General features: G+C 73.7%; 113 protein-coding genes (2 of these 113 cut by a window edge). 46 read left to right on the plus strand and 67 right to left on the minus strand.

Going from position 1 to position 108,923, the window contains the following annotated elements; genetic code table 11:
- The 8 genes from ACZ4TG_RS10070 to ACZ4TG_RS10105 form a co-directional block, all read left to right on the plus strand.
- A protein-coding gene (locus ACZ4TG_RS10070; protein WP_468161159.1) for a VgrG-related protein crosses the window boundary here: on the plus strand, positions 1–372 show its final stretch. The gene continues 1,488 nt to the left of window position 1, outside the view; the window shows 372 of its 1,860 coding nt (coding positions 1,489–1,860); its start codon lies off the left edge, out of view; the stop codon is at positions 370–372.
- 95 nt (positions 373–467) lie between these two features.
- Positions 468–917: a GPW/gp25 family protein gene (locus tag ACZ4TG_RS10075; protein WP_468161160.1), complete on the plus strand. Its 450-nt coding sequence runs from the start codon at positions 468–470 to the stop codon at positions 915–917.
- Positions 917–2,875, plus strand: coding sequence for a putative baseplate assembly protein (locus ACZ4TG_RS10080; protein ID WP_468161161.1), 1,959 nt, complete (start codon positions 917–919; stop codon positions 2,873–2,875). Before ACZ4TG_RS10075 ends, ACZ4TG_RS10080 begins: the two co-directional genes overlap by 1 nt.
- Positions 2,872–3,474 carry a phage tail protein gene (locus ACZ4TG_RS10085; protein ID WP_468161162.1) on the plus strand — a complete coding sequence of 201 codons (603 nt, stop codon included), beginning with the start codon at positions 2,872–2,874 and terminating at the stop codon, positions 3,472–3,474. The genes ACZ4TG_RS10080 and ACZ4TG_RS10085 overlap by 4 nt, the downstream gene beginning before the upstream one ends.
- 5 nt (positions 3,475–3,479) lie before the next feature.
- The gene (locus ACZ4TG_RS10090; protein WP_468161163.1) at positions 3,480–4,643 is read left to right on the plus strand and encodes an NADase-type glycan-binding domain-containing protein; all 1,164 of its coding nucleotides are present in this window, start codon (positions 3,480–3,482) and stop codon (positions 4,641–4,643) included.
- A 220-nt stretch (positions 4,644–4,863) separates the two neighbouring features.
- Positions 4,864–5,745, plus strand: a complete 882-nt coding sequence (locus ACZ4TG_RS10095; protein WP_468161164.1) for a MetQ/NlpA family ABC transporter substrate-binding protein — start codon at positions 4,864–4,866, stop codon at positions 5,743–5,745.
- Positions 5,742–6,758 (plus strand): methionine ABC transporter ATP-binding protein, encoded by a 1,017-nt coding sequence (locus ACZ4TG_RS10100; RefSeq protein ID WP_468161165.1) that lies wholly within the window; start codon positions 5,742–5,744, stop codon positions 6,756–6,758. Before ACZ4TG_RS10095 ends, ACZ4TG_RS10100 begins: the two co-directional genes overlap by 4 nt.
- Positions 6,755–7,417, plus strand: a complete 663-nt coding sequence (locus ACZ4TG_RS10105; protein ID WP_468161166.1) for a methionine ABC transporter permease — start codon at positions 6,755–6,757, stop codon at positions 7,415–7,417. Before ACZ4TG_RS10100 ends, ACZ4TG_RS10105 begins: the two co-directional genes overlap by 4 nt.
- 26 nt (positions 7,418–7,443) lie before the next feature.
- On the opposite strand, the gene ACZ4TG_RS10110 is transcribed toward ACZ4TG_RS10105, so the two are convergent.
- Positions 7,444–8,370, minus strand: coding sequence for a GNAT family N-acetyltransferase (locus ACZ4TG_RS10110; RefSeq protein WP_468161468.1), 927 nt, complete (start codon positions 8,368–8,370; stop codon positions 7,444–7,446).
- Between the two features lie 375 nt (positions 8,371–8,745).
- On the opposite strand from ACZ4TG_RS10110, the gene ACZ4TG_RS10115 reads away from it, so the two are divergent.
- A complete protein-coding gene (locus ACZ4TG_RS10115; protein WP_468161167.1) occupies positions 8,746–9,504 on the plus strand; it encodes a GAF domain-containing protein in 759 nt (252 codons plus the stop codon).
- A 49-nt stretch (positions 9,505–9,553) separates the two neighbouring features.
- Here ACZ4TG_RS10115 and ACZ4TG_RS10120 read toward each other — a convergent pair whose 3' ends face one another.
- Positions 9,554–9,769 (minus strand): hypothetical protein, encoded by a 216-nt coding sequence (locus tag ACZ4TG_RS10120; RefSeq protein WP_468161168.1) that lies wholly within the window; start codon positions 9,767–9,769, stop codon positions 9,554–9,556.
- Positions 9,770–9,848: 79 nt separating this feature from the next.
- Positions 9,849–10,184, minus strand: coding sequence for a putative quinol monooxygenase (locus ACZ4TG_RS10125; RefSeq protein WP_468161170.1), 336 nt, complete (start codon positions 10,182–10,184; stop codon positions 9,849–9,851).
- Between the two features lie 118 nt (positions 10,185–10,302).
- Between ACZ4TG_RS10125 and ACZ4TG_RS10130 the strand changes: the two genes are divergently transcribed.
- Entirely contained in the window at positions 10,303–10,647 is a 345-nt protein-coding gene (locus ACZ4TG_RS10130) for an ArsR/SmtB family transcription factor (RefSeq protein WP_468161171.1), read from the plus strand.
- 109 nt (positions 10,648–10,756) lie between these two features.
- The gene (locus tag ACZ4TG_RS10135) at positions 10,757–11,146 is read left to right on the plus strand and encodes a YIP1 family protein (RefSeq protein ID WP_468161470.1); all 390 of its coding nucleotides are present in this window, start codon (positions 10,757–10,759) and stop codon (positions 11,144–11,146) included.
- Between the two features lie 67 nt (positions 11,147–11,213).
- Here ACZ4TG_RS10135 and ACZ4TG_RS10140 read toward each other — a convergent pair whose 3' ends face one another.
- Positions 11,214–12,455, minus strand: coding sequence for a serine hydrolase domain-containing protein (locus ACZ4TG_RS10140; protein WP_468161172.1), 1,242 nt, complete (start codon positions 12,453–12,455; stop codon positions 11,214–11,216).
- 665 nt (positions 12,456–13,120) lie between these two features.
- On the opposite strand from ACZ4TG_RS10140, the gene ACZ4TG_RS10145 reads away from it, so the two are divergent.
- From ACZ4TG_RS10145 to ACZ4TG_RS10155, 3 genes are all read left to right on the plus strand, one after another.
- Complete coding sequence (locus ACZ4TG_RS10145; protein ID WP_468161472.1) at positions 13,121–14,341, plus strand: L,D-transpeptidase; 1,221 nt, start codon at positions 13,121–13,123, stop codon at positions 14,339–14,341.
- A 355-nt stretch (positions 14,342–14,696) separates the two neighbouring features.
- On the plus strand, positions 14,697–15,350 hold the full coding sequence (locus ACZ4TG_RS10150; RefSeq protein ID WP_468161173.1) for a hypothetical protein: 654 nt from the start codon (positions 14,697–14,699) through the stop codon (positions 15,348–15,350).
- A 106-nt stretch (positions 15,351–15,456) separates the two neighbouring features.
- Positions 15,457–16,482 carry an RNA ligase family protein gene (locus ACZ4TG_RS10155; protein ID WP_468161175.1) on the plus strand — a complete coding sequence of 342 codons (1,026 nt, stop codon included), beginning with the start codon at positions 15,457–15,459 and terminating at the stop codon, positions 16,480–16,482.
- A 45-nt stretch (positions 16,483–16,527) separates the two neighbouring features.
- On the opposite strand, the gene ACZ4TG_RS10160 is transcribed toward ACZ4TG_RS10155, so the two are convergent.
- The 9 genes from ACZ4TG_RS10160 to ACZ4TG_RS10200 form a co-directional block, all read right to left on the minus strand.
- Entirely contained in the window at positions 16,528–16,779 is a 252-nt protein-coding gene (locus ACZ4TG_RS10160; protein WP_468161176.1) for a hypothetical protein, read from the minus strand.
- A 173-nt stretch (positions 16,780–16,952) separates the two neighbouring features.
- Positions 16,953–17,867 (minus strand): class A beta-lactamase, encoded by a 915-nt coding sequence (gene bla, locus ACZ4TG_RS10165; RefSeq protein ID WP_468161177.1) that lies wholly within the window; start codon positions 17,865–17,867, stop codon positions 16,953–16,955.
- Between the two features lie 182 nt (positions 17,868–18,049).
- Positions 18,050–18,382 carry a TcmI family type II polyketide cyclase gene (locus ACZ4TG_RS10170; RefSeq protein ID WP_468161178.1) on the minus strand — a complete coding sequence of 111 codons (333 nt, stop codon included), beginning with the start codon at positions 18,380–18,382 and terminating at the stop codon, positions 18,050–18,052.
- Positions 18,383–18,403: 21 nt separating this feature from the next.
- On the minus strand, positions 18,404–18,886 hold the full coding sequence (locus ACZ4TG_RS10175; protein ID WP_468161179.1) for an SRPBCC family protein: 483 nt from the start codon (positions 18,884–18,886) through the stop codon (positions 18,404–18,406).
- 1 nt (position 18,887) lies between these two features.
- Positions 18,888–19,142: an acyl carrier protein gene (locus ACZ4TG_RS10180; RefSeq protein ID WP_361771790.1), complete on the minus strand. Its 255-nt coding sequence runs from the start codon at positions 19,140–19,142 to the stop codon at positions 18,888–18,890.
- Between the two features lie 59 nt (positions 19,143–19,201).
- The gene (locus ACZ4TG_RS10185) at positions 19,202–20,452 is read right to left on the minus strand and encodes a ketosynthase chain-length factor (RefSeq protein ID WP_468161180.1); all 1,251 of its coding nucleotides are present in this window, start codon (positions 20,450–20,452) and stop codon (positions 19,202–19,204) included.
- On the minus strand, positions 20,449–21,720 hold the full coding sequence (locus ACZ4TG_RS10190; protein ID WP_468161181.1) for a beta-ketoacyl-[acyl-carrier-protein] synthase family protein: 1,272 nt from the start codon (positions 21,718–21,720) through the stop codon (positions 20,449–20,451). The genes ACZ4TG_RS10185 and ACZ4TG_RS10190 overlap by 4 nt, the downstream gene beginning before the upstream one ends.
- The gene (locus ACZ4TG_RS10195; RefSeq protein ID WP_468161182.1) at positions 21,717–22,163 is read right to left on the minus strand and encodes a cupin domain-containing protein; all 447 of its coding nucleotides are present in this window, start codon (positions 22,161–22,163) and stop codon (positions 21,717–21,719) included. Before ACZ4TG_RS10195 ends, ACZ4TG_RS10190 begins: the two co-directional genes overlap by 4 nt.
- A gap of 95 nt (positions 22,164–22,258) precedes the next feature.
- Positions 22,259–23,356: a SchA/CurD-like domain-containing protein gene (locus tag ACZ4TG_RS10200; RefSeq protein WP_468161183.1), complete on the minus strand. Its 1,098-nt coding sequence runs from the start codon at positions 23,354–23,356 to the stop codon at positions 22,259–22,261.
- Positions 23,357–23,634: 278 nt separating this feature from the next.
- Here ACZ4TG_RS10200 and ACZ4TG_RS10205 point away from each other — a divergent pair, with 278 nt between their 5' ends.
- Positions 23,635–25,266, plus strand: coding sequence for an FAD-dependent oxidoreductase (locus ACZ4TG_RS10205; RefSeq protein ID WP_468161184.1), 1,632 nt, complete (start codon positions 23,635–23,637; stop codon positions 25,264–25,266).
- A 21-nt stretch (positions 25,267–25,287) separates the two neighbouring features.
- Here the strand turns inward: ACZ4TG_RS10205 and ACZ4TG_RS10210 are convergent, their stop codons facing one another.
- Entirely contained in the window at positions 25,288–25,503 is a 216-nt protein-coding gene (locus ACZ4TG_RS10210; protein ID WP_468161185.1) for an acyl-CoA carboxylase subunit epsilon, read from the minus strand.
- A gap of 254 nt (positions 25,504–25,757) precedes the next feature.
- Entirely contained in the window at positions 25,758–27,341 is a 1,584-nt protein-coding gene (locus tag ACZ4TG_RS10215; protein ID WP_468161186.1) for an MFS transporter, read from the minus strand.
- 248 nt (positions 27,342–27,589) lie between these two features.
- Between ACZ4TG_RS10215 and ACZ4TG_RS10220 the strand changes: the two genes are divergently transcribed.
- Positions 27,590–28,654, plus strand: coding sequence for an AI-2E family transporter (locus ACZ4TG_RS10220; protein WP_468161187.1), 1,065 nt, complete (start codon positions 27,590–27,592; stop codon positions 28,652–28,654).
- 167 nt (positions 28,655–28,821) lie between these two features.
- Positions 28,822–29,394, plus strand: a complete 573-nt coding sequence (locus ACZ4TG_RS10225) for a DoxX family membrane protein (RefSeq protein ID WP_468161188.1) — start codon at positions 28,822–28,824, stop codon at positions 29,392–29,394.
- Here the strand turns inward: ACZ4TG_RS10225 and ACZ4TG_RS10230 are convergent.
- The 18 genes from ACZ4TG_RS10230 to ACZ4TG_RS10315 all read right to left on the minus strand — a co-directional run bounded on the left by ACZ4TG_RS10230 (position 29,372) and on the right by ACZ4TG_RS10315 (position 47,103).
- Positions 29,372–29,743: a low affinity iron permease family protein gene (locus tag ACZ4TG_RS10230; protein WP_468161189.1), complete on the minus strand. Its 372-nt coding sequence runs from the start codon at positions 29,741–29,743 to the stop codon at positions 29,372–29,374. The two genes, ACZ4TG_RS10225 and ACZ4TG_RS10230, sit on opposite strands and share 23 nt — an antisense overlap.
- 46 nt (positions 29,744–29,789) lie before the next feature.
- A complete protein-coding gene (hypE, locus tag ACZ4TG_RS10235; RefSeq protein WP_468161474.1) occupies positions 29,790–30,779 on the minus strand; it encodes a hydrogenase expression/formation protein HypE in 990 nt (329 codons plus the stop codon).
- A 67-nt stretch (positions 30,780–30,846) separates the two neighbouring features.
- On the minus strand, positions 30,847–31,998 hold the full coding sequence (hypD, locus tag ACZ4TG_RS10240) for a hydrogenase formation protein HypD (protein ID WP_468161190.1): 1,152 nt from the start codon (positions 31,996–31,998) through the stop codon (positions 30,847–30,849).
- The gene (locus tag ACZ4TG_RS10245) at positions 31,995–32,351 is read right to left on the minus strand and encodes a HypC/HybG/HupF family hydrogenase formation chaperone (RefSeq protein ID WP_468161191.1); all 357 of its coding nucleotides are present in this window, start codon (positions 32,349–32,351) and stop codon (positions 31,995–31,997) included. The genes hypD and ACZ4TG_RS10245 overlap by 4 nt, the downstream gene beginning before the upstream one ends.
- Positions 32,320–34,698 (minus strand): carbamoyltransferase HypF, encoded by a 2,379-nt coding sequence (hypF, locus tag ACZ4TG_RS10250; RefSeq protein WP_468161192.1) that lies wholly within the window; start codon positions 34,696–34,698, stop codon positions 32,320–32,322. Before hypF ends, ACZ4TG_RS10245 begins: the two co-directional genes overlap by 32 nt.
- Positions 34,698–35,534, minus strand: a complete 837-nt coding sequence (gene hypB, locus ACZ4TG_RS10255; protein WP_468161193.1) for a hydrogenase nickel incorporation protein HypB — start codon at positions 35,532–35,534, stop codon at positions 34,698–34,700. The genes hypF and hypB overlap by 1 nt, the downstream gene beginning before the upstream one ends.
- Positions 35,535–35,537: 3 nt before the next feature.
- The gene (gene hypA / locus ACZ4TG_RS10260) at positions 35,538–35,933 is read right to left on the minus strand and encodes a hydrogenase maturation nickel metallochaperone HypA (RefSeq protein WP_468161194.1); all 396 of its coding nucleotides are present in this window, start codon (positions 35,931–35,933) and stop codon (positions 35,538–35,540) included.
- 147 nt (positions 35,934–36,080) lie between these two features.
- A complete protein-coding gene (locus tag ACZ4TG_RS10265) occupies positions 36,081–36,185 on the minus strand; it encodes a DUF6893 family small protein (protein WP_468161195.1) in 105 nt (34 codons plus the stop codon).
- Positions 36,182–36,685 (minus strand): hydrogenase maturation protease, encoded by a 504-nt coding sequence (locus tag ACZ4TG_RS10270; RefSeq protein ID WP_468161196.1) that lies wholly within the window; start codon positions 36,683–36,685, stop codon positions 36,182–36,184. Before ACZ4TG_RS10270 ends, ACZ4TG_RS10265 begins: the two co-directional genes overlap by 4 nt.
- Positions 36,682–38,130, minus strand: coding sequence for a hypothetical protein (locus ACZ4TG_RS10275; protein WP_468161476.1), 1,449 nt, complete (start codon positions 38,128–38,130; stop codon positions 36,682–36,684). Before ACZ4TG_RS10275 ends, ACZ4TG_RS10270 begins: the two co-directional genes overlap by 4 nt.
- Positions 38,131–38,138: 8 nt before the next feature.
- Positions 38,139–38,873, minus strand: a complete 735-nt coding sequence (locus ACZ4TG_RS10280) for a DUF6084 family protein (protein ID WP_468161197.1) — start codon at positions 38,871–38,873, stop codon at positions 38,139–38,141.
- The gene (locus ACZ4TG_RS10285; RefSeq protein ID WP_468161198.1) at positions 38,870–39,538 is read right to left on the minus strand and encodes a DUF5947 family protein; all 669 of its coding nucleotides are present in this window, start codon (positions 39,536–39,538) and stop codon (positions 38,870–38,872) included. Before ACZ4TG_RS10285 ends, ACZ4TG_RS10280 begins: the two co-directional genes overlap by 4 nt.
- Positions 39,535–40,077 (minus strand): hypothetical protein, encoded by a 543-nt coding sequence (locus ACZ4TG_RS10290; protein WP_468161199.1) that lies wholly within the window; start codon positions 40,075–40,077, stop codon positions 39,535–39,537. Before ACZ4TG_RS10290 ends, ACZ4TG_RS10285 begins: the two co-directional genes overlap by 4 nt.
- Positions 40,074–41,858 carry a nickel-dependent hydrogenase large subunit gene (locus tag ACZ4TG_RS10295; protein WP_468161200.1) on the minus strand — a complete coding sequence of 595 codons (1,785 nt, stop codon included), beginning with the start codon at positions 41,856–41,858 and terminating at the stop codon, positions 40,074–40,076. The genes ACZ4TG_RS10290 and ACZ4TG_RS10295 overlap by 4 nt, the downstream gene beginning before the upstream one ends.
- Positions 41,859–41,967: 109 nt before the next feature.
- A complete protein-coding gene (locus ACZ4TG_RS10300; RefSeq protein WP_468161201.1) occupies positions 41,968–43,023 on the minus strand; it encodes an NADH-quinone oxidoreductase subunit B family protein in 1,056 nt (351 codons plus the stop codon).
- 73 nt (positions 43,024–43,096) lie between these two features.
- Positions 43,097–44,893, minus strand: a complete 1,797-nt coding sequence (locus tag ACZ4TG_RS10305; protein ID WP_468161202.1) for an enoyl-CoA hydratase-related protein — start codon at positions 44,891–44,893, stop codon at positions 43,097–43,099.
- Positions 44,894–45,171: 278 nt separating this feature from the next.
- Positions 45,172–45,528 (minus strand): hypothetical protein, encoded by a 357-nt coding sequence (locus tag ACZ4TG_RS10310; RefSeq protein ID WP_468161203.1) that lies wholly within the window; start codon positions 45,526–45,528, stop codon positions 45,172–45,174.
- Positions 45,529–45,612: 84 nt separating this feature from the next.
- Positions 45,613–47,103 carry a glutamate synthase subunit beta gene (locus tag ACZ4TG_RS10315; RefSeq protein ID WP_468161204.1) on the minus strand — a complete coding sequence of 497 codons (1,491 nt, stop codon included), beginning with the start codon at positions 47,101–47,103 and terminating at the stop codon, positions 45,613–45,615.
- Between the two features lie 274 nt (positions 47,104–47,377).
- On the opposite strand from ACZ4TG_RS10315, the gene ACZ4TG_RS10320 reads away from it, so the two are divergent.
- The 5 genes from ACZ4TG_RS10320 to ACZ4TG_RS10340 all read left to right on the plus strand — a co-directional run bounded on the left by ACZ4TG_RS10320 (position 47,378) and on the right by ACZ4TG_RS10340 (position 54,679).
- Positions 47,378–48,862 (plus strand): aldehyde dehydrogenase family protein, encoded by a 1,485-nt coding sequence (locus tag ACZ4TG_RS10320; protein ID WP_468161205.1) that lies wholly within the window; start codon positions 47,378–47,380, stop codon positions 48,860–48,862.
- 14 nt (positions 48,863–48,876) lie between these two features.
- The gene (locus ACZ4TG_RS10325; RefSeq protein WP_468161206.1) at positions 48,877–50,451 is read left to right on the plus strand and encodes a GMC family oxidoreductase; all 1,575 of its coding nucleotides are present in this window, start codon (positions 48,877–48,879) and stop codon (positions 50,449–50,451) included.
- The gene (locus ACZ4TG_RS10330; protein ID WP_468161207.1) at positions 50,448–51,587 is read left to right on the plus strand and encodes a quaternary amine ABC transporter ATP-binding protein; all 1,140 of its coding nucleotides are present in this window, start codon (positions 50,448–50,450) and stop codon (positions 51,585–51,587) included. Before ACZ4TG_RS10325 ends, ACZ4TG_RS10330 begins: the two co-directional genes overlap by 4 nt.
- Before the next feature lie 46 nt (positions 51,588–51,633).
- The gene (locus ACZ4TG_RS10335; protein WP_468161208.1) at positions 51,634–53,670 is read left to right on the plus strand and encodes an ABC transporter permease; all 2,037 of its coding nucleotides are present in this window, start codon (positions 51,634–51,636) and stop codon (positions 53,668–53,670) included.
- 127 nt (positions 53,671–53,797) lie between these two features.
- Entirely contained in the window at positions 53,798–54,679 is an 882-nt protein-coding gene (locus ACZ4TG_RS10340) for an ABC transporter substrate-binding protein (protein ID WP_468161478.1), read from the plus strand.
- 100 nt (positions 54,680–54,779) lie between these two features.
- On the opposite strand, the gene ACZ4TG_RS10345 is transcribed toward ACZ4TG_RS10340, so the two are convergent.
- From ACZ4TG_RS10345 to ACZ4TG_RS10355, 3 genes are all read right to left on the minus strand, one after another.
- On the minus strand, positions 54,780–55,031 hold the full coding sequence (locus tag ACZ4TG_RS10345) for an EF-hand domain-containing protein (protein WP_468161209.1): 252 nt from the start codon (positions 55,029–55,031) through the stop codon (positions 54,780–54,782).
- A gap of 104 nt (positions 55,032–55,135) precedes the next feature.
- Complete coding sequence (locus tag ACZ4TG_RS10350) at positions 55,136–56,383, minus strand: virginiamycin B lyase family protein (protein ID WP_468161210.1); 1,248 nt, start codon at positions 56,381–56,383, stop codon at positions 55,136–55,138.
- Positions 56,384–56,589: 206 nt separating this feature from the next.
- Positions 56,590–57,036, minus strand: coding sequence for a hypothetical protein (locus ACZ4TG_RS10355; protein ID WP_468161211.1), 447 nt, complete (start codon positions 57,034–57,036; stop codon positions 56,590–56,592).
- A 212-nt stretch (positions 57,037–57,248) separates the two neighbouring features.
- Here ACZ4TG_RS10355 and ACZ4TG_RS10360 point away from each other — a divergent pair, with 212 nt between their 5' ends.
- The 3 genes from ACZ4TG_RS10360 (at position 57,249) to ACZ4TG_RS10370 (ending at position 60,141) form a co-directional block, all read left to right on the plus strand.
- Positions 57,249–57,515 (plus strand): hypothetical protein, encoded by a 267-nt coding sequence (locus ACZ4TG_RS10360; protein ID WP_468161212.1) that lies wholly within the window; start codon positions 57,249–57,251, stop codon positions 57,513–57,515.
- Between the two features lie 92 nt (positions 57,516–57,607).
- Entirely contained in the window at positions 57,608–58,957 is a 1,350-nt protein-coding gene (locus ACZ4TG_RS10365) for an MFS transporter (protein WP_468161480.1), read from the plus strand.
- Complete coding sequence (locus ACZ4TG_RS10370; RefSeq protein WP_468161213.1) at positions 58,954–60,141, plus strand: anhydro-N-acetylmuramic acid kinase; 1,188 nt, start codon at positions 58,954–58,956, stop codon at positions 60,139–60,141. The genes ACZ4TG_RS10365 and ACZ4TG_RS10370 overlap by 4 nt, the downstream gene beginning before the upstream one ends.
- Positions 60,142–60,201: 60 nt before the next feature.
- Here the strand turns inward: ACZ4TG_RS10370 and ACZ4TG_RS10375 are convergent, their stop codons facing one another.
- Positions 60,202–62,094, minus strand: coding sequence for a serine/threonine-protein kinase (locus tag ACZ4TG_RS10375; protein WP_468161214.1), 1,893 nt, complete (start codon positions 62,092–62,094; stop codon positions 60,202–60,204).
- Between the two features lie 115 nt (positions 62,095–62,209).
- Between ACZ4TG_RS10375 and ACZ4TG_RS10380 the strand changes: the two genes are divergently transcribed.
- Positions 62,210–62,704, plus strand: coding sequence for an alpha/beta fold hydrolase (locus ACZ4TG_RS10380; protein WP_468161215.1), 495 nt, complete (start codon positions 62,210–62,212; stop codon positions 62,702–62,704).
- Here ACZ4TG_RS10380 and ACZ4TG_RS10385 read toward each other — a convergent pair.
- Entirely contained in the window at positions 62,694–64,145 is a 1,452-nt protein-coding gene (locus ACZ4TG_RS10385) for an MFS transporter (protein ID WP_468161216.1), read from the minus strand. The genes ACZ4TG_RS10380 and ACZ4TG_RS10385 overlap by 11 nt on opposite strands.
- 102 nt (positions 64,146–64,247) lie before the next feature.
- Here ACZ4TG_RS10385 and ACZ4TG_RS10390 point away from each other — a divergent pair, with 102 nt between their 5' ends.
- Complete coding sequence (locus ACZ4TG_RS10390; RefSeq protein WP_468161217.1) at positions 64,248–65,108, plus strand: helix-turn-helix transcriptional regulator; 861 nt, start codon at positions 64,248–64,250, stop codon at positions 65,106–65,108.
- Between the two features lie 69 nt (positions 65,109–65,177).
- Positions 65,178–65,741 (plus strand): YbaK/EbsC family protein, encoded by a 564-nt coding sequence (locus ACZ4TG_RS10395; protein WP_468161218.1) that lies wholly within the window; start codon positions 65,178–65,180, stop codon positions 65,739–65,741.
- 42 nt (positions 65,742–65,783) lie between these two features.
- Here the strand turns inward: ACZ4TG_RS10395 and ACZ4TG_RS10400 are convergent, their stop codons facing one another.
- Positions 65,784–66,155 carry a GntR family transcriptional regulator gene (locus ACZ4TG_RS10400; protein ID WP_468161219.1) on the minus strand — a complete coding sequence of 124 codons (372 nt, stop codon included), beginning with the start codon at positions 66,153–66,155 and terminating at the stop codon, positions 65,784–65,786.
- 114 nt (positions 66,156–66,269) lie between these two features.
- On the opposite strand from ACZ4TG_RS10400, the gene ACZ4TG_RS10405 reads away from it, so the two are divergent.
- From ACZ4TG_RS10405 to ACZ4TG_RS10420, 4 genes are all read left to right on the plus strand, one after another.
- Positions 66,270–67,433: a GDSL-type esterase/lipase family protein gene (locus tag ACZ4TG_RS10405; protein WP_468161220.1), complete on the plus strand. Its 1,164-nt coding sequence runs from the start codon at positions 66,270–66,272 to the stop codon at positions 67,431–67,433.
- Between the two features lie 64 nt (positions 67,434–67,497).
- Positions 67,498–67,941: a hypothetical protein gene (locus tag ACZ4TG_RS10410; protein ID WP_468161221.1), complete on the plus strand. Its 444-nt coding sequence runs from the start codon at positions 67,498–67,500 to the stop codon at positions 67,939–67,941.
- Positions 67,935–68,168: a helix-turn-helix transcriptional regulator gene (locus tag ACZ4TG_RS10415; RefSeq protein WP_468161222.1), complete on the plus strand. Its 234-nt coding sequence runs from the start codon at positions 67,935–67,937 to the stop codon at positions 68,166–68,168. Before ACZ4TG_RS10410 ends, ACZ4TG_RS10415 begins: the two co-directional genes overlap by 7 nt.
- Positions 68,165–69,136: an NAD(P)-dependent alcohol dehydrogenase gene (locus tag ACZ4TG_RS10420; RefSeq protein ID WP_468161223.1), complete on the plus strand. Its 972-nt coding sequence runs from the start codon at positions 68,165–68,167 to the stop codon at positions 69,134–69,136. The genes ACZ4TG_RS10415 and ACZ4TG_RS10420 overlap by 4 nt, the downstream gene beginning before the upstream one ends.
- 374 nt (positions 69,137–69,510) lie before the next feature.
- On the opposite strand, the gene ACZ4TG_RS10425 is transcribed toward ACZ4TG_RS10420, so the two are convergent.
- The 3 genes from ACZ4TG_RS10425 to ACZ4TG_RS10435 form a co-directional block, all read right to left on the minus strand.
- Positions 69,511–70,362 (minus strand): GNAT family N-acetyltransferase, encoded by an 852-nt coding sequence (locus tag ACZ4TG_RS10425; protein ID WP_468161224.1) that lies wholly within the window; start codon positions 70,360–70,362, stop codon positions 69,511–69,513.
- Positions 70,363–70,434: 72 nt separating this feature from the next.
- Positions 70,435–71,568: a DUF6183 family protein gene (locus ACZ4TG_RS10430; protein ID WP_468161225.1), complete on the minus strand. Its 1,134-nt coding sequence runs from the start codon at positions 71,566–71,568 to the stop codon at positions 70,435–70,437.
- Positions 71,569–71,611: 43 nt separating this feature from the next.
- Entirely contained in the window at positions 71,612–72,571 is a 960-nt protein-coding gene (locus ACZ4TG_RS10435) for an alpha/beta hydrolase (RefSeq protein WP_468161226.1), read from the minus strand.
- A 310-nt stretch (positions 72,572–72,881) separates the two neighbouring features.
- Here ACZ4TG_RS10435 and ACZ4TG_RS10440 point away from each other — a divergent pair, with 310 nt between their 5' ends.
- Positions 72,882–73,895: a COX15/CtaA family protein gene (locus ACZ4TG_RS10440; protein WP_468161227.1), complete on the plus strand. Its 1,014-nt coding sequence runs from the start codon at positions 72,882–72,884 to the stop codon at positions 73,893–73,895.
- A 14-nt stretch (positions 73,896–73,909) separates the two neighbouring features.
- On the opposite strand, the gene ACZ4TG_RS10445 is transcribed toward ACZ4TG_RS10440, so the two are convergent.
- Positions 73,910–74,155, minus strand: coding sequence for a hypothetical protein (locus ACZ4TG_RS10445; RefSeq protein ID WP_468161228.1), 246 nt, complete (start codon positions 74,153–74,155; stop codon positions 73,910–73,912).
- 124 nt (positions 74,156–74,279) lie between these two features.
- Here ACZ4TG_RS10445 and ACZ4TG_RS10450 point away from each other — a divergent pair, with 124 nt between their 5' ends.
- Entirely contained in the window at positions 74,280–74,846 is a 567-nt protein-coding gene (locus tag ACZ4TG_RS10450) for a YdeI/OmpD-associated family protein (protein ID WP_468161229.1), read from the plus strand.
- Between the two features lie 22 nt (positions 74,847–74,868).
- On the opposite strand, the gene ACZ4TG_RS10455 is transcribed toward ACZ4TG_RS10450, so the two are convergent.
- Together ACZ4TG_RS10455 and ACZ4TG_RS10460 are read right to left on the minus strand one after the other, a co-directional pair.
- Positions 74,869–76,722 carry a galactose oxidase-like domain-containing protein gene (locus ACZ4TG_RS10455; RefSeq protein WP_468161230.1) on the minus strand — a complete coding sequence of 618 codons (1,854 nt, stop codon included), beginning with the start codon at positions 76,720–76,722 and terminating at the stop codon, positions 74,869–74,871.
- 173 nt (positions 76,723–76,895) lie between these two features.
- Positions 76,896–77,309, minus strand: a complete 414-nt coding sequence (locus ACZ4TG_RS10460; RefSeq protein WP_468161231.1) for an ArsR/SmtB family transcription factor — start codon at positions 77,307–77,309, stop codon at positions 76,896–76,898.
- A 131-nt stretch (positions 77,310–77,440) separates the two neighbouring features.
- Between ACZ4TG_RS10460 and ACZ4TG_RS10465 the strand changes: the two genes are divergently transcribed.
- Positions 77,441–78,976, plus strand: coding sequence for an MFS transporter (locus tag ACZ4TG_RS10465; protein WP_468161232.1), 1,536 nt, complete (start codon positions 77,441–77,443; stop codon positions 78,974–78,976).
- 28 nt (positions 78,977–79,004) lie between these two features.
- On the opposite strand, the gene ACZ4TG_RS10470 is transcribed toward ACZ4TG_RS10465, so the two are convergent.
- The 5 genes from ACZ4TG_RS10470 to ACZ4TG_RS10490 all read right to left on the minus strand — a co-directional run bounded on the left by ACZ4TG_RS10470 (position 79,005) and on the right by ACZ4TG_RS10490 (position 83,673).
- Complete coding sequence (locus ACZ4TG_RS10470) at positions 79,005–79,820, minus strand: hypothetical protein (protein ID WP_468161233.1); 816 nt, start codon at positions 79,818–79,820, stop codon at positions 79,005–79,007.
- A complete protein-coding gene (locus ACZ4TG_RS10475; protein ID WP_468161234.1) occupies positions 79,820–81,094 on the minus strand; it encodes a VWA domain-containing protein in 1,275 nt (424 codons plus the stop codon). The genes ACZ4TG_RS10470 and ACZ4TG_RS10475 overlap by 1 nt, the downstream gene beginning before the upstream one ends.
- A 96-nt stretch (positions 81,095–81,190) precedes the next feature.
- A complete protein-coding gene (locus ACZ4TG_RS10480; RefSeq protein WP_468161482.1) occupies positions 81,191–81,559 on the minus strand; it encodes a GntR family transcriptional regulator in 369 nt (122 codons plus the stop codon).
- Between the two features lie 189 nt (positions 81,560–81,748).
- On the minus strand, positions 81,749–82,732 hold the full coding sequence (locus ACZ4TG_RS10485; RefSeq protein ID WP_468161235.1) for an ABC transporter permease: 984 nt from the start codon (positions 82,730–82,732) through the stop codon (positions 81,749–81,751).
- Positions 82,729–83,673, minus strand: coding sequence for an ABC transporter ATP-binding protein (locus ACZ4TG_RS10490; protein ID WP_468161237.1), 945 nt, complete (start codon positions 83,671–83,673; stop codon positions 82,729–82,731). Before ACZ4TG_RS10490 ends, ACZ4TG_RS10485 begins: the two co-directional genes overlap by 4 nt.
- A 213-nt stretch (positions 83,674–83,886) precedes the next feature.
- Here ACZ4TG_RS10490 and ACZ4TG_RS10495 point away from each other — a divergent pair, with 213 nt between their 5' ends.
- From ACZ4TG_RS10495 to ACZ4TG_RS10505, 3 genes are read left to right on the plus strand one after another with little or no spacing between them, the layout of a single operon-like run.
- Positions 83,887–84,522 (plus strand): ATP-binding cassette domain-containing protein, encoded by a 636-nt coding sequence (locus tag ACZ4TG_RS10495; RefSeq protein ID WP_468161239.1) that lies wholly within the window; start codon positions 83,887–83,889, stop codon positions 84,520–84,522.
- Positions 84,519–85,388: a metal ABC transporter permease gene (locus tag ACZ4TG_RS10500; RefSeq protein ID WP_468161241.1), complete on the plus strand. Its 870-nt coding sequence runs from the start codon at positions 84,519–84,521 to the stop codon at positions 85,386–85,388. The genes ACZ4TG_RS10495 and ACZ4TG_RS10500 overlap by 4 nt, the downstream gene beginning before the upstream one ends.
- Positions 85,346–86,164, plus strand: a complete 819-nt coding sequence (locus tag ACZ4TG_RS10505) for an ABC transporter substrate-binding protein (RefSeq protein WP_468161243.1) — start codon at positions 85,346–85,348, stop codon at positions 86,162–86,164. The genes ACZ4TG_RS10500 and ACZ4TG_RS10505 overlap by 43 nt, the downstream gene beginning before the upstream one ends.
- A 51-nt stretch (positions 86,165–86,215) precedes the next feature.
- Here the strand turns inward: ACZ4TG_RS10505 and ACZ4TG_RS10510 are convergent, their stop codons facing one another.
- Entirely contained in the window at positions 86,216–87,877 is a 1,662-nt protein-coding gene (locus ACZ4TG_RS10510) for a class I adenylate-forming enzyme family protein (protein WP_468161245.1), read from the minus strand.
- Positions 87,874–89,682 (minus strand): CoA transferase, encoded by a 1,809-nt coding sequence (locus ACZ4TG_RS10515; RefSeq protein WP_468161247.1) that lies wholly within the window; start codon positions 89,680–89,682, stop codon positions 87,874–87,876. The genes ACZ4TG_RS10510 and ACZ4TG_RS10515 overlap by 4 nt, the downstream gene beginning before the upstream one ends.
- A gap of 177 nt (positions 89,683–89,859) precedes the next feature.
- On the opposite strand from ACZ4TG_RS10515, the gene ACZ4TG_RS10520 reads away from it, so the two are divergent.
- A complete protein-coding gene (locus ACZ4TG_RS10520) occupies positions 89,860–91,032 on the plus strand; it encodes an acyl-CoA dehydrogenase family protein (RefSeq protein WP_468161249.1) in 1,173 nt (390 codons plus the stop codon).
- Positions 91,033–91,205: 173 nt separating this feature from the next.
- Here the strand turns inward: ACZ4TG_RS10520 and ACZ4TG_RS10525 are convergent, their stop codons facing one another.
- Both ACZ4TG_RS10525 and ACZ4TG_RS10530 read right to left on the minus strand, forming a co-directional pair.
- Positions 91,206–92,285: a sugar ABC transporter permease gene (locus ACZ4TG_RS10525; RefSeq protein WP_468161251.1), complete on the minus strand. Its 1,080-nt coding sequence runs from the start codon at positions 92,283–92,285 to the stop codon at positions 91,206–91,208.
- Entirely contained in the window at positions 92,282–93,415 is a 1,134-nt protein-coding gene (locus tag ACZ4TG_RS10530) for an MFS transporter (RefSeq protein WP_468161484.1), read from the minus strand. The genes ACZ4TG_RS10525 and ACZ4TG_RS10530 overlap by 4 nt, the downstream gene beginning before the upstream one ends.
- A 256-nt stretch (positions 93,416–93,671) precedes the next feature.
- On the opposite strand from ACZ4TG_RS10530, the gene ACZ4TG_RS10535 reads away from it, so the two are divergent.
- The 3 genes from ACZ4TG_RS10535 (at position 93,672) to ACZ4TG_RS10545 (ending at position 95,811) form a co-directional block, all read left to right on the plus strand.
- Positions 93,672–94,382 carry a hypothetical protein gene (locus tag ACZ4TG_RS10535; RefSeq protein ID WP_468161253.1) on the plus strand — a complete coding sequence of 237 codons (711 nt, stop codon included), beginning with the start codon at positions 93,672–93,674 and terminating at the stop codon, positions 94,380–94,382.
- 147 nt (positions 94,383–94,529) lie between these two features.
- On the plus strand, positions 94,530–95,129 hold the full coding sequence (locus ACZ4TG_RS10540) for a sigma-70 family RNA polymerase sigma factor (RefSeq protein ID WP_468161255.1): 600 nt from the start codon (positions 94,530–94,532) through the stop codon (positions 95,127–95,129).
- A 175-nt stretch (positions 95,130–95,304) separates the two neighbouring features.
- The gene (locus tag ACZ4TG_RS10545) at positions 95,305–95,811 is read left to right on the plus strand and encodes a GNAT family N-acetyltransferase (protein WP_468161257.1); all 507 of its coding nucleotides are present in this window, start codon (positions 95,305–95,307) and stop codon (positions 95,809–95,811) included.
- 87 nt (positions 95,812–95,898) lie between these two features.
- Here the strand turns inward: ACZ4TG_RS10545 and ACZ4TG_RS10550 are convergent, their stop codons facing one another.
- Positions 95,899–96,138: a chaplin gene (locus ACZ4TG_RS10550; RefSeq protein WP_468161259.1), complete on the minus strand. Its 240-nt coding sequence runs from the start codon at positions 96,136–96,138 to the stop codon at positions 95,899–95,901.
- Positions 96,139–96,414: 276 nt separating this feature from the next.
- On the opposite strand from ACZ4TG_RS10550, the gene ACZ4TG_RS10555 reads away from it, so the two are divergent.
- On the plus strand, positions 96,415–97,212 hold the full coding sequence (locus ACZ4TG_RS10555) for a 3-hydroxybutyrate dehydrogenase (RefSeq protein ID WP_468161261.1): 798 nt from the start codon (positions 96,415–96,417) through the stop codon (positions 97,210–97,212).
- Between the two features lie 22 nt (positions 97,213–97,234).
- Here the strand turns inward: ACZ4TG_RS10555 and ACZ4TG_RS10560 are convergent, their stop codons facing one another.
- On the minus strand, positions 97,235–97,918 hold the full coding sequence (locus ACZ4TG_RS10560; RefSeq protein ID WP_468161263.1) for a hypothetical protein: 684 nt from the start codon (positions 97,916–97,918) through the stop codon (positions 97,235–97,237).
- A gap of 321 nt (positions 97,919–98,239) precedes the next feature.
- Between ACZ4TG_RS10560 and ACZ4TG_RS10565 the strand changes: the two genes are divergently transcribed.
- On the plus strand, positions 98,240–98,626 hold the full coding sequence (locus tag ACZ4TG_RS10565) for a VOC family protein (RefSeq protein WP_468161265.1): 387 nt from the start codon (positions 98,240–98,242) through the stop codon (positions 98,624–98,626).
- A gap of 182 nt (positions 98,627–98,808) precedes the next feature.
- Positions 98,809–99,378: a DUF5133 domain-containing protein gene (locus ACZ4TG_RS10570; RefSeq protein ID WP_468161267.1), complete on the plus strand. Its 570-nt coding sequence runs from the start codon at positions 98,809–98,811 to the stop codon at positions 99,376–99,378.
- A 68-nt stretch (positions 99,379–99,446) separates the two neighbouring features.
- Here ACZ4TG_RS10570 and ACZ4TG_RS10575 read toward each other — a convergent pair whose 3' ends face one another.
- Positions 99,447–99,740, minus strand: coding sequence for a hypothetical protein (locus tag ACZ4TG_RS10575; protein ID WP_468161269.1), 294 nt, complete (start codon positions 99,738–99,740; stop codon positions 99,447–99,449).
- A 224-nt stretch (positions 99,741–99,964) separates the two neighbouring features.
- Here ACZ4TG_RS10575 and ACZ4TG_RS10580 point away from each other — a divergent pair, with 224 nt between their 5' ends.
- Positions 99,965–100,192, plus strand: coding sequence for a hypothetical protein (locus tag ACZ4TG_RS10580; protein WP_468161271.1), 228 nt, complete (start codon positions 99,965–99,967; stop codon positions 100,190–100,192).
- Here the strand turns inward: ACZ4TG_RS10580 and ACZ4TG_RS10585 are convergent.
- From ACZ4TG_RS10585 to sigK, 10 genes are all read right to left on the minus strand, one after another.
- Positions 100,165–101,379 (minus strand): Gfo/Idh/MocA family protein, encoded by a 1,215-nt coding sequence (locus tag ACZ4TG_RS10585; protein WP_468161273.1) that lies wholly within the window; start codon positions 101,377–101,379, stop codon positions 100,165–100,167. The genes ACZ4TG_RS10580 and ACZ4TG_RS10585 overlap by 28 nt on opposite strands.
- A 92-nt stretch (positions 101,380–101,471) precedes the next feature.
- Complete coding sequence (locus ACZ4TG_RS10590) at positions 101,472–102,314, minus strand: class I SAM-dependent methyltransferase (protein ID WP_468161275.1); 843 nt, start codon at positions 102,312–102,314, stop codon at positions 101,472–101,474.
- A gap of 158 nt (positions 102,315–102,472) precedes the next feature.
- Positions 102,473–102,880, minus strand: a complete 408-nt coding sequence (locus ACZ4TG_RS10595) for a hypothetical protein (RefSeq protein WP_468161277.1) — start codon at positions 102,878–102,880, stop codon at positions 102,473–102,475.
- 215 nt (positions 102,881–103,095) lie between these two features.
- Entirely contained in the window at positions 103,096–104,334 is a 1,239-nt protein-coding gene (locus ACZ4TG_RS10600) for a cytochrome P450 (protein ID WP_468161279.1), read from the minus strand.
- A gap of 28 nt (positions 104,335–104,362) precedes the next feature.
- Entirely contained in the window at positions 104,363–105,754 is a 1,392-nt protein-coding gene (locus ACZ4TG_RS10605) for an NAD(P)/FAD-dependent oxidoreductase (protein ID WP_468161281.1), read from the minus strand.
- Positions 105,747–105,998 carry a ferredoxin gene (locus ACZ4TG_RS10610; RefSeq protein ID WP_468161486.1) on the minus strand — a complete coding sequence of 84 codons (252 nt, stop codon included), beginning with the start codon at positions 105,996–105,998 and terminating at the stop codon, positions 105,747–105,749. The genes ACZ4TG_RS10605 and ACZ4TG_RS10610 overlap by 8 nt, the downstream gene beginning before the upstream one ends.
- A gap of 105 nt (positions 105,999–106,103) precedes the next feature.
- Positions 106,104–106,736, minus strand: a complete 633-nt coding sequence (locus ACZ4TG_RS10615) for a hypothetical protein (protein ID WP_468161283.1) — start codon at positions 106,734–106,736, stop codon at positions 106,104–106,106.
- A gap of 128 nt (positions 106,737–106,864) precedes the next feature.
- On the minus strand, positions 106,865–107,947 hold the full coding sequence (locus ACZ4TG_RS10620; protein ID WP_468161285.1) for a polyprenyl synthetase family protein: 1,083 nt from the start codon (positions 107,945–107,947) through the stop codon (positions 106,865–106,867).
- Between the two features lie 67 nt (positions 107,948–108,014).
- Positions 108,015–108,881, minus strand: coding sequence for an anti-sigma factor (locus ACZ4TG_RS10625; RefSeq protein WP_468161287.1), 867 nt, complete (start codon positions 108,879–108,881; stop codon positions 108,015–108,017).
- Positions 108,878–108,923, minus strand: the 3' portion of a protein-coding gene (gene sigK / locus ACZ4TG_RS10630) for an ECF RNA polymerase sigma factor SigK (RefSeq protein WP_468161289.1). 536 nt of this gene lie beyond the right edge of the window; the window shows 46 of its 582 coding nt (coding positions 537–582); its start codon lies off the right edge, out of view; the stop codon is at positions 108,878–108,880. The genes ACZ4TG_RS10625 and sigK overlap by 4 nt, the downstream gene beginning before the upstream one ends.

Consider the following 108,923-nt stretch of genomic DNA (forward strand, 5'->3'; position numbering starts at 1 on the left):
CGGTCGGGGGCGGCCCGCGCGGCCAGCGGCATCCGGCTGCGCACCGGGGACGGGGCGTTGACCGTGCAGCTGGACGAGGCGCGGACGACCCTGACCATCACCAGTGACGGCAAGGTCACCATCCACGGGGCCCGAGGGGTGACGGTGGATTCCGGGGGTGATCTGACGCTGTCGGCGACCGGTGCGCTGAATCTGAGCGCGGGCGCCGGACTGCATCTCAAGGCGGGTCTGGGGATGGATGTGAAGGCGCGGCTCGGCGTGGACCTGGAGACCACCGGACGGGTCGGCATCCAGGCGCTCGGCAATGTCGGGATCACGGCCGCGACGGTGTCGCTGATGGGTGTCACGACCCGCAACGGGCTGCCCTTCTGACCGGACCGGCTCCCCGGACGTACCGCCGGACCGGCGGACCGGCGGTACGACGCCGGCAGGGGCGGTCCACCGAGGAACTGTGAGGGATTCAAAAGGTGAGCGAGCACTTCGTCGGGGCGGGCTGGGCCTTCCCCATGCGGATCGATCCGGGCGGTTCCATCGCGCTGGCCCGCCGCGACCGCGAGGTCGAGGAGGCCATGCGCCTGGTCCTGGCGACGGCTCCCGGCGAGCGCCCGATGCGGCCCGAATTCGGCTGCGCGGTGCACGACCTGGTCTTCGCGCCGGCCAACGACGCGACGGCCGGGCGGATCCGCTACGAGGTGCGCAGCGCGCTCGACCGCTGGGAGCCGCGCATCGAGGTGCGCGAGGTGACGGTGACGCCGGCCCCGGACGACCCGGCGGTGCTGCACATCGACGTGCGGTACTCGGTGCGCGGCACCAGCAATCCGCGCAGCCTCGTCTTCCCCTTCTACGTGATTCCCGCCGAGGTCTCCGAGGCTGACCCGCCCGGCGGACCCGCTTCCAGCGAAAGCGAACGACACTGATGGCCCTGCCCGCACCCCGGCTCGACGACCGGCACTTCCAGCAGTTCGTCGACGACGCCAAGCGCTACATCCAGCAGCGCTGCCCCGAATGGAGCGACCACAACGTCTCCGATCCCGGGGTCACCCTGATCGAGGCCGTGGCGCACATGGCCGATCAGCTCGTCTACCGCCTCAACCGGGTCCCGGAGAAGAACCAGCTGGCCTTCCTCGACCTGCTGGGCATCACCCTCTTCCCGCCGTCGGCGGCGCGCGCGCCCGTGACCTTCTGGCTGGCGGCGCCCCAGCCGGAGCCGGTGGCCCTGCCGGCCGGGACCGAGGTGGCGACCGGCCGTACGGAGACCGACGAGGCGGTGGTGTTCGCCACGGAGCGGGATCTGACGCTGGTGCCGTGCGAGCTCTCGCACCTGCTCAGCCAGGGCTCCGGGGGTGCGCCCGTCGACCGTTCGCAGGAGGTGCGTGCCGGGGTGGACGTGCCGGTGTTCGCCGCGCTTCCGCAGCCGGGGGACCTGCTGTTGTTCGGTCTGTCGGCGGCCGTTCCCGGCTGCGCGGTGGTGTTGCGCGTGGACAGCAGGGTCGACGGGGTGGGCGTGGACCCGAGGCAGCCGCCGCTGGTGTGGGAGGCGTGGACCCCGGACGGCTGGACGCGCTGCGAGGTGTCCCGCGACTCCACGGGCGGGCTGAACCGGCCGGGCGAGGTCGTGCTGCACCTGCCCGGCGGGCACCTCGTGTCCCGGCTGGGCGGGCTGGAGGCGGGCTGGGTGCGCTGCCGGGTGACGGCGGCGCTGCCCGGGCAGCCGTTCTACGCCTCGTCGCCGACGGTCCGGGACGCCGAGGCGTTCACCATCGGCGGTACGGTCACCGCCGCGCACGCCGAATTCGTACGGGACGAGCCGCTGGGCGAGGCCGAGGGCGTACCGGGGCACCGGGTGCGGCTGTCGCACGTACCGGTGGTGGGCGAGGTACTGCTGGACGTGTCGGAGGTCTCGGACGGCGAGGGCTGGCAGCGGTGGCGGAGCGTGCCGGACTTCTCGGCGTCCGGTCCCGGGGACCGGCACTTCACGCTGGACGCGACGACCGGGGAGATCGCCTTCGGCCCGGCGGTACGGGAACCGGACGGCTCGCTGCGTCAGTTCGGGGCCGTGCCCGCGAAGGGCGCGGCGGTACGGGCGGCCCGGTACGGGGTGGGCGGCGGCCGCGGTGGGAACGTCGCCCGGGGCGCGATCCAGGTGCTGCGCAGCTCCATCCCGTACATCGCCCGGGTCGAGAACCGCGAGGCGGCCCGGGGCGGGGTGGACGGGGAAACGGTGGACGAGGCCCGGGTGCGGGCGCCGATCGCGCTGCGGGCGCAGGAGCGGGCGGTGACGGCGCGGGACTACGAGGAACTGACCCGGCGGGCCGCGCCTGAGGCGGCCCGGATCCAGTGTCTGGCCGCCGGTGCGGACGCGGCGGACGGCGAGAACGCGGTACGGGTGCTGGTGGTCCCGCAGGCGGTGACGGACCGGGGCGGCCGGCTGCGGTTCGAGCAGCTGGTTCCGGGTGACGAACTCCTGGCCCGGATCACCGGGTTCCTCGACGAGCGGCGGCCGCTGGGCACCCGTCTGGCCGTCGGGCCGCCGTTCTACCAGGGCGTGACGGTGGTGGCCACCGTGCACTGCTACCGCGCGGCGACCGCGGAGCGGGTGAGGGAGGAGGCGCTGGACGCGCTGTACTCGTACCTGGATCCGCTGACGGGCGGGGCCCACGGGCAGGGCTGGCCGTTCGGCCGGTCGCTGCGGTCGGGCGAGGTGTTCGCGGCGCTCCAGCGGGTGCCGGGGGTGGAGCTGGTCGACGAGGTCCTGCTGCACCCGGCCGACCCGCTGACCGGGAGGCGCGGGGACTCGACGGACCGGGTCGATCTGGGGCCGTCCGCCCTGCTGTTCCCCTTCGACCACCGTGTGCGCGTCATCGAGGCCCGGTGAGCGGCGCCGCTGCGGGCGCCCGGGGTGCGCTGGAGGGGCTGGGGTCCTCGCACCCGCTGGGTGCGGCGCTGCCCGCCGTGTACGCGGACGACGACCTCGCGCAGCGCTTCGTCACCGGGCTCGACGCGATGCTGGCGCCGGTCTTCAACGTGCTCGACTGCCTGGAGGCGTACTTCGACCCGGCGCTGGCCCCGGCCGACTTCGTCGACTGGCTCGCCGGCTGGGTGGGCGCGGAACTCTCCGGCGGGGAACCGCTGGAGGTGCGCCGTCACGCGGTGGCGACCGCTGCGGCGCTGCACCGGTTGCGCGGTACGCGCGGCGGGCTGTCCGAGGCGGTGCGGCTCTCCTTCGGAGTACCGCCGGAGATCAGCGAGAGCGGCGGCGCCGCCTGGTCGGCGAAGCCGCTCGGGCCGTTCCCCGGCGCACCGCGCGCCGCGCTGCACGTCCGCGTACGGCTGCGCGGTCCGGGCCCGGCGGACGCGCACCGGTTGCACGCCGTGGTCGCGGCGGCGCGGCCCGCGCATCTGCCGTTCACGGCCGAGGTCGTCGCCGACGGCCCCGCCGACTCCTCCCGCTTCTCCGTTCCGGAAGGGAACTGACCACCATGCCCGAAACCGGGACCGCTCCCTGCCCCGAGTGCGCCGCGCCCTCGCGTACGACGGGCCAGTCCTTCTGCGATTCGTGCGGTGCCTTCCTGCGCTGGGAGGTGAGCAGCACCGCGCGCGACGCCCCGGATCCGGCCGAGGCGGCCACCGCGCCACTGCCGGTGGTGCCGGGCGGGCAACCCGAAGCCGGGGCCCGTCAGAGCACGGATGCGGCGGACACGGGCACGGCCGACACCGAAGCGGACACCGAATCCGACGGCGGCAGCGCTGCCGTCGGGGCGGACGCCTCGGGACCCGGCGCCTCGGGGCCCGACGCCTCCGCTGCCGCCCGCGCCCTGTTGGTACCGGTCCCGGCCGCGGCCGACTCCCCGCCGGAGCCCGGCGGCCACCCCGGTACCGTCCTGCCCGGCCGGCCCGAGGCCGCCCGCCCGCGGGTGCGCGCTCCGCAGCCGGCCGCGGCCGTGCCGCAGGGGCCGCCCTGCCCGGCGTGCGGCGCCCCGAACCCGCCGCGGCGGGTGTTCTGCCGCGACTGCGCCACGGCGCTGACGGACCGGCGCGCGGAGCCCGGGGCGGCCCCGTTCGCGGGGCAGCGGCCGGCGCTGCGCCGGGAACGGCGGCGGTGGATCGTACGGGCCGTGGTGGTGTCGGGGCTGGTCCTGGTGGCCGTGGGCGGGGTGATCGGCGGGCCGCCGGCCGCCCGGGCGGTCCAGGACCACTTCGCCAAACGGGTCTCGGTCCGGCCGACCGGCTGGAGCGCCTCGCACTCCGCCGAGGGGCACGGTCCCGAGCTGGCCTTCGACAACTACTCCAACACCTGGTGGGGCACGGGGTACGCGGGCGACTCCGGCGGCCAGCACCTCCAGGCCGATTTCGCCCAGCCCACCGACCTCCTGGCGGTACTCGTCACGCCGGGCACCTCCAAGCGCCCCGGCCAGGCCGCCGACCAGGCGCGCCCGCAGGAAATCGACCTCCTCGTCACCGACTCGGCCGGCCGCGCCCGCACGGTGCGCAGGACCCTCGACGACGGCGGGGTCCAGCGCATCGACATCCGCAACCGGGACACGGTGTCCGTACGGATCGTCCTGCGCTCGGCCTACGGGAGCGGCCCGGACCGCCAGGTCGCGGTGGCGGAGGTCGAGTTCTTCGGCCGCTCCCGCAGCTGAGCCCCCGCGCCCGGCACGCCGTACGGGCGGTCAGTTCCAGGTGAACGGGAAGAAGGTGCCGGGGGCCGCCGTGTAAGTGGGGACGACGTCCGACGAGTGCACCTTGCATTCATTGCAGAGTCGTGAACATGACCTTTCATAGCCAGATGAAGACGCGCTAACGATCTACGATCCAGAGGAATCCTCATCCAATCCCTTTCTTCTGGTTACGGAACCCGCCATGTTCTCTGCACTGCCCCGCCGGCGCACCGCGATCGCCGCCGCCTCCACCGCCACCGCCCTCGCACTCCTCCTCTCGGGCTGCGGACTCGGCGATTCCGACGGGAAGCGGATCCGCGTGGGCGTCTCCGGCGACTCCCCGGAGTGGGACGTCCTCGCCAAGGAGGCCGAGAAGGAGGGGCTCACCGTGGAGACGGTCGTCTTCGACGACTACTCGCTGCCCAACAAGGCGCTCAGCGCCGGTGACATCGAACTCAACGCCTTCCAGCACCTGGTCTTCCTCGCCCAGTCGAACACCGAGAACAAGACCGACATCGCCCCCATCGCCGCGACCACCGTGGTCCCGCTCGGCCTGTACTCCAGCAAGCACAAGCAGCTCTCCGACCTCCCCGACCGCGCCGAGATCGCGCTGCCCAACGACCCCGCCAACCAGGGCCGCGGCCTGCGCGTGCTGGAGCAGGCCAAGGTCATCGAACTCCGCAAGGAAGCGGGGCTCTTCGCCACCCCGGACGACATCACCGCCAATCCGAAGCACATCAAGATCACCCCGGTGAACGCCCAGCAGACCCCCCGCACCCTCAAGGACGCCGACGCCGCGATCATCAACGACGGGGTCGCCGAACTCGCCGGGATCGACGCCAAGACCGCGCTGTTCAAGGACGACCCGACCAGCCCCCAGTCCGTCCCGTACCTCAACGTCATCGCCGCACGCGCGGACCGGAAGGACGACGCGGACTACCAGAAGATCATCAAGCTGTACGGCTCGCAGGCCGTACAGGACGAGGTGCGCCGCACCAGCAACGGCACCGCGCACCACGTCGAGCTGCCCGCCGCCGACCTGCAGGCCGAGGTGGCCCGGATCCAGAAGCAGCTGGGGCGATGACCGCCACCGTCGAACTGCGCGACGTACACAAGGAGTTCCCCGGCGGTTCGCGTGCCGTCGACGGCGTCAGCCTGTCCGTGGAGGCGGGCACGGTCTTCGGGGTGGTCGGCCACAGCGGCGCGGGGAAGTCCACCCTGCTGCGCCTGGTCAACGGCCTGGAGGAGCCCACCGCCGGCAGCGTGCTCGTCGACGGCCACGACCTCGCCACCCTCGGCGAGCGTCAACTGCGCCCCATCCGGCGGGAGATCGGCATGATCTTCCAGCAGTTCAACCTCTTCCGCTCGCGCACCGTACTCGGCAACGTGCTCTACCCGCTGCGCCTCGCGGGCATGGACCGCGCCGCCGCCCGGCAGCGCGCCGAGGAGACCCTGGACTTCGTCGGCCTCGCGGGACACGGCAAGCGCTACCCCGAGCAGCTCTCCGGCGGTCAGCGCCAGCGCGTCGGCATCGCCCGCGCTCTGGCCACCCGCCCGAAGGTCCTGCTGTGCGACGAGGCGACCTCCGCACTCGATCCCCAGACGACCGGCGAGGTGCTCGCGCTGCTGCGCCGCGTCAACCGCGAACTGGGCGTCACCACCCTCCTGATCACCCACGAGATGGAGGTCGTACGCACCCTGTGCGACCGCGTCGCCGTCATGGAGGACGGCAAGGTCGTCGAGAGCGGCGAGGTGTACGAGGTCTTCGCGCGCCCGAGCCACCCGACCACGGCCGCCTTCGTGCGTTCCGCCCTCTACGCCGAGCCCGACGCCGCGCTCCTGGAACGGCTCGGCGCCCGCCACCCGGGCCGTCTGGTGACCGTCCCGGTCGTGGACGGCGCCCCCGTCATGGACGGACTCTCGGCGCTCCTGCGCGACCACGGCGTCGACTTCACGCTCGTCCACGGCGGTGTCGCAGAGGTGCGGGGCCGCCCACTGGGAAGCGTGACCCTCGAACTACGGGGACCCGACCGGGCGGTCGAGGCCGTGGCGGCCGCACTCCTCGGCCCGGCGCGCACGGAAGCGGGTGCCCGATGAAGGCCGACTGGAGCACGTTCTGGCCCAAGGTCGTCGACGCGACCGGCGAGACGGTCTACATGGTCCTGATCACGCTGGCGCTCTCCACGGTGAGCGGCCTCGCGGTGGGCCTCGCCCTGTACGCGACGCGCAAGGGCGGCGTACTGCCCAACCGCGTCGTGCACGCGGTCCTGGGGGCGTTCATCAACGTCATCCGGCCCGTCCCGTTCATCATCGCGATCGTCGCCCTCGCGCCCGTCACGCGCGGTGTCGTCGGCACGATGATCGGAACGAACGCGGCGATCTTCCCGATGACGGTCGTCGCGACCTTCGGAGTCGCCCGGATCGTGGAGTCCAATCTGCTCTCCGTCGAGCCGGGCGTGATCGAAGCGGCCCGGTCGATGGGTGCGAGCCCGCTGCGCATCCTGCTCACGGTCCTCGTGCCCGAGGCCCTGGGGCCGCTCGTCCTCGGTCTGACCTTCATGCTCGTCGCCCTGATCGACTTCTCGGCGGTGGCCGGGACCGTCGGTGGCGGCGGCGTGGGCAACCTGGCGATGACGTACGGCTATCTGCGCTTCGACACCTCGGTGATGGTGGTGACGGTGCTGATCCTGATCGTCCTCGTCCAGGCGGCGCAGTTGCTCGGCAACCTGCTGTCCCGCAAGGTGCTGCGGCGCTGACGCGGTCGCGGGTCCCGCCGGCGAGGTCACAGGGTCCGGCTGAACTCCAGCCGGTCCGCGAAGTTCTCGAATCCGGCGTTCCGGAAGGCCTTGACCATCGCGGTGTTGCCCGCGTCGCAGTCGCCCCGGATCTCCCGGGCGCCGTGGGCCGCGAGGATCCGCGTGCCACGGACGACGACCGAGGCGGCGTACCCCTTGCCCCGGTGGGCCGGCGCGACCCCGACGAAGCCGATCACGGGCACGCTGGGATTCTCCGCGGGCAGGCTGATGACGGCCGGGGTGCCGTCGGCGTCGTAGCCGATCTCCCACCAGCCGGGCTCGTGCCGCAGTTCGGCCGTCTCCTCGAACAGCTCCTCGGCCGCGCGCCGCGGCCCGAGCCGTCGTACGTCCTCGGCGAGGCGGGCGTCCGCGGTGTCCGCGAGGAGTTCTTCCAGGAGCTCTACGAACGGGCCCGGCCCGAGGTCGGCGAGCGAGCGGAAGGTGAGCCGCGGGTCGTCGGCGGGCAGTTGCGCGGGGACCTGGAGGCTGAAGCGACGCCCGTCGCGGACCGCCTGGAAGCCTGCCCGCCGCAACAGCTCGCCCCGGCGCTCCGGGTCGCGCTGGAACTGCGGGGCCTGGGCAGGTGAGTCGACGACGTGCTCCAGCTCGGACGCGCCGAGCGCGCGGGCCCGCTCGGCGGCGGCGTCCAGCAGGGCGGTTGCGGTGTCGGGCGAGTCCGCGGGGGCCTCGTACAGCACCACGGCCAGGGGCACCTCGTGGCCGGGCAGGGTCCACAGCACGGCGCTGCCGGTCAGGAGCCCGTCCTCGTCCTCGGCGACCAGGCACCACTCGGGGCGGGTGCATCGCGTGGTGAGGAGCCGGTCCAGGTACTCCCGGGTGCCGGCGTTGCGCACGGCGTCATCGGGATGCTCGACCAGGGCCGGCAGCTCGTCCGGACGGGCGGCGCGGATCACTGTCAACGAAGAACCTCGTCGGTCGCAGGGGGTGGTGGGCAACGACGGCGAACCTACGCCCGCGGGCTGCGCGCGGACCAGTTACCGCGCCACCGTCCGTCAGGTCCGGGCCCGCGCCGGGCGACCGCACGCGGGGGCCGGGGCCGGGACAGCCGACGTCCGCGTCGTGCGAGTGGCACCCGGCCTGCGGCGTGATCGTAGGCAAGGATGATCCCCGGGCCTGCTTGCACGGCGCACCCGGGAAGGCCCGTCCGGACACGCGGCAGCGCGCCCGGACGGGGTGGAGAGCGGCCACGAGGTCCGCGCGGGAACGGCGCGGCTTCCTGACCAGGCGGCCCCGCCAGCGGCCGCACGAGGGAAACGGTGAGATCGGCAATGACCCGCGAACAGCAGCTCGCCGAGGCGTTCGTCAGCCTCACCGACACCCTTGCCGACGATGTCGACCCCCTGACCCTGCTGGACCGGCTCGCCGACATCTGCGTCACGCTCACCTCGGCCGATGCCGCGTGCGTCATGCTCGCCACCGTGCGCGGCCGCCTGCGCGCGGCGGCCCTCACCGACGACCGGCCCGAGGCCGCGGAGATGTTCCAGGCGGCCTCGGGCGAGGGTCCGTACAGCGACAGCTTCCGCCTGGGCGAGGCGGTGCACGCTCCCGACCTCGCCGCCCGTACCGATACCTGGCCGGAATTCGCCGCACTCGCCCGGGCGGCGGGCTATCAGGGTGCTCACGCCCTGCCGCTGCGCATCCGGCACCAGAAGGTCGGCTCGCTGAGCCTGCTCACCCGCACCGGCACCCCGCTGACCGGGCCGGAGGCCGCCCTGGCGCAGTGCCTGGCCGACGTGACGATCAAGGAACTGGTCTCCTGGAGGGCCGACCCGCCCCGGCCGGCCGACATCGTCACCCACACCCAGGCCGCCCTCGCCGCGAAGGCCGCCGTCGACACCGCGACCGGGATGCTGGCCACCATCGGATCCCTCGCACCCCGCGAAGCCCGCCGGGCCATGCACACCTACGGCAGCCTGCACAGGCAGGGGCTCAGCCGGGTGGCGCACGCCCTGATCCTGCGCGATCTGGACCCGCACACCGTCCTCGACGCCGTCCTCGACACCGCCCCGGCACCGGAACCCTGCTGACCGGCACCTGAACGGCAGGACGGGACTCGGCCCCGGTTGACCTCGGGGATCAGCCCCGGTTGCCCTCGACGACCCGTCTGGCCGCTTCGCTCTCGGCCGCGGGCGGGGACAGCTCGGACAGGATGTCGAGCTGGTGGTCGTCGCGCAGCTCGGTCTCCCAGGCGGCCGCCAGCTTCCGCTGCCGCTCGGTCGGCTGCTGCCGGACCTCTTCGCGGCGGTCCGGGCTCAGCGCCCTCAGGAACCGCGAGACCTCGTCGTTCTCCATCGCGTCGCCTCCCTCGTCGGGACCTACACCCAGCATCCCTCGGGCGGGCCGCGTGCGCGTGCTCCGCGGGCGCCCGGTGTCAGCGCGCGCCGTGGCCCCCGTAGGGGCTGTGCATCGTCAGGAAGCGGATCTCCAGGTCGGACCGGAGGTACTCCATCCGCCGCTCCCAGAAGTCGCGCATGTGCGGCAGGGCGAGGTGGGCGTCGAGATCGGCTTCGGAGCGCCAGGCCTCGTAGAAGACGAACACGCCCGGCTCGTCGCGCGCCTCGTGGAAGTGGTACTCCAGGCAGCCGGGCTCGGCGCGGGTCGGTTCGACGAAGGACAGCAGCAGTTCCTTCAGCTCGCCCGCGCGCTCGGGCTTGGGCCGGGCGGTGCCCACGAGGGTGAAGGGCTGGGTCGGTGCGGGCTCGGGCATGGGAGTTCCTCCGGTCGTGTCGGGCAGCAGCGCCCTAGGTACGGGATTTCTCGTACCTAGGGGACGCTAGCAACCCCGGGAGGTATGATGCAAGCCGTACCTGAGAGGAGTTGCCCGGATGCCGGACAGCGAAGGTCATCCCGCCGTCGAGGAAATGCAGCTCGGGCCGGTGCTCGCCGCACTGGCCGACCCCTCGCGCCGCCGCGTCGTACGCGAGCTCGCCGCCGCACCGGACGGGACGGCCCGCACGTGCAGCTCGTTCGGCCTGCCGGTGTCCAAGGCCACCCTCACGCACCACTTCCGGGCGCTGCGCGAGGCGGGCCTGATCCGGCAGGTCGACCGGGGCAACAGCCGGATGGCCACGCTGCGGCGCGCCGACCTCGAACAGCGCTTCCCCGGGCTCCTCGCCCTCGTCACCGCCGCGCCCGATGAGACGGACCCGCCCCGAGCGCAGCCCCGGTGACGGGCGAGGGGGTCAGGAGGCCTGCCCGGCCGCCCGCCCCTGCGGAGCGAGCACCGACCGGATCTCCTCGTGGTGGCGCCGGCCCCGGGGCCGGATCTGAGTACATGATCTGAGTAGGGAAGCGGAGGCGGCGCGGCCCGCGGATACGTTCAATGGCCCCATGAACGACGCTCCCGCCGACGAGGCCACCGTCTGGACGCCCATATGGGCGACGGTCCTCGCGGTCCTCCTGCTCCCCGTCGCGATGCTCTTCGGCGGCCTCGCACCGATGGCCGCCGACAGCTGCGGCCCCGACCACTGCTCCCGCGCCCTGGACAGCGCCCTCGCGATCGTCAGCGTGGGCCTGTTCGCGAGCTTCACGCTCACCCCCGTGCTGCTCTTCCTCGGCTGGCTCCTCCCGCATCACCCGCGGTACGTCAAGGCGCGCCGGATCGGGGCCTGGTGCGCGCTGCTGCCGCCCGCGGCCGTGATCCTCACGGTCCTCGGTCTGCCGGAGTAGGCGGGTCCGGGCGGGCCGGCGCGGCGCCGCGGCGGGGGTGCCGCTGTGGCGCCGCGCCGGGGTGGTGTCAGCGCCGCTCCGGCAGGTCCGCCTCGGCCGGGGCCACCGCGGCGCCGCGCGCCTTCGCCGCCGGGGCCGTCGCGGGCTTACCGCAGAAGGCGGCTTCGAGCGTTCCGCCCAGGGCCGTGTTGGCGCCGCCCCGGTTCGAGGTGTTGGCCATGGCGGAGAGGCTGCGGCTGCCGTCACGGGTGGTGAAGGTGTAGGTGTAGAAGCCCTGCACCGTGCCGGTGTGGCCGTACACCGACGTCCCGCAGGAGAGGTCGTACCGGCGCAGGCCCAGCCCGTAGAACCGGGTGTTCGTGGTGTCGGTGGGGGTCACGGTGGTCATGGCGTTCAGCTGGGTCGCGCTCAGCAGCCTGCCGCGGAGCAGCGCGGACATGAAGGTGCTCAGGTCGGCCTGGGTCGAGATCATCGCACCGGCGGACTGGGCCCAGGACACCGTCTGCTCGGTGGAGTCGACCAGCGGGGCGCCCTCCTGGTCCGGGTGGAGGTAGCCGTTGACGTGCGGGCCCTTGATGGCCGTCGAGGGGTGTACGTACGAGGTGTTGCGCAGCCCCAGCGGCTTGATGATGCGGCGCTCGTACTCCTTGGCGACGGGACGGCCGGTCATCTTCTCGATGAGCATCCCGACCACGACGAAGTTCGTGTTGGAGTAGCTGTACGCGGCGCCCGGCTGGGTCGTCCGCGGTTCGGCGAGGGAGAGGTTGAGGAGCTCCTGGTAGCTGAACACCTTGTTGCGCACGGCCTCGAAGCCCGGCACGGTGTCCGCGAACATGGCGTTCGTGTAGTCCGACAGCCCGCTGCGGTGGCTGAGCAGGTGGCGCACCGTGATGCGGTCGTCGGGCAGCAGGCCGGGCAGGTAGCGGTTGACCGGGGCGTCCAGGCTGATCTTGCCCTCGTCCACCAGCTGGAGCAGGACGACGCTGGAGAACGTCTTGGTGACACTGCCGATCCGGAACCGGGCGTTGGGGTCCATCGCCGCGCCCGTGGTCCTGTCCTGGACGCCCGCCACCCTGGTCTCGACCCCGCCCGGGCCGGTGAAGCGGGCCATGGCGCCGGGCGCGCCGGCGGCCAGGGTCTTCTGCAGCACCTGCGACAGGCCCTCCAGGTCGGGCGCCACCTGCTGGGCGGCCGGGGCGGCGGGCGCAGTCGCCGGCGCGGCGTAGGCCGTGGCGGCAGGTGCGAGACCTGCCACCACGGCGAGCAGCGCGGCACTGACGGTCAGGCGTCGTTCAACGGACAGGCGCACGGATTCCTCGAATCGATCGTTGCGGTAAAGAGGGCAGCACAAGGGAACTTGCCGTCGGAGGTGGTCAACCCCGCGGACGGACAGCGGCTCTGAGCCTACGAAAGATCTTGAGGCGAGATGCACACGATCGGTTCCCACGCGGATCGGCCCACCGGCGATTTCCGGCCAGATGCCCCTCGTCGCGGCTGATCCGCGCCGAACGGAGCGGGGCCGCTCGCGACGCGGGGCGGACGGCTCGACGCCTTGGGGTGACGGGCCGTTCGGCGCAGCCCGGCTTGCGCCGTACGGGTTCTCTTGGGCGCCCGTTCGGCCGCATCAGCCTGAGTCATGATCATCATCCTGCCTTGAAATCGTTCTGATGCTGCCATCCGGCCGTGGCGATCTGGGAGGGCCGCATGAGGAAGTCATCGACACACCGTGCACGAAGGCGACGAGTGAACAAGGTGTGGAGTGCCGTCGGCGCGGTGGTCGGGACGGCTCTCGTGGCCGCCGCGGCGCCGGCCACCGCGCACCACACCGACGACAGCCCCGAAGCCTCCGTGACGCTGGTGGTGAGCAGGGTCCTGGACACCGGGGGCTCGGAGGACGGCGCGGAGGACGGCGCGGAGGACGGCGCCGGCGGCCCCTGCGCGGTGGAGACCTTCCGGGCCGGTCCCTGCGGCGGATTGCGGCAGCAGCGCGTCCTGGCCACGACGCGCGGCGCCGGTGCGGTGGTGCGCGACTCCTCGGCCCGGGACTCCGTACGAGAGGCGCAGGCGGTCGCGCTGCCCACGGATGCCGGCGGCCCCCTCGAACTCGCCCTCGCCGACCCGGGCCGGCTCACCCACGTGACCGTCCAGGACGGGCACGGGCGTTACGTGGGCGGCGCGCTGGGCGCCGTCGACCACCGCTGGACCAACACCGAACCGCTGCGGGCCGGTGAGCTGTACACCGTCCGCGTCGCCGCCCAGGACGCCGCCGGGACCCCGGTCGGGGTGACCATGGCCTTCCGGACCGCGCCGCCCGGGGAACACGGCCGGCTCACGGTGGAGTTCGGGCCGGAGCCCGGGATCTACGGGGCGGGCCAGATCGTGACGGCCTCCCTCAGCCAGCCGGTCCCGGCCGAGGACCGGACGGCCAGGGCCCGGCTGGAACGCGCGCTGCAGGTGACCTCCGAGCCGGCGGTCGAGGGCTCGTGGCACTGGGTGGACGACTCCACCCTGCACTACCGCCCGCGCGCCTACTGGCCGGCGCACACCGTGGTGCACGTGAGCAGCGGACTCGACGGGGTGGAGCTCGGCGACCACACGTACGGCGGCCCGTCGAGTCCGCTGGAACTCACCATCGGGGACAGGGTCGAGGCGGTGACCGACTCCGCCGCCCACGAGATGACGGTCCGCCGCAACGGCCGGGTCCTGCGTACGATCCCGGTCACCACCGGGAAGGCCGGGTTCCTGACCCGCAGCGGGGTCAAGGTCGTACTGGGCAAGGAGGCCAAGGTCCGGATGCGCGGGGACACCGTCGGCATCAAGCGCGGCACGACCGAGTTCTACGACCTGCCGGTGCTCTACGCGACCCGCGTGACGTGGAGCGGCGAGTACGTGCACGCCGCCCCCTGGTCGGTCGACGCGCAGGGCGAGGAGAACGTCAGCCACGGCTGTACGGGGATGAGCACCGCGGACGCCGCCTGGTTCTTCGACACGGTGCGCAAGGGCGACCTCGTGGAGGTGGTCAACAGCGGCGGCGAGCCGATGACTCCGTTCGACAACGGCTTCGGCGACTGGAACCTCGACTGGCAGGCGTGGCAGGCGGGCAGCGCGCTGGTCCCGGCCACCGAACCCGCCCTGACCCCGGCCCGCGCCTCGACGCCCTCGCGCACCCCGTCCCGGCTGCGGCCCCTGACGTGAGGACGCCGGCCCGCGGGAATCAGCCGGCGGGGCGAGCCCGAGCGCCCTGGGGAGTGTCCGGGTCGGACGCGGTGCCCGCCCCGGCCTGCGCGAGTTCCACCCCGGTCCGGTACAGCTCGACCAGCAGCGGCCACAACCCCGCACCGGCGGTGGTGAGTCCGTAACGGGTGCGTACGGGAAAGCCGGGCAGTCGCTACCGGCCGGCGAGGCCCTGCCCCTCCAGCGTCCGGAGGCGCCCACTGTCGTCCTGACCGCCGACACGAGGGCCCGGAACTGAGGGGCCGACCGGCCCGTGGCATCGTGGCGGTGAGGGTCCGTCATCGGCAGGACCACCAGCAGGAGGAGCGGAACAGGTATGACGATTCACCGACCGGGGCTGCCGGGAGACCTGCCGGCGCCGGAGCTGCTGTGGGCGCGGTGGGCCCTGGTCGCCACGCTGGAGGCGACCACGGCGGCCGAGAGCCGGGGCGTCCACCGCACCGGGCACTGGATCGAGGAGGACACGCTCCGCCTCGACGACTGCGGCTGCACCTGGTGGGCCCTGTCCCGGCTGGGCCGGGGCCACTACGTGCTCTACGGCGAGGACGAGTCGAGCCAGGTCAAGTGGCACGAGCCCGGCGTCGACATGCTGGCGCAGGGCCCGGACTGGCTGCCGTACGAGACGCTCCGCGAGCTGCTCGAGGGCTGGGAGCTGGGCTGCGTCTACTGGTACGAGAACGGCTCCTGGGCCCGCGCGCCGTACCCCGAGGACCTGGACGACGACGGGCTCGACTGCGGGATGAGCCGCTTCGCGGAACGCGATGAGGTGCTCGGACTCCTGGCCGGCCACGGCCGGGCCGCGGCGGAGCTGCTGGACGCGGCGGAGGGCTACCGGCTGGAGCCCGGGGCCCTGGAGGCCCTGGTCGCGGAGGCCGGTGAGGATGCCGGGGACCACGAGCGGGACCTGCCCGCGATGCTGCGCGCGCTGCGCAGCGCCGGGCTGAGCGCGGAGTCCGTGCCGACCGCGTAAGCGCGGAGCCCGAGGCGGCCCGGCCCGGCCCCGCCCCGCCCGGCCCGGCCCGGCACCGTACGGAAATCCCGGGTGGCGCGCCCGTCCCCGCGGCTACCATCGGCCGGTGCACGCCGAACCCCTCCCCTGGTCCCCGTACCCGAAGATCCCCGCCGGCCGCAGGCTGGGCGAAGCCGGCGGGCGGGACTGGGTCGCCCAGGAGAAGGTCCACGGTGCCAACTTCGCCGTGGTCTGCGACGGGACGGGGACGCACCCCGCCAAGCGCCGCGAACTCCTCGGGGACGGCGGCCTGGACGAGTTCTTCGGCGTCGGCCGGGTCTGGCCGGCCCTGGCCGTGGCCGCGGGCCGCTGCGCCGCCCTGCTGCGCGAGCACTGCGGGGCCGGGGCCTCGGCCGTCGTGACCGTCTACGGCGAACTCGCGGGCGGCCGTTACCCGCACCCGGACGTACCTCCGGCTCCGGGGGCCGAACCCGTGCAGACCGGTGTCTGGTACGCGCCGGAGCTGCTGTGGCTGCCGTTCGACGCGACCGTCGCCACGGACGACGGCCTGTGCTGGGTGTCCGACCGGGCGCTACGGGCCGCTGCGGGCGCGGCGGGGCTGCACTGCGCGCCGCTGCTGGCCCGGGGCAGCCTGGCCCGCGTCGGGCAGCTGCCCGTGGTCTTCCCCACCCGGCTGCCCGCGCTGCTCGGGCTGCCCGCGCTGGAGGACAACCTGGCCGAGGGCCTGGTGGTCAAACCGGCCGGTGACTCCTGGGCGGCCGTCCCGCCGATGGCCAAGCTCAAGCAGCCCGCGTTCGCGGAGGACGAGCGGTTCGCCGGTTCGCGCCCGTTCCGGGTACCGGACGGGGGCGCGGCCGGAGTGCCCGGCTGGCTGCTCGGCCATGCCGCCGGGCTGCTCACCCCCGCTCGGGCCGCGGCGGCGGTGGGCAAGCTGGGGCCCCGTACCCCGGAGGCCGAGGTGGCCGGCGAGATCGCCCGGGACGCGGCCGACGAGTGCGAGGCGGCGCTGGGCGGGCTGGACGGGGCCACCCGTCGCGCGCTGGAGCAGGCACTGCGCCCGGGCGCGCTGTCGCTGGCCCGCTTCGACGCGGCCGACCGGCATGTGGCGGCCAGGCCCGCGCACCCGGCCTGATTCCTTCGACCGCGGCCCCGAGCCGCGCGCCGTCGCCTCGGGCGGTCAGCGCTGGAGGGAGTCCGCGACGGCTCGGGTCCACCGCTCGGCCACTGCCGCCTCCGCCGGGTCCGCCTCGGCCGCCGGCCGGACCACGACCGGCATCCGTACCCCGTCCGAGGGCGGACGGACGCCATCGGCCGTCGCGCGGGCGGAGGTGTTCGGCGGGCCCGTCATCTCGGAGGCGGCGCCCACGCCCACCGCTCCCAGGGCGATGGCGGACGCGGCCAGCGCCACCGTGCGCTTCCTCATGGTCATCCCCACAGCGTCTGCCGGTCGTCTTCGGCCCCTGCGCCGGACCGCCTGGGGAGGATCTCCGAGGCCGTCCGTACGCACACCAGGAAAACGGTAGGCCATTCCCGCCCCGGGCCAATCGTTTCAGCAGCCCATCGCGCCGAAAGAGGGCCGGGCGGCGGGAGTTGGGGCCGGTCTCAGCCGAGGGCCGCGGCCACCAGGGCGGCGGTCTTCTCGACCAGCTTGTTGTCGGCCGGGGCGTCGGGCTCGGGCCGGGTCGTCAGGACGGTCAGGACCACCGGCGGGCGGCCCGGCGGCCAGGCGATGCCCGCGTCGTTGTTGGTGCCGTACAGGCCGCCGCCCGTCTTGTCCGCGAGGACCCAGTCGGCGGGCAGGCCGGCCCGGAACCTCTCGCCGCTGGTGGTGTTGGCCAGCAGCCAGCCGGTCAGCCGCTCGCTGTCCCGGGGGGTGAGGGCGCCGCCGAGGGCCAGGCGCCCGTACGTCCGGGCGATGGCGCGGGGGCTGGTGGTGTCGGTGAGGCGCGTCGGTTCGGCCGAGTTCAGTTCCGGCTCCCAGCGGTCGAGGCGGGTCGTACCGTCCCCGATCGAGCGGCAGAACCGGGTGATCGCGGTCGGCCCGCCCAGCTCGCGCAGCAGGAGGTTCGCGGCCGCGTTGTCGCTGTAGGAGATCGCGGCGGCGCACAGTTCCCCGACCGTCATGCCGTTGGCGAGGTTCTCGGGCTTGGCGGTGATCGGCGTGTGGCCGGCGGCCTCGACGTCCTTGGCGGTGTACCGGATGCGCTCGGCCAGGAACTCGCCGTCCCGGTCGAGATCGCGCAGGACGGCCGCGGCGGCGAGCGTCTTGAAGACGGAACACATCGGGAAGCGCTCGTCCGCCCGGTATCCGATCGTGCGCCCCGTGCCCGTGTCGTACGCGAACACGCCCAGGCGGGCGGAGTGCTGCCGTTCCAGCTCCCTCAACCGGTCCGTCGTCCCGGCGCCGTTCGGCGTCGAGGCGTGTGCGGTCCCGCTCAGGGGCACGGCAGCGGCCAGGGCCGCCGCGCCCAGTGCGAGGACGGTTCGCCGGGACCTGCGCGATGGGGTGGTGTACAAGATCATCTCTCCCGCCACAAAGGAAATGTCCCCCGGGAAAACGCGGGAATGGCCCGGTTGGTTCCAATTCCCGGCCGGGCGCTCCGTCGGCGTGGGTCCCCACGCCGACGGCTCTGCCCCCTGGTCACGGGGCAGAGCCGTCGCGGTGTGGCTGTATCGGGTGGCGTGGAGCCCGGGCGGCGCTACCGGCCGCCCGAACGCTCCCAGCGGTAGAACTGCTGGGCCATGGCGTCCTTCGGACTCCGCCAGGTCTGCGGGTCGTGCGGACTGATGAAGGCGGAGAGCCGGTCGCTGAGGTCGCGGAACTCCGGGTGGTCGGTCACCTGGGCGATGGCCGGGCCCGGGGGCTCGTCCGACTCGATCAGGTGGAGGTACACCTCCCCGAACTGGAAGAGGCTGCGGCTCCTGACCCCGACGAGGTGGGGCAGTTCGCCCGCGTCCGAGGCGGCGAAGAGCCTGGCGACGTCGGGGGCGGAACCGGGGGCCATGCGGGCCACGATGAGGGCCTGGTGCATCTGGCTGTTGCCTTTCGTCCGTCAGCGCTGACTGGTCACGGGCTCGCGGCTCTCCCGCTCGCGCTGTTCGATCTTGTCCCGGATGAGTGCCATCTGGACGCGGGAGTTGCGGTTGATGTTGTCCGTCATCCAGACGTCGTCGACGGGCGCGTCGGGCTTCATCGCGAAGTCCTGGACCCAGCGCATCCGGGTGCCTCCGCCGGGCACCGGGTGGTACTCCCAGTGGATGTTCATGTGGTCGAACGGGCCGGTCTCCACCCGGCGCGCCTTGACCTTGAGGCCTTCGCGGTCGACGGTGCGTTCCGACACCCAGCTCCACACCACGCCGTTCTCGTCGGGGTGCATGGCCAGCCGGAACTTGGTGGTGTCGCCGACGCGGTCGAGGATCTCGATCGACGCGTACTCGCTGAAGAGCTGGGGCCAGTTCTGGATGTCGTTGGTCACCTCCCACACCACGTCGACGGGCGCGTTGACGGTGATCTCGTTGTCGGTGTGGCCGGGCATTTCAGGCTCCTGTCATGAGGCTGTTGTTGACGAGGTCGAGGAACTCGCGCGGGCTCGCGCAGCGGTCGGCGTCGGTGGGCAGGGCCCGGCCGCGCCGGTTCTCCAGTTCGCCGACGATGCCGAGCAGACCGAGCGAGTCGAGTCCGTACTCGTCGAACCGCGATTCCGGGCGGCTCGTCAGCTCGGCGGGGTCGACGGTGATGCCGGCGTTCTTCATCAGGGACGCCAGCTCTTCCATGGTGAGGCGGTCGGACATGGTCTCTTCTCTCTTCCTACGAGGGCGCGTGAGCCGGGGGGTCCCCGGCGCGGCCCGCCCTAGACGGCGGATTCCGGTCCTCTGCGGAGGACGAGGGCCGAGTTCGAGCCCATCTGGCCCCGGCTCAGCACGAGCGCGGTCCGCACGTCCGCGGACCGTGCCCCACCGGTGACCACATCGAGGTCGTGGCAGACCTCGAAGACGTTCGGCGTCGGCGGTACGACGCCGTGTTCCAGTGCCATGACGGCGGCGGCCACGTCGAGGGTGCCGGCGGCGCAATAGGCCCGTCCGATCCCGGTCTTGGGCGCCGTGACCGGCACCCTGCGCCCGCGGCCGCCGAGGGCGTCCGCGATCGCCCACGCCTCGGCGGCGTCGGCGCGGGGGGTTCCGAACGCGTCGGCGAAGACGACGTCGATCTCCTCGGGGCCGCAGCCGGCCTCGCGGAGCGCGCCGCGGATGGCACGGGACAGGCCCTCGCCCGACTCCTCCCAGCGCTGCGGGCCGGTGAAGGTCGCGCAGTGCCCGGCCACCACGGCCCGTACGGTCGCGCCGCGCCGCAGGGCTGCGGCGCCGTCCTCGACGACGAACATCGCGCCGCCCTCGGCCGGTACGAAGCCCGAGGCCTTCTCGGTGAAGGGCCGGTAGGCCCGTTCGGGGTCGTCGTCGGTGCTCAGGCCCTCGTAGCCCAGCTGGCAGACGACGGAGTAGGGCGCGAGCGGGGCTTCCGTCGCGCCGACCAGCATGGCGCGGCTGCCCTGGCGGATCGCCCGGGCCGCGTGGGCGAAGGCGTCGAGTCCGCCCGCCTCGTCCCCGCAGACCACTCCGCAGGGGCCCTTGAGCCCGCGCCGGATGGAGATCTGGCCGGTGCTGGCGGCGTAGAACCACGCGATCGACTGGTACGGACCGACGTAGCGGGGGCCCTGCCCCCACAGCCGTTGCAGCTCGCGCTGCCCGAACTCGCCGCCGCCCGATCCGGCCGCGGTGACCACCCCGACCGAGAACGGGTCGTCCGCGTAGTCGGCCTGCGCCAGGCGGGCGTCCTGCAGCGCGAGGTCGGCCGCGCCCAGGGCGTAGTGGCTGAAGCGGTCGGTCTGCACGAGGAAGCGGTCCTCGACGAGCGTGCCGGGGTCGAAGCCCCGTACCTCTCCCGCGATCCGCAGCGGGAGGTGCTCGCACCCCTCGCGCGTCACCCGGGCCAGGACGCTGTCGCCCGACTGGGTCGCCTTCCAGAAGGCGTCGGCGCCGATCCCGTTGGGTGCCACCACCCCGATGCCGGTGATGACCGATGCCCCTTCCGAGCGACTGTTCACGCGCCCACCTCCTTCGGCTGGGTCATGACGACGGCGGACTGGAATCCGCCGAAGCCGCTGCCGACGGAGAGCACGCTGCGCAGGGTGTGGCTGCGGGCCGTCTTCGGCACGTAGTCCAGGTCGCACTCGGGGTCGGGCGTCTCGTAGTTCGCGGTCGGCGGCACCACGTGGTGGGTCATCGCGAGCACGCAGGCGGCGAGCTCGATGGCCCCGATGGCGCCGAGGGAGTGACCGACCATCGACTTGATGGAGGTCATCGGGGTCCGGTAGGCGTGGTCGCCCAGGACCCGCTTGACCGCCGCGGTCTCGTGCCGGTCGTTCTGCTTGGTCCCGGAGCCGTGCGCGTTGACGTAGTCGATCTCCGCGGCGTTGACCCGGGCCTGCCCGAGGGCGGTTTCTATGGACCGGGCCATCTCCAGCCCCTCCGTGGTCAGTCCCGTCATGTGGTGGGCGTTGCCGAAGGTGGCGTACCCGCCGATCTCGCAGTAGACGGTCGCGCCGCGGGCCCGGGCGTGCTCCAGGTCCTCCAGTACGAGGACGGCGCCGCCCTCGCCGAGGACGAATCCGTCGCGGTCCGCGTCGAAGGGCCTGGACGCGTGGGCGGGGTCGTCGTTGTTCGGCGAGGTGGCCTTGATGGCGTCGAAGCAGGCCACGGTGATCGGGGAGACGGGTGAGTCCGAGGCCCCGGCGATGCACACGTCCATCCGGCCCTCCTGGATGGCGTGGACGGCGTACCCGATGGCGTCGAGCCCGGAGGTGCAGCCCGTCGAGACGGTCTGTACGGGCCCGCGGGCGCCCGTCTGCTCCGCGACGGCGGAGGCGAGGGTCGCGGGGGTGAACGCCCGGTGCAGGTGGGGCGAGGCGAGCCGGTGGTCCACGTCCCACCAGGCGCCCTTCTCGCTGACGGCCACGTAGTCGTGCTCCAGCCGAGTGGTTCCGCCGACCGCGGTGCCCAGGGAGACTCCCGTCCGCCAGGCCGTGTCGGAGTCCAGCTCGAGGCCGGCGTCGGCCACCGCTTCGCGCGCGGCGACCAGGGCGAACTGGATGTACCGGTCGTGCCGGTCCGCCTCGCCCGGGTCGAATCCGTGCTCCGCGGGGTCGAAGTCGACCTCCGCGGCTATCCGGGAGCGGAACCCGGTCGGGTCGAAGAGGGTGATGCCGCGCGTCGCCGTACGCCCGTTGGACAGCAGGTCCCAGAAGGCGCGGGCGCCGATGCCGCCGGGGGCGACGACGCCGACCCCGGTCACGGCCACCCGTCGGCGGGTCATGCGACCACTCCTGTGTGCTCGGGTGGCCGCTGGTCCCAGGCGGACTCGTGCGGGTGCGGAGCCTCTTCGGTGTCGACGTGGCCGAGCTCCGGCCGGGGGGCGAGCGGGCCGAGGTGGAAGACCATCCGGGCCTCGGTGTCGCCGACGTTGCGGAACCGGTGGCGCACGTTCAGCGGCACCAGCAGCCCCTGGTCCGTGCGCAGCGGGTGGGCCTCGCCGTCGAGGTCGACTTCCAGACTGCCGGCGACCACGTACACGAACTCCTCGGAGTACGGGTGGTAGTGCTCGGCGATCGACTCGCCCGGAGCCATGATGGCCAGACCCATGAACCCGCTGGTCGAACCGGCCGAGGTCGGGGTGAGCACCGCTCTCAGGTCGCCTCCGCGCCTGCGGTTGGGCTGGGTCTCGCTGAGGTCGACGATGCGTGGGCGATGTGTGCTCATGACTGACTTCCTCCAGGCGTACGGGTTGGCTCGGTACGGGCGCGTGCGGATGGGTGGCGGTGGCCCGGGCGGGCCGCGTGAACCCGTCGGGTTCCTCAGGACCGGGCGGGGGCCCGGCGGTCGGTGACGGGGGTCATGGGGTGGGGTCCGGCCGGGCCGGTGCCGGCCGGCTCGGCGAGCAGCCGTTCGAGGGTCTGCGCGGCGCGGGTGCCCTCGATGCGCAGGGCCTTCGCGGGGTCGGCGCCCGCGGGGAGAGCCAGGTCGAGGAGGCGGACGACGATGTCGTCGCGCTGGAAGACGGTGCTGCTGCGCAGGGGGCTGTCCGGGCGCTGGGCGGCCTTCTCGTCCTGCTGCGACAGGAACTCGGCGAGTTCCGAGCCCTTGCCCTCGCGCGCCGGGTAGAACAGCGCGTGCCGGGTGACATCGTCGCTCTCCGCGCCGTGGTCGGCGATGTGGTGGACGGCCGGGAGGCCCGCCTTCATGAAGAACATCCGGGCGGACTCGGGGTCGGCCAGGTCGCGGTCCTGTTCGAGGTGCTGGTTGATGGCCTGCTCGACGGCGCGGACCTCGGGCTGCTCGGACACGTGGCGCAGCGCCGTCGTGAGGTCTCCCTCGACCTCCACGGCGCGTACGACCCGGTTGCCGTGCATGAAGAGGGAGGTGCGGCAGAGGCGGGTGTGCGCGTCCACCTCGGCCGTCGGGGAGGCGTACGAGGAGAGGAGCTCGGCGACGGCCTTCTCGCTGCCCGGCTTGACGGTGAAGGTCAGAGCGTGGCGCACGATGCCGGCGCCGAGGCGGGGGGTGGGCTGGAGCCGGGGCGTGGGGCTCAGCGCCGGCTGGTCGTAGCGCTTGCCCGTCTCCCGCAGCACCGTGAACTTGAGCGGGCGCATGCTGCGGGCGCAGGCGCCCAGCGGCCGGACCTGCTCGGCGTGGTGCTCGCTGTTGACCCAGGCGAGGTACTGGGGCGCGCTCTCCCACTCGCTGGTGATGAGCCATTGGGAGGGGTTCTCGAACGACTGGCACAGCTGGTCGCCGAGGTGCCCGGGAACCGAGGCGATGTCGTGGCGGAGCTGCTCGTAGGCGTCGAAGAACTGCTGTTGGACTCCCTCGTGCAGGTCCATCAGCAGGACGACGCGGAGCATCGATCCGTCGAAGGCCGACTGGGACACCCTTTCGGACAGGGTGGTCGTCATCTGCTCACTCCTTCGTGAGGGCGGGGGCCCCACCCGTGAACGCGTTGGAATCCCGCGCCCGTCTTCCGCTGGAACCTCCAGCGCCTGAAGCCGCCTCGATCGGGCGGACAGGACGGGGCATATGCGCGGATCCGCTGTCGCTCATCGTCATCCAGCAGGGCGCAGAACGCCATATCTCGGGATCGTCCGGGTGAGAAGTGGCGAATCACCCCGGTCCACTGGCTGATCGGGGAATAGGAAAGTCCACCGCCCCGCACAGAAACAGGAGCTATCAGTTGATGGAAGACACCGCCGATGTTCGTGTACCGGTCCTCGTCGTGGGCGGCTCACTCGTGGGCCTGTCCACCTCGCTGTTCCTGAGCCGCCACGGCATCAGGCACATGGTGGTCGAGAAGCACGCCGGTACGTCCGACCACCCGCGCGGCCGTGGTATCAACGCGCGCACGATGGAGCTGTTCCGTACGGCGGGGGCCGAGCCGGCCATCCGCCGGGCGGCAGCCGCACTGGAGGAGCACCACGGCATCCTGCAGGCGCAGTCCCTGGTCGACGGGAAGTTCAACTGGCTGGTCAGGGGCGTTGACCCGTCCGGGGCACTGGCCCGCTTCAGTCCCACCGGCTGGTGCCTGTGCAGCCAGAACAACATCGAGCCGGAGCTCGCCACCCAGAGCCGTGCGCAAGGCGCCGACGTGCGGTTCTCCACCGAGCTCATGAGCTTCGACCAGGACGACGAAGGCGTCACCGCCGTGGTGAAGAACCGGCAGACCGGTGAGCACATCACCGTGCGCGCCGACTTCCTGATCGCCGCGGACGGCCCGCGCAGCCCCGTCCGGGAGGCGCTGCGCATCCCCCAGACGGGCAGCGGCGAGCTGTTCCACAACGTGAGCATCACGTTCCGCTCGGAGCGGCTCATCGAGGTGCTCGGCGAGACCCGGTTCATCGTCTGCTACCTGATGCGCCCGGGCGCGGACGGGGCGCTGCTGCCGGTCGACAACGACACCCAGTGGGTCTTCCACGCCCCGTGGCACCCCGAGACCGGCGAAACGCTGGAGGACTTCACGGACGAGCGCTGCACGGCGCAGATCCGGGCGGCGATCGGCGTGCCCGACCTGGACGTGGAGATCGGGGGCCGGGCGCCCTGGCACGCCGCCGAACGAGTGGCGGAGTGGTATTCGTCCGGCCGCGCCTTCCTGGTCGGTGACGCGGCCCACGAGATGTCCCCGACCGGGGCGTTCGGTTCCAACACGGGCATCCAGGACGCGCACAACCTCGCCTGGAAGGTCGCGGCGGTGCTGAACGGCTCGGCCGGCATGGAGCTGCTCGACACCTACGAGGCCGAGCGGCTGCCCGTGGCGCGGGCCACGAGCCTGCGGGCTTCGGCCCGTTCGGCGGAACACAGCCACCCGGGGTACACGCCGCCGCCGACCATGGGCGGTGGCCCCGGCAGCGGGGTCCTCACCACGGCGATGGGGTACTGCTACCCGCAGGGCGCGGTGGTGGGCGGCGACCCCGACCGTCCGGTCATCCCCGAGGAGTTGCGCCTGAAGGGTGACGTCGGTACCCGGGCACCGCACATGTGGGTGACCAGGGCCGGCGAGCGGATCTCCACGCTCGACCTCTACGAGCGGTCCTTCGTGCTGCTGAGCAGCCCGGGAACGCCCTGGCAGCAGGCGGCGGCGAAGGTCGCCGAACAGCTGTCGGTGCGCCTGGACGGCTACACCATCGGCTCCGGGCCGGACGCCGACCTGGTCCCGGAGGGTGGGACCGACTGGACGCAGGCCCACGAGGTGGGCGCCGGGGGCGCGGTGCTCGTACGCCCCGACGGGTTCGTGGCCTGGCGCTCCGAGGACGCGGCGGCCGACCCGCGGGCGGCGCTGCAGGCGGCCTTGAAGGCCGTACTCAGGCGCGACTGAGGTTGACACGGCCTCCGGGGGTCACCGGCAGGCCCAGCACCCCGCCCAGCATCCGTGTCCCCCGGGCCGCGGATGCCGGCGGCGGTGCACGGTCTCGGCGGGCCCGCGCGCCCCGTGGGCGACGCGGCCGGCCAGGCAGGCGACCACCACGGCTATCGCGGCCAGTTCCTCGGGCTCGGCGGAGCCCCGGTGCACCCGCAGCAGGCTGCTCTCACAGCTGTCGTCCGGCATCGGCATGCCCTCTCATCAGGAGAGTTCGCCTCTCGGGGCACTGGGCCCCCTGATGCCGACGACGCTACGAGCACGGTGCGGGCCTGTCGTGTCCGGCGGGTTCGTCCACAGCCGTCCGAGCGACACCGGCCGGGCCGGCCGGGTCGTTCCGGCGGAGCGGGCGCAGCCGCTGCGCCGGGCCGGCGAACCGGTCGGGGCAGGGGTCGTGGACGCGGGCACCCGGCGGACGGGTTTCCACCGGCGCCGATGGGCCGTTCGGGCTACGCCCGCTCGGGCTCCGTCCGCGCGGGGTCCGTCCGCGCGGGGTCCGTCCGCTCGGGCTCCGTCCGCGCGGGGTCCGTCCGCGCGGGGTCCGTCCGCTCGGGCTCCGTCCGCGCGGGGTCCGTCCGCGCGGACAGCGGAGCGGCGATCGATTCCAGGGACCTGCCCTCCGCGGCGACCGCGAAGAAGACCGCCACCAGGCCCGCCGCCACCATCAGCGCGGCGCCCACGCAGAACGCGATCACGGCGTCGGCGACCACACCGCTGGAGGTGAGGCCGGCGAAGAGCAGCGGACCGGAGATGCCGCCGGCGGCGGTGCCGACGGCGTAGAAGAAGGCGATGGCCATCGCCCGCGTCTCCATCGGGAAGATCTCGCTGACCGTCAGGTACGCCGAACTCGCCCCGGCGGAGGCGAAGAAGAGCACCACGCACCAGCAGGCGGTCATCGTCAGGGCGGTGAGCCGGCCGGCGCCGAAGAGCCAGGCCGTGCCGAAGAGCAGCAGGCCGGACACGATGTAGGTGCCCGCGATCATCGGCCGGCGGCCGACCGTGTCGAAGAGCCGCCCCAGCAGCAGCGGTCCGAGGAAGTTGCCGAAGGCGATCACCGCGAAGTAGTAGCCCGTGACTCCGCTGGACACGTCGAAGAACTGCACGAGGATGGTGCCGAAGCCGAAGGTGATCGCGTTGTAGAGGAAGGCCTGGCCGACGAAGAGCGACAGGCCGAGGGCGGCCCGCCGCGGGTACGAGCGGAAGATCGTCCTCGCGATCTCCCCGAAGCCTGTGCTGTGGCGCTGGGTGACGGTGATGGCCTCGTCCGGCTCGGGCAGCCGCTCGCCCTTCTCCTGTTCCACCCGGCGCTCGACTCCGGTGACGAGGTCTTCCGCCTCTGCGGCCTTCCCGTGGATGAACATCCACCGGGGGCTCTCGGGCACGTGGCGGCGTACGAGCAGGATCACCAGGCCCAGTACGACGCCCAGCGCGAAGGTCAGCCGCCAGCCCAGCCAGGCCGGGAAGACGTCCGTGTCGAGCGCGACGACGGACAGCAGCGCTCCGGCGACCGCGCCCAGCCAGAAACTGCCGTTGATGATCAGGTCGACGCGCCCGCGGTACTTGCTGGGGATCAGTTCGTCGATGGCGGAGTTGATGGCCGCGTACTCGCCGCCGATGCCGAAACCGGTGAGGAAGCGGAACAGGAAGAACCACCAGGCCGAGAAGGACACCGCCGTCAGTGCGGTCGCCGCCAGGTAGACGCCGAGGGTGATCAGGAAGAGCTTCTTGCGCCCGAACAGGTCGGTCAGGCGCCCGAAGACCAGCGCCCCCGAACAGGCTCCGGCCACGTACAGGGCGGCCGCGACACCGGTGACCTGGGCGTCCGTGATGCTCAGTCCGCTGCCGTCCTCGGAGAGCCGGCTGGCGATGTTCCCGACGATCGTGACTTCCAGACCGTCGAGGATCCATACGGTCCCCAGCCCGATCACGATCATCCAGTGCCACCGCGACCAGGGCAGCCGGTCCAGCCGCGCGGGGACCTTCGTCGTGATGGTCGCCCGCTCCTCGTGTTCCCGACCTGCGCGCTCAGACATGCCCGAGCGTGTGCCCGACCCCCTCGGGGAGCAAACGCGCGCGGGCGAAACGGAGTCATTCGCCGGTTCCTTCGGGCGAATGTGGCCTCGGGCCCGCGGGGTCCGCGGCGTGCCGTGATACCTCGTTGGGGAACACTTCCGGGAAATGGGGCACCGCCATGGCCAGGCGATCCGCAGCGCGGTCGGCACGTCGCTCGGGCGGCCCGCGTACGCCGGTCCGCCCCGGGTCGCGCCGGCCCGCGGTCAGGATGCCGCCGGCCAGGCCGTACGCGGGGCAGGTGTCCCCGCTGCTGCGCACGGTCGCCGGGTACTGCTGGAGGCTGCTGGCCGTCGGAGCCGTGGCCTACGCGGTCTTCGTCGCCCTGGGGCGCTTCCACGAGGTCGGCGTGGCCGTGTTCCTCGGCCTGGTCATCGCGGCGATGCTCCGTCCGGTGGCCGACCTGCTGGACCGCTGGATCCCGCGCTCGCTCGCCGTGGCCTGTGCGCTGATCGGCAGCATCGTCCTGCTGCTCGGCGCCCTGGCGTTCGTCGGGGAGACGGTGGCGGCCGAGTGGGACGAGCTGCTGGCGGAGTTCCGGGACGGACTGGACCGCATCCGGCGCTGGCTGGAGGAGCCTCCGCTGCGCCTCAGTCCGCATGCGCTGGACGATGCGCAGGCGAAGATCGGCTCGTACCTGTCGAGCCACCGGTCCGCGTTGCTCAGTACGGCTCTGAGCGGCGCCAGCCGGCTCGTGGAGGTCCTCACCGTCCTCGCCCTGGCACTGTTCTGCTCGGTCTTCTTCATCCACTCGGGCGACCGGCAGTGGCGCTGGTTCTGCGCCCAGCTCCCGATGGGCGCGCAGGACCGGATGGCGGTCGCCGGGCAGGCGGCGTGGCGGACGTTCACCGGGTACACCCACGGCATCGTGCTGGTGGCCGGGACCAACGCCATCCTCGTCGGCGTCGCACTGTTCGCCCTGGGCGTGCCGCTGGCGGTGCCCCTGGCACTCCTGGAGTTCCTCGCCGCGTTCATCCCGCTCATCGGCTCCCCGGTGGCCCTCGCGGTGGCCGCCGTCATCGCGCTGGCGGCCAAGGGGCCGCTGGTGGCCGCCATCGTGGTCGCGCTGATCGTGGTCATCGGGCAGATCGAGGGCCATCTGCTGCACCCGCTGGTGATGAGCTGGGCGGTGCGGCTGCACCCGGTGGTCGTGGCCCTCTCGGTGGTCGCCGGGGCCATCGCGGCGGGGGTGGTCGGGGCGGTGGTGGCGGTGCCGATGGTGTCGGTGTTCTGGGCGGTCCGCCAGTCGTTGCGCGTCACACCGCCCCCGGCGTGAACCGCCCGGCGGCTCGGCCGTCCGGTCGACGCACGGCATGCGCGCGCGGGGCGCGGGGCTGAAGCTGGGAACCGGCACGTGCCGTTCGCACCGCACGAGCACATCTCACGTCTCACGCCTCGCATCCCACGCCCCACCCGCCCCACGCCACGGAAGGGTCTCTCCCCATGGACATCGCCCAGCGCAAGGACCTCGGACTGCTCGCCCTGCGGCTGGGAGCGGGTGGGGTCCTGATGGCCCACGGCGCCCAGAAGCTCTTCGGCTGGTTCGGCGGCGGCGGTATCGAGGGCACGGCCAGGGCGATGGAGCACATGGGCTTCAGCCCCGGGAAGCCGAGCGCCGTCGCGGCCGGACTCGGCGAGGCGGGCGGCGGCGCGCTGCTCGCGCTGGGGCTCGCCACCCCGGCGGCCGGCGCCGCCGCGGCCGGAGCCATGGCGGGGGCCGTTTCGGTGCACGCCCCAGCGGGGTTCTTCGCCCAGGGCGGCGGGTTCGAGTACCCCGCCTTCCTCGGCTACGTGGCGGCCGCGCTCGGGGTCTGCGGGCCCGGACGCTACTCGGCCGACCACTTCACCCGCCACCGGCTGGACCGGCCGGCCGTCCTGCTGCTGGCGTTCGCGCTCAGCGCGGCCGGAGCGACCTACGTCGTCGGCCGCCGCAGCGCGGCCATGTCCGCCGAGGCCGGGGCCGACTCCGGCGACGGCCCGGACGCGGCCCGGACTACTGGCGGTCCTCCATCCTGATGGCCTTCTCCAAATTCTCGTAGGCCTCCCCCGGCCGGCCCGAGTGGTCTTCCAGCAGGGCGGCCGCGATCGCGTCGAGCTTGCGCTGGATGGCGTGCTCCGTGCGCCGTTCGGAGTTCTTCAGCAGGGCCAGCAGGAGCAGGGCCACCGAGGACACCGCGTCGCCCGCCAGGTGCTGCCAGCTCTCGGACAGGTGGAGGAAGTGCACGACCACGACGTTGGCCACCAGGGCCACGCACAGCATGAAGAAGACCGCCGAGCTCGTGAAGTTGGAGGCGAGCTCGGCGAACCTCTCGAACCGGCCGACCTCCCCCTCCTCGCTCTTCTCGGCGGGATGCTCGAACGTCATACGGGCACCTGCTCCTTCCGACGCGGGCCCAACGGGATGAGCGGCATCAGCAGATCCGCGGCAGCTGCTCCCCGATCGGCAGGTCCACGACGCGTGTGCCCCCCAGGCCCGTACGGGCGACGACGAGCCCGGGGTGGGCCTCCACCGCTTCGCCGATCACGGCCGCCCGGCGGCCCAGCGGGTGGGCGCGCATCGCGTCGAGGACGGCGTCGGCGTGCTCGCGCGGTACGAAGGCGACCAGCTTGCCCTCGTTCGCCACGTACAGGGGGTCGAGGCCGAGGATCGCGCAGGCGTTGCCGACCGCGTCGGGGACGGGGACCCTGCCCTCCTGGATGACCACGCCCGTTCCGGAGGCGGCCGCGATCTCGTTGAGCGCGGCGGCCAGTCCACCGCGGGTGGGGTCGCGCAGCACGTGGAGGTCGGGGGTGACCGCGAGCATGGTGTCCACGAGGCCGCCGAGCGCCGCGCAGTCGCTCTCGACGTCCACCCCGAACTCCAGGCCCTCGCGCACGCTCATGATGGCCACGCCGTGCAGCCCGATCTCACCGCTGACGATCACGACGTCACCGGGTACGACGCGCTGCGGGCGCAGGTCGACGCCGTCCGGGATGAGGCCGATGCCCGCCGTGTTGACGTAGATGCCGTCGCCGTGACCGGACTCGACGACCTTGGTGTCGCCGGTCGCCACCTCGACGCCCGCCGCGCGTGCGGCCGCGCCGAGGGCCTGTGCCACCCGCGCCACCACGGACACCTCGACGCCCTCTTCGAGGATGAAGCCGCAGGAGAGGTAGGCGGCCCGGGCGCCGCTCATCGCCAGGTCGTTGACGGTGCCGTTGACCGCGAGGTCGCCGATGCTGCCGCCGGGGAAGAACAGCGGCCGCACCACGTAGGAGTCGGTGGAGAAGGCGAGTCGGGCGCCGCCGAGCGAGACGGCGGCGGAGTCGCCCAGCTGGGCCAGTACCTCGCCGCCGAACGCGGGGGCGAAGACGTGCTGGACCAGTTCGGCGGAGAGCGCGCCCCCGCCGCCGTGGCCCATCACCACGCGGGGGCGGTCCCGCAGGGGGGCCGGGCAGGTCCAGCCGGCGACGTCCAGGGTGGTGGGCTCAGGCAACGGGGCTCGCCTCCAGCGGCGCGGTCTGTGCGGTGGGTACGGTACGGGCCGGCGTGAGTTCGAGCCGCCGGTAGAGGTAGTACGCGGCGCACGCGCCCTCGCTGGAGACCATGGTCGCTCCGAGCGGGTTGCGCGGCGTACAGGTGGTGCCGAAGGCCTCGCACTCGTTCGGCTTGAGCAGGCCCTGGAGGACCTCGCCGCTGCGGCACTCGGCCGGCTCGCGGGTGGTGATGCCGGTGACCGCGAAGCGGTGTTCGGCGTCGAAGTCGCGGTAGCGGGCGGACAGGCGCCAGCCGCTGTCGGGGATGACGCCGATACCGCGCCAGGCCCGGTCGGTGACCTCGAAGACGTCCTCCAGCATGGCGAGGGCGGCCGGATTGCCTTCGGGCCGGACGGCGCGCGCGTAGGCGTTGTCGACGGTGTGCTCACCGCGTTCCAGCTGCCGTACGGTGCGCCGTACGCCTTCCAGGATGTCCAGCGGCTCGAAGCCGGTCACCACGATCGGGACGCGGTACTTCGCGGCCAGTTCCGGGTACTCCCCCATGCCCATCACGCTGCACACGTGCCCGGCGGCGAGGAACGCCTGGACCCGGCAGCTCGGCGACTGCATGATCGCCTCGATCGCCGGGGGGACCCGTACGTGGGAGACGAGCAGGCTGAAGTTGGGGATGCCGTGCTTCTTCGCCTGGTGCACCGTCATGGCGTTGGGCGGTGCGGTGGTCTCGAAGCCGATCCCGAAGAAGACGACCTCCTTCCGCGGGTTCTGCCGGGCGATCTTGAGGGCGTCGAGCGGGGAGTAGACGACCCGTACGTCACCGCCCTCGCTGCGGACCTGGAAGAGGTCCCGGCCGGTGCCCGGGACGCGGAGCATGTCCCCGAAGGAGCAGAAGATCACGTCGGGGCGGGAGGCGATCTCCAGGGCCTTGTCGATGACCTCCAGCGGGGTGACGCACACGGGGCAGCCCGGGCCGTGGATCAACTCGACCTGTTCGGGGAGGAGTTGGTCGATGCCGTGCCGGATGATGGTGTGGGTCTGGCCGCCGCACACCTCCATCAGCGCCCAGGGGCGGGTGACGGTGGAGTGGATGTCGTCGAGGATCCGGCGGGCGAGTGCGGGGTCCTGGAACTCGTCGATGTACTTCACTGGCCCGCCTCCTGCGGTACGTGCTCGCCGGCGGCCTGGTCCGCGGTCGCCGGTGTCTCCTCTTCGAAGGGCCAGGGCGCTCCGCCCGCCTCCGCCGCCTGCTCCCAGGGGTCGCCGAACTCCTCCTGGAGCATGCCCAGTTGCGCGAAGAGTTCGAGGGTCTGCTTGGCCGACTCCTCGTCCAGGCGCTGGAGCGCGAAGCCGACGTGCACGATGGCGTACTCGCCCACCTGGAGGTCCGGCAGGTACTCCAGGCACACCTCCTTGACGACTCCGCCGAAGTCGACGGTCGCCATGCGGGTGCCGTTCTCCTCCGCGATCTCAAGCACTCTGCCGGGTACCGCCAGGCACATGGGCTTCTCCTCGCTGTGGGTGTTCGGTGGCGCGGGCTGCCGCCACCATGAGCTGTCCTAGTGCCAGCCCCCCGTCGTTCGGGGGGACCCGGCGGTGCCGCAGTACCGTGAAGCCGTACGCCCGCAGCTTCGCGGCGCAGGCCGAGGAGAGCAGGGTGTTGGCGAACACCCCGCCCGTGAGGGCGACGGTGTCCAGGTCGTGCCGCTCCCGCGCCGCGGCGCACACCTCGGCCACCAGGTCGGCGACGGCGGCGTGGAAGCGGAGGGCGATCAGCGAGGGCGCCGCTCCCGCGCGTACGTCGGCCACGACGGCCGCGAGCAGCGGGCCCGGGTCGGCGGCGACCGGGGCGTCCGGCCCCCCGCCCTCCGCGGGGCGCAGGGCGAAGGCGTACGCGCCGGCCGGGACGGGTCCGGTGGCGGTGTGGGCGGCGGCCTCCAGCTCGATGGCGGCCTGGGCCTCGTAGCCGGCGTGGTGGCAGACGCCGGCCAGGGAGGACACCGCGTCGAAGAGGCGGCCCATGCTGGAGGTGGGGACGCAGTTCAGGTTCTTGCGCAACTGGGCTTCCAGCACACGCAGTTCATCGGGCGGGCAGGCCGCCGTGCAGGGCAGGTCCGGGGACGGTTCGAGGCCCGCGGCCCACAGGTGGGACAGGGCCATCCGGTACGGGCGCCGCACCGCGGCGTCACCGCCCGGCAGCGGGACGTACCCGAGGTGCGCGAACCGGGTGTGGCCCGCGTAGCCTGCGATGAGGAACTCCCCGCCCCACACCGCACCGTCGTCGCCGTAGCCGGTGCCGTCGAACGCGACGCCGATCACCCGGCGGTCGCCGGCGAGGCCGTGTTCGGCCATGGCGGCCGCGACGTGCGCGTGGTGGTGCTGGACGCGGACCAGCGGGCGGGACCCGGCGTTGCGCACGGCCCACCGGCCGGAGCGGTAGCCGGGGTGCCGGTCGGCCGCGAGCAGGGCGGGGGTGACTCCGGTGATGCTCTGCAACTGCTCCACGGCGCCCTCGAAGGCGAACTGCGTGGCGAGGTCGTCCATGTCCCCGATGTGGGCGGACAGCCAGGCCCGGCGGCCCTCGCCCAGGCAGAAGGCGTTCTTCAGGTCTCCCCCGACGGCCAGCGCCGCGGGTACCGGCAGCGGGAGTTCCAGCGGCAGCGGCGCGTAGCCGCGCGAGCGCCGTACGGTCAGCTGCTCGCCGTCGCAGACCCGCACCACGGAGTCGTCGCACGGTACGTGGATGGGCCGGTCGTGCGTGAGCCAGGCGTCGGCCAGGCGGCCGAGCCGCTGCAGGGCCTCGGCGTCGTCGGTGACGATGGGCTCGCCCGACAGGTTGCCGCTGGTCATGACGAGCAGCCGCGGTCCGGGAGGGTCGCCCGGCAGGCCGAGCAGCAGATGGTGCACGGGGGTGTACGGGAGCATCACGCCGAGGTCGGGGCTGCCGGGGGCGACGCCGTGCGGCCCGGAGGCCGCGGTGCGGCGGCGCAGCAGGACGATGGGGCGGACGGCGCCGGTGAGCAGGCCGCGCTCCTCGGGGCCGGCATGGACCAGGGGTGCGATGTCGTCGAGGTCCCGGGCCATCACGGCGAAGGGCTTGTCCCCGCGGGCCTTGCGGCGGCGCAGCTCGGCCACCGCCGCGGCGTTCTCGGCGTCGCAGGCGAGGTGGTAGCCGCCCAGGCCCTTCACCGCGAGGATCGCCCCGGCCGCCAGGAGCCGGCGGGCCTCGGCCACCGGGTCGGTGTCCGTCACCTCCCCGGGCGGGGTTCCGGCGAGCAGCCGCAGCCGGGGTCCGCAGGCGGGGCAGGCGACGGGCTGGGCGTGGAAGCGGCGGTCGGCGGGGTCGGTGTACTCCCGGGCGCAGTCCGGGCACATCGGGAAGGGGGCCATCGTGGTGTGGGCCCGGTCGTACGGCAGCCCGGTGACGATGGTGAAGCGGGGCCCGCAGTGCGTACAGGTGATGAAGGGGTGGCGGTGGCGCCGGTCGGCCGGGTCGGCGAGCTCGCGGAGGCAGTCGGCGCAGGTGGCCACGTCCGGGGAGACGAGCGTACGGGCGGGACCCCCGTTCCTGGAGGCGACGATGGTGAACCCGGTGCCGCCCGCGAGGGGGACCTCGCAGTGGTCGACGGCGTCGACGACGGCCAGCGGCGGGGCGCAGGCGGCCAGCCGTTCGCAGAACTCCGAGACCGCCGCCGATGCGCCCTCCACTTCCGCGACCACGCCTTCGGAGGTGTTGGTGACATGCCCGGCCAGGCCGAGCGCGGTGGCCCGGGTGTAGACGTACGGGCGGAATCCGACGCCCTGGACGACACCCCGGACGGTCACCCGGCGGCGCTGCACCGCCTCCATCAGCGGGACCGGCCCAGGGCGGCGTCGGCGTGCGGCTGCGGACGCACGTGGTCGTGGTCGTGACCATGCTCGTGGTCGTGGTCGTGGTCGTGGTCGTGACCATGCTCGTGATCGTGGTCGTCGTGCGGGCCGTGGTGGTGGCCGTGGTCCTGCCCCGCCATGACCGGGGTGTGCACCGCCGCACCCGCCCCGACCGCCATGGCCCGGTCGAGCAGGGCGCCCACGCCCTCGCCCGCGCGGGCGGACGTGAGGACCACTTCCACCCCGGGGTTGACCTGCTGGACGTGCGCCCGGAAGGCGTCCTCGTCGAACTCGACGGCCTGCGCGATATCGGTCTTGGTGACCACCACCAGGTGGGCGAGCCCGAAGGCGGTCGGGTACTTCAGGGGCTTGTCCTCGCCCTCGGTCACGGATGCGAGGACCACCCTCAGCGACTCGCCGAGGTCGTAGGAGGCCGGGCAGACCAGATTGCCGACGTTCTCCACGAAGAGCAGCCGGGTGTCCTGCGGCATCCATCCGTCCAGGTGCCGGCTCAGCATCCGGGCCTCCAGGTGGCACAGCCCGTCCGTCAGCACCTGCTTGACGGGTACGCCGGAACGGGCCAGCCGTACCGCGTCGTTCTCGGTGGCCAGGTCGGCGGTCAGGGCAGCGACGGGTACTCCGCGCTCCCGGGCGAGGACCAGCTCGCGTTCCAGCAGCGCGGTCTTGCCGCTTCCCGGGCTGGAGAGCAGGTTGACGACCGTGGTGCCGCGTGCGGTGAGCTCGGCGCGCAGGGTGTGCGCGGCCGCGTCGTTCTTGGCCAGGACGGCTTGCTTCAGGTCGACGACTCGGCACATGGTTCAGTGCTCCTCGGAGATCGGTTGGCGGTTGCGCGCGGGGGCGGGGCCGTCCTCCCAGTTCACGCTGAGGATCTGCAGCTCGCGGCCCGTGGTCAGCTCGACGTCGGTGGCCTTGCCGCACCCGGGGCAGCACAGCGCGGGCGGCATGCCGACCGCCCAGTCGTCCGTACAGGAACGGCAGTGCGCGCGGGCCGCCACGGACTCGGTGACGAGCTCGGCGCCTTCGAGGACGGTCCCGGCGCAGGCCAGTTCGAAACAGAAGGCGAGTGCGTCGGGCACCACTCCGGCCAGCTGACCGACCTGGAGCCGGACCGAGGTCACCACCCTCGCCCCGCCGGCCTCGGCCGCCTCTTCCACCTGGCTCACCACGGCCATGGCGATCGACATCTCGTGCATCGGACTCCGTCCTGCCGGGCCTCATTAGACCTGCAGGCGGGGTGCGGCGCGGTCGGGCACGCCGACGCGCCGCACGCCCCGTAGCCCATTCGGGCGCCGGGGCGTGCGGGGTGCGGTCCGGGATCCGGGATCCGGTCCGGGGTGGTGTCACATCCTGCGCATGTGGAGGTAGCGCCTGACGTCGGGGGCCACGAGCGCGGCCACCGAGAGCAGGGCGGCGACGAACACACCGCAGAGGGCTGCCTTCTTCATGGGGTTCTCTCCTCCGTTGTCACCAGGTCTTCCCGTGCCAGTCCCACGAGCATCCGTACGGCTTCGGGTACCGCGGCGGCCACCGGCGCGCTGAGGCCCATGCCCTCCTCGACGGAGGCGGGTTCGCAGCCGAGGACCAGGACGCGCCGGGGCGGGGTGCCGCCCGTCCCGGCACACAGGGTGCCCAGCAGGGCCAGCACCGCGTCGGGGGACATGTGGTGCCCGTCGAGCACGGCGTTCCCGGCCGGGCCGCTCCCGTCGGGCTCGATGAGGTACAGCGTGCCCGGGGCGCCCCCGCGGGCGGTGGCGTCGACCAGGACCAGCGTGTCGTAGCCGTCGAGCAGCTGGTAGGCGAGGTGGACTCCGCGTACTCCGAAGTCCACCACCTCGACGTGGTCGGGCAGTCGGTGCGCGGCCAGGGCGCGCACCGCCTCCACGCCGAAGCCGTCGTCACCGAGGAAGACGTTGCCGATCCCCGCGATCAGTGTTCCGCCGGTCACGGGTCCTCCAGCGGGGCGACCTCGTCGGGCTGGAAGTAGAGGAACCTGCCCTGTTCGCGCCGGATGTCGGCGCCCGGGTCCCCCTCCACCGTGACGGCGAGGTGCACGCCCCCGTCGACGTCGTGCAGGACGGCCTCGACCTCGGCGGCGCGGCCGTGGAGGAACAGGTCCTGGGCGTCGGTGCGCCGCAGGCCCGGCCGCAGCAGGACGCGGCTGCCCGCGCCGACCGGGACGCCGTCGACGAGGACGCGGTCCCGGGCGGGGTCGACGGGGTCCGCGTGCGCGGGGTCCCACCAGGGCGTGTCCGGCTTGAACACGGCCTGGCCGTCGAAGGGTTCCAGCCCGGTCGGGGCGTCGGGCGGGGTGCCCGGGTCGGTGATCTCGCGCAGCGCCCGTACCGCTCCGTGGAGGCGTTCGAGCACCTCGGGGGGCATCGTGTCGGCCAGGTCGATCACGGCGGCGGCCCGCGGGTCGGTGCCGCGTGCCTCGCGCTTCTCCTGGTCGGTCAGGGCCGCGGTGCGCAGCGCGAGGATCTCGTCGATCTCGGTGGCGTCGTACATCGCCCCGATGCTCTCGGGGGCGATGCCGGGGTGGTCCTCCAGGATGATCGGGGAGGAGAGCACCACGTCGGTCCGGCCGGGTTCGCCTGCCAGCACGGGCCAGGTGTGCCGGTTGACGCAGGAGGCGACCGCGCCCTTGGCCCACTCGGGCGGGTCGGTCATGGACAGGAAGGAGCCGGCGCTGAGGCCGAGCAGGAGGTGCGCGGCGACGAGCGAGCGGGGCAGGGCGGCGTCGCGGTCGGCGTCCGTGCCGGGGGTCCATCCGCTGGTGTTCTCCACCACCGCGGTGAGCTTCCACGCCCGGTAGGCGCAGTCGAGTTCGCTCGCGCGCAGCCGGACGGCTCCGCTGATCTCCTCGGTGCGCCGCAGCAGGCGGCCGACGGTGCGGCCGTCGGCGTCGTGGACGTCCTCGGTCTCCTCGCGGGCGGGCCGGGTGAAGGGGAGGGAGATGCCCTCGCCCGCCAGCTCGGCGACGTCGACGGTCAGTTCGACGCGTTCCTCGGCGCCCTCGTCCCAGGGGACGAGCACGCGGTCGTCGAGGTGCAGTTCGGCGACCTCGGTGAACGACCCGTTGTCCAGGGCCTGTTGGACGGTCCGCCGCTGGGCGTGCAGGAAGCGCAGCTCGACGGCGAGCGATGCCCGCCCCTTGGGCTCCATCAGGATCTCGGTCTGCTGGAGGCAGTGCTCCTCGTGGGCGGGGCCCCAGGCGGGCGGCACGAGGACGCCGAACTGCCAGCGCAGCCGGTTCTTGGCGGCCGAGGCCCGGTAGGGGTAGAGGACGTACCCCTCGAAGAGGACGGCGTCGGCCACCTGCCGGGCGGCCTCGAAGCGGGCTGCGAGCGCGGCCTGCGCCGTCGTCGCGGTGGTCGCCGTCGTCGCGGTCATACCTGTGGTCATGGCGCCGCCGTCCTCTCCGGGGCGGTGCGCGGCGGTACGGCGCCTGCCCGGAAGCGCTCCTGCGGTGAGGGTTTCGCGTCCGGGACCACGGCCGGGACCGCCGCCGCGTCGAGCAGGGCGCGCACGGTCGCCTCCCAGGAGGCCAGGGCGTGCCGGGAGCGGTAGGCGAGCAGTTCGTCCATGGTGTCGCGGGGCAGCCGGAGCCAGCCGCAGCCCGGGAAGTGCTGCTCGACCATCTCGTGCCAGACGGCCGCCGGCATCCGGTACGAGGCTTCGCGGTCCCACGGGACGGGCTCGACGTGGAAGCCGCCGGAGCCGGTGAAGGCCGTGCCGGAGAACAGCATGAGCAGGGGTGCCTCGCCGTCCTTCAGGGCGCTGAGGTAGCGGCTCGCGGCGATGTCCATGTCGTAGGTGCAGGGCACGACCAGGTCGATCTCGGTGGATCCGGTGAAGCTGGGCACCATGAGCGCGACCTGCGCGAACTGCACCGGCAGGAGGGTGTTGCCCCACCGGGAGCGTTCCCCGAACAGGTCGGCCAGGCCCTCGGCTTCGGTGGGCCCGTAGCCGCGCCGGGCCGGTTCGATGCGGATCTGGCAGCGGAGCGCGAGCGCGTGCACCCGGGTCGGGGCGGCCTCGGTGCCCGCGGTGATGGCCAGCCGGAAGACGAGCGTGGGCCCGGCGGCGTACGGGTCCGCCCGTACGCCGGTGCAGGTGAAGCCGAAGTCCGTCACGGGCGCCCCTCCCCCGCCGGGACCTTGGCGCGCCGCTCGACCTGTTCGAAGAAGGTCCGCAGGGCGGCGCGCGCCTCGGCCCCGCCGTCGAAGCCCTGCCACAACAGCCGCATGCGTCCCACCAGTTCGTAGCAGATGTCGATCGGCACCAGGTAGCAGTCGGTGCGTCCCTCGGCCCGCCTGAGCAGCAGCGCCTCGACGTCCGGTTCGAGCAGGCCGGCGAGGCTGCTCCCGCCGAGGGCGCTCTGCCAGGTGGCGGGGTCGAGTTCGCTCTCGGTGGCTCCGGCCGGGCTGGGGTAGAGCGCGACGAGCCGGTCGAGGGCGGCGTTGCGGAAGAAGAACGCGACGCTGACCGGGATCTGGAGGAGCTCCCAGGCCGCGTCGTCGATCCGGTGGCCGGGGTCGCGGAGGTAGCGGTCCGGGACCGCGCGGTACCGCCCGGTCGCCGTGCCCGGGCGGTCGAACAGCAGGGCGCACGCGGTGCAGGCGCAGACCAGGGCCCGCTTCTGCGTCTCGACCAGGTGGCGGTGCCCCTCTTCGGCCACGGCCACCCCGCACAGTTCGCAGGCCTCCGGGCGGGGGGCCCGCGGTCCGGTGAACCGGCGCAGGCCGCGCGGCCCGCCCGTGCGCGCCGCGGGCGGCGCCCAGCCCCGGGGCGCGCTCACGAGACCTGCGCCGGGGTGTGCGGGCGGACGCCGATCTGGAGCAGGGGCTGCTGCGGGGCCGGGGCGGGCTCCAGGACGACCGAGGTGACCTCGGGCGCGAAGGAGGCCAGCGCGTCCTCGACGGCCGCGCGGCCGCCGTCCTGGGTGCTGCCGCAGCCGCAGCCGCCGCTCGCGGTGGAGCGGAGCCGGAGCGTGCCGGTGGCCTCGTCGAAGCCGAGCAGTTCCACGGGTTCCCGTACGGCGGCCAGGGCGCGGGCGATCCGGGCGTGTACGTCCTCGGGGTGCAGGTCGTGCAGGGCGAGCAGGCTCGACACGAGCCCGTCGTCGAGCAGTCCCGCGAGCGCCTCGTCGTCGAGCCGTGCGGTGATGCCCGCGAGGCCGGCGCCGTAGAAGTCCATGAGTACGCGCACCAGTTCCTCGGCGGCGGCGCACACCTCCCGGTCGCCGGTGGCGGCCAGCCGGTCGAGGACCTCCTCGACCCGCCGGCCCGCCTCCCGGGCGTCGGCGGTGGGGGCGGTGGGGGCGGTGGGGGCGCTCATCCGCCCAGTCCGCTCAGGCCCGTGGGGACGTGCATCTGCTTGACCGTCTGGCCGCCGCCGACGTACATGTGGACGCCGCAGGGCAGACAGGGGTCGAAGCTGCGCACCGCGCGCATGATGTCGATGCCCTTGAAGTTCTCCGGGGTGTTCTCCTCGAAGATGGGCGTGTTCTGCACCGCGTCCTCGTACGGGCCGGGCGTGCCGAAGGTGTCGCGGGTGCTGGCGTTCCACGGGGTCGGCGGGTACGGGTGGTAGTTGGCGATCTTGCCGTCGCGGATCACCATGTGGTGCGACAGGACGCCGCGGACCGCCTCGGTGAAGCCGACGCCCAGGCCCTCGTCCGGAACCTCGAACTTCTCCCAGGTCTGGGTGCGTCCGGCGCGGACCTCGGCCAGGCCCTTCTCCGCGCAGTGCAGCGCGATGGCGGCGGCGTACGCCTGGAAGTACGTGCGGGCGCGGTTGCGCTCCAGCGCGTTGCTCCACTTCGGGATCTTCCACTCGAAGCGGGTCTCGGGCTTGGTCATCGTGCGCGGCAGGGTGATGACCACGCTGTGGCCGGTGGCCTGGACGTAGTCGGTGTGGACCAGCCCGGACAGGGCGGTGGACCACAGGCGGGCGATGGGGCCGCCGCCGGTGTCGAGCGCGAGGTGGTCCTTGCCGTCGAACCAGCGCGGGGACATCACCCAGCTGTACTTGTCGTCGAAGTTGCGCTTCTGCGGGGCCGGGATGGTGTGCTGGTTCCACGGGTGGCGGGGGTCGACCGGGTTGCCCAGCGGGTCCTGCCGGACGAACTGCTCCTGGCCCTGCCAGTCGTCGTAGTACGAGCTGCCGAGCAGGATCCGGATGCCGAGGTTGATCTCGGTGAGGTCGTTGGTGACCAGCTTGCCGTCCACCACCACGCCGGGGGTGACGAACATCTTCCGTCCCCAGTCGGTCATGTTGGCGTACGTGAAGTCGCAGTACTCGGGGTCGTTGAGCGCGCCCCAGCAGCCGAGCAGGACGCGCCGGCGGCCGACCTCCTCGTACCCGGGCAGGGCCTCGTAGAAGAAGTCGAAGAGGTCGTCGTGGAGCGGCACGACGCGCTTCATGAACTCGCAGTACCGCATGAGGCGGCTCATGTAGTCCGTGAAGAGCTGGACGGAGGCGATCGTGCCGACGCCCCCCGGGTAGAGGGTGGAGGGGTGCACGTGGCGTCCCTCCATCAGGCAGAACATCTCCCGGGTGTAGCGGCTGACCTGGAGGGCCTCGCGGTAGAACTCGCCCTCGATGGGGTTGAGCGAGCGCATGATGTCGGCGATGGTCTTGTAGCCGTGTTCCCCGGCGTGCGGGGACGGTGTGCGCTCGGCCAGTTCCAGGACGCCGGGGTTGGTCTCGCGGACCATCTTCTCGCAGTAGTCGACCCCGACCAGGTTCTCCTGGAAGATGTTGTGGTCGAACATGTACTCCGCCGACTCGCCCAGGTTGATGATCCACTCGGCGAGGTGCGGGGGCTTCACGCCGTAGGCCATGTTCTGGGCGTAGACGGAACAGGTGGCGTGGTTGTCGCCGCAGATCCCGCAGATGCGGCTGGTGATGAAGTGCGCGTCGCGGGGGTCCTTGCCGCGCATGAAGACGCTGTAGCCGCGGAAGACCGACGAGGTGCTGTAGCACTCCGCCACGCGCTTCTGCTTGAAGTCGATCTTCGTGTGGATGCCGAGGCTGCCCACGATCCGGGTGATCGGATCCCAGGCCATCTCCACCAGGCCGCTGCCGTCTCCGGCCGCCTTCGTCTTCGGTGCCATCGTGTCTGCCGTGACCCTTCTTCGGTGCGGGGGCTGAGGGGGTGCTGCGGGTTTCGGTCCTACGCGCGTGCGGCCCGGCGGACCCGCGCGCGGGGCGCGTGGAGGCCGGTCACCACGGGGGGCGGTAGCCGGTGGTGAGGCTTCCGCCGGTGTGGCGCCACTTGGGCTCCTGGTCCACGGTGTGTCCCGTGACCGCCCGGAGCTTGCGGATCACCGCGCCGTAGATCCCGCTGGCGGTGGCCGACACCTTGGCGCCGGGAGGCTCGTCCATGAAGGGCATGAACTTGTCGGGGAAGCCCGGCATGGTGCACGCGATGCAGATGCCGCCGACGTTGGGGCAGCCGCCGATGCCGTTCATCCAGCCGCGCTTGGGGACGTTGCACTTGACCACGGGCCCCCAGCAGCCCAGCTTGACCAGGCACTTCGGGGAGTCGTACGTCTCCGCGAACTGGCCCTGCTCGTAGTAGCCGGCCCGGTCGCAGCCCTCGTGGACGGTGGCGCCGAACAGCCAGGTGGGGCGCAGCTTGTCGTCGAGCGGGATCATCGGGGCCGAGCCGGCGGCCTGGTAGAGCAGGTAGGTGAGGGTCTCGGAGAAGTTGTCCGGCTGGATCGGGCAGCCCGGCACGCACACGATGGGGATGCCGGCGTGGGACTTCCAGTCCCAGCCCAGGTAATCGGGCACGCCCATGGCGCCGGTCGGATTGCCCTCCATGGCGTGGATGCCGCCGTACGTGGCGCAGGTGCCGATGGCCACGACGGCCAGGGCCTTGGGCGCCAGCCGGTCGATCCACTCGCTGGTGGTGATGGGCTGGCCGGTCTCCGGGTCGTCGCCGAAGCCGCACCAGTAGCCCTCGGGCTTGATCTTCTCGTTCGGGATCGATCCCTCGACGACCAGCACGAAGGGGTCGATCTCGCCGCGCTCGCCCTTGAAGAACCACTCGATGAACGTGTCCGCGCCGCCGACGGGACCGCACTCGAAGTCGATGAGCGGCCAGTGCACGGCGATCTTGGGCAGGCCGGGCAGTACGCCCATCACGATCTCTTCGATGCTGGGCTGCATCGCTGCCGTCAGTGACACCGAGTCGCCGTCGCAGCTCAGCCCCGCGTTGATCCAGAGGATGTGGATCGGGGGGTCCTCTACCTTGGTCGGCGTTGCTGCATCCATGAGGATGCCTCCTTGGGGAGGTGTGCGGGGAGGTGTGGGGGGAGCGAGGCTGCCGGTGCCGGCAGGTGTGCCCTCACCCTTCTTGGTAACAGGGCTCCGACCCGGGTGCGCTGTCATGTGCGGCCAGTCCAGTGACCTCCTCCCCCCGGTGGGCCGTGTGCGGGCCCTGCCGGTTCGCCGCGGGCCGGGCGAGGTGGGGCGGGGTGCCGGTGGCGGGTTCCTTGCGTACGAAGGCCCTGCGCAGGGCGTGGTAGGGGGCGTCCGGGTCGCGGAACGTGGCCCGCATCAGGGCCAGCTCCTCCTCCCGGTAGGCGGCGAGCGGCTTGAGGGCCTCGTCACGGTCCCGCCGCGCCTTCTTCCCGGCGATCCGGGTCTGCGTGCCGGGCGAGGACGCCAGCCGGCCCGCGAGCCGGGCCGTCTCGGCGGCGAAGTCCCCCGGGGCGCGGTCCACCGTACGGTCGACCAGGCCCAGCCCCTCGGCGGCGGCGGCGCTCAGCGGCAGGGCGTCGGTGGTGAGGCGTTCCGCGACGGCGGCGCCGACCCGGCGGGGCAGCGTGTAGGTCCAGTACTCCGAGCCGTGCAGGCCCATCAGGCGGTAGTGCGGGTTCAGGACGGTGCCGGCCCGGCACCAGACCTCGTCGGCGGCGAGGGCGAGCATCGCCCCGCCGGCCGCGGCGTTGCCGCCGAGGGCGGCGACGACGAGGCGGTCGGTGGTGGTGAGGACGGCTTCGACGAGGTCGTCCATGGCCTGGATGTTGGCCCAGGACTCCGCGGCGGGATCGGCGGCCGCCTCGATCACCCCGAGGTGGATGCCGTTGGAGAAGAAGTCCCGGCCGCCGCCGAGCACCAGCACGGAGGTGGGGCGGGCGCAGGCGGCCCGGTAGGCGGCGAGCAGGCGGCGGCACCGGTCGGTGCTCATCGCGCCGCCGGGGAAGGAGAACGACAGGAAGCCGGCCTGCCCCTCCTCCCGGTACCCGATGTCGCTCCAGGTCCGGCGGCCGCCGTCGGCGGGCGCGGGCGCGGCGACGGCCGGGGCGGGGACTTCCGGCAGGGGCGGCAGCCGGTCGGCCAGCGCCACGGTGGCGGGCAGCTTCACCGGGGTGGGCTCCCCGGGCGCCCGCCGGGCCCGCAGCTCGGGGATCCAGACGGCGCCGTCGGCCGTCGCCCGGCAGATCGCGCCGGCGCGGGTGGCCAGCAGTTCTCCGGGGCGGCCGCGCAGGAGGTCCTCGGGGTGGCCGCCGTGCAGGAACCACTCGCCGCCGAGCAGGTCGCCCAGTACGCCCGGCTGCGAGTCGGCCGCGCGCAGCGTGCGCAGGACGTGCTCGGTGGGGTCCGTCTCCCAGTCGATCCGGCGGTGCTCCTGGCGGAGGTAGGGCCGGGTGCGGTGGCTGGTCTGGGGCTGAGGGGTGTACATGCCGGAGGCGAAGCGCTCGACGGCCGCCAGGACGGCCCGGAGCGCGGCGTCCGCGATCTCGCCCCGGTAGAGGTCGCTCTTGGCCACCTCGGGCAGATCGCAGTCGGCGTGCGCCCAGACGTCCCCGGCGTCCATCTCCTCGGCGGCTTGCAGGACGGTGACGCCCCAGCGGGTGGCGTGTTCCTGGACGGCCCGGTCGAGGGAGGAGGGGCCGCGGTCGCCCACGGGTCCCGGGTGGACGATCAGGCAGGTGCGGGTGGACCACACCTCGCGGGGCACGGCCGTCTTGAGCATCGGCGCGAGGATCAGGTCGGGATCGTGGCGGCGCACCGCGTCGGCCAGCCGGGCACCGGGCACCGCCAGCTCCACGGCGAGGCTGTGGCCGTGGTCCCGCAGTTCCGCGTGGACGCGTTGCGTCAGGCTGTTGAACGCGCTCGCAACCAGCAGGATGTGCACACCGTCTCCCAGCGACCAGCCGCCTCGGCGGACCGTGGCCGGGGCTTGTCCGGCCGCCTGCGATCGTGGGGCACCTGCCGCGCCGGGAAGCGGAACGAAGCGGGACGAAGCGCTGGCATCACTCGAAAGCGGACACCCTGGGCGGCCAGCTGGCGGTGCGCGGTCCGGGCCGCGGTACCGGTGTCGTCCGGGTCCGGCCAGGGATCTCCGGGCGGATCACGGGCGGCCCCCGGGGGGATCGCGGACGGCCCGCGGGCGGATCACGGCCCGCGGGTGGATCACGGGCAGTCCTCGGTGTGGCCGCACACCCACGCCAGGGCGTCGTGCACCCCCTGGGCGTAGTCGCGCGGCAGGGTCCGCTGCGGCCCGGCCTCCAGCTGCACCGTGGCGGCGTCCACCTCGGCCGTCAGCAGGGCCATGTCCGGGGTGCTGTGGGCCACGGCGCCGGTGACGGGAGCCCCGTCGCCGCGGCCGAGGGCCCACAGGTAGCCGGTGAGGGCGCCCCGGGACAGCTGTGTCTGCCGGTCGGGGCCGGCGTGGCTCGCCTCCAGCTCCGCGTAGCGCCGCTCGACGTCCCCGCGGGGGCGGGTCCCGATGAGGCCTGGATCGAACTGGTCCGTTCGTTGCGTAGTCATACCACTACGTCTGTCCGCCGGGCAGCCATTGATGTGCCTTCGTGCACACCACACGCACCGGCGGGGGCACGGGGACGCGCGGGGTCACGCCAGCAGGGGCCGGTCCTGGGCGGCCACCGGGGCCGGAAGGGCCGTCGAGCCGGTCAGGTAGCGGTCCACGGCCGCGGCCGCCGAGCGGCCCTCCGCGATCGCCCAGACCACCAGGGACTGGCCGCGCCCGGCGTCGCCCGCCACGAACACCCCGTCCGGCGGCCGTCCCGGTCCGCCGGCGGCCGCGAAGGCCGGGTCCCGCGCGAAGTTGCCCCGCTCGTCGCGGGTGAGCCCGAGCTGCTCGCCCAGGCCGCAGGCCCGCTCGGGGCCCGAGAAGCCGAGGGCCAGCAGGACCAGCTCCGCCCGGATGACCCGCTCGGTCCCCGGGAGGGCCGTGCGGTGCGCCGGTTCCACGTCCGTGAGGTGCAGCGCCCGCACCCGGCCCGCCCGATCCCCTTCGAAGTGCAGCGTGGCCGAGGCGAAGGCCCGGGGGTCGCGGCCGTCGCGGCCGCGGGCCTCCTCGTGGGCGTGGGAGACCCGGTAGACCTTCGGGTACACCGGCCAGGGCTGGGCGTCGGGCCGGGTGGGGCCCGGCTCCGGGTTGATGTCGAGCTGGACCACCGACAGGGCCCGCTGTCGCAGGGCCGTGCCCAGGCAGTCGGAGCCGGTGTCCCCGCCGCCGACGATCACCACGTGCCGGCCCTCGGCGGTCACCTCCGGCGCCGCGATGTCCCCCTCCCCGACCCGGTTGGCGCCGGTGAGGTAGTCCATGGCCTGGTGGATGCCCCGCAGCTCGCGGCCCGGCACGGGCAGCTCCCTGGGTTCCGTGGCCCCGACGGCGACGACGACCGCGTCGTGCCGTCGGCGCAGGTCGGCCGCGCCTACGAGGCCGCCGACGTCCGTGCCGGTACGGAACACGGTGCCCTCGGCCCGCATCTGGGCGACGCGGCGGTCCAGGTGCGACTTCTCCATCTTGAACGCCGGGATGCCGTAGCGGAGCAGTCCGCCGATCCGGTCGGCCCGCTCGTAGACGACGACGGTGTGCCCGGCGCGGGTCAGCTGCTGGGCGGCGGCGAGCCCGGCCGGGCCGGAGCCTATGACGGCGACGGTCTTCCCGCTGAGCCTCTCGGGCGGCGCCGGGGCGGTGTACCCCAGTTCCCAGGCCTGGTCGGCGATGGCCTGCTCGACGTTCTTGATGGTCACCGGGTCGGCATTGATCGTCAGGACGCAGGCGTCCTCGCAGGGTGCCGGGCAGAGCCGGCCGGTGAACTCGGGGAAGTTGTTGGTCGCGTGCAGCCGGTCGGACGCGGCCCGCCAGTCGGCGTGGGCGGCGTACGCGTTCCACTCGGGGATGAGGTTGCCCAGCGGGCAGCCGGCGTGGCAGAAGGGGATGCCGCAGTCCATGCAGCGGTTCGCCTGTTCGGACACCAGGGGCAGCAGCACCTGCCCGGCGTGGACCTCCCGCCAGTCGGCGAGCCGCTCGTCCATGGGGCGCGCCGGGACGGGGCGCCGGGGCGTCCTGAGGAAGCCGAACGGATCGGTCATGTCCCGCCTCCATGGCTCACGGGCGGATACGGCGGTCCGATCAGGCTACGCCGCATTTGTCATGGTTTCCCAGCGCTCCCCGTCACGGTTCTCCAGCCCCCGTGACCGGGCGCGGAGCCGCCCTCCGAGGGGCCCGGAAAGGGCCGGGACGCGAGTGACACCGGTCACTTCGAGCGGCCCGGGGGACATGACCTCCGCAGGTCCGGGCAAGCGCGCCCCATTGCGCCATCACCGCGGGTCCGCCGCGGTGCGGAAACCGGAGGTACAGCGCGTCGTGTCGGAGCAGCAGAGCATTCACACAGCCGGAAGGTGGCGGTCCGCGGCCACGGGGGCCACCAGGGAGATCCTGGACCCGGCCGACGGCACCGTGCTCGCGGTGGTCGCGGAAGGCAGCGCCGCCGACGTGGACGCGGCCGTCGGTGCGGCCCGCGCCGCCTTCGACGGCGGGGAGTGGCCGCAGACTCCGGTGGCCGAGCGCGCCGCGCTGCTGCGCCGTACGGCCGTCCTGCTCCAGCGCGACCGTGAGCGGATCGCCCTCCTGGAGAGCCTGGACGCGGGCAAGACCCTGGAAGAGGGCCGGGTCGACGTGGACTGCGTCAGCGACGCCTTCCGCTACTTCGCCGACCTCGTCAGCGCCGAGAGCGGCGGCCGGGTCGTCGACGCGGGCTCCCCCGACATCCACAGCGTGGTCGTCCACGAGCCGGTCGGGGTCTGCGCCCTGATCACGCCGTGGAACTACCCGCTGCTCCAGGCGAGCTGGAAGGTGGCCCCGGCGCTGGCCGCGGGCAACACCTTCGTGCTCAAGCCGAGCGAGATCACCCCGCTGTCCACGATCGCCCTCGTCGAGCTGCTGGTGGAGGCCGGGCTGCCGGCCGGCGTCGCCAATCTGGTGACCGGCGCCGGCGATCCCGTCGGCGCCCGCCTCTGCGCCCACCCCGACGTCGACCTCGTCTCCTTCACCGGCGGCCTCGTCAGCGGTACGAAGGTCGCGCACGCGGCGGCCGACACGGTCAAGAAGGTGGCCCTGGAACTCGGCGGCAAGAACCCCAACGTCGTCTTCGCCGACGCCTGCGCCACCGAGGCGGGCTTCGACACCGCCGTCGACCAGGCCCTGAACGCTGCCTTCATGCACAGCGGCCAGGTCTGCTCGGCCGGATCCCGGCTGATCATCGAGGAGTCGGTGCGCGGCCGGTTCGTCACCGAACTCGCCCGCCGCGCCGAGCGGATCCGCCTCGGCCGGGGCACCGACCCCGGCGTCGAGTGCGGTCCGATGGTCTCCGCGGCCCAGCGCGAGCGGACCGAATCGTACGTCGCCTCCGCCCTCTCCGAGGGCGCCGTGCTGCGCGCGGGCGGCGAACGCCCCGAGGGCCCCGGCTTCTTCTACCGGCCGACCGTCCTCGACCGCTGCGACCGCCGGATGCGCGTCGTCCGGGAGGAGGTCTTCGGACCGGTCCTGACCGTCGAGACGTTCCGTACCGAGGACGAGGCCGTGGAGCTCGCCAACGACACCGAGTACGGGCTCGCGGGCGCCGTGTGGACGGCCGACCAGGGCCGTGCCCGCCGCGTGGCCGGCCGGCTGCGCCACGGCACGGTCTGGATCAACGACTTCCACCCCTACCTGCCGCAGGCGGAGTGGGGCGGTTTCGGGAAGTCCGGCGTCGGGCGCGAGCTCGGACCGTCCGGTCTCGCCGAGTACCGCGAGGCCAAGCACGTCTACCAGAACCTCGCTCCGCGCCCCGTGCGCTGGTTCGCGGGCTGAAAGGAAACATCGTCATGACGACGCACACGGACCGCAGCACGCGCACCGCCGAAGACTCCGCCGACTTCGCGCAGGAATACGACTACGTCATCGTGGGCGGCGGCACCGCCGGCTCGGTGATCGCCTCCCGGCTGACCGAGGACCCCGAGGTCACGGTCGCCGTCATCGAGGGCGGCCCGAGCGATGTCGACCGGCCCGACGTGCTGACCCTGCGGCGCTGGATGGGCCTGCTCGGCGGTGAACTCGACTACGACTACCCCACCACCGAGCAGCCGCGCGGCAACTCGCACATCCGGCACAGCCGCGCCCGCGTCCTCGGCGGCTGCTCGTCGCACAACACCCTCATCGCGTTCAAGCCGCTGCCGTCCGACTGGGACGAGTGGGCGGCCGCGGGAGCCGAGGGCTGGCACGCCGCGGCCATGGACCCGTACTTCGACAAGCTGCTCAACAACATCGTCCCCGTCGGCGAGGCCGACCGGAACGCCATCGCCCGCGACTTCGTGGACGCGGCCGAGCAGGCGCTGGGCGTGCCCCGCGTCGAGGGCTTCAACCGGAAGCCGTTCCACGAGGGCGCCGGGTTCTTCGACCTCGCCTACCACCCGGAGACCAACAAGCGCTCCTCCGCCTCGGTGGCGTACCTGCACCCGGTCATGGAGGAGCGGCCGAACCTCAGCCTGCTGCTGGAGACCTGGGCGTACCGCCTGGAGCTGGACGGGACGCGGGCGCGCGGGGTGCACGTCCGGTCCCAGGACGGCACCCGGTCGCTGATCGGCGCCCGCCGCGAGGTGATCGTGTGCGCGGGAGCGGTCGACACCCCGCGTCTGCTGCTGCACTCCGGCATAGGCCCGCGCGAGGACCTCGAAGCCCTCGGGATTCCCCCGGTCCACGACCTGCCCGGGGTCGGCGAGAACCTCCTCGACCACCCGGAGTCGGTGATCGTGTGGGAGACGGACGGCCCCATCCCGGAGAACTCTGCGATGGACAGCGACGCCGGGCTGTTCGTCCGCCGCGACCCCGAATCCCCGGGGCCGGACCTGATGTTCCACTTCTACCAGGTCCCCTTCACCGACAACCCGGAGCGCATCGGCTACGAACGCCCGGCGCACGGGGTGTCGTTGACCCCGAACATCCCCAAGCCCCGCAGCCGCGGCCGGCTCTACCTCACCAGTGCGGACCCCGAGGTGAAGCCCGCCCTCGACTTCCGGTACTTCACGGACGAGGAGGACTACGACGCCCGCACCCTGGTCGACGGCATCCGGATCGCCCGCGAGATCGCCGCAACGCAGCCGCTGGCCGGCTGGCTCAAGCGCGAGGTGTGTCCCGGCCCCGCCGTCACGGGTGACGAGGAGCTCAGCGCGTACGCCCGGTCCGTCGCGCACACCGTCTACCACCCGGCGGGCACCTGCCGGATGGGCGCCGCCGACGACCGCGGGGCCGTGGTGGGACCGGACCTGAAGGTCCGGGGCCTGGACGGGATCCGGATCGCGGACGCCTCGGTCTTCCCGACGATGCCCGCGGTCAATCCGATGATCGGAGTGCTCATGGTCGGCGAGAAAGCCGCCGAGCTGCTGGGAGGCGCTGCCCGATGAACACGAACACGCATACGAGCACGAGCACGCAAACCGGCCCCGGCCTGGTCGACGGGACGGCCGCCGGCCAGGGACCCGACACCCGGCCGCCGGTCTTCGCGGTGAACGGCCTGTGGAAGGTCTTCGGCCCGCGGGCCGAGGCCGCCAAGGTGCCCGGCTCCGCGGACGCCGCGCTGTCCGCCTCGGAGCTGCGTGAGCGCACCGGCTGCACCGCGGCCGTCCGCGACGTCAGCTTCGACGTCCGCAAGGGCGAGGTCTTCGTCGTGATGGGCCTGTCCGGCTCCGGCAAGTCCACTCTCGTACGCTGTCTGACCCGGCTGATCGAGCCCACCACGGGCTCCCTCGCCATCGACGGCGAGGACGTCCTGGCGATGGACGCGGGCCGGCTGCGGGAACTGCGCCGCCACCGCGCCGCCATGGTCTTCCAGCACTTCGGCCTGCTGCCGCACCGCACGGTCCTGGACAACGTCGCCTACGGCCTGGAGATCCAGGGCATGGGCCGCGCCGAACGGCGCGCCAAGGCGGCCGAGATGGTCGCCAAGGTCGGCCTCGAAGGCCTGGAGGAGCGCCGCCCCGGCCAGCTCTCGGGCGGTCAGCAGCAGCGCGTCGGCCTCGCCCGCGCCCTGGCCGCCGACCCCGAGGTGCTGCTGTTCGACGAACCGTTCAGCGCCCTCGACCCGCTGATCCGCCGGGAGATGCAGGAGGAGGTGGCCCGCCTGCACCACGAAGAGGGCCGCACCATGGTCTTCATCACGCACGACCTGGCCGAGGCCCTGCGCCTCGGCGACCGGATCGCCCTCATGCGCGACGGGCGGATCGTGCAGCTCGGCACTCCCGAGGAGATCGTCGGCTCCCCCGCCGACGAGTACGTACGGGACTTCGTGCGCGACGTACCGCGCGAACAGGTCCTCACCGTACGCAGCGCCATGCGCCCCGCGTCGGCCGCCGAGGCCGAGCAGGGCCCGGCCCTCAGCCCCGCCACCACCGTCGTCGAGGCCATCGAGGCGGTCGCCCGCAGCGGCGGCCCCGCCCGGGTCGTCGACCAGGGGCGCTGCCTGGGCGTGGTCGACGACGCGGCCCTGCTCGCCGTCGTCGCCGGGATCCCCGCCCCCAGTACCGGGGAGGTGGCCGCATGAGCACGGGATACGGCCGCCCGGCCCCCGGCATCCGGCGGTGGTCGCGATGACCTCCACCACCGCACCCGTACGTGAATCCGCGCAGCCCGAATCCGGGCGCCGGCCGCGTCGCCCCGTCGGCGCGTCCCCCGCAGGACCGCCGGAGCGGCCCCACAGAGCCCTGCTCCCCCACCGCGCCGGCCGCAGGGTCCTGCCCCTCGCCGTCGCCGCGGTCGCGCTCGGCGTGCTCGGATTCCTCTTCCCCGGCGCGGGCAGCTGGCCCGGCGCCCTGGCCGTGGACCTGTCGGCCCCGCTCGGCCGGGCCGGCGACTGGGTCATCGACCACCGCGACAGCCACCCGCTGTTCCTGTACTTCTTCGGGCACGTCAGCAACGCCGTCGTGGTGTCCGTGCGCGCCGTGTACGTGGTCCTGCTCGCCGCCGGATGGACCGGGGTCACCGCCCTGGCCGGGCTGGTCGCCTGGCGGCTCGCCGGTGTCCGGCTGGCGCTGACCTCGATGGCCGCCTTCGGCGTCTGCGGTCTGCTCGGCATGTGGGTGCCCACCATGCAGACCCTCGCCCTGATGGTCGTGGCCGTCGCCGCGTCCGTCGCCGTCGGCGGCCTGCTCGGCCTCGCCGCCGGGCTGTCGCCGCGCACCGAGCGCGCCCTGCGCCCCGTACTCGACACGATGCAGATCCTGCCCGCCTTCGCGTACCTGCTGCCGATGGTGCTGGTCTTCGGGATCGGCGTGCCCGCCGCCGTCCTCGCCACCGTGGTCTACGCGGCCCCGCCCATGGCCCGCCTGACCGCGCTCGGCCTGCGCGAGGCCGACGCCGGGGTGCTGGAGGCCGCCGCCTCGCTCGGCGCGACCGGACGCCAGCGGCTGCTGACCGCACGGCTCCCGCTGGCCCGCCGGCAGATCCTGCTGGGCGTCAACCAGGCGATCATGATGGGCCTGTCCATGGCCGTCATCGCCTCCGTGATCGGCGCGGGCGGCCTCGGCGACCGCGTCTACCAGGCCCTGGCCTCCGTCGACGTCGGCGCGGCCCTGGCCGCCGGCATCCCGATCGTGCTGCTCGCCGTCGTACTCGACCGCACGGCGGACGCGGCGGGCACCCGGCTCGGCGCCACCCCGCCCCCGGTCGCCGAGCAGCACTTCCTGCGCAGGGTGTTCGCCGGCTGGTACGGGCGCCTGCTCTGCCTCCTCGCGGCCGTGGCCGTGGCGGTCGCCGGCCGGATGGTGGGCACCTCGCAGTGGCCCGGATCCTGGACCGTCCCCCTCGCGGACCCCGTCAACCGGGCCGTCGACTGGATGACCGACCACCTCTACTCCGGGGTCCCCGTCGTCGGCGGCACCGCCGACTGGGCCGCCCGCTTCACCGGCTGGGTCCTCGACCCGCTGCGCAGCGGGCTCCAGGCAACGCCCTGGTGGCTGCTCCTGCTGCTGGTCGGCGCCATCGGCGTACTGGTCGGCACCTGGCGCACAGCTCTGACGGCCGTGCTCGCCCTGGCCGCGATCGGCGTCCTCGGCGTGTGGGACCCCGCGCTGGACACCCTCTCGCAGGTGCTCGCCGCCGTCGCCGTGACCCTCGTGCTCGGCTTCGCGATCTCCGTGGGCGCCGCCCGCAGCGCCCGCGCGGAGCGCCTGCTGCGGCCGGTGCTCGACATCTGCCAGACGATGCCGCAGTTCGTCTACCTCATCCCGGTCGTCGCCCTGTTCGGCGTCGGCCGCGCCCCGGCGGCGGCTGCCGCCGTCGTCTACGCACTGCCCGCCGTCGTACGGATCACCACGCAGGGGCTGCGCGAGGTGAACCCGGCCGCGCTGGAGTCCGCCCGCTCGATGGGCGCGACCGGCAGCCAGCAGCTGCGCCAGGTCCAGCTGCCGCTGGCCCGGCCCGCCCTGCTGCTGGCCGTCAACCAGGCCGTGGTCCTCGTCCTCGCCGTCGTCATCATCGGCGGCCTGGTCGGCGGAGGCGCCCTCGGCTACGACGTCGTCCTCGGCCTCGCCCAGGGCGACCTGGCCACCGGACTCGTGGCGGGCGCCGCGATCGTCTGCCTCGGCCTGCTGCTCGACCGCATCACCCAGCCCGCGAAGGAGGCCTGAGATGCCGATGAAACGTATGCGACGCACGGGCCCGCCACGGCCGACGGGACCGGTCCGCCGCGCCGTGGCCACCGGGTTCGCCGCGGTGACCGCACTGGCCGTCGTCACCGGCTGCGGAGCCGCCGACATGACCCGCCAGGCCTCCCCCTACGCGGCGGCCCAGGGCGCCAAGACCGTCACGCTCTCCGTGCAGTCGTGGGTCGGCGCGCAGGCCAACACCGCTGTCGCGGGCTACCTGCTCGAACACGAACTGGGCTACCGGGTGGACACCGTCCAGGTCGACGAGGTGCCGGCGTGGGACGCGCTCAGCCAGGGCCGCGTCGACGCGATCCTGGAGGACTGGGGCCACCCGGAGCAGCAGAAGCGCTACGTGGAGGACAAGAAGACCATCGTCAACGGCGGCGATCTGGGCGTGACGGGCCACATCGGCTGGTTCGTACCGACCTACTTCGCCGAGGCGCACCCGGACGTCACCGACTGGAAGAACCTCGGCAAGTACACCGACCAGCTGCGCACGGCCGAGAGCCGCGGCAAGGGGCAGCTGATGGACGGCTCCCCCTCGTACGTCACGAACGACAAGGCACTGGTGAAGAACCTCGGTCTGGACCTCGAAGTGGTCTTCGCCGGATCCGAGGCCGCGCAGATCACCCAGATCAAGCAGTTCGCGAAGGAGAAGAAGCCCTTCCTGACGTACTGGTACAAGCCCCAGTGGCTCTTCGAGCGGGTTCCGATGACGGAGGTGAAGCTGCCCGAGTACACGGAGGGCTGCGACGCCGACCCCGAGAAGGTGGCCTGCGCCTACCCGCACACGCCGCTCCAGAAGTACCTCAACGCCCGTTTCGCCGACGCGGGAGGGAAGGCTGCGGGGTTCCTGAAGAAGTTCCGCTGGAACGTCGAGGAGCAGAACGAGGTCGCCCTGATGATCGCCGAGGAGAAGCTGTCACCGCAGCAGGCGGCGAAGAAGTGGGTCGAGCGCAACGAGGACGTGTGGCGGCCCTGGGTGCGCTGACCCGACCGCACCCCGCGGGTCTCTGACCTGCCGCCGCACCTCGCCGGGGGCGGCCCCGGGCTTCCCGGGGCCGCCCCCGGCCGGTCGTCGGCCCGCCCGGCTACCAGCCGAAGCGGCGGTCGACCTCCCGCGCGAACTCCTCGAAGGTCAGCACGTCGTCGCCGTCCAGGTTGGCCTGGTCGAACAGGGCGGAGGAGGCGTCCTCGTCGCTGACGGCCCAGAAGGGCAGGGCTCCGGTGGCGGCGAGGGTCGGCCCCTTCGCCCGCAGGGCCGAGATCACCTCGGCGCGCGTCAGGACGCCGTCGCCATTGAGATCGAGTGCGTCGAAGAGCTTGCGGGCCTTCTCACTCATGACGTCGTCCTTTCGCGGGAGGAGGCGAAGGCGGTGGTCCGCCGGACCGACAGCCTATGGCCCGCCTCCGCGACGCCGGCGGTGGCCCCCCGCCTCCGGCACGCTCAGTGCGGGCTGGTCCGCCGCACGGTGCCCGGGGCGCTGCTGGGGGCGTGGACCGAGGTGCCCTCGTAGCGGGCGAGGTATCCGTCGCGGAGCAGGTTCTCGTAGAGGTGGTCGAGCACGGAGGACGGGGCGTGGATCCTGGCCTCGCAGCGGGCCGCGCCGCGGCTGTCGGTGACGGCCGCGCAGAGCGTGCGCCCGCGCCGGGCGTCGCTGAAGACCACCGTCTGGCCGGGTACGGGTGTGCCGGCTGCGGTGGTGAGGGTGGCCGCGAGGCCCTTGACCGTCAAGGCCGGCGGGTGGGAGCCGCGCCGGACGGTGGCCGGGGCGGTCTTCAGCCGGGTGCGGGTGGGCGGGACGGCCAGTCCGGTGGGCGTGTTCAGGCCGGTCACGGGCAGGGTGGTCTGTCCGCCGCCGTCGGCCGCCAGCCGGACCACCCGGTTGTTGAAGGCGTCCGCGATGTAGAGGCTGCCGCTCCCGTCGAGGGCGAGGCCCAGCGGATCGTTGAGCCCGGCCACCGCGAGCGTGCTCTGCCCCGAGCCGTCCGCGGCGACCTTCACCACCCGGTTGTTGCCGGTGTCGGAGACGTACAGGTTCCCGTCGGGGTCGAGCACGATCCCGGCGGGCTGCGAGAGCCCGGTGGTGGGGACGGTGCTCTGCCCGCTGCCGTCCGCCGGCAGCCTGACGATCCGGTCGTTGACGAAGTCGGAGACGAAGAGGGTGCCTTCGGAGTCGAAGGCCAGGCCCCACGGGTGCAGCAGTCCCGTCGTCGGGACGGTGCTCTGCCCGCTGCCGTCGGCGGGCACCTTGACGATGCGGTCGTTGAAGCTGTCGGCGATGTAGAGGTCCCCGGCGCCGTCGAGCGCCAGCCCGAGGGGGCGGGACAGGCCTTCGGCCGGGACCGTGAGCTGGGCGCCGCCGTCCGGGGGGATCCGTACGACCCTGTTGTTGCCCGTGTCGGAGATGTAGAGGCCGCCCGCCGCGTCGGCCGCCATCCCGGTCGGCCGTACGAGGCCCGTCGCCGGGACGGTGCTCTGGCCGCCGCTGCCGTCGGCAGGCACCTTGAGGACCCGGTCGTTGCCGTAGTCCGACACGTAGAGCGGCGGGTCCGCGGCGACCGGACCGGCAGCGGACGCCGGCCCGGCCTGGCCGAGGCCGAACGTACAGAGCGTCAGCAGCACCAGCACGGAGCCCAGTCGCCGGACGGCGCGGCCCGCCCGGCTGCTCTCGGGCACGGGGGAACGGGTCACGGCGCACCTACCTGTCCTGATCGTCCGGCCGCCGACCCTAGCCCCGCACCATGCCGTCCCCCGGACACCACGCCACGGCCCGGCGGTGTGCCGCACGGACGGTGGACGGCGTGGTGCTCGCGCGTACCGCGCGGGACGTCCGGGCAGATGCCGGCCCGGCGGCCCGCCGAACGGGGTTCAGGGGGAGGCGCCCCGAGCGGACCGGTTCAGATGGCGCCGGCCGTGCTCGCGACGTAGAAGCCGATGATCGCGACCACACCGATGACGACCAGCCAGGACGCCGTGCTGGTGTGCCGGCCGGTACGGGCGGGCCGGCCGCGCCGCTTCGATCGCGCCGGGCGCTGCGGCCGGGAGGCCGAGGGACCGGCCGCCGTCTCGGCGAGCAGCCGGCGGCAGACCGCTGCCAGTTCGGCCGTACCGGCGGACAGGCTCGCGACCGCCTCGGAGCGGGCGGGGGCCGTCGTGCCGCCGTCGAGGATCCGGCCGGCCCGCAGGAGCACTTCGTCCCGTCCCGCGCTGGGAGCCAGGCTGATCCAGCGCTGGACGTGCTCCCCCCGGATGACGACGCCCCCCGCGCGGTCCCGGTAGACGGTGTGTTCCCGCCACAGGACCTCGGCCAGCTCGGTCGCCGTCTCTCTCAGTTGCCCGCTCATTTCCGCCCCCGCCAATTCTTCGGTCGAACAAAGAGGCGACGATATCCGGCGCCACTGACAACGCGCCGGGCGGGGTGGCGCGTTCGGCATCGAGCGGCCGCCGCGTCCCCCGTGGGGGTGAGCAGCGGAGTTGCGCGCCGGCACCGGTGCGGCCCGTGCTGTATCAGGGAGCGATCGGGCGGAGACGACCACCGCCCGCGAGGAGCACGCCCATGACCACCACCGAACAGACCGCCCGCGACGCCGTGCGCCGCATCCTGGGAGAGGGCGCGCACGCGGACGTCACCGTCCTCCCGGCCGGCAACCTCTCCCTCACGGTGACCTCCGGCGAGCACACGGCCACCATCGACGGCGACGACTCCTCGGGCTGGGGCTGGACCGTCGACCCCGGCACGGACGACGGGTTCACCGGCCACGAACTGATCGCGCCGAGCCTCGACGACGCACTGACCGGAGTGCGCGAGACCATCGGCGCCTGAACCGCCCGCCGGTCACGCCGCCGATCTGCTGAACCACACCTGCGCGAGGCGTCGGGCCGCCCCGCAGCGGGCACGCAGCACGGGTGACCCCGATCGAGCTGCTCCCGGCGCCGCCGCCCCGCACCTCCGCACGCCGCGCCCTGCTCGCCGGCTCGGTCGGCAACCTCGTCGAGTGGTACGAGTTCGGGGTGTACGGCTGTTTCGCCACCGTCATCGCGGCCAACTTCTTCACCCCGGGAACCGGGACCGGCGGCGGGCCCGGGGCGCTGGTGGCCACGTACGCCTCCTTCGCGCTGGCGTTCTTCTTCCGCCCCGTCGGCGCCCTGCTGTTCGGGCGCCTCGGTGACCGCCTCGGCCGCCGCCCCACGCTCGTCCTCGTCATCGCCCTCATGACGCTCGCCACCACCCTGATCGGGCTCCTGCCCACCCAGGCCACCGTCGGCGCGGCCGCCCCCTGGCTCCTGACGCTCCTGCGCGTCCTTCAAGGCCTCTCCGCGGGCGGCGAGTTCGGCGGTGCGGTGTCGCTGATGACGGAGTACGCGCCGGTGGGCCGCCGAGGCATCTACGGCGCGTGGCAGTCCTTCACCGTCGCGCTCGGGCTGCTCGCCGGTGCCGGTACGGCCGCCACCCTGGCGACGGTGCTGCCCGCCGCCGCCCTGCAGTCCTGGGGCTGGCGGATCCCGTTCCTGCTGGCCCTGCCGCTCGGCCTGGTCGCGCTGTGGCTGCGCACCACCCTGGAGGAGCCGCCCGTGGCCGCACCGCCCGTCGCCGCGCCGCCCGTCGCCGCGCCACCCGGAGCCCCGCCCGACGCGACCGCCGAGGGCGGCACCCCGGGGCTGCCGCGGCGAGGGGAGCAGGCGCGTGCCGTCGTCCTGGGCATCGGGCGGATCATGGGCTGGTCGGCGGCCGGCTACACCTTCCTCGTCGTCCTGCCCTCCTACCTCCAGTCCACCCTCGGGGCATCCTTGCGGCAGGCCCTGCTGGCCACTGCCCTCGCCAACGTCGGGTTCGCCCTCACGATCCTCCCCGCCGGGCTGCTCAGCGACCGCATCGGCCGCCGCCCCGTCATACTGGCCGGCGCCCTGGGAGTCGTCGTACTCGCCTTCCCGCTGCTGCACCTCCTGCGCTCCCCCGCGGCCTCCTCCCCCGCCCGGGCCGCGGCCGTACTGTGCGCGGGCGCTCTGGTCGGTCTGATGGCCGGGCCGGGGCCCGCGATGCTGGCCGAGATGTTCCCGCGCCGCGTGCGCTGCACCGGCCTCGGGCTGGCCTACGCCCTGGCCAACGCGGTCTTCTCCGGCTGCGCGGGCCTCGTCATCACCGCTCTGACCGCCCGGACGGGAGACACCGCCGTGCCCGCCTACTACGCCGTCGGCGCCTGCGCCCTCAGCACCCTCGCGCTGCTGACCCTGCGCGGCAACGACCACCGGGAGCCGCTGCGATGAGGGTGATCGGCCTGATGTCGGGGACCTCGTACGACGCCATCGACGCCGCGGCCTGCGATCTCGGCCCGGGTGACGGGGAGGGCGGCCTGGTTCTCACCCCGCTGGGCATGGTCAGCGAGCCGTACCCAGCCGCCCTGCGGGCGGCGCTCGCGGCGGCCCTGCCGCCCGCGGCCACCACCCTGGCCGAGGTCTGCCGCCTCGACACCGGCATCGGCCGGGCCTTCGGCGCCCTGTCGGTCCGGGCGGACCGCGAACTGTGCGCGGGGCAGGCCCAGTTGATCGCCTCGCACGGGCAGACCGTCTACCACTGGGTCGCCGACGGGCGGGTGCACGGCACCCTGCAACTGGGAGAGCCCGCCTGGATCGCCGAGGCCAGCGGCTGCCCGGTGGTCTCCGGCTTCCGGCCGCGCGATGTCGCGGCGGGCGGCCAGGGGGCGCCGTTGGTGAGCCTGATCGACCTGATGCTGCTGCGGGGGCGGCCCGGGGTGCCGGCCGCCCTGAACATCGGGGGGATCGCCAACCTCACCGTGGCGCCGCCGGCCGGCGATCCGACGGCGTTCGACACCGGCCCGGGCAACGCGCTGATCGACGCGGCGGTGCGCGAGCTGTCCGCGGGGCGGCTGGCGTACGACGAGGGCGGGGCGCTGGCCGCCTCCGGGCACGTCCACGACGGGCTGCTGGAGCGGCTGCTGGAGGAGCCGTACTACCGGTTGCCCGCGCCGAGGACCACGGGCAAGGAGCTGTTCCACCCCGGCTACCTGCGGTCCCGGCTGGCGGACTTCGAGCCGCTGCCGCCGCAGGACGTGGTCGCCACGCTGACGCGCCTCACCGCCAGGACCGTGGCCGACGCGCTGCGGCCGTTCGGGGCCACCGAGGTCTTCGCGTCCGGCGGCGGGGTCCGCAACCCGACCCTCACCGGGATGCTGCGGGAGGAACTGGGGCCCGTCGCACTGCGGACCTCGGAGGAGCTCGGCCTGCCCGCCGCCGCGAAGGAGGCGTACGCCTTCGCCGTGCTGGGCTACCTCACCCTGCACGGCCTCCCGGGCAACGACCCCCGGTGCACGGGGGCGGCCGGCCCGCGCGTCCTGGGCTCGGTCACCCCGGGCAGCCGCCCGCTGCGCCTGCCCGCCGAGCCGTCCCGTGCTCCGCGTTCCCTGGCCGTACGGGCCCCCGTGCCGCGGTGACGCGGCCGCACGGGGGACCGCGGCGACGGGCCCGCGGCGACGGGCTCGCCGCCGTCCGGTTCAGCTGCCCGAGGGGGTGACGGCGTTGCGCCAGACGGTCAGGTCCAGTGACATGTACTTGCTGGGCGAGTCCTCCGCGGAGAAGCCCTGGACCGTCACGAGGCCGAGGTGTCCCGAGCCCGTGAACACGCAGACCTGACGCCCCTTCGAGAGCTTGGTCAGGTAGACGTTCTCGGTGAAGCGGGTGTCCTGGCGGCAGGCGGCCAGGGATCCCTCCTGGCCGGGATCGAGCAGGACGAGCTTGCCGCCGGTGCTCTCCGCGTCGAGGTATCCGCCGGTGTCGTAGGAGAGTTCGTAGCCGCCGTCCTCGCCCTTCTGCGGCCGTACGTCTTCGTCGCCGAGCGTCAGGTGGTAGCCGGCCGTCAGGTCGATGGCCTTGTACTCGACGGGCTTCGGATCGGGCCGGGCGGACGCCTTCGGGGAGGACGTCTTCGGGGAGGACGCGTTCGGGGAGGACGCGCCGCCGCCGTCGCCGGTGTTCTTCGGGTCGCCCTGCGACGAGCCGCTGCTCGCCGTGTCCTGGCCCTTGTCCTTCAGCAGGACGTACGCCGTGCCCGCGCCCGCGACGGCGAAGACCAGCACGGCCGCCAGTGCGATGAACAGGCCCCGCTTGCCGCCGCTCCCGGCGGGCCGGGGCGCACCGAGCGCCTGGTGTCCCGGGTAGCCGGGCACGTGCGCCGGGTTGGCGTGGGGGTACTGCGGTCCGGGCTGGTACGAGGCGGACGGTCCGTATCCCGGAGGCGGGGTGGCGGGAGCGCCCGTGGGCGGCGGGGTGGAGTACATCGCGGCCGGGGCCGTCGGCGGCGGGGTGGAGTGCACCGCGGCCGGGGCCGTCGGCGGCGGGGTCGGGTGGACCGCGGGCGGAGCCGTCGGCGCGGGAGGCGGGGTGCTGGCCGGGGTCACCGGGGTGGTGGGCGAGTACGCGACGAACGGCGCGGAGGTGGGCGGCGGCGGGGTCTGGACCGGCGCGGGGGCCGCCGCTCGCGCGGTGATGTCGGCGCTGACCGGGGTCGGCAGCCAGTCCTCGGGGCGGCGCAGCACCGTCTCCGCGTTGGCGGACTGGCAGAGCGCGATGACCTCGGCGACCGTCGGCCTGGCCTCGGGGTCCTTGGCGAGGCAGCGGCTGACCAGCTCGGTCAGGCGGGCCGGGACTCCGCTGAGGTCGGGCTCCTCGTGGACGATCCGGTACAGGACCCCGTGCGAGGTGCCCTCGCCGAAGGCGGGGGTGCCGGTGGCCGCGTACGCCGCGACCTGGCCGAGCGCGAAGATGTCGGTGGCCGCCGTGACCCTCCGCCCCGCGGCCTGTTCGGGGGCCATGAAGGAGGGGGTGCCGATGGTGACGCCGCTGCCGGTGAGGGAGGTCGCGTCGGCCGCGTAGGCGATGCCGAAGTCGATGACGCGGGGGCCGTCGGCCGCGAGCAGCACGTTGGACGGCTTGAGGTCGCGGTGCACGATGCCGGCGCCGTGGATGACGTGCAGGGCCTCGGCCATGCCGGCGATCAGCAGCAGCACCGCCTCGACGGGGAGGGCGCCGTGCGCGACGACCGCGTCGGCGAGCGAGGGGCCGGGCACGTAGGCGGTGGCCAGCCAGGGCTGCGTGCCCTCGGTGTCGGCGTCGATGACCGGCGCGGTGTAGAGGCCCTGCACCCGCTGGGCGGAGCGCACTTCCTGGGCGAACCGGCGGCGGAACTCGGCGTCCTCGCCGAATTCCGGACGGATCACCTTGATCGCCACCGGCCGGCCGCCGGGCGTGTACGACAGGTAGACCTTGCCCATGCCGCCCGCGCCGAGCTTGGCGGCGAGCCGGTATCCGGCGATGGTGGTGGGGTCGTCTCCCGCGAGCGGCTGGAATACCTGCGAGGCACTGCCCCTTTGCGGCTGGTGACCACTCATCAACTCATGTCCCCCATGCAGAACGCCGTTATCGAACGGCACCCTACCCAAAAACCGGAGTCCCGCAGACCGGTGCGAGATCCGCTAGGAGGCCGGCGGCCCGTCCGGTGCGCAGGTGCAGGGCCGTCCGCCCGGTGCGCCGCGTCGAGACCAGGCCGGCGCCGCGCAGGGAAAGGCGGCGCGTTCCTTCGCGGAGGCCGCGCCGCACCGCCCGGCGTTCGAGCCGCTGATGTACGGCCGGTGGGACGCGTCGGCCGAGGCCCATGCGGCCGCCGACCCGGTCCAGCGTGCGCTGCCGGTCAGCGAGGGCTACTACGCCGGGTACGCGCCGGACGTCCCCGGGCTGCGCGCGGCCCTCGCCCGGCTCGCGGCGCCGGTGCTGGTGCTTGCCGGGGAGCGGGACCTGTGGCCCACCGCGGCTTCGGCCGCCGAAGCCGTCGCCCTCTTCCCCGAGGCCCGGCTGACGGTCCTCCCGGGGGCGGGCCACTACCCGTGGCCGGACGACCCGTACCTCTTCACCTCGGCCGTCGCGGGCTTCCTCGCCGGTTCCGCGGCGGGCCCGCCCGTCCAGGAGGCGCCCCCGGCGCCGCCCGGCCCCGTCACCGCATGACGCGGGGCAGGCGGAGGCTGAGCAGGGCCGTCAGCGCGATCAGGCCGAGCTGGGCGAGGAGGGTCACGGTGAGCGCGTCCCGCATGCCCGTCGACGGGAGCAGGGCGAGGAAGAGGGTGCCCAGGGTCGCGACGCCGAGGGCGAGCGCAGACTGCTGGGTGGTGATCATGACTCCGCCGCCCACCCCGGCGCGGTCGGCCGGTACGTCGGAGAGCATCAGCCGCATCAGCACGGGCAGTTGGAGGCCCTGTCCGAGGCCCGCGAGGGCGACGCCGGGGGCCAGGCCCAGGGGGCCGAGGTCGGGCCAGTCCCGCCGGACGGCGAGCAGGATCAGGCAGACGCCGATCGCCTGGAGCACGCCGCCCGAGGTGACGACGCGGGTGCCGTACCGCCCGACCAGTCGGGGGCCGGCGAGGGAGGCGGTGAAGAAGGCCACGGCCATGGGCACCAGGGAGAGTCCGGCCGCCACCGGTCCCATGCGCAGGCCCTGCTGGAGCACCACCGCGATCACGAACATGAACCCGCTGAAGCCGATCGAGAAGGGCACCATCATGACCAGCCCGCGCCGCAGCGACTCCAGGCGCAGCAGGCTCGGCGGTACGAGGGGGGTGCGGCCGAGGCGGTCGGCGCGGCGCTCCGTCAGGTAGAAGGCGGTGGCGGCGAAGGGGAAGACGCCGAGCGACAGCCAGGTCCACAGCGGCCAGCCGGCCGCCCGGCCTTCGGTCAGCGGCAGCAGCAGGGACACCAGGGACAGGGCCAGCAGCAGTGTTCCGGGGACGTCGAGCGCAGCCGGCCGGTCGGAACGGGTCTCCGGGAGGACGCGTGCGGCGAGGATCAGGCCGACGATCACCACGGGCACGTTCACGAGGAACACCGCTCGCCAGCCGGTTCCGGCGAGGTCGGCGGCGACCAGGACCCCGCCGAGGATCTGCCCGGCGACCATGGACAGCCCGGCCGTGGCCCCGTAGAGGCTCATGGCCCGGGCGCGGCGGGGGCCCTGGGTGGTGGCCTGGATGGTGGCGAGCACCTGCGGCAGCATCAGCGCCGACGCGGCGCCCTGGGCCACCCGCGCCGCGACGAGGGTCCAGGCCGTGGGGGCCAGGCCGCAGGCGAGGGAGGTGACGCCGAAGGCGGCCATGCCGATCAGGAAGAGCCGGCGCCGTCCGGCCGTGTCGCCGAGCCGGCCGCCGAGGACCAGCAGGACGGCGTAGGTGACCCCGTAGCCGGCGACGATCAGTTCCAGCAGCGCCGGTCCGGCGGCGAGGTCGCTGTCGATGGCGGGCAGTGCCACGTTGACGATGAAGAAGTCGATCAGCGGCAGGGCCGCGCCGAGCAGGACCGTGAACAGGCCGAGCGGGCCGATCCCCGCCGGGGTGCGCGGGGCCTGGGCGGTGGGGACGGTCGGGGACGGGTGGGTCGTGCGTACCGTTGTTTCACTCACACCGCAGACGATCCTCCGGCGCTCAGCCTGGTACCAGAGTTTCTTTATCCTGGTACCAGTAGTACCTGGCAACCGGCTGGCCGGTGCGGCACCCTTGGGTGCATGACCACTGTGGCCCCCGAGAGCGACGTCCGCCGGCACGAGCTGGCCGAGTTCCTGCGCAGCCGCCGCGAGCGGATCACCCCCGAACAGGTGGGGCTGCCGCCGGGGCGTCGCAGGCGTACTCCGGGGCTGCGCCGCGAGGAGGTCGCCCAGCTGTCCGCCGTCGGCGTCACCTGGTACACGTGGCTGGAGCAGGCCCGCGAGATCCAGGTGTCGCCTCAGGTACTGGACGCCGTGGCGCGGGCCCTGCTGCTGGACGGCAGCGAGCGCGCGCACCTGTTCTCGCTGGCCGGCAGCCTGGACCCGGCGCCGAACACCCCCTGTCCGAGCGTGACGCCCGCGCTGCGGGCGATGCTCGACCAGCTGGGGCCGATCCCGGCGTGCATCCAGAACAGCCGCTACGACATCCTCGCGTACAACGCCACGTACGGGCGGCTGCTCTGCGACCTGGAACCGCTGCCGCCCGAGGACCGCAACTGCCTGTGGCTGGCGTTCACCAACGCGCAATGGCGGGCTGCCGTGGTCGACATCCCCGATGTGAACCGGATGATGGCGGCCAAGTTCCGGGCCTCGATGGCGGAACACCTCGCCGAGCCGGCCTGGAAGGCGCTGCTGGCGAGGCTGGAGTCGGCTTCGGCGGAGTTCCGGGAGATCTGGGCGCGGCACGAGGTGGTCGGCCAGGCCGGCAAGGTGAAGTACATCCGCAATCCGCTGGTGGGGCTGCTCCACCTGGAGCACACCAACCTGTGGCTGGGTCCGGCGGCGGGGCCGCGCCTGGTGACGTACGTGCCGCTGGACGCGGAGACCCGTACGCGGCTGGAGCGTCTGCAGAACATGCCGGCGGAGCTCGCCGCGGCCTGACGCGGGCCTGGCGCGGTCGTGTTCCCCGGCCACCGGGGCGGCTCGCGCCGATTCGGTAGAGTCCGGCCCATGGACGATCAGGTGCGTGCCCCGTTCGGGAGCTTCGCCGTCGTGCGGCGGGCGGTGGACGTGAGCGACCAGCTCGCCGGGCCCGTGGCCGAGGCGCTGAAGGGCTGGGCGGATCCGGAGGCGGCGCGCTCGGTGCTGTACGTGGACACCGACCCGGACAAGGCCGACACCGCCGTGTTCTGCGCGGCCTACGAGGTCCCGCTGGACGCCTCCGCGAACTGCGTGGTGGTCGGCGCCAAGCGCGGCGGGGAGACCACACAGGCCGCCTGTCTCGCACTGGCCGGCACCCGGGTGGACGTCAACACCGCCGTGCGCAAGCACCTTTCGGCCCGCAAGGTGTCCTTCGCCCCCATGGACACCGCCGTCAGCGCGACCGGCATGGAGTACGGGGGCATCACGCCCCTCGGCCTCCCCGCCGCATGGCCTCTGCTGATCGACGCGGCGGTGGTGGAGGCCGCGTTCGTGCTGGTCGGCAGCGGGCGGCGGCGGGGCAAGCTGATCCTCCCGGGCTGGGCGCTGGCCGCGCTCCCGGGAGCCGTGGTCCTCCCGGGGCTCGCAGCCTGAGACCCTCCGGGGGCGGCGTCAGGCGTCGTGAGGCGTCGGCCCTCAGGCCCCACACGTCAGGCGGACGCGGACACAGAGGCCGCCGTGGCAGTGCGGGACGGGACCGGGCGGGGCGCTTGGGGACGGCTCGGGGCGACGCGGGGCGACCCCGGCCGGGTCGGAACGAGAGGAGAAGCGCAGCCGTTCCACGCGGCGCAGCACGGGTGTGAACTGCTCCAGGACCGTGCGCAGCGCGTCGTTGGCGCCGGCGGCCACCGGGATCTGGAACCGGTCGTCTGCCGCGAGGGCCGCATGGACGTCGAGGGGGCTGACGAGGGTGTGCCGGCCCGGTTTCGTCTGCACCAGACCCGCCTGCTCCAGCCGGGCCAGCGCCTCCCTGACGGGGGTCCGGCTGACACCCAGCCACTCGACCACGGTTCCCTGGAACTGGCATGCAATATATGCACTCTGTATTTCGCACACCGTCAAGAGCCTTGTCCCGGACGGAAGTTCCCCGAGTCCCCCTCCTCCACCCCCAAGGAGCCCGACGTGACCGACTGGATCACCACCCCGATCGAGCCCCGCATCCTGCGCGGCGCCCTCGACCTGGAACGCACCGCGCACGGCGTGCTGCCGCACCGGCTGCCCGCCTGGGCCCGGAGGCAGTTCCCCGATCCGTACCTGGCCATGGCCGAGGCCCAGCCCTCCGGCGTACGGCTGGTCTTCCGCACCCGGGCCACCGCCATCGAGCTGGAGACGCTGCCCACGAAGATGGCGTACACCGGGGCTCCGGCCCGGCCCGACGGTGCGTACGACCTGCTCGTCGACGGCCGGCCCGCCGGCCGGGCCACCGTCACCGGCGGCAACGTCCACACCGTCGACATGGCCACCCAGACCACGGTCACCACCGCCGGTCCGCCCGGCACCGCCCGCTTCACCGGCCTGTCCGCCGATGTGAAGGACATCGAGATCTGGCTGCCGCACACGGAGGTCACCGAGCTGATCGCCCTGCGCACCGACGCCCCGGTCGAGGCGGCACCGGAGCGCGGCCGCCGGGTGTGGCTGCACCACGGCAGCTCGATCAGCCACGGCTCCAACGCCGAGAGCCCGAGCACGACCTGGCCGGCACTGGCGGCCTCGGGCGGGGACGTGGAGCTGGTCAACCTGGGGTTCGGCGGCAACGCCCTGCTCGACCCGTTCACCGCGCGCGCGATGCGGGACACCCCCGCGGACCTGATCAGCGTCAAGATCGGCATCAACGTGGTCAACACCGACCTGATGCGCCTGCGGGCGTTCGTCCCCGCGGTCCACGGCTTCCTCGACACCGTCCGCGAGGGGCACCCCACCACTCCGCTGCTGCTCGTCTCCCCCGTGCTGTGCCCCATCCAGGAGGAGACCCCGGGCCCCATCGCCCCGGAGTTCGACGGGGCGCGGCTGCGTTTCCGGGCGCTCGGCGATCCCGCCGAGGTCCCCGCCGGGCGGCTGACCCTGGCGGTCATCCGGGACGAGCTCTCCCGGATCGCCGCGCAGCGGGCCGCCGAGGACCCGAACCTGCACTACCTCGACGGGCGCGCACTGTACGGCGAGGCCGACTTCGCGGAGCTGCCGCTGCCGGACGACCTGCATCCGGACCCCGCCGGCCACCGCCGCATCGGCGAGCGCTTCGCCCAGCTGGTCTTCGGTGGTGACGGCCCGTTCGCCGTCTCGAAGTAAAGAATCATTGACACGGTGTACGAATAATCTTACCTTCCTCGTGTAAAACTTCTTTTACACGAGAGTGGGTGAGGACGTGGCCTTCCAGGAGAAGCGCGCGTGGATCATGGCGGTGGTGGCCATCGCCGGGTACGCCGTCTACCTGGCCGTCGTACTGGCCCGCTCCGGGGAGGGCGTGCCGCTCCCGGAGGTCTCGTACGCGGCGCCGCTGCTGTGGACGGTCGCGGGCGCCATCGCGGCCTCGATCGCCCTCCACATCGCGGTCGCGGCGGCGTCGCCCGGAGAGGCCGACACCAAGGACCAGCGCGACAAGGAGATCGGCCGCGTCGGAGAGCTCGCCGGCCAGTCCTTCCTCGTCATCGGCGCCGTGGCCGCGCTGGCGCTGTCGATGGCCCAGGCGGGGCACTTCTGGATCTCCAACGTGATCTACCTGGCCTTCGTCCTGTCCGCGGTCCTCGGTTCCGTCGTGAAGCTGGCCGCCTACCGGTGGGGGTTCCAGTCGTGGTGAAGCCGACCGGCATCACGAACCGGATCCGGACCCTGCGCTTCGAGCAGGCCGAGATGACCCAGGCGGAACTGGCCGAGCGCATCGGCGTGACCCGCCAGACCGTCATCGCCATCGAGAAGGGCCGCTACTCCCCCTCGCTCGAAACGGCGTTCAGGATCGCGCGCGTCTTCGCGGTCCCGCTCGAGCAGGTCTTCCAGTACGCGGACGACGAAGGGACGGCGCCGTGAAGGCGATCGTGCAGGACACGTACGGCTCCGTCGACGTACTGGAGCTCCGGGACATCGAGAAGCCACGGCCGGGCAGCGGCGAGGTGCTCATAGCCGTCCGGGCGGCCGCCGTCGACGCCGGCGTATGGCACCTGATGAGCGGCCGGCCCTACCTGCTGCGCCTCCTGGGGTACGGGCTGCGCGCCCCCAAGGTCCCCGTGCGGGGCCGGGAGGTGTCCGGAGTGGTCGAGTCCGTGGGAGCCGGCGTGACCGGATTCCGGCCGGGGGACGAGGTGTTCGGCATCTGCGAAGGCTCCTTCGCGCAGTATTCGACCGCCTCCCAGGACAAGCTCGTACACGGGCCCGCCGGCCTCCCCCTGGAGCAGGCGGCCGCGGTACCGGTCTCCGGACTCACCGCCCTCCAGGCCCTCCGCGACGCGGGCCGGGTCCAGCCGGGACAGCGGGTCCTGGTCATCGGCGCGGCGGGCGGGGTCGGCACCTTCGCGGTGCAGCTCGCCAAGGCGTACGGCGCCCATGTCACCGGCGTGTGCAGCACCGAGAAGACCGAACTGGCCCGAACCCTCGGCGCGGACGAGGTCATCGACTACACCCGCGAGGAGTTCACCGACGGCACCCGCCGCTACGACCTCATCCTCGACACCGCCGGGAATCGCCCCCTGTCGCACCTGCGGCGCGCACTGACCCCGCGCGGGACCCTCGTCATCATCGGCGGCGAGGGCGGCGGACGCTGGCTCGGCGGCATCGGCCGGGTACTGCGCGCCGGCCTGCTGAGCCCGTTCGTACGGCACACCCTCAAGGGGTTCATGGCCGCGGAACGCCGGGACGACCTCGAGGTCCTCAAACTCCACATCGAGGACGGCACCCTGACCCCGGCCATCCAGCGCACCTACCCCCTCGCCGAGGCCCCGGAGGCCATCGAAGCCCTCCGCCGCGGCGGCGCCCGCGGCAAGATCCTGATCACCCCGTAGGGCGCTTCGCTCATGCGGCCAGCCGGCCGGGGCCCCTCCTGCCGGGCTCCGGCGGCCAACAGGTCCCGCCGGCCCAGGTGGTGGGTGTGTTCCAGCCGGGCAGGGTGTGCCAGTCGCTCCAGGCGAATTCACCTCTGGAAGGGATGGGGGATCCCCGCTCCGCCGACCTGGCCACCCTGCTGATGCGCCTGCCCCCGTGACGACCCGGCCTAAGGGCTGTCCCGTAATCCCCGGTGGATCAGCGCGCGGCGTCAGATGCGGTGCATCGCAAGGCGGAGGAGCGTCCTCATACTGGGCGTATCCGGGCGCTCCGACAACGCAGCGAGGTGCCGTAGCTGTCGTCGTGCAGCCCGCCGGGGATTACGGGACAGCCCTTAGAGGTCGATCGAGCGGAACTCGTCGAGCACGGCGAAGCCGGTGCTGTCGTACAGGCTCATCGCGACCTCGTTGCCGCCGAAGACGTTGAACATCATGGCCTCGTCACCGCCCTGGCGGGTGGCCCACTCCCCGACGGCCATCGCGGCCCGGCCGTAGCCCTTGCCGCGGTGCTCCTCGTACACCTCCAGCGAGAAGCCGAAGGTCACGCCCGGCAGGAAGCCGTGGTTCACCCAGCCGGTGCCGATCACCTGGCCGTCGGCCTCCATCGCGTAGAAGGCGTGCCCCGGGGTCAGGAAGCCCTGCGGGAGGTAGCGGGCGAAATCCGCGTCGGACTTCGCCTTGGCCTGCTCCGGGGTCAGGGCCCCGGCCCGGACGATGTCCGCGATGTACGAGGCCTCCCCCCCGGCATACCAGCCCGGGTACTCCTCCTCGGTGAGCCGGCGGACCGTCAGGCCCGGCGGCAGCTCGGGCTGTTCGGCGGCGGCGCGCATCCGGTTCTGTCGCCGTACGGGGTAGTCGGCGAACGCTCCCGCCCCGCCGGTGAGCCGGACCCCCACCCGCTGCGCGCCGTGCTCGGCGCACCACCGCTCGGCCCACTCGCGCCCCCGCGGCACCGTCAGGTCGTGGATCCGGCCCACGGTCGCCCCGTTGTCCTCCGCCACCCCGACCGCGATCCACCCGGTACCGTCCGTGGCCACCGTCCAGCCGTCGATGCCCTCCACGGCCCGTTCCAGCAGGGCCCGCGCCAGCGGCTCCGAGCACCCCGCAGCCCGGTACCCGGCCAGCACCCGCTCCTCGAACCCGCCCCGCCACTCGCCCTGGTCGGCGACGATCTCTATCCCTGTCATTCGGCCCACCCTAGCCTTCGGCACGGACACAGCCCAAGGTCCGGACGCCGCGGAGGACGCCGGCCGGGGCCACTAGTCGGTGTCCGTCGCGGCCAGGACGGCGAGGCGGCGGCCGTCCGGTGAAAGGGCGGCGACGGCGTAGTTGTCGCCGTCGTCGTGGAACCACTCCGCGTCGGACGTGAAGTGGAACCAGGTGCTCTGGGTGGCGCGGAGTTCCACGTCCGCCGCGCTCGCGCTGAACGTCGCGCCGCACAGGCCCGCCAGCGAGCGCCATGCCAGGAGCCGGCCCCACGCCCCGTACCGGCCGGTCCGGTGGAAGCCCCCGATGGACGCGGTGGCGAACAGCAGGGACCAGATGTCGCCCACCGGGCGGGCGGCTATCTCGAAGCGGCCGGTCGGGCCCAGGCCCGCTACGCAGTCCATCGGCAGGGTGGGGAGCAGGGCGGGCACCCGGTCGGGGGCGATGGGCTCCTGCGACCGGAAGACCCAGGCCTCGGCGTAGCCCCAGTTCCCCTCGGCGGCGGTCACGATGAGGCCGTGCTCGTCCACCGTGACGGAGTTCCGCAGCGGTGACACCTCGACCGGGCGGGGGGTCGGCGGATCCAGACGGCCGCGGGCGGGCAGCCCGGTGTTCACGCCCCCGGCCGAGCCGCCCGCGGAGTGGCTGGTGAAGGCGGGGGCGGTCTCCAGCGGGCGGCGGCGGTCGGGGAGCCAGGCCAGGGGGTACATCCACGCAGGCGGGCGCGAGGCCGGGAGCTCGTCCGGGTCCACGCCGCGCAGCAGCAACTCGTGGAACAGGCAGGTCCGCAGCTCGCCGAGCCGGTCGCCCTCGGGGATGTCGGCGAAAACCGTCCGCGCGAGGACCGCGGCGGACTGGTGCTGGGCGAGCATCGTGGCCATGAGGGGCAGTTGGAGCCCCGCTCCCCCGGCGGCGGCTTCCTCTTCGGCGAGCAGCTGGAGCAGCAGCTGGACGCTTTCGCGGCCGGGGGTCGTGGCAAGGAGCCGCCGCAGGTGGGTGAGGTCGCTGCCGTGCACCCGGGCGGCCTCGGCGGCGATCGCGTACCGGGTGGTGAGCCGCGAACCCACCCCGCGCAGGTAGGCGATGTCCCCGGCCAGGGCGTGCTGGAGGGCCTTGTCGCGTGCCATGTACTCGGGCGTGCTGCCGTTCGGTGCGTCGTCCGCTTCGTGGTTCGCCTTGTCGTTCACGGTGCGTCAGCCTAAGGGCTGTCCCGGGCGGCGCCGCCGGGCGTCAGCGTGCCGTCAGGACCTTGCGCAGGGTGTCGGTCGCGAGACAGATGGCGAGTTCCGCGGCCTGGGTCTCGCGCAGCGCGTTCAGCATGACGAAGTCGTGGATGGTCCCCTGCACGCGCAGCGCCGTGACCGGGACACCGGCGGCGCGGAGCTTGGCGGCGTACGCCTCGCCCTCGTCGCGCAGTACGTCGGCCTCGGCCGTGATGACCAGGGCGGGCGGCAGTCCCGTGAGCTCGTGGAGGGAGGCGCGCAGCGGGGAGGCGGTGATCCGGGCCCGGTCGGTCTCCTCGGTCGTGTACTGGTCCCAGAACCACTGCATGGCCTCGCGGCGCAGGTAGTAGCCGGTGGCGAACTGGCGGTAGGAGTCGGTGTCGAAGGCGGCGTCGGTGACCGGGTAGAAGAGGACCTGGTGGAGGATGTCCACGTCCCCGCGCTGCTTGGCCATCAGGGTCAGGGCGGCGCTCATGTTCCCGCCGACCGAGTCGCCCGCCACGGCCAGGCGCGTGCCGTCGAGGTCCTTTTCCTGTCCCTCGCGGACGATCCACTGGGCCACCGTGTAGTTCTGCTCGATGGCGACCGGGTAGCGCGCCTGCGGAGACAGGTCGTACTCGGGGAACACCACGGCCGCCCCGGCGCCGACGGCGAGTTCCCGCACGAGGCGGTCGTGGGTGTGGGCGTCGCCGAAGACCCAGCCCGCGCCGTGGACGTAGAGGATGACGGGAAGCGGGCCGACGGCTCCGGTCGGGCGGACGATGCGGGTACGGACCTCCCCGGTGGGGCCGCCCGGGACGGTGATCCACTCCTCGTCGGCTTCGGGCAGGACGACCGCGTCCCCGCTCTGCACGTCGTCCAGCGCCTTGCGGCCGTCCTCGACGGGCAGCTGGTACAGGAACGGCGGGTGGGAGGTGGCATCGGCGAAGGCCTGGGCGGCGGGCTCGAGTACGGGCTGGTGCGGCATGGCGGGGTTCTCCTTCGGTGGGTCGTCGGATGCGACGGGAGCCGACGGGGCGGGTCCGGCGGGTGGGTGCTGCCGTGCACCTCGTCCAGGATCACACCGGTGAGCACTCCCGGGTGGGAGACCGTCACGGCGTGTGACGCGTTTTTGCCCCGTCGTGCGGAAAGCGGCGGATCGGGCGGGCGGGGCGATCGGCCCGCGCCCGGACGGCCGTGGCCGGTACGGACACCCCGTCAGGGCCGCTGCGGAGCCCGGTCGTAGGGTGGTGGACGCGCACCAGCGCACGCAAGAACCCTCACAGGGAAGGCCGATCGTGCAGACTCCTCTCTCCTGGCTGGCCGGCAGGTTCTCACTCGGGCCGAGGAGCGTCACCGCCGCCACGCTGGCATCGGTGGTGGCGAGCATCGTGATCGTCGTGGGCGGTGGGATCGTCCGGGTCACCGGGTCCGGCCTCGGCTGCCCCGAATGGCCGATGTGCACCGGGGAAACCCTGGCGCCCACCTCGGAGATGGGGCTGCACGGCGCCATCGAGTTCGGCAACAGGCTGCTCACCGGATTGCTGTGCGTGGTCGTGGGGTGGGTCATCATCACCGCCCGTCTGCAGCGGATTCCGATGCCCTCGGTCCTGCGCGGCGCCTGGGCGCAGTTCTGGGTCGTCGTACTGAACGCCGTGGTGGGCGGGATCACCGTGTGGATGCGGCTGAGCCCGTTCATCGTCGCCGCGCACTTCCTGGCGGCCACGCTGCTGCTCACCGCCGCCGTGTGGACGTGGCAGTCGGCGCGGGTCGAGGCCGGCGTCGCGGGGGATGCCACGGAGGGCGGCGTGGCCCCGGCGGGCGGGGTTTCCGGAGGCGGCCGGCTGCTGCCCGGGCGCTGCCGGGCCGTTTCGGTGGCGCTGGTGGCCGTGACCGCGCTGCTGGTCGTCGTGGGCACGCTGACCACCGGTTCCGGTCCGCACGCCGGGGATTCCTCCGACGTGCGGCGCATGCCCTTCGATTGGACCGCCGTCACCGTCGTACACGGACTGCTGGCGGCGGCCGTCGTGGTCCTGGCCTGCTGCCTGCTGGCGTGGCTCCCCCGGGACGGCTTCGCCGGGGCGCGCCGCAGGACGGTGTTCTTCCTCGCCGTGGTCCTGGCCCAGGGGGCGGTGGGCCTGGTCCAGTCGCTGACCGGACTGCCCGCGCTCGCCGTCGTACTCCACCTGCTCGGGTCGGCCCTGGTGTGGGCCGGGGTCCTTCAGGTGCACTTCGCGGTCCGGGCGTCGGACCCCGCACGACCGGGCCCGTACGGGGCCGCGGCCCCGCGGAGGGCGGTCGGCGCGGCCTAAGGGCTGCCCCGTGGCTACGTGCGGGTGAGGTGGGCCGCGTCGGCGGGTTCTATGTCGCCGAGGGCGGCGGTGTGCTCCACGCCGCCGCCGCGCGGGCGGATGTACGCACGGCGGACCCAGCGGGCGGAGCCGGAGCCGGCGGGCAGTTCCTCGCGGACCACGGCCATCAGCCGGCCTTCGACGCCGGAGGCGGTGTCGCGTACGAGGCGTCCGAGCAGCGGATGCCACTCGTGGCCATCGGGGTTCTGGTTGCTGCGCATCGGGGCCTCGCTCACCTCGGGGTGATGTCGGTCGTCGGGTATTCGGCGCCGGGCCCGCCCCGGATGGGTCCGGAGGTGCCCGGGCGCCCGCAGAGGCGGCAGTGGCGGCGATAGCCTGCTGCGCATGGACGAGTTGGACGGGGTCGAGATCATCGCGTTCGCGGACGCCGCGGCGTTCGAGGGCTGGCTGGCGGTGCACCACACGCGGGCCGAGGGCGTCTGGATCAAGATGGCCAAGAAGAAGAGCGGCGTCCCCTCGGTCACCGACGACGAGGTGGTCGACATCGGGCTCTGCTACGGCTGGATCTCCGGGCAGCGCCGGTCCCTCGACGAGCGGTACTACCTCCAGAAGTACGTGCCGCGCCGCCCCCGGAGCCTCTGGTCCCGGGTCAACGTCGAGAAGGTGGCGATGCTGACGGCGGCCGGGAGGATGCGCGAACCCGGGCTGGCGGAAGTGCGCCGGGCGCAGGAGGACGGCCGGTGGGCGGCCGCGTACGCCTCGCAGAGGACGGCTGAGGTGCCGTCCGATCTGGCCGCCGCGCTGGACGCGGACCCGCGGGCCCGGAAGGCCTTCGAGGCGCTGGACAGGACGGGGCGCTACCAGCTGATCCTGCCACTGCTCCAGGCGCTCACCCCGCCGGCCCGGCAGGAGCGCCTCGGCAGGGCCCTCCGCGCCCTGCACGGTGACTAGGTTGTCTGTTTCGGATCTTGCCCTAACGGCCTCCCAGCTTGACCCACTTCGCCGTGCTCGGGACGCCCTTGGCGTTCAGCAGGAACAGCATGTAGTAGCCCGGCGGGGCGTCGGCCGCGCCGGGCGGGGTCCGCAGGTCGAGGGTGTCGCCGCGGGTGCCGGTGCGGCGCAGCTCCAGGTGGCGCTGGCTGGTGTTCACCGCGTGGGTGACGGTCGTCGGTGCGAGCAGGACCGCACGCGCGACCTCGGTGGGGGTGGAGGTGCGCACCTGGAAGACGGTGTCGTAGCCGAGTTCGCCGCGCGGGACGCCGTCCAGGGCCGGCCTGGCGCCCCGGTGCAGGTACGCGGGTTCGTACAGCTCGATGCTGCCGTCCATCCCGTCCGCGATGTCGGGGTCGTTGGCGATCTGCTGGAGTTCGTCGCCGGTGACCATCACCCGGCCGTCGGGCATCACCAGGGCGTTGGAGTGGTAGCCCCGGGGCAGCCGCTGGGCGGGCCCCAGGCTCCAGTGGCCCCGTGCGTCGCGGAGCTCGATCTGCCGGTACTTGAGGTCCGCCCGCGGGTTGAAGGGCCCGAAGCCGTAGTCCCGGGTGTCGAAAGCGCCGTTGACGGTGAGCAGGGTGCCGTCCGGGAGGATCAGGGTGTCGTCCTGGGTACGGCCGAAGGCGCGCGGCCCGTCGGTGCGCCAGGCTCCCCCGGAGAGCCGGTACGTGGACGGGTCGCGCGGGTCTCCCCCGAGCACCAGCACCGAGTCGGGGCCGCGGAAGCCCGCCGGGAGCGGTACCGCTGATCCGTAGCCCCGGAAGTCGGCCGGTCTGCGGGGCAGGTCGGTACGGGTCTCCTTGACCGGGTCGAACAGCCACTGCTGGTCCGCGTCGCGGCCGAGGCCGTAGATCATGCCGTCGCGCAGCGAGAAGAGGTGCGGGTAGTCGTTGCGGAAGGGCGCGTCGGCCCCGAACCGCTCCGAGGGGATGTTCGCCGGGATGTCGTACGTGCGCCAGGGCACGGGCCATCCGCGCGCCGGGAAGCGCTCCACCAGGGGGGTGGGGTGTCCCGTGCCGCGCTCGTCCTGCCCGGACATGATGAGCTGCCTGCCGTCGGCGCCGGTGACCACCGAGGGGTACCAGCGGCCGACCGCCATGTCGCGGTTGCGGAACCACGTCTCGGTCCAGGGGTCGAACACGAAGGACAGCCGGGCGCCGGTGCCGCCCTTGCCGCCGCCGTTGCCGCCGAAGACCCCGACCATCCCGTTGGGCAGGAAGGAGTGGCCGGCGCAGAAGAAGGGGGCCGGGCGGGGTGCGTACGTACCGTCGGGCATCAGTACGGTCGGCGGCGGGACGTTCTTGAAGGCCCGCGCCCCGGTGCCCTTGGCGGGGTCCCAGAGGTAGGCGCGGCCCGCGTTCGTCCGGCCGATCCGGTCGGTGGGCCCGGTCTCCTTCGTGGGGTTGGCCTCGACCCGCTCGAACGAGAAGAACAGCACCTTTCCCGTGGGCAGTTGGGCGACGTGCACCCCGAAGTCGGGCGCGGGGAAGAACTGCGCGAAGCGGCCGGACTCCGATGCCCGGAAGCCCGCGTTGAGCCGCTGCTGGGAGGCGCCCAGGGCGGCCAGGCTCGACGTGCGCTTCACCTGCGGGTAGTCCTGGACCCCCTGGGCGGCGAGCCGTCGCCCGGCGTGCGCCCGGGCGTGGTCCTCGCCGAGCGCGGCGGCCTCGCCGGTGCGGACCGCGGCGGAGATCTGCCCGTGGGTGAAGCCGGGCACCGCGTGACCGTCGTCGTGCGCGGTGGCCGTCGCGGCGGCCGGCAGCGCGGTGGCGACCAGGGCGGTGGCGACCAGCGGCAGGGTGGCCAGTACGGCGGACCAGTGGGCTCGGGACACGACAACTCCTCGCTACGACCGCCGACAAGGCGCCCATATTAGGAGAAATCGACCAAGGCGCCGCACCGACTCGGCCCGCCGCCCGGCCCGGTTCCCCCCGGACGGCCCCTGCCCAGACCCGGTCGGCCCTCCGCTCCGACGCCGCCGCCGGCAGTCCGCCCCAGCCCGGCGGTTCAGGACCCGGACACCGGCCCCCCGACAGCCGGGTCCACCGCGTCCACTCCCACCGCGTCCGGCACCACCGCGTCCGGCGACTCGCGCAGTACGAGGTCCAGCAGGCCGGGGAACCGCTCGTCGAACTCCGGCCGGCGCAGCCGGTTGAACCGCTTCGCGCCGCTGTCCCGCTGCTCGATCAGCCCGGCGGAGCGCAGCACGGCGAAGTGGTGGCTCAGCGCCGCCTTGCGCACCGGTACGTCGAAGCTGCCGCAGGCGCGCGCCCAGTCCCCCGCCGCGCCGATCTCCCGTACGAGGGTGATCCGTACCGGGTCGGCGAGGGCCGCGAGGGCCGTTTGCAGCGCCACGTCGCGGGGGTGGGTGTGCTCCGGCGGGGTGCGGTGCCGGGGTGCGGGGGACAGTTCTGCGGTCATGGCGCCTCCCGGGCCGGATTACCGATCGGCTGATCTGCCGATTGCCAAGTGTTCGATGTGGATCATACAGTTCGAGGTGTTCGCGTTTCATCGAACAGTCTACTTGAGCGCCTTCCACCCGAGGACGATTCATGCCCGTACCGAAAGAAACCCCTTCCCCGACCGACCGCCCCGTCCGCTCCCTGCTCGCGGCCTGCCTGGGCTTCGTCGTCGTCATCCTCGACGTCAGCGTGGTGAACGTGGCCACGGACGCCCTGAGCGAGGAGTTCGGCGGCAGCATCTCCGGGCTGGAGTGGGTGATCAACGGCTACACCCTCACCTTCGCCGCGTTCCTGCTGACCGCGGGCGCGATGGGAGACCGCTTCGACCCCCGGCGGGTCTTCCGGGCGGGCTTCGTCCTGTTCGCCGTCACCTCCTTCGCCTGCGGCGCCGCCGACAGCCTCGTGCTCCTCGTCGCCGCCCGGATCCTCCAGGGGGTGGGCGCGGCACTGATCGTGCCGTCCTCCCTCTCGATCGTGAACGGAGCCTTCCTCGACCCGGCCGAGCGCACCCGGGCGGTCAGCCGGTGGGCGGCCGCGGGCGGGCTGGCCCTCGCGCTCGGCCCGGTGGCCGGCGGGGTGCTCATCTCCCAGTTCGGCTGGCGTTCCGTCTTCTTCGTGAACGTCCCCGTCGCGGCGGCGGGCCTCTGGCTGACCCGGGGCGGCGCGGGGCGCGGCGCGGCGGGGGCGGCCGGGCGCCCGGCCCGCTCCTTCGACCTGCCGGGGCAGCTCCTGGCGGTCGTCTGCCTCGGCTCGCTGACCGGCGCCGTCATCGAGGGCGGCACCCGGGGCTGGGGCGCGCCCCTCGTCGTCGGCTGCCTGGTGGTCTTCGGTCTGACGCTGGCCGCCTTCGTCCTCGTCGAGCGGCGCGGCGCGGATCCGATGCTGCCGCCGGCACTGCTGCGGCGGGGCGCGTTCACCGCGGCGGCGCTGACCGGCGTCCTGGTGAACTTCGCCTTCTACGGCCTGATCTTCGTCTACAGCCTGTTCTTCCAGCAGGTCCGGGGCTACACGCCGGTCGCCACCGGACTCGCCTTCCTGCCGATGACCGCCGCCATCATGGGCGCGAACCTGGCCTGCGGGCCGCTGGTACGGCGCTTCGGGTCGCGGCCCGTACTGATCGGCGGGAGCACGCTGGCCTCGGCCGGGTACGTGGCGATGCTGCCGGCCGTGGGATCGGCCTCCTATCCCGCGCTGGTCACGCAGTTCCTGGTCGCGGGGGCCGGTATCGGCCTGGTCGTGCCGGCCATGACCAATGCCGTGCTCTCGGCCGTCGACCCGGGGAACGCGGGCGTCGCCTCCGGAGTGCTGAACGCCTCGCGCCAGGTCGGCGGGCTGATCGGCGTCGCCGTCATGGGGATGCTCGTGGGGGCGGCCGCGCCCGGCCAGGCCTTCCTGTCCGGTCTGCGGGCCGCCCTGGTGCTGGCGGCCGTGGCCCTCGCCGTGGCCGCCGCGCTGGGAAGTGCCGCCGAAGTGGCCTCGGCCGCCCGGAGGGCCGGGTCGGCGGGTGCGCGGCGGGCGACCGGTGCGCGGCGGGCTACGGCTGCGCAGCCGGGCACCCGGACCCCGGGCGGTCCGCCGCACGCGAAGTCCCGGGAGCCCGCCGGTTCCCGGGACTGCGCGGCGTGACGGCCGAAGCCGTCGGATCGCTACCCGGTCATGCCGGGGGTGCGACCCGTGCGGGGCGGCCCGAGCCGCGGGTGAGCGAGTACCCGCCGATGCCCGCGAGCGCCCCGAGCAGCCCGCCGGCCACGGTCCAGATCCAGCGGTCGGACCACCAGCCGCCGGACCAGCCGTCCTCCGGCTCCGCCCCGGCTGCCGGCAGTTGCTTCCCCTTGTCCCCTTCGGCGGCCTGCGCCGCCGTGATGCCGGGGACGAGCGGGGCGGAGAGGGCGCCGTCCACCGCGTAGGCGCCGCCCGTGTCCTTCACGTCGGCCTGGATCTGTGCCCGTACGGGCTGCCCGAGGTCCTCCGGGGCCAGGTCGGCCACGGTCAGCCGTACGTAGTAGCTGCCCGGCAGCGGGTCGTTGGCCCACTGCTCCGCCCCGGTCCTGACCGGCCGCAGGGTGCAGGACAGGTCGACGGAGCCGGCGTCCTTGGCCGCCTGGGACGTCTGCGTGCCGTAGGTGCACGGCTGGCGGCGGCGCAGCCCGTCGTAGACGTCGAGCTGCCAGCGTGCGGCTCCGTGCCGGGAGGCCGCGGCGGGCAGTGTCACCTTCGCCTTGACGGTGGCCCGCTGGCCCGCGTCCAGGGGGAGCACCCAGTACAGGTAGTCACCGGTGGAGGCGTCGGCCGTGGCCTGCTGGCCCACCTTGACCGCCGTGGCGGTACGGAAGCTCGTGCCCGCCTCCGTCGGCCCGGCGGAGGCGGTGCCCGGGCGCGGGGAGGGGGTGTCGGCGGCGGCCCCGCCCGCGAGGCCGAGCAGGCCGCTGCCGGCCAGCGCGGCGGTGGTCAGTATGCGTACGGTACGCATCAGTTGGTCCTCCAGACCGAGATACGCCAGCGGGAGATCCAGCCCCACAGCAGACCGGCGACGAGGCCGGTGAGCACGAGCACGCCCAGCAGCCACCAGCCGCGGCCGAGGCCGAAGGAGGCCACGTCGGACGTGTCGTCCGGGCCGTCCACCACATCGATGGTCAGCTCGACGGGCATGCCCGGGGTGGTCTTGACCGACGCGGGCGCCGAGAAGGAGTTGCTGACCTGGAGGCAGACCGTTTCCGGCGCCGTCTCGGCGTTCCCGTCGGCGTCGTCGAGGGTGGCCTTGGGGTAGCGCAGCCCGGTCGAGATCAGGTCGGTGCGCCCGTCGCCCGCCTCCGAGCCGCGGACGATCTCCCGCCCGTGGGCGGTCGTGGCGCGCAGCATGACGCCGTAGTCGTTGTTGACGGCGCGGTCGGCGCCGATGCTGACCGAAGCGCGCAGTTCCTGGCCGGGTTTGACCGCGACCCGGTACCAGCGGTGCTCGCCGAAGGTCTCGCGGTCGGTGTAGAGACCGGCGCCGAGGATCGGGGCGTCCTGGCACTGCTTGGTTCCCGCCGTGGCCACCGGGGTGACGACGGGGGCGGCGGCCCGGTCCACGAGCTGTTTGACGCGGCCGGAGAGTTCGGCGGTGTGCTGCACCGAGGTGTAGGTGCCGCCGGTGGCCTCGGCGATGCAGATGAGCTGCTCGCGGGTCTTCGCGTCGGGGACCAGGCCGAGCGTGTCGATGGTCAGGTGGATGCCCTGGGCCGCGATGTCCCGTGCGACCTCGCAGGGGTCGAGCGGGGCACAGGTGTCCTCGCCGTCCGTGATGAGCACGATCCGGCGGGTGGCGTCACCGCCCTTGAGGTCCTCGGCCGCCCCGAGCAGGGCCGGGCCGATCGGGGTCCAGCCGGTGGGGGCGAGGGTGGCCACCGCGGTCTTCGCCTCGGTGCGGTTGAGCGGGCCCACCGGGTAGAGCTGCTTGGTGTCCTTGCAGCCGAGGTTGCGGTCGTCACCGGGATACGTCGCCCCGAGCGTGCGTATGCCCAGGAGCACGTCGTCCGGTACGGCGTCGAGGACCTCGTTGAAGGCGTGCTTCGCCGCGGACATCCGGGACTGCCCGTCGATGTCGGTCGCCCGCATCGAGCCGCTGACGTCCAGCACGAGCTCGACCTTGGGGGGCTCTTTGGCCGTCGGTTCGCCGGCTGAGGCCTGCGCCGGGAAGAGCCCGACGGCCAGTGTGGCCAGCAGGCCGCACGCTGCGGCCGCCACCCTTTTTCTAGTGATCATCGCCGGATCGTATTGAGGATCGTCTGCCAAACCAAAAGCCGACCGGCGTGCGGACGTTCGCCGGCGCCCCCGCGTGACGGGCGCGCGCCGGCGGGTTCAGTGGGCGTGCGGGACGGCTGTGGGGAAGGTTTCCGCGTGGACGGCGTCGTAGAGGGCCGCGACGTCGGCGGGGGTCAGGCCCTGGTCCCGTGCCTGCCGCATCCAGGCGCCGAGCTGGGCGCGGAGCGGGGATTCGGGCGCGGTCTGCGGGGTGGTCAGGGACCGGGTGACGAAGGTGCCCGCGCCTTGCCGGACTTCGACGAGCCCGGCGCGTTCCAGTTCGCGGTACGCCTTGAGGGTGGTGTTGGGGTTGACCTTCGTACTGGCGGCCACCTGTGCGGCGGTGGGGAGTTTGTCCCCCTCGGCCAGGGCTCCCATGCGGAGCGCCTGCTCCACCTGATGGACGATCTGGAGGTAGGCGGGCATACCGCTGCGTCGTTCGATGCGAAACACGACCACGGTGCCCGCCTCCTTCTTCCTCACGCGGTGGATCTCGGGGTGGATTTCGGGATGGACTTCGGGGCGGAATGCAGGGGCGGAATGCAGGGGCGGAATGCAGGGGTGGGATGCAGGGGGATCAGCCTAGGGCCCGTCCGGGTGCCCCTTGGATCACGCCTAGAGCGGACCGCGCCGGGTGCGCCACATCACCGCGGCGACGAGGAGTGCGGTCAGCGCCGCGAAGACGCCGGCGGCGGTCCACTGCATGCCCGCCATCTGGTCGGTGTCGAGGTAGTCCAGGACCGAGTTGACGATCCCCCGCTGGGCCCGGCAGGCCTCCGGGGACGGCTCGTGCACACAGGTGCCCCACCCGTAGAGCTTCCCGGACGCCGTGCCGATCCACTGGTCGATCTCCACGACGTGGTCGAGGAAGGCCGGCCGCTCGGAGTCGAGCGGGTAGCTGATGCGGCGCGGTACGGCGAGCGTGACCTTGAGGATGTCGACCGCGATCGAGACGGCGGACGAGCCCAGGAAGGTGAGGACCATCGCGGTGACCGCGCGGCGGGTCAGCGCCCCGATGACGATGCCCAGCGAGGTGAGGCACAAGGCGGTCGCCACGAGCACCGGTCCGGTGGTGTCGAACACGGGGCCGTGCAGCCAGTCCCGGCCGGCGAAGGGGCCGATGGAGTTCCGCCACCAGGTGAAGACCGCGCTCAGGACCCCTGTGGTGACCGCGACCAGCAGGAAGGCGAACCCCAGCTTCCACAGCAGCCAGCGCTTGCGGGTCACGGACTGGGTGGTGACCAGGCGCGCGGTGCCGTCCTCGTGGTCGGAGGCGAGGAGCGGGGCTCCGAGGAACGTGCCGAGCAGCGTCGGCAGGAACGCCAGGTTGGATCCGTAGGAGTTGAAGTCGTTGCCGACCTTGTTGAACACCTCGGGATCGACGTCGTCGACGGACCTACCGGGCCAGCCCGCCGCGTGCAGGGTGTCCAGCATCACGCCGCGCTGGTAGAACATCCAGGCGGCGCCGAGCACGGTCACCGCGGCGCAGGCGAGCAGCACGGTGCGGTGCTGGCGGACCAGCAGCCAGGCCGGTCCGCGCAGTCGGCGGGGGCTTGCGGGGGCGCCGGCGGTGGTGCCGGGCCGGGTGAGGGTGCTCATGCCGCGAACTCCTCTCGGTGGCCGGGGGTCGCGGTCGGGGACAGCAGCGCGGGTGCCCCGGGCGAGCGGAGGTAGGCCATCAGCACTTCCTCCATACCGGGCGCCGTCTGCTGCCATTCGGGGTTCAGCGGGCCCTGGCGCAGGACCATGGCCGTGAACTGCCTTCCCGCGGTGCGGACCTCGATGACGGTGTGCGTGGCCAGGGCGTCGGGCAGGCGCCCGTCGGTGGTGACCCCGGTGACCAGGGTGTGCATGGGCAGGAGTTCGTCGGCCTCACCGGCCATGCGGACCTGTCCGTCCGCGAGGACGAGCAGGTAGTCGCACATGTGCTCCAGTTCGCCGAGCATGTGGGAGGACATCAGGACCGTGGTGCCGTGCTCGGCGGCCTCGGACATCAGCAGCGAGCTGAGCTCGTCCCGCGCGACCGGGTCCAGGTCTGCCATCGGCTCGTCCAGCAACAGCAGTTCGGGGCGCTTGCCGAAGGCCAGGGCGAAGGCCACCCGGGTCCGCTGTCCCCCCGACAGGTCCCCGATGCGCGCCTCCAGCGGTATGCGGCCGGACCCTACGATCCGCTCGGCCACCGCGCTGTCCCAGCCCGGGTTCAGCTCCTGGCCCATGCGCAGGGTGTCCGCGACGCTGAACCTCTTGAAGAGCGGCTTGTCCTGGGCGAGGTAGGCCCATCGCGGCATCGCGGCCGGGTCGGCCGCCGGGGCGCCGAAGATCCGCAGTTCGCCGGCGGTCGGCTCGGCCAGGCGGGCCGCCAGGCCCAGCAGGGTGCTCTTGCCCGCGCCGTTGGGCCCGACGAGGGCGCAGACGCGGCCCGCCGGGATCCGGAAGGAGCAGTCCCGCAGTGCCCACCTCCGGCGGAACCTCTTGCCGAGCCCCCGGGCCTCAAGGGCCCACCGGGTGTCGCACGCGTCGGGAACGGTCACATTCCGCACGCCTCCCCCTTTCCATGATTCCACTACTTCATTAATGGAATCATGGTCTTCTGGGATCGCCGGTGTCAAACAGCTGGTGTCAAACAGCCGGGGTCAAACAACAGCCCCGGCCGGAAACCATCCGCCGCCCGGCGGAACCGGACGCGGACTCCATCCGACTCCTCAGCCGGAGGCGGGCAGCGGTCCGCCCGGCCGGGAACGGAAAGGCATGGGATGGGCGGGCTGGATGTGCGGATGCGGGAGGTGGGCTGCCGGCACGGACGCGTCGAGGCCGTCAGCGGCGTCGACCTGGAGATCGCGGCGGGAGAACGCGTCGCCCTGACCGGAACGAACGGGTCGGGCAAGACCACCCTGCTCCGTGCCGTCCTCGGGCTGCACCGGCAGGTGACCGGCACCATCCTGGTCGGCGGCCGGGGCACCGGATCGGCCGCCGAGTGGGCCTGGCGGCGGCGGTCCTGCGCCTGGATCCCGCAGAAGCCCGCGGCCGGCCGGTTCCCGCTGCTGGGGGCCGAGTTGCTGGCCAGCGGCGGGGGCCCGGCCGAGGCCGCCGAGGCCGCCGGGAAGCTGGGCGTCGGCCCGCTGACCGGGCGGCCCCTGCACACCCTCTCCGGCGGCCAGTTGCAGCGCATGTACCTGGCCCGCGCGATCGGCAGCGTCGCCGCCGGCGCGAGGGTGCTGCTCGCCGACGAGCCGACCGCCGCCCTCGACTTCGGCGGGCAGGAGGAAGCGGCCGACGTACTGGCCGCCCTGCCCGTCACGCTCGTCGTGGTGACCCACGACCGGGCCCTCGCAGAGCGCTGCGACCGGGTCCTGGAGATGGCGGCCGGCCGGCTGCGGGAGGTCCGGTGAACCTCGCCGCCGCCGCCGATCTGGGCGAACTCCTCCAGCTCGTGCCCGTACAGCGGGCGGGCCTGGCACTGCTGCTGGCCGCGGTCGGGCTGCCGGTCATCGGAGTGGTCATCGTCGGCCTCGACATCATGCCGGTGCGCTTCGCGATGATGCACGTGGCGCTGTTCGGCATCGCCGTCGCCCTGCTCACCGGGCTCGACCCGATGCTCTGCGCCCTGGTGGCCTGCGCCCTGGCCGGAGCCGGGGTGGCGCCGCTCGCCCGGACCCCGGACGGCCTGTCGGGCGCGATGGGCCTGCTGATGAGCCTGGCGATCGCCGCGGCGCTGCTGCTGCTCGCCGTCTCCGGAGTCAACGCCTCCGGCGCGTTCGCGCTGCTGTGGGGGTCGATCCTGTCCGTGGGCACCGCCGATCTGGTGGTGCTCGGCGTACTGGCCGTCCTCGTACCGGGCCTGTTCTGGTGGCGGCGCCGCGATGTGGCCCTGCTGCTGTACGACCGGGAGCTCGCCCAGTGTTCCGGAGTCCCGGTGGGGGCGCTGACCGCGGTGCTGCTGGTCCTGGTCGCGGTGGCGGTCGCCGGGGCCATCAAGCTCACCGGCGCCCTGCTGGTCGACGCCCTCACCCTGCTTCCCGCCCTCGCCGCCCGCCGGCTGGGCACGTCGCTGCGGTCCATCACCCTCTGGGCGGTGGGCATCGGGGTCGTCGTGAACCTCACCGGGTTCCTCGTGGCGCTCCGGCTGGACTGGCCGCCCGGGCCGGTCCTCGTCCTCTCCGCGGGGGCGGTCGTCCTCGCGGTCCATTTCCTCCCCGAACGGAGAATCAGCTCATGGCGCGTACCCGCGTCCGATTCGCTTCCCTCCTCGCACTGAGCGCGGCCCTCGCCCTGGTCACCGGCTGCGGTGCCGAAGACAGCGGCGCCGGCAAGGGCGACAGCGGCACGTCACCGAAGTCCGGGAAGCCGGTGGTCGTCGTCACCACCACGTGGGAGGGCGCCTTCGCCAAGGCGGCCGGGGCCGAGGAGCTCAAGGTGATCGTGCCCCAGTCGGTGCACCACGCGCCGGACTACGACCCCAAGCCCTCCGACCTCGCGGCCGTGGCCAAGGCCGACTTCGTGCTGTACGCGCCGTTCGAGCCGTACGCCGCGAAGATCAAGGAGGCCGCCGGTTCCAAGGCGAAGCTGGTCGAGGTGAACCTCGACAACGACCCCGGCAAGGCCAAGGCCGAGGTCACCCGCCTGGCGGGGCTGTTCGGCACCCAGGCCGCGGCGGCCCGGTGGACCACGGACTTCGACGCCGAGTACGCCGGGCTCGCGAAGGACGTCCGGAGCGCCTGGCCGGGCGGGAAGAGCCCCGTCGTCGTCAGCCAGGTCTTCACCACCTGGTCCGCGCAGCTCTCCGGCGCCACCACGGCCGGTACGTACGGCCCCGAGCCGGTCACCCCCGCCCAGCTGGCCGAGCTCTCCGCGAAGAAGCCCGCCCTGGTCCTGGACAACGCCCACATGTCGACGGGCACCGTCCTGCCCGACTCGGGTGCCAAGCAGGTCGCCATCGTCAACTACCCGGGCGAGGACCTCGATCTGCTCCCGGTCTACCGCAACGCGGCGGCCGAGCTGAAGAAGGCCATGTCCGCGGTGCCCGCCACCTGACGGGGCCGGGCGGGGCGGTCCGGTCGTGGACCGCCCCGCCCCGCGGGCCGTCTACGCGCTCGCCGCGACCCGGGTGAGGCGGTCGCGTACCGCCGCCCGGTCGGGCTTGCCCGCCGGGGTCAGCGGGAGTTCCCGCAGCACCAACAGGTGTTCGGGGTGCTTGCGCTGCTCCAGGCCGCGCCGCGCGAGGTGTCTGTTCAACGAGTCGAGGCGGGGCTCCTGCGGGCCGCGGGGGACGACGCAGGCCGCGAGGCGCTCGCCCATCACCTCGTCCGGGACGCCGACGCACACCACGTCGCGGATCTGCGGGTGGGAGGCCAGCTCCCGTTCCACCTCGGCGGGGCTGATGTTCGCACCGCCGCGGATGACGATGTCCTTGAGACGGCCCACGATGTGCAGGACCCCGTCCTCGTCCAGCAGCCCGAGGTCCCCGGTACGGACCCAGCCGTCCGGGGTGCGGTAGCGGGCGTCGAGCTCCGGGGAGGCCACGTAGCACATCGGGGTCATCGGGCCGCGCGCGATGATCTCGCCGATCCGGCCGTCGGGCAGCTGCTCGTGCGTGTCGGAGTCGGTGATGCGGATGTCCGCGACCCGGGGGTCGGGGCGCCCGGCCACCACACCCGCGCCGTCGGCCTCCGGGGCCCGGGGATCGAGCCCGGTGTGGCAGTTGACCCCGTCGGCGGAACCGTAGAGGTTCACGACCGGGCAGCCGAAGGCCCGGCTCGCGCTCCCGGCCGTGGTCGCGTCGAGGGCGGCGCCGCCGAGGACCAGGGCCGTGGGCGCGGGAAGTTCACCGCCGTCGGCCTCGCCGCCACCGCTCTCCAGCCGCTCCAGCATCATCCGCACCATCGTGGGCACGCCCAGGATGTGGGTCGGCCGGTGCGCGCGTACGGCCGCGAGGGCGGCTTCGGGCGTGAAGTGGTCGAGGAGGACGAGCGTCCCGCCGTGCCGGGCGAGCGTGACGGCCGTGCCGTTGGACCCGAAGGCCGAGGCCAGCGGTACGAGGAACAGGCAGCGCGGCGCCGTACCGTCGGGCATCAGTGAGGCCAGGAAGTTCCCGCGGCCGCCCGCGAGCGCGTTGTGCGAGTACGCGATCATCTTCGGCTCCGCCTCGGATCCCGAGGACACCAGGATGCGGGCGGCGCTGTCGGGGTCGGGCCGGGCGGCCCGGAAGGCGGCCGCGTCGGAGCGCAGCAGCGCGGTGAGGGCGACGGCGCCCGCGGGCACGCTGCCGGGTCCGGCGGCGATGACGTGGCGCAGCGCGGGCAGGGCCGGGGCGAGTGCCAGCAGGTCGGCGGCGTGCCGGCTGCCGCGGTGTTCGACGGCGGCGATGACCGCGACGGCCTCGGCCCGGCGGAGCAGGCTCTGTGCCTCCAGGCCGCCCCGGCCGACGGGGAAGGGCAGCGCCACCGCTCCGAGGGCGGCCAGGGCCAGGTCGGCGACGACGGCGTGCCGCCCGTTGGGAAGCTGTACGCCGACGACATCGCCCGGGCCTATCCCGAGCTCCCTGAGCCCGGTGGCCAGACATCGCACCTTGCGGTCCAGCGCGGTGTAGCAGAGCGGGCCCTTGGCGTCGATGACGGCGGTGGCGTGCAGGTCGGCTATCTGGCGGGCCCGGAAGAGGCTGTAGAGGTCGAGGTCGGGGCAGGTCCCGTCCACCGCCCAGGTGCGGCGCAGGCCGGCGGGCAGCAGGTCGTGCAGGGCGACGGTCATCGGTGGCTCCAGGGGTCGGGAACGGCGGGGGCACCGTGCGCGTCGCGGCTGATCGAGCCGGCGAAGCGCGGGTCGTGGTGCAGGTCGGCCAGGTCGGTGGTGACCGCGGTGGCGGCCAGGCCGTGGTCGCGCAGCTGTGCGAGCGCCTCCCGGGTGGGGAGGCAGGTCAGGTCGTAGGCGCCGGCCGCCGCCGCGCAGACGTCGGCGGGGGCTATCCAGCCGTCGGCGGTCCGCAGGGGGCTGCGGAATCCGGCGGGCCTGCGCGGCTCCTGCCCGCGCCGCGCCCGGCGCAGGGCGGGGGCGGTCAGGGTGTCGGCCGCGCCGAGGAGCGAGGAGTCGACGCGGACGCCCCGCCCGGTGCGCTCGCGCGTCAGGAGTCCGGCGAGGACGGCTTCCGCTCCGAGCAGTCCGCCCAGGACGTCGAGCAGGGTCATCAGCGAGGGTGCGGGCGGTTCGCCCAGCGGGCGGGCCGCTTCGCCGACTCCGGTGCGGGCCTGCACCATGAAGTCCGTACCCATGGGGGCGTCGGTGACCGGGCTCGTACCCCAGCCGCCGGTGTACGCGTAGACGAGCGCGGGGTTGCCCGCTGAGAGGTCCGCGCAGTCCAGGCCCAGTTCGGCCGCCTTGCCCGGGGCCCAGTTGTGCAGGAACACATCGGCCCCGGCGGCCATCTCGCGCAGCCGGGCCCGGTCGCCGGGCGACTTGATGTCCACCTCCACGGCCGACTTGCCGCGATTCAGTGCGAGCCAGCGCGCGGAGAGCCCCGAGCAGGCGGGGGGCATACCGCGCAGCGGGTCGCCACCCGGCGGCTCGATGCGGATGACCTCGGCGCCGAGCAGGCCCAGCAGATGGGCGGCCAGTGGTGCCTGGATCCGGCGGCCCGCTTCGAGGACGGTCAGCCCGGCCAGGGGCTTCCCGGGCAGCGGCCTGCGCGCCGTGGGCGGCCGGTTCGCGGGCACCGGGCCCCCGTCGTACGGGGTCAGGGACCAGGGGGCTGCGCCGTCCGCCTCGGCGGCGCGTTCGGCGAGGGTGCGCAGCCGGCAGACCTCGGCGCCGGAGAGTACGGCGGCCTGCCGCAGCCGCGCCCAGGTGTGACCGTTCGCGGTGGTGTGCAGGGCCTCGGGGAAGGGTGCGCAGGCGGTGGCGTACCGGAACTGGAAGGGCCGCCAGCCTGCCCGGATCGCGTCGGCGGGGGCGTCGAGGCCCCGCCAGAAGGCCGCCCAGGCTCCGGGGTCCAGGGTCTCCAGCTCGAAGAGGACACCATCGGCCGAGGTGAAGGGCGGTCCGCCGGGGGCCAGTTCGGCCGCCTCGCCCTCGTCGGCGCCGGTCGCCGCGAGGTACTGGGACACGGCGAGCAGGCCGGCCCGGTCGGCGCTCGCCTCGACCCGTGGCGCGGCAGCGCCCCTGGCCCGGGCCACGAGGCCGGCGAGGAGCCCCTGCGTGGTGAGCAGGGCGGTGGCGGTCGCCGCGTAGTCGACGGCGAGGGCCCGGGGTGCGCCTTCGCGGCGGCCGTGTACGGCCATGATGCCGGTGGCGGCCTGAGCCGTGGCCTCGTCGGTGATGCCGTTCGCCGGATCGGCCGCCCAGCGTGCGCGGGCCTCCTGCCGGCCGAAGTCGCCGCCGGTGAGGGCGAATTCCGCGGTGTGGCCGTCGTACGGGCCCTGCCGCGGCTGCTCCTCGGCGCCGAGGAGGCGCAGGTGTTCGGTGACGAGGCCGGTCAGTCCGGCCAGGCCGGGCGGTCCCGAGGCTACGAGCCGCAGCCCTTCGAGCGGCCGGACGGTCTGTGCGGTGGCTGGTGACGCCATGCCTCTCCTCTGCTCCCGGCGCGGCAGTGGCCGGCCCCGGATCTACGGAACGCGGGAACCAGGGAGGGTGTGCACCCGACCAGTTCCACGGGAAGGCAGTCGGACTGCTGTTCCCACGGGTTCCCGGCGGAGTCGAAGAAAGCGGTGCGGAGCGAAGTGGTGGAGAAACAGGGCGGCATGAGGTCCGGGCTGCCCGAACCAGGCATCGACGCCGACGAGTTGGAGGAACGGGTCGCGGAATTCGTCCGGAGCCGGGTGTTCCCCCGCGAGGGCGTCCTGGACGCGGGCGGTCCCGCGGCCGCGGCCGCGCTGCGGGGGCTGACCGAGCAGGCGAAGGAGGCGGGCCTGTGGGCGCTCCCGCTGCCCGCCGAACTCGGCGGCCAGGGGCTGCCGCTGGCCCGGTACGCCCGGATCGCCGAGGCCGAGGGGGCCAGCGACCACGGCCCGGCGGCACTGGGTTCAGCGCCGCTGCTCGACGTGACCATGCTCCGGCGGCACGGCTCGGAGCGGGTCCGCGAGCTGTACCCCGGACTCCTGGCCGCCGGCGAACTGCGGGCCTGCTACGCGATGACCGAACCGGACACCCCGGGCACCGACCCGTTCCTGACCGCCACCCGCGCCGAGGAGCAGGCGGACGGCAGCTGGACCGTCACCGGCCGCAAATGGTTCACCTCGGGCGCCGCCGAAGCCGGTCTGGTCACCGTCCTGGCCCGCACGGACGGGGCGCCGGGCGATCGCGAGGGCCTCTCCCTGCTGGTGGTCCCGACCTCCTTCCCCGGCTTCCGCGTGGTACGGGAGCTGCCCGTCTTCGGCGCGTCCGGGCAGTGGGAGATCGCGTTCGACCGGGTCAGGGTGCCCGCCGACCACCTGCTCGGCAAGCGCGGCCAGGCGCTCGCCATCGCGGCCGAGCGGCTCCAGCTGGGCCGCACGCTGCGCTGTCTGCGCTGGCTCGGCCAGGCGCAGCGCGCCTTCGACCTGATGTGCGCGCGCGCCGGTTCCCGTACGGGCTCGCGCGGCCCGCTGGGCGGGCACCAGCTCGTCCAGTCCCATGTCTTCGAGGCGCTGCTGGCCCTGCGGACCACCCGGCCGCTGGTCCACGAGGCCGCCGACCGTGTCGCCGCGGGGCTGGACGCGCACGTCGAGGTGGGGCTCGCCAAGGTGGCCGCGGCGCGGATGCTCCAGCGGGTCGCGGACTCGGCCATCCAGGTCCACGGCGCGGCCGGGCTCGGCCCCGACACCCCGCTGCCCGCGCTGTTCCGTACCGGCCGGGCGGCCCGCATCCTCGACGGCCCGGACGAACTCCACATCACCTCGGTGGCGCGCCGGATCCTGCGCGGCCACGGCACCTGACCGTGCCCCGGGCAGGGCCCTGGTCCCGGGCGGGACGGACCGGGCGCCCCGGACCCCAGGCGGCCCGGCCACGGGCGGCACGGCACCGAGCGGGACGGGCCCGGGCCGCACGGGCCCCGGGCCGCACGGGCCCGGGCGGGGACGGCCCCGGGCGGGACGGCCCCGCCCGCTGGTCACAGCTCCCGGATGTCGATCAGCCCGGTCAGCGCGGCCAGCCCCGTCGCGAGGAAGAAGTCGCCCCACACCAGCTCGTGGCGCACCGCGACGCCCCGCCCCGCGTCGTAGCAGCCGTCCAGCAGCATGCCCCCGGGCCGGTTCCCGTCGGCCCGGGTCAGGTGTTCGCCCGTCAGCCGGCGCAGGATGGCGACGGCCCGCTCCGTGTGCCGCGCGGCCCGCGGCCCGGCGGCGCGGCCCAGTTTCAGCAGGGCGACCGCGGTGACGGCCGCGGCGGAGGTGTCCGGTGGGCCGTCGGGCTGCGACTCCTGGTCAGGTGGTACGAGGCACCGTGCCGGTTGCGTCGCCCCGCCGGCCAGCAGCTCCGCCGCGGCCGCGCACCTCTCCCGCGTCCGGCGCGGCACTGCGGGCCGGTGCAGCGCATCGGCCGCTGCCAGCAGCAGCCAGGCCCGGCCCCGGCTCCAGCCGGCCGGCGGCTCCTCGCACGCCCGCCACCCCGCACCCGCTTCGTGGATCCGGGCCGGGGTCACGGTCCCGCCCTCGTCCAGGCACAGGCCGAGATGCCGTTCGAGGTGGGCCACCGCGGCCCGCTCCCCCGCCGGTCCCCCGGCGGCGAGCAGCGGCGCCATTCCGGGCACCCCGTCCACCCGGGCCAGCAGCCGGGGTCCGCCGAAGGCCGACCCCCAGGGCACGACGCCGAGTTCGGGGTCGAAGGCGGCCGTACACGCCAGGGCCGCCCTGGTCCGCAGCTCGCGCGCCCCGGGGTCGTCGGCGGCGAGGGCGGTCCCGTACCAGAGGATCAGCCCGCGCGTGGCGGTGTCGGCCTCCGCCCAGCCGGCCAGCCGTGCGGTGCACGCGGAGGCCGCGGCCCGGTCCTCCCCGGCCCCGGTGTGCCGCGCCCGCAGCCACTGCAGCCCCGCCCAGAACCCGCCGGCCCACGCGCCGCGGCCGGTGGTCACCCAGCGGCCGGTGTCCGGGTCGGCGTACAGCGGGAACCGTTCGCCGACCTCGGCCCGGGTGACGGCGACCCGGGCGAGCATCCCGTCCAGCGCGGGCCCGGCCCACTCGGCCGGGGTCACGCCCGCACCACGGCCTCGGCCCGCGCACGGCGCTCCCGTACCGCCCAGGCGGTGGCCACGGCGCCTGCCACCGCGAATTCGACGGCGACCAGCAGCCACCCGGCGCCGTACCGGCCCGTCTGCGCGAGCGGCCCGAACAGCGGCGGCCCCACCGCGAACCCGGCGAAGAACCCGGCCGACACCAGCGCCGAGTCCTGCCCCGCCCGGCCGGGTGCCGCCCGCTGCATCACCAGCACCATGGACACGGCGTTGCCCGATACGGCGAACACCCCGACCGCCACCACCGCGACCCAGACCAGCGGGGCCACCGAGAGCGCGCCGGCGAGCAGCCCGGCAGCCACCACCGCACCGCCCGCCAGCAGGCCGGGCAGCCACTGCGCGCGCCCGGGCCGGGCCGCCTTGGCCCAGCCCACCCTGCCCGCGATCCCCGCGGCTCCGAGGACCGCCACCAGTGCTCCGGCCGTCGTGGGGCCCATCCCGAGCCGCTGGGTTCCGAACAGGGCGACGTAGGTGTTGACGGAGGCGATCCCGCAGCCCAGGAAGAGGGAGAACAGCGCGAGCCAGGCGATGGCGCCGCGGGGCACCCATGTCAGGCCGGGCGGGGCGGCCTTCGCCGGCGGATCGGGGGGCAGCGCCCGGCGGGCCCACAGGGCCACGACCGCCGCCGCTGCGGCCGCGGTCCACACCGCCGCACGCCAGCCCGCGCCGCCGGCCAGCGCCGTCAGCGGCAGCCCGGCCGCGAAGGCCCCCAACTGCACGCCCGACTGCTTCATCCCGGTCACCGAACCGCGCCTGGCGGGGGAAACCGCCGCCAGGATCGCCTTGTTGGTGGCCGGGTTGGCCAGCGCCTGGGGCAGGCCGCCCAGTGCGACGGCCCCGAGCAGGAACCCCGGCCCGGGCGCGGCGCCGATCAGCGCGAGCGCGGCGGCGGACACGAGGAACAAGGCGACGAGGGAGCGCCGCGGCCCGACCCGGTCGACCAGCCGGCCGCCGAGGGGCGACAGCACGGCCGCCGTGCCGAACCCGAGGGTCGTCGTGACACCCAGCAGGGTCGGCGACACGTGCAGTTCGCCCACCAGCCGCGGGCCGAACGCGCCGATCAGGAAGAGCTGGAGCATCGAGAACGCCATGGCGCAGGTGAGGAGGGCGGTCAGCCGGCGGTCGCCCCCGGGCGGGTCCGCGCCCTGCTCCGGCTCCTGCTGATGCTCCGCCACCACGTGCTCCGTTCCGCGCCGGTCCTCTTGGTCCGGGACAGGAGTCGGTACGGCGAACTCGCTGGTTCCCGCAGGCTGTTGTGGCGTGCGCCACAGCGGGGTTTGTCATGTGACGGCAAGTTTTCGTGCCCCTCTGTGGCTGCCGCCGGGGGGATGCGACGATGAGCCCGCCATGACACCGGGTCGATGTTGCCGAGCGTTGCGGGCCGCGATGTTCGCGGCCACCTGCGTGCTGCTCGCGTCCCTCGGCCACGTCCTCATGTCGGGGGCGGGCGTCCCCTGGTGGGCCATGGCGGCCGGGTTCGCCGGCTGTGGTGCGGCTGCCTGGATCCTCGCCGACCGCGAACGGGGCCTGGCAGCCGTCACTGCGGCGGCGGTCGTCGTCCAGGGCGCCCTGCACCTCGGCTTCTCGCTGGTCCAGGAGAGGGCGCGGGCGTCCGCCGGGGGCGGTCACCTCCACCATGGCGGGCAGGTGATGTCCGGCGGTGGCGCGGCCCCGCACGCCGGACACGACATGAGCGGTATGACCGGCATGGATGGCATGACCGGCCTGGCCGGCATGGGTGGCCTGGCCGGCGCCGACGGTACGGCCGCCACGGCGCCGATGGACATGTCCTCGACCGGCATGCTCAGCGCGCACCTGCTCGCCTCCCTGCTCTGCGGCCTCTGGCTCGCGTACGGGGAGCAGGCCGCGTTCCGCGTACTGCGCGCGGTGGCCGGGCGGATCCTCGTACCGCTCAGGCTCCTCTTCCGCCTCCCGAGCCCCCCGCACCGGCCGCGCGTCCGGGCCGGCCGGGAGGGCCGGTCCCGGCCGCTGCGCCGGCTGCTGCTCGTCCACGCCATCACCTCACGGGGCCCGCCTTCCGGGACCGCTGTCAGCTGACAGCCGGCTCCCCGGGGCGCGACGGCCTGCCGCCGCGCGCTCCGGGCATCGGCCCTGCCGTCCGGCGGGCCGTACCGCTCACCGGCCCCGCCGCGCCCCGATCGGCGGGCGGCGCCGGATCCCGGATTCCCAGAAGGACATCAGGCGATGACCCCTGCCCTGCTCCCGCGTCCGACCGCCGCCGCGCCGGCTCCCTCCCGGCACACCGGTGGGCCCGACGAGCCGACCACCCTGCTCGCTCTCGCGGCCCGTGACGGCGACCCCGATGCGGTGGACCGCTTCGTACGGGCCCTGCACCGCGACGTCTGGCGCTACGTCGCCTACCTCAGCGGCGACCCGCAGTCCGCGGACGACCTCACCCAGGAGACCTTCCTGCGGGCCCTGGGCAGCCTGCACCGCTTCGAGGGACGTTCGTCGGCCCGGACCTGGCTGCTCTCCATAGCCCGGCGCACGGTGGCCGACAGCCTCCGGCACACCGCGGCCCGGCCCAAGCTCTCCGGCCGGGACGACTGGCAGACCGCCGCGGAGCAGACCCAGCCGCTCGGTCTGCCGGGCTTCGAGGACGGCATCGCCCTCGCGGAACTCCTCGCCGCGATCCCGGCGGAGCGCCGGGACGTCTTCGTCCTCACCCAGGTGCTGGGACTGCCGTACGCGGAGGCGGCCGCCGCGCTCGGCTGCCCGATCGGGACAGTCCGCTCGCGCGTGGCCCGTGCCCGTACCTCGCTCATCGCGCTCGTCCACGGCTGACGGACGCGGGCCGGCGGCCACCCCGCCGCCGGCCCGCGCCCGCGAGTGGGGCCGGGTGTGCCGGTGGCGGGGTGGCCGCCGGCACACGGTGTGCCGGTGGTGGATGTGTGCTCGTGGCCCAGGTGTGCCGGAAAACGATGCCCGTCCGGCCGGGGTCCGCGGGGACAATGCACGCATGCGCATTCGCCCCGTCCACACCGCCGAACTGGCCGCCCTCCAGGACATCGAGAGGGCGGCGGGAGAGTGTTTCCGCGACATCGGCATGCCGGAGATCGCCGAGGACGAGCCGCTCCCGCTCGACGAGCTCGCCCGCTACCAGCAGGCCGGGCTGGCCTGGGTCGCGGCCGACGAGGCCGACGCGCCGGCGGCCTACCTGATCGCGGAACGGGTGGACGGCTGCCTGCACGTCGAACAGGTATCGGTCCACCCGGACAGCGCGCGCCGCCGGATCGGGCGGGCCCTGCTCGACTTCCTCGCGGACCGGGCGAGGGCCGACAGACTCCCGGCCCTGACCCTGACCACCTTCACCGAAGTGCCGTGGAACGCCCCGTACTACGCGCGCTGCGGCTTCCGTCCGCTGGCGGAGGCCGATCTCGGCCCCGGTCTGCGGGAGATCCGCGCCGACGAGGCGGCACACGGCCTGGACCGGTGGCCGCGGATCGCGATGCGCCGCGATCTGTGACGCCCTCCCGCCGGGAACGGACCCGGACGCGGACCCGGCCCGCCACCTGACCGCGGTGGCGGGCCGGGGACCCGGGGCTGCGGGTCGTCAGGCGTTGATGCAGGTGTTGCCGGCGGCCGGGTTCAGCAGGCCGATGATGCTGATCGAGTTGCCGCACACGTTGATCGGGATGTGGATCGGGACCTGGACCACGTTGCCCGAGAGCACACCCGGCGAGCCGACGGCCAGGCCGTGCGCGTCGGCATCCGCGGACGCGACCGAGGCTCCGCCGACCACGACGGCGGCGGCGGCCAGGGCCAGCGCGGCACTCTTCAGAACACGCGACATGAGGGGGGCTCCTTCAGACGATTCCAGCGAGCACGCCAGGGACGCGTCGCACGGCCCCTGCTCGGAGCCGCACTTCTTCATTCGTCCCCGGCGGCCCCGGGCTTCGGCCGCCGGGGCCTCTTTCGCTCGAAGGGATGAGCCCGTCCGCAGCACTGCCGAACAAGCGGTCCCCTCTCGTATTCCCTGTCGATATGGCCGTGTTCACCATCAGGCGGGCGCCGACTGTGTGTCCCGGCGCCATGGGCGGCGCCCGGTGCCCGTCCCTACTGTTCCCGCATGACGAGCAGACTTCCCCACCTCCACCCCGCAGCGGCGGCCGGCTCGGCCGGTGCGGATCTACGGGGGCGCGTCGCCCTGGTGACCGGTGGCGGCAGCGGGATCGGCCGCGCCTGCGCCGTGGCGCTCGCCGCGGCCGGCGCGGCCGTGCACGTGGCCGACATCGCGCAGGAGGCGGCCCGCAGCGTGGCGGCGCAGATCGGGGGGCGGGCGCACACCGTCGATCTGGCCGATCCGGCGGCCGTCGGCGCGCTGCCCGCCGGGGTCGACATCCTGGTGAACAGCGCCGGGCTCCAGCACGTCGCCCCGATCACCGAGTTCCCACCGGAGCGTTTCGCGCTCATCCAGCAGGTGATGGTCACCGCGCCGTTCCTGCTGCTGCGCCACACCCTGCCGCACATGTACGCGGGCGGGTGGGGCCGGGTGGTCAACATCTCCAGCGTGCACGGGCTGCGCGCCAGCGCCTACAAGTCCGCCTACGTGGCCGCCAAGCACGCCCTGGAGGGGCTGAGCAAGGTCACCGCGATCGAGGCCGCTCCACACGGCGTGACCAGCAACTGCATCAGCCCCGGCTACGTCCGCACCCCCCTCGTGGAGGGCCAGATCCAGGACCAGGCCGCCGCGCACGGCGTCAGCGCCGAGGACGTGCTGTCCGACGTCCTGCTCACCCGGTCCCCGATCAAGCGGCTGATCGAACCGGAGGAGGTCGCGGCCACCGCCGTGTGGCTGTGCGGCCCCCACACCGGATACGTCACCGGTACGTCCGTCTCCCTCGACGGCGGCTGGGGTGCCGGCTGACCGCGCCGGGAGGGGCCCGCTGCTACGCGACGAACTCCTCGTCCCCGTAACTCACCTCGGCGGTGCTCCAGTCGACGCCCAGTTGCTCGACGAACCGCCGGGCCAGGGGAAGGTCACCGAGCGGGGCGATGAGGACGAGCCTCCCGTCCGTGGTGACCGAGCCTCCGCCGAGCCGGTCGCGGGCCTCGGGGTCCGCGACCAGCGCGTCGTGCAGCCGGGTTCCGGAGACACCGGGGGCCTGGATCTCCACCGCGTCGGTCTCCGGCGAGGTCCGCGGCAGACACCGGAAGGTCAGCACCGACTCCTGGTGGTACTGCTTGCGGATGACGTCCGCGATGTGGTGGAGCCCCTCGGCGCCGACCCGGTTGACCTCGAACTCGCGCGAGCGCTCGTAGGTGGCCTGCTTGAGGTCGCCGGACCAGAACACGCCGTCCAGCAGGGTGGACCCGCCCGGCCTCGCGCCGTTGGCACGGATGATGCCGCGCACCTCGCGGTCGAAGCGCGTCAGCCGGGTCCTGAGCCGCGGGTCGGCCGGATCCGTGATGATCTCGGTGTTGTCGGTGGCGAAGATCTCCGCCGTCGGACAGCCGTGCTGCTGCCGCTCTGCCTGCGGGCTGTCCTGCGGGCTCGCCTGCGCGCTCCCCGAGCCGGCCACCCCCAGCGTCAGGACACCTACCGCGACCAGCACACCCACCCGTTGCCTCATGCCTCAACTCCCTGCCCGGTGACCACACATGGATACGCCCGCAGGCGCATCGGATCACCGTAAGGCCGAGGCGGCGCGGGGCCGGCCCCGGCAGCCCGCCGGATGGCTCGAACACGTCGGGAACGGCGGGGCGGCGGGGCGGCGGGGCGTCAGGGCGGCGGGGCGGCGCCGAAACGGACCCTCGGGTCTCGGGGTCCGGGGGTCCGCTCTTGCGTCATGATGTGCCATCGTCGTACGTCCGGCCGGTACTCCGGACGGACCGGCCGCGATTCTCACCCCTTCGGCCACTCCCGCGACAACGGACCCCCTAGATTCGTGCGCATGGTGCATGTACTGGGCAGCAGGATCCTGCTGCAACCCACGGACCCCGACCGCTCGCGCGCCTTCTACGGCGAGACCCTGGGCCTCGCCGTCTACCGGGAGTTCGGGACCGGGCCCGAGCGTGGCACGGTCTACTTCCTCGGCGGCGGGTTCCTCGAGGTCTCGGGCCGCGCCGAGAGCCCGCCCGCGCCCGGACTCCGGCTCTGGCTCCAGGTCGCGGACGTGCGGGAGGCGTACGAGGCGCTCCGCTCGCGGGGCGCCGAGGTGCTGCGGCCTCCCGTGCGGGAGCCCTGGGGCCTGATCGAGATGTGGCTCGCGGATCCCGACGGCGTACGCATCGCCGTGGTGGAGGTACCGGCCGACCATCCGCTGAGGTTCCGCCCCTGAGGCCCGCGGCGGCCGGCACCACGGGCCGGGTCCCGTGTCAACGCCCGCGCGGCCGTACCACCTGATCGTGGGACGCGGCGCACGGCGGCCCGCGCGTTCGGCGCCCTCGCGCGGTACCTGCTGCTACACAGCGGGCACACCCTTGCCAGCCGGCGAGGAAAGCTGATCAAAGGAACGGGCGGATGAACGACTCGCCGGAACGACACCGCCCTCCCCGCACCGACACGGCCGAGGCCCCGAGCAGGCCCGTCGCCGTGGCGGCGCGGGCCTCCGTGGGCAGTGCCATCGGAGTCCTGATGGCACTGGTGCCCTGCAGCACCGAGACGGCCCGCCGCATCCTGGCCGACACGGCCCGGACGGCGGGCGCCAGCCTGGCGGAGGCGGCCGACGCGGCGATCGTGCTGCGCAGCGGCAGCGCCGGCCAGGTCAGCGGCCGCTCCTGCGACCTGGAAGAGGTCCTGCGGGCCGTGATCGACCACACCGTGTCCGCTACGGGCCCCGCGCCGGGCTCCACGTCCGGGGGGCTGCTCCCCAATCCGCGCCTGCTGCGCCAGCACCTGCACTACTTCCGGGCACTGCGCCGCCGCACCTTCGCCGCGCCGGACGACGCCAGCCTGCGCAGCAGGCTGGAGGACGCCTCGTACACCCTCTGCGTCCTGATGGGCCGGCGCAGCATCCACCAGGCGCTCCAGGCGGCCGAGGAGCTCCTCGCCGTGAATCGCCTGGACGCACCCCAGCCGCCCGACCTCTAGATCCTGATCCTGTCCACCCCCCCCCCCCGGACGGGACAGCCCCCCGGCGCGCGGCCGGGGGGCGGGCTTCAGGCCACTCGTCTGGCCCAGTGGAGGGGCACTCCCGCGCCGCCTCCGCCGCGGACCGTCTCGACCACGGCCTGGTGCAGGTCCCGGCTCTCCCCTTCCGAGGCGCACTCCACCGGGCTGCCGGACAGGGTGAACCAGTCCGACGACCCGCTGTACTGCACCGCCACCTGCGCTTGGGCTCCTGTCCAGGTCGTGTGCACGGTCAGATTTCCGGAGATGTCACCCGCCTCCGTCGTGCGGGCACCGCCCGCAGCCGGGTAGATCCCCGTCGTCGTCCATGACGCCCAGGCCATTCGGCATCCACCTCGCTTCCTGGAACGATCGGCGATGCGCCGGAGGCGGACTGCGGGGACTGCTCCCCGGCCGGCGTCCCTGAGCCCGCCGGCAGCCCGCTCAAACCTCCCGCACCTCGTTTCCCTCCTCTTGGTCTACCCCCATTGGCCCCATCCGTCACGGGGCGCTCTCATGGAGACCAGGCCGGTCCCTCTTCCCGCGTCGAGCACGGAAAGGTACGCCCATGTACGAGATGCGCGCCGAATCGACCGCCGAATCGACCGCCGACCGCAGCCAGCTGCTCTGGCACGTGATCGCGAAGGACGCGACCTTCAGCACGCTGTGCGGCTCCCGCCTCGCCCCCGAACAGGCAGCGCCCCCGATATCCGAGCCCGGCTCGGAGCGCTACTGCGCGACCTGCATGGATGCCTTCGGCAGGGCCGTTCACTCCCCCGCGCGCCCCGGTGCCTGAGCGGCGGGCCGCTGGCCCTGTTCGAAGTACGCCACCAGCCGGGGATCGAGCGGGGGCACCCGGCGCGGGGTGCCCCCGTCGCGCAGGGACTCGGCCGCCAGGCAGCCCGCGGCGACCGCCATCCGGGCGGCGACCGGTGAGGTGTCGGTCGTACCCCCCTCGCGTGCGAAGCGCAGGAACTCGTCGATCAACAGCGGGTCGGCGCCGCCGTGTTCGCCTCCCGCCCGGGTTTCCGGGATGAGGTGGCAGGTGTCCGGCCCGGCCCGGTATCCGGAGCGCCGGGTGTTCCAGATCCGTACTTCTCCGCCCGGGCCGTCGCCGAAGTTCTCCAGTCGGCCCGCGTCCCCGATGACGGTGTAGTTGCGCCAGTAGTCGGGGGTGAAGTGACACTGCTGGTAGGCGGCGAGCACGCCGTTGGCAAGGCGCAGGTTGACCAGCGAGACGTCCTCGACGTCGATGACGGGGTTGAGGCCGCGCTGGGTGTGCGCGGGCCAGTGGCCCTCCTCGGTGTACCAGTCGTCGTGCTTGGGCTCGCCGGGCTCCCGGCGGTGCGGGTTCTCCCCGTAGACCATGAGGTCGCCCATGGCCTGGACGTCGCTGGCGTACGCGCCGGCCAGCCAGTGCAGGACGTCGATGTCGTGCGCGGCCTTCTGGAGCAGCAGGCTGGTGGTGTACTTCCGCTCGGCGTGCCAGTCCTTGAAGTACCAGTCTCCGCCGTATCCCACGAAGTGGCGCACCCAGACCGTCCTGACCCGGCCGATCGCCCCGTCCGCGATCAGCTCGCGCATCAGCCGTACCACGGGCATGTGCCGCATGTTGTGGCCCACGTACAGGCGCGTGCCCGTCTCGTGCGCGGTCCGCAGGATCTCGTCGCAGCGCTCCACGGTGATGTCGAGGGGCTTCTCGACGAAGACGGGTTTGCGGGCCGCCAGTGTCCGGCAGGCCAGGTCGGCGTGCGTGTGGTCGGGGGTGAGGACGAGCACGGCGTCGATGTCCGCGTCCTCGATCACGGCGAGGTGGTCGGCGGTGACGCGGGCGTCGGGGAACGCGGCGGCGGCCGCGGCGCGGGCCCGGGGATCCGGGTCCGCGAGGGCGGTGACGGCCGCGCCGCGGCCCGGTCGGTGTGCGGTGCGCGCGATGCTGCCGCGCAGGCCGTATCCGAGGACGCCGATGCGGAGGTCGGTCAAGGTCGGCTTCCTTCGCGTCGGGCGGTGGCGCCTGCGGCGGCTGTGGCGCCGTGACGACGCTTCCCCTCCCCGGGGCGCCCCAATCGCCCGGTTCAGGCCGGATCCGGCCGCTTCCATCCCCAGGCGGTGATCATTCCTGGTGACAGGTCGGCGCAGTCGGGCGAGTCGAGGTACTGGATCGCGGCTTCGACGGTCGCCTCGTCCACCAGCCCCGTGGCCAGGATCGCCTCCCGAGCCCGGTCCCATGTCCCGGTCCAGAAACGGCTGATGGGGCTTCCCGGGATCAGGGGCGGCACCTGGATCCCGGCCGCGACGCGGGCGAGTCCGGCGTCGCGCAGCAGGTGGGGGTAGTCGGCGACCCAGGAGATGTCGGTGCCGATGGTGTCCAGCAGTCCCTGCCACATGGCCTGCATGACGCGGGTGTACGGGTTCTCGTGCGCGGCCGCGGTGGTCAGGTCGATGGCGTCCGAGAGGACCAACACCCCTCGTGCGGTGAGGAGTTCGGCCAGGTGGGCGATCATCCGGCGCCGGGCGGGCAGGTGCATCAGGACGAACCGGGCGTGCACCAGGTCGAATCGGCGGCCGGGGTCGAACCCCGGGGCGCCGATGTCCGCCTCCAGGACGTCGAGCCCGGGGTGGGGTCGCGCGGTGAGGAAGCGGACGTCGCGGTCCACGGCGAGCACGCTCGCCACTTGGGCCTCCTCCAGCAGCCGCCGGGCGATGGTCCCCGTGCCGGCTCCCAGGTCGAGGCAGTTCCAGCCCGGCCCGGCGCCGAGCTCGCGCAGGCGGGCCATCGTCATGTCGTCGTAGGTCAGCGCGCCGAGGTCGATGCGGCGGTCCTCGCCGGCCCGGCCGGGCGGGAAGACGTCCTCGCCGTAGATGCCCGTCGCGGTGGGCTCCGGCGGCCGTCCGCCGGGCCGGGCGCCTGCGCTCATGCTCGGTCACCGCCTCTTCGCGCGCGTGCTCCTGCCCCGTCCTGCGGGTGCCGGTCACGGCCGCGCCGCCCGGCTCCCCCTTCATTGTCGCCTGGGCGCGCCCTGCCGTCCTGGCGGGAGCCGCCGGTGGTCCCGGCGGCTCCCCAGGGGGTGTCCCGTCAGCAGGTGAGTCCGCTGCGGGCGGACTTGACGGCGTCGTCGAGCTTCTGCGCGTGCGGCGCGAGCAGGCTGACGGCCGCCTGGCCGGTGGTGTCGCCCGGCAGGTCCTGGTAGGCCTTCTTCAGCCCGTCGGCGGCGGACTTCACCGCGTCCTTCTTCGCCGTGTCCCAGGTCGCGGTGGACTTCGTGACGGCCTCCCAGTCCTTCTGGACGTCCTCGTACGCCTCCTTGATCTGGTCCTTCGTGGCGTTCGCGGGGTCCAGCGCACGCAGCGCCGCGGTGTCGGAGCCGAGCTCGGTCAGGTTGGTGCACAACTCCGCCGCGGCGGTGCTCGGGTCGTCGGTCGGGTCCGCGAAGGCCGCGGACGCTCCGCCGGCGGCCAGGACCAGTGCGGCCGCGGTGCTCACGGCTGTACTCGGAAAGCGCCTCATGGGATTCCCCTCTTCGGGATCTGTCCGGGATGAAGTCCCCACACCTCCCCGAGCCCCCGGCCTCCCACGCTGGCACACACCCCGGGCCCCCGCAATCGCGCCCCGCCCCGCTCGGATCGCGCCGATGGCGTCGCCCGGCTCGGGGGCGACGCCATCGGCGGTGCTGCGGCCACCGGGGCCGGGCGGGTGGGTCAGGGCCGGATTCCGTCGCAGGTGACGGGCAGGTGGCGCGGACCGCGCAGGACCGCGTTCTGGCGGTAGGGCGGCGGGTCCTCGATCAGGCGCGGGTTGTCCAGGCGGCGGGCGAGCTCGCTCAGCGCGAGCTGCGCCTCCAGCCGGGCCAGCGGGGCGCCGAAGCAGCTGTGGATGCCGCTGCCGAGGCCCAGGTGCTGGATGTCCTTGCGGTGCGGGTCGAAGCGGTCCGGGTCCTCGAAGCGCTGCGGGTCCCGGTTTCCGGAGGCGAGGATCAGCCACATCGAGGAGCCCTTGGGGATGGTGACCCCGCGGACCTCGATGTCGACGAGCGGGGTGCGCTGCGGGAGCAGCTGTACCGGCGGCTCGAAGCGCAGCAGTTCCTCGACGAGCGGCACCGCGAGACCGGGGTTCTCGCGCAACTCCCGCAGGACGTCCGGGTTGCGCAGCAGGGTGAGCATCCCGTTCGTGATGAGGTTGACGGTGGTCTCGTGCCCGGCGATCAGCAGCAGGGCCGCGGTGCTGAGCAGCTCCATCGTGCTCATCGTCTCGTCCGGCCCGTGTCCCGCGGCGAGTTGGGACAGCATGTCGTCGGCGGGGTTCTTGCGCCGCTCCTCGATCAGTCCGGCGAGGTACATGCCCAGTTCCATCCGGGCGTCGTGGGTGGTCTTGAGCCGCTCCTTGGGATCGGCGTCCGGGTCGGGGTCCAGGCTCGCGGCGAGGGTGTCGGCCCACACGTGGAAGCGGGCCTCGTCCTCGCGCGGCACTCCGAGCAGCCGGCAGATCATGGTGACGGGGAACGGATACGCGAACTGGTCGACGAGGTCGATGCGTTCCGGGTCGCCGAGGTTGTCGATGAGACCGGTGACGATGCCGTGGAGGTCGTCGCGCATCCCGTCGATGCGGCGCGGGGAGTGCGGCGGCCCGAAGGGCCGGTTGGTCATCCGCCGCAGCCGGTCGTGTTCGGGCGGGTCCAGTTTCAGGAAGCTCGGGGGCAGCGCCGCGGCCTCCTCCTCCCCGCCCTCGGCGAGCGGGTCCCCGGCGGTCGCGGCCAGGTTCCTGGCGTCGGAGCTGAGCCGCGGGTCGTGCAGCAGGCTCTGGATGTCGTAGTAGGTGCTGATGACGTACGGTCCGTCCCCCTCGTGGAAGACCGGCGTCTTGCGCAGTTCCTCGTACAGGGGGTAGGGGTTCGAGCGGTTGGCGTAGTCCAGGATCTGGCTCAGGATGCCGTGGGTCATGGCGGGTCCTCCGGAGGGCGCGTGCGGGTCAGTGCCCGGCGGGGGTGAAGGTCATCCGGCGGTCGGCCGGCGAGTACCCGCTGAGGGTGATGGTGGGGCCGTGCGTGGGCACGGAGGGGTCGGGGAAGTCCGCCGGCATCGGGCGCTGGCCCTCGGAGCGCCGGTCGACCGTGGGGAACGGCACCGGGAAGGGCGCGGTCGCCTCGATCTGCTGCTGGTAGAACTGCAGCCAGCGGGAGTTGTCGAAGGTGACCGCCCCGATGACGCGGCCCTGGTACCCGTAGACGCCCGTGAAGCGCCGCTCGGCGCGGGAGCCCTGGGTGATCATGATCTCGGTGCCCATGGAGGGCACGCCGACCGATTTGATGTTCACCCCGAACTGGGAGGACCAGAAGGCCGGGACCCAGATGTGGGGGCGGCGGTCGGTGCTCTCGCTGAGCATGTTGTGGGCGGCGGTCTCGGCCTGGGAGACGGCGTTGCCCCAGTGCTCCAGGGACAGGAACTGGTAGCCGAAGAGCGGGTGCGGGGAGCGGGCCACGTCGCCCGCCACGTAGACGTCGTCGGTGACGATGCCGCGGATGTCGAAGGCCCGGCAGCCGGCGTCGCAGGCGATGCCCCGCGGGCCGGCTCCGAGGCCGGATCCCGCCAGCCACTCGGTGTTGCGCTGGGCGCCGAGGGAGACGACCACGACGTCGCACTCCAGCGTGGTGCCGTCGGAGAGGTGCGCGGCGCGGACCCGTCCGGTGGAGTCGCCCTCCAGACCGGTGACCATGATCCCGGTGCGCAGGTCGACGCCGTTCTCCCGGTGGAGTTCGGCGGCGACGGCGCCGATGACCCCGCCCAGCGCGCCGACGAGGGGGGCGTCGCCGCGTTCGGCGACGGTGACCTCCAGGTCGCGTTCGCGGCAGGCGGAGGCGATCTCGGAGCCGGTGAATCCGGCGCCGATGACCAGGACGCGGCGGGGTCCGGCGTCGAGCCGCCGGGCCAGCGCCGCGCCGTCCTCGCGGGTGCGGAGCACGAACACGCCGTCGAGCTCGCCCTCCGTCTCGTTCGGCCAGGGCCGGGCGCGTACACCGGTGGCGATCAGCAGCCGGTCGTAGGGCACCTCGTCGCCGTCGGCGAGTTTGACCCGGCGTGCCGCCATGTCGAGTCCGTCGGCCGGTACCCCGAGCCGCCACTCGGCGTCGATCGCGCGTCGGCGGGGCAGCGCGGTGCGCCCGGCGTCGGCCTTGCCGAGCAGCACCTGCTTGGACAGCGGCGGTCGGTCGTACGGCTCGTAGGGCTCGTCGCCGATCAGGGTGAGCGTGCCGGTGAAGCCCTTCTCGCGCAGCGTCTCGGCGCCGCGCAGCCCCGCCAGCGAGGCTCCGACGATCACGATCCGGCCGTCGCGCTTGAGGCTTTCCAGGGTTCCGTCAGGCATCGGAGGCCTTCCCGGCGGCGCCGGACCGCCCGGCATCGGAGGCCGCGGCCATGTCCAGCTCGTCCACGAGGATCGCCTGTACGGGGCAGGCGGCCACGGCCTGGGCCACCCGTTCGCGCTGGGCGTCCTCGGCCTGCGGGTCGTACAGCAGTCCTTCGTCCCCGTGCATCGCGAAGACGTCGGGTGCGAGGAAGGCGCACTGTGCGTATCCCTGGCACCGGTTCAGGTCGACGACAAGCCTCAGCAAGGTACGGTCCTTTCCTGACCCCCCACTACCGGACCAGCGTGCCCGGCCGGGCACGGGAGGGCGCCCCGGGAAGTCCATTGGGGTGACGGCGGCCCGGGTGCCTCACCGGGAGCGGCGTCCGGCCCTCAGGATGTACAGGCTGATGACCAGGGCCCAGGCCGGGAAGACCAGTTCGAACCACGGCAGGGTGGAGCTGACCACGAGCAGGACCAGGCCGACCAGGTATCCGGTCAGGGTCAGCGGGCGCGGGAAGACTCCCAGCTTGCGCCCGATGGTGGAGGTCGCGAAGACGAAGACGGCGGCCATCCGCATGCCGTACGTCGTCATCAGCGTGTACGCGAAGTGGCGGCCGAAGTCGGATCCGTCGGAAGTGTCCAGCACCGTTCCGGCGGCCGCGACGGCGCCGAAGAGGACGGCGACGAAGACCAGACCGCTGCCGAGGAAGACGGTCAGGACGAACCGGTCCTCGGCCTCCCCCGCGTGCTCGCGCAGCGCGCCCATGAACCACAGGAACGCGATGCCGGCGAACGGGACGAGTTCCAGCGCCGTGGTCAGCGCCTGCCGGCCGCCCTGGGTGACCTCCACCTGATCGCCGCCACCGCCGCCCGGCAGTGCGGTCCGTACGAGCACGATCGCCGCCGCCAGCAGGAGGGCGAAGACGACCCCCGCCAGTCCCGCGGCCCGCGGAGTGCTCAGGCTCTGTGCCGGGGGCGTGCCCGGTGCTCCCTGTCTCATCCGTCCAGCAAGCAGGGCGCGGGGCCGGCGTGCCAGCCGGGCCGCGCGCCCGGGTGACGCGCCCGGTCGCCTCCGGGGCGGCCGGGCGGAGGTCTGCGGGGCGGGTGCGCGGGGGCCGGGCGGCCGGCTCAGGCCACTGGGCCGAGGTTGCGCAGCGGCAGGATCCGGAAGAGGTCCACGGCCTCTTCGCGCCAGTACGGACGCCAGGACGCGGCCTCGGCCGAGGCCTCCTCGGCGTGCCGGCGCATCTCGGCGCGCAGCCTCCGGTCGGCGCCGCCGCGGCGGGCGATGTCCTGGATCCGGGCGATCGTGGCGTCGGGGCAGGCCCGGTCGCCGAGGGCGGCTTCCACGAGGGCCGCCTCGGCTCCGGTCGCCGCGGCCAGGACGGCGTTGACGGCGTACGTGCGGCGGCCGGAGCGGATGTCGGCCCCGGTGGACTTGCCGACGTGGGCGTCGTCGCCGAAGAGGTCGAGCCAGTCGTCGCGCATCTGCTCGGCGATACCGGCCAGCCGGGCGTACCGGTGCAGCCGGTCGTGGTGCGGGGCCGGGTCCTCGCCCGCGGCCAGCAGGCCCATCGTCAGCGGCGCGAGGATGGAGTACCGCGCGCTCTTGAAGTCCGTGACGGTGTGCAGGAACTCCTCGTCGGGCCGTACGTGCGCGTCCCGCTCCAGGTCCGCGATCTGGCCGACCACGGTCTCGGCCGCGGCGCGCGTCTGGACGGCCAGCAGGGCCTGGCGGAGTGCGGCGGGGACGTCGGCCTCCAGCAGCACCTGCATGGAGAGGAACGCGGCGAGGTCCCCGGCGAGCACGGCGAGGGCCAGGGCGGTGGGCTCGTCCCCGGGGAACTCGTCGCGGTAGGCGTAGTAGGTGGACGGTCCGCCGCGGCGCAGGGGCGCGTCGTCGATGATGTCGTCGTGGACGAGGCCGTGCGTCTGCAGCAGTTCGAGGCTCAGCGCCGCCTCGTCCAGTCCGGGCACCTCGTCGGTGGTGACCAGCCGCGCCGCCTCGTGGAGGAGGACCACCCGCAGGCGCTTGCCGCCGCGCAGCGACAGGTCCCGCAGCAGCTCCAGGCAGCGGGGCGCGTAGCGGCTGGGCAGGGGGGTGTCGAGCCGTTGGCCGAGGGTGTCGAAGTACCGCTCGAAGCGGGCGTCGAACCGGCTGCGGTGTCCGGAGATCCGTTCCAGGGCGCTGGCTATGGCCGTGTCGTTCATGAAGATCAGTATCGGCCGTGTCCAGGGCCGCTCCGAACTGCGGCCTGCCCCTGCGCGCGGACGCGGCTCAGGCGGGGATGTCGACCACGCCGACGGGGGTGGCCGGGCCGGCGACGCCGTCGGCCCGTTCGACCGTGATGCCGACGGCGGTGGCCCGGTCGACGGGGCCGTCCAGGAGCTTGATGTGCCAGTTTCCGCCGCCCGAGAGGGTGCCGGCGGGCCGGAGCGTCTCCCCGCCGTCGTACCAGAGCGCGTACACCTGGTCCGCGGGCAGTTCGGGCAGCCCCGAGGCGATGAAGGCGGCCCGGCTCTCGCTGCGGGAGACGATCACGCAGCCGGTGGCGCCGTCCGGGAGCCGCGTGGCGCTGACCTTCGCGTCGGGGGCTGCCAGCACGTCGGCGAGCTGTGCGGCGGGGCCGGTACGCGTGAGCTCGGTGAGGCGGCCGCGGGCGTCCTCGGCCTCCTGGTGCTGCCAGACCGCGACGGCTCCGAAGGCCGCGGCCAGGGCGAGGCAGGCGGCCAGGGCCCACTGCAGCCGCCGCCCGGCGCGGGCCGGGGCGGCGCCGCCGGGGGCCGGGGCGGCGCCGCCGGGGGCCGGGGCGGGAATCGGGGTCGATACGGGGGCCGGGACCGGGGTCGGGGGCGGGGTCGGGGTCGGGGCGGGCGCGGGCGGCCGGGCGGCGGGGGCGGAGTCCTGGGGAGTGGCGGCGACCCGGTCGAGGACCAGTCGGCGCAGCTCGGGCGGAGGCGCCACCGCAGGCGCCGCGGCGAGGCCCGCGGCGAGGCCCGCGAGCGCGCCGGTCAGCGAAGCGGCCTCGCGGCGGCAGGCGGCGCAGCCTGCCAGGTGCCGCTCGAAGGCGGCCTCCTGCTCTGGCGGCACTGCGTGCAGGAGGTAGGCCGCCAGGCAGGAGTGCGGGTCGGACGCCGTGCTCATCGGGATGCCTCCAGACAGTCGCGCAGCCGGTGCAGTCCGTCG

It is taken from the genome of Streptomyces sp. NPDC028314 (assembly GCF_055565795.1).

Bases quoted from the DNA above. Each gene is read 5' to 3' on its own strand.
- hypB (WP_468161193.1), bottom strand. From the start codon at position 35,534: ATGTGCCGAGTCGTCGACCTGAAGCAAGCCGTCCTGGCCAAGAACGAC.
- ACZ4TG_RS10520 (WP_468161249.1), top strand. From the start codon at position 89,860: ATGAGGTCCGGGCTGCCCGAACCAGGCATCGACGCCGACGAGTTGGAG.
- ACZ4TG_RS10180 (WP_361771790.1), bottom strand. From the start codon at position 19,142: ATGTCCGACCGCCTCACCATGGAAGAGCTGGCGTCCCTGATGAAGAAC.
- ACZ4TG_RS10220 (WP_468161187.1), top strand. From the start codon at position 27,590: ATGCCGCCGGCCAGGCCGTACGCGGGGCAGGTGTCCCCGCTGCTGCGC.
- ACZ4TG_RS10315 (WP_468161204.1), bottom strand. From the start codon at position 47,103: ATGACCGATCCGTTCGGCTTCCTCAGGACGCCCCGGCGCCCCGTCCCG.
- ACZ4TG_RS10170 (WP_468161178.1), bottom strand. From the start codon at position 18,382: ATGCACCAGGCCCTCATCGTGGCCCGCATGGCCCCCGGTTCCGCCCCC.
- ACZ4TG_RS10370 (WP_468161213.1), top strand. From the start codon at position 58,954: ATGAGGGTGATCGGCCTGATGTCGGGGACCTCGTACGACGCCATCGAC.
- ACZ4TG_RS10340 (WP_468161478.1), top strand. From the start codon at position 53,798: ATGACCCGCCAGGCCTCCCCCTACGCGGCGGCCCAGGGCGCCAAGACC.
- ACZ4TG_RS10175 (WP_468161179.1), bottom strand. From the start codon at position 18,886: ATGCCCGGCCACACCGACAACGAGATCACCGTCAACGCGCCCGTCGAC.
- ACZ4TG_RS10100 (WP_468161165.1), top strand. From the start codon at position 5,742: ATGACCGCCACCGTCGAACTGCGCGACGTACACAAGGAGTTCCCCGGC.
- ACZ4TG_RS10390 (WP_468161217.1), top strand. From the start codon at position 64,248: ATGACCACTGTGGCCCCCGAGAGCGACGTCCGCCGGCACGAGCTGGCC.
- ACZ4TG_RS10605 (WP_468161281.1), bottom strand. From the start codon at position 105,754: ATGCCTGACGGAACCCTGGAAAGCCTCAAGCGCGACGGCCGGATCGTG.
- ACZ4TG_RS10550 (WP_468161259.1), bottom strand. From the start codon at position 96,138: ATGTCGCGTGTTCTGAAGAGTGCCGCGCTGGCCCTGGCCGCCGCCGCC.
- ACZ4TG_RS10625 (WP_468161287.1), bottom strand. From the start codon at position 108,881: ATGAGCACGGCGTCCGACCCGCACTCCTGCCTGGCGGCCTACCTCCTG.
- ACZ4TG_RS10560 (WP_468161263.1), bottom strand. From the start codon at position 97,918: ATGAGGCAACGGGTGGGTGTGCTGGTCGCGGTAGGTGTCCTGACGCTG.
- ACZ4TG_RS10590 (WP_468161275.1), bottom strand. From the start codon at position 102,314: ATGAGCGCAGGCGCCCGGCCCGGCGGACGGCCGCCGGAGCCCACCGCG.
- ACZ4TG_RS10210 (WP_468161185.1), bottom strand. From the start codon at position 25,503: ATGCCGATGCCGGACGACAGCTGTGAGAGCAGCCTGCTGCGGGTGCAC.
- ACZ4TG_RS10080 (WP_468161161.1), top strand. From the start codon at position 917: ATGGCCCTGCCCGCACCCCGGCTCGACGACCGGCACTTCCAGCAGTTC.
- ACZ4TG_RS10600 (WP_468161279.1), bottom strand. From the start codon at position 104,334: ATGACCCACGGCATCCTGAGCCAGATCCTGGACTACGCCAACCGCTCG.
- ACZ4TG_RS10515 (WP_468161247.1), bottom strand. From the start codon at position 89,682: ATGGCGTCACCAGCCACCGCACAGACCGTCCGGCCGCTCGAAGGGCTG.
- ACZ4TG_RS10345 (WP_468161209.1), bottom strand. From the start codon at position 55,031: ATGAGTGAGAAGGCCCGCAAGCTCTTCGACGCACTCGATCTCAATGGC.
- ACZ4TG_RS10230 (WP_468161189.1), bottom strand. From the start codon at position 29,743: ATGACGTTCGAGCATCCCGCCGAGAAGAGCGAGGAGGGGGAGGTCGGC.
- ACZ4TG_RS10475 (WP_468161234.1), bottom strand. From the start codon at position 81,094: ATGATCACTAGAAAAAGGGTGGCGGCCGCAGCGTGCGGCCTGCTGGCC.
- ACZ4TG_RS10555 (WP_468161261.1), top strand. From the start codon at position 96,415: ATGACGAGCAGACTTCCCCACCTCCACCCCGCAGCGGCGGCCGGCTCG.
- ACZ4TG_RS10435 (WP_468161226.1), bottom strand. From the start codon at position 72,571: ATGCCGCACCAGCCCGTACTCGAGCCCGCCGCCCAGGCCTTCGCCGAT.
- ACZ4TG_RS10200 (WP_468161183.1), bottom strand. From the start codon at position 23,356: ATGACGACCACCCTGTCCGAAAGGGTGTCCCAGTCGGCCTTCGACGGA.
- ACZ4TG_RS10510 (WP_468161245.1), bottom strand. From the start codon at position 87,877: ATGACCGTCGCCCTGCACGACCTGCTGCCCGCCGGCCTGCGCCGCACC.
- ACZ4TG_RS10310 (WP_468161203.1), bottom strand. From the start codon at position 45,528: ATGACTACGCAACGAACGGACCAGTTCGATCCAGGCCTCATCGGGACC.
- ACZ4TG_RS10445 (WP_468161228.1), bottom strand. From the start codon at position 74,155: ATGCGCAGCAACCAGAACCCCGATGGCCACGAGTGGCATCCGCTGCTC.
- ACZ4TG_RS10360 (WP_468161212.1), top strand. From the start codon at position 57,249: ATGACCACCACCGAACAGACCGCCCGCGACGCCGTGCGCCGCATCCTG.
- ACZ4TG_RS10565 (WP_468161265.1), top strand. From the start codon at position 98,240: ATGGTGCATGTACTGGGCAGCAGGATCCTGCTGCAACCCACGGACCCC.
- ACZ4TG_RS10125 (WP_468161170.1), bottom strand. From the start codon at position 10,184: ATGCCCGAGCCCGCACCGACCCAGCCCTTCACCCTCGTGGGCACCGCC.
- ACZ4TG_RS10190 (WP_468161181.1), bottom strand. From the start codon at position 21,720: ATGACCCGCCGACGGGTGGCCGTGACCGGGGTCGGCGTCGTCGCCCCC.
- ACZ4TG_RS10215 (WP_468161186.1), bottom strand. From the start codon at position 27,341: ATGTCTGAGCGCGCAGGTCGGGAACACGAGGAGCGGGCGACCATCACG.
- ACZ4TG_RS10620 (WP_468161285.1), bottom strand. From the start codon at position 107,947: ATGAACGACACGGCCATAGCCAGCGCCCTGGAACGGATCTCCGGACAC.
- ACZ4TG_RS10495 (WP_468161239.1), top strand. From the start codon at position 83,887: ATGGGCGGGCTGGATGTGCGGATGCGGGAGGTGGGCTGCCGGCACGGA.
- ACZ4TG_RS10090 (WP_468161163.1), top strand. From the start codon at position 3,480: ATGCCCGAAACCGGGACCGCTCCCTGCCCCGAGTGCGCCGCGCCCTCG.
- ACZ4TG_RS10325 (WP_468161206.1), top strand. From the start codon at position 48,877: ATGACGACGCACACGGACCGCAGCACGCGCACCGCCGAAGACTCCGCC.
- ACZ4TG_RS10425 (WP_468161224.1), bottom strand. From the start codon at position 70,362: ATGACAGGGATAGAGATCGTCGCCGACCAGGGCGAGTGGCGGGGCGGG.
- ACZ4TG_RS10265 (WP_468161195.1), bottom strand. From the start codon at position 36,185: ATGAAGAAGGCAGCCCTCTGCGGTGTGTTCGTCGCCGCCCTGCTCTCG.
- ACZ4TG_RS10245 (WP_468161191.1), bottom strand. From the start codon at position 32,351: ATGTGCCTGGCGGTACCCGGCAGAGTGCTTGAGATCGCGGAGGAGAAC.
- ACZ4TG_RS10535 (WP_468161253.1), top strand. From the start codon at position 93,672: ATGACACCGGGTCGATGTTGCCGAGCGTTGCGGGCCGCGATGTTCGCG.
- ACZ4TG_RS10275 (WP_468161476.1), bottom strand. From the start codon at position 38,130: ATGACCGCGACGACGGCGACCACCGCGACGACGGCGCAGGCCGCGCTC.
- ACZ4TG_RS10465 (WP_468161232.1), top strand. From the start codon at position 77,441: ATGCCCGTACCGAAAGAAACCCCTTCCCCGACCGACCGCCCCGTCCGC.
- ACZ4TG_RS10205 (WP_468161184.1), top strand. From the start codon at position 23,635: ATGGAAGACACCGCCGATGTTCGTGTACCGGTCCTCGTCGTGGGCGGC.
- ACZ4TG_RS10485 (WP_468161235.1), bottom strand. From the start codon at position 82,732: ATGAGCACCCTCACCCGGCCCGGCACCACCGCCGGCGCCCCCGCAAGC.
- ACZ4TG_RS10580 (WP_468161271.1), top strand. From the start codon at position 99,965: ATGTACGAGATGCGCGCCGAATCGACCGCCGAATCGACCGCCGACCGC.
- ACZ4TG_RS10195 (WP_468161182.1), bottom strand. From the start codon at position 22,163: ATGAGCACACATCGCCCACGCATCGTCGACCTCAGCGAGACCCAGCCC.
- ACZ4TG_RS10335 (WP_468161208.1), top strand. From the start codon at position 51,634: ATGACCTCCACCACCGCACCCGTACGTGAATCCGCGCAGCCCGAATCC.
- ACZ4TG_RS10570 (WP_468161267.1), top strand. From the start codon at position 98,809: ATGAACGACTCGCCGGAACGACACCGCCCTCCCCGCACCGACACGGCC.
- ACZ4TG_RS10300 (WP_468161201.1), bottom strand. From the start codon at position 43,023: ATGGATGCAGCAACGCCGACCAAGGTAGAGGACCCCCCGATCCACATC.
- ACZ4TG_RS10480 (WP_468161482.1), bottom strand. From the start codon at position 81,559: ATGCCCGCCTACCTCCAGATCGTCCATCAGGTGGAGCAGGCGCTCCGC.
- ACZ4TG_RS10330 (WP_468161207.1), top strand. From the start codon at position 50,448: ATGAACACGAACACGCATACGAGCACGAGCACGCAAACCGGCCCCGGC.
- ACZ4TG_RS10150 (WP_468161173.1), top strand. From the start codon at position 14,697: ATGACGATTCACCGACCGGGGCTGCCGGGAGACCTGCCGGCGCCGGAG.
- ACZ4TG_RS10375 (WP_468161214.1), bottom strand. From the start codon at position 62,094: ATGAGTGGTCACCAGCCGCAAAGGGGCAGTGCCTCGCAGGTATTCCAG.
- ACZ4TG_RS10395 (WP_468161218.1), top strand. From the start codon at position 65,178: ATGGACGATCAGGTGCGTGCCCCGTTCGGGAGCTTCGCCGTCGTGCGG.
- ACZ4TG_RS10615 (WP_468161283.1), bottom strand. From the start codon at position 106,736: ATGAGACAGGGAGCACCGGGCACGCCCCCGGCACAGAGCCTGAGCACT.
- ACZ4TG_RS10120 (WP_468161168.1), bottom strand. From the start codon at position 9,769: ATGGAGAACGACGAGGTCTCGCGGTTCCTGAGGGCGCTGAGCCCGGAC.
- ACZ4TG_RS10540 (WP_468161255.1), top strand. From the start codon at position 94,530: ATGACCCCTGCCCTGCTCCCGCGTCCGACCGCCGCCGCGCCGGCTCCC.
- ACZ4TG_RS10530 (WP_468161484.1), bottom strand. From the start codon at position 93,415: ATGGCGTTCTCGATGCTCCAGCTCTTCCTGATCGGCGCGTTCGGCCCG.
- hypF (WP_468161192.1), bottom strand. From the start codon at position 34,698: ATGGAGGCGGTGCAGCGCCGCCGGGTGACCGTCCGGGGTGTCGTCCAG.
- ACZ4TG_RS10295 (WP_468161200.1), bottom strand. From the start codon at position 41,858: ATGGCACCGAAGACGAAGGCGGCCGGAGACGGCAGCGGCCTGGTGGAG.
- ACZ4TG_RS10470 (WP_468161233.1), bottom strand. From the start codon at position 79,820: ATGCGTACCGTACGCATACTGACCACCGCCGCGCTGGCCGGCAGCGGC.
- ACZ4TG_RS10115 (WP_468161167.1), top strand. From the start codon at position 8,746: ATGACCCGCGAACAGCAGCTCGCCGAGGCGTTCGTCAGCCTCACCGAC.
- hypA (WP_468161194.1), bottom strand. From the start codon at position 35,933: ATGCACGAGATGTCGATCGCCATGGCCGTGGTGAGCCAGGTGGAAGAG.
- ACZ4TG_RS10290 (WP_468161199.1), bottom strand. From the start codon at position 40,077: ATGAGCGCCCCCACCGCCCCCACCGCCCCCACCGCCGACGCCCGGGAG.
- ACZ4TG_RS10575 (WP_468161269.1), bottom strand. From the start codon at position 99,740: ATGGCCTGGGCGTCATGGACGACGACGGGGATCTACCCGGCTGCGGGC.
- ACZ4TG_RS10460 (WP_468161231.1), bottom strand. From the start codon at position 77,309: ATGACCGCAGAACTGTCCCCCGCACCCCGGCACCGCACCCCGCCGGAG.
- ACZ4TG_RS10355 (WP_468161211.1), bottom strand. From the start codon at position 57,036: ATGAGCGGGCAACTGAGAGAGACGGCGACCGAGCTGGCCGAGGTCCTG.
- ACZ4TG_RS10545 (WP_468161257.1), top strand. From the start codon at position 95,305: ATGCGCATTCGCCCCGTCCACACCGCCGAACTGGCCGCCCTCCAGGAC.
- ACZ4TG_RS10225 (WP_468161188.1), top strand. From the start codon at position 28,822: ATGGACATCGCCCAGCGCAAGGACCTCGGACTGCTCGCCCTGCGGCTG.
- ACZ4TG_RS10505 (WP_468161243.1), top strand. From the start codon at position 85,346: ATGGCGCGTACCCGCGTCCGATTCGCTTCCCTCCTCGCACTGAGCGCG.
- ACZ4TG_RS10450 (WP_468161229.1), top strand. From the start codon at position 74,280: ATGGACGAGTTGGACGGGGTCGAGATCATCGCGTTCGCGGACGCCGCG.
- ACZ4TG_RS10105 (WP_468161166.1), top strand. From the start codon at position 6,755: ATGAAGGCCGACTGGAGCACGTTCTGGCCCAAGGTCGTCGACGCGACC.
- hypE (WP_468161474.1), bottom strand. From the start codon at position 30,779: ATGGGCCACGGCGGCGGGGGCGCGCTCTCCGCCGAACTGGTCCAGCAC.
- ACZ4TG_RS10160 (WP_468161176.1), bottom strand. From the start codon at position 16,779: ATGACCATGAGGAAGCGCACGGTGGCGCTGGCCGCGTCCGCCATCGCC.
- ACZ4TG_RS10130 (WP_468161171.1), top strand. From the start codon at position 10,303: ATGCCGGACAGCGAAGGTCATCCCGCCGTCGAGGAAATGCAGCTCGGG.
- ACZ4TG_RS10095 (WP_468161164.1), top strand. From the start codon at position 4,864: ATGTTCTCTGCACTGCCCCGCCGGCGCACCGCGATCGCCGCCGCCTCC.